The following is a 115,343-nucleotide window of genomic DNA, read 5'->3' as shown; positions in this document are numbered from 1 at the left end:
AGGGGCAGATCTTCCGGCAATTCTCGCTCGATCTGGATGTCCTCTTCTTTGGCTAGCATCTCCAACACCCGCACAGCCCGTTCTACCGGCTCGTGCAGGGAGGCGGAAGTGAGGGTGAGGGGCATCTCACCGCTTTCCAGGTGGGCGACATCCAGCAGGCTGTTGACCAGCGCCAGCAGCCCTTCCGCGCCCCCCTCGGCGATACTGATGACTTCCAGCGCCTCATCGCGGTTCAGCGTTTCATCTTCGGCGATCATGTCGCGCAGCACGCTCAGACCGCCCTTGATCGAGGAAAGCGGGCTGCGCAGGTCGTGCACGATGGTATGGGTCAGTTCTTCGCGGCCCCGTTCCAGTTGCACCTGGGCGCTGATATCCCGCCAGACGAATAGTCGCCCGGCTACCGTGCCATCTTCCGCCAGCACGGGGATACTTTCCTCCTCCAGGTAGATCGTCTGGCCGTGGAGCGTGATCTGGGCGTGGCGCAGGGTGGGCCGCTGTGGATCGCTGCGCAGGGAGCGCCAGATAGCCTTGATGCCGTCGGGATGGCGGAAGTCCTCCCGTGGCAGGTCGTGGAGGGCTGGCTGCCGCAGGGCGCGGAGCAGATGCTTGCCCAGGTAAGGCCGCAGTTCCGCGCCCAGCAGACGCTCCGCCGCCGGGTTAGCGTGCAGCAACAGGCCGTCCCGGTCAACCAGCAACAGGCCATCCCGGGTCGCGCCCAGGATCACAGCCATATGATCGCGCGCCTTGCGGATTTCTTCGTACAGGCGGGCGTTGAGGATGGCTGCCGCTCCCTGGTTGGCCAGCAGCTCCAGCGCACTGGCTTCGTCAGCGCCCAGTTGCTGGATGTCGCGCACGGCCACATTGAGCACACCGATGACCTGGTCGCCGTGCTTGAGCGGGACGCTCTGCAGGGCCGTGATCGGGCTGCTGGGGTCGCGCACGTAAATCTGATCCAGGCTCAGGTGCTGGGAACGGCCTGTGACGGCGGTGCGGTGGGTCACGCCGTCCGGACGCGGGGGATAGTCCTCCAGGTTACGGCGACCATCGCGGTACAGGCTGGCGCCAAAGGTCAGGCGGTCGGTCTCTCGATCGTAGAAGTAGAGGTAGACCTTCTCCGCGTCGACCATCAGCAGGGCGGTCTGGCAAATCACGTCCAGCACCTGGGCCAGGTTGGTGGCGTTGAGCAGAGCGACCGAATTGCGGCGCAGGGAATCCAGGATTTCGATCTGGCGCTGGCGGCTTTCAAAGAGCCGCACGCGCTCGATGGCGCTGGCAGCCTGGTTGGTCAGCAGTTCCATGGCCCGGACTTCGCCCTCGCCCAGATCGTCCGGGTGCCGAACGGCAGCGTTGAGCACGCCGACCGGCTGGCCCTGGTGCACCAGTGGGAAAATCCCCAGCCGCTGGGTCGGGACGCCAGGGAAGCGTTCAAAATCATCGCTGATGATGGAATGCCCGGCGCGCAGGGCACGGTAAGTCAGGCCGTCAGGGCGCGGGTGAGCGATCTCGATGTTACGGCGGCCGTCATGCCACAGGCTGGCGGCGAAGGTCAGCTTGTCCGTTGCCGGGTCGTAAAAGTAAATGTGAATGTTGACGCCGTTGAGGATACTCAGCGCGACATTGCAGACCCGCGTCAGCACGGTGTCCAGGTCAGCGGCCTGTAGCAGGTCCAGCGATAACACGCGGATCGCTTCCAGAACCTCGATCTGGCGCTGGTTGCTGGCCAGCAGCCGGGCGCGGTTCAGGGCGATGGCGGCGTGCCCAGCCAGATTCTGCAGGAAGCGCAGGTGCGCCTCCGTAAAGTGGCCCACCTGGCGGCTTTCCAGATTGATCACCCCCAGGGCTTGATCCTGGTGCAGGATAGGCACGCAGAGTTCTGAGGCAAAGCCAAGCGTCCCCTCCGGCAGCCAGTAATGCGGTGCCCGGCTCACATCGTCGACCAGCAACGGTTCCCGTGTGTGCAACACTTCAGCAACCACGCCCCGGCTGATCTCGGTGTACTGGCGGTGTTGCAGACCGTTGCCGTTGGCCAGCCGCCAGTACAGGCTGAGCGGACGGTCTGACCCGGCTCCAGCCTTGCCAGCGTTGAGCGGGATTCCCCCTGGCTCGATCAGGGCGCAGCCCAACAGATCGGCGCGGGTAACCGTATAGGCCGCATCCAGCACTTCCCGGATGATCGAGACTTCATCGGTGCTGACGGAAATGTGCCGCAGCACATTCTGCAGCACATTGATCTCCAGGACACGGTTGCTCAATTCGGCTTCGGTTAGCTGGTGGAAGCGGGCGTTTTCCACGGCGGTGGCTACCTGAATGGCGATCGCTTCCGCCAGGCTGATGTCGTCGCTGCTCAGCGGGGATCGTTCGACCCTGCCCAGGATCAACGCCCCCAGGGCGTCATCCCGTACAGCCAGCGGGATGAAGATCAACGTCTGCAAACCGGACTGGGCAAAGACCTCATGCAGAGCCGGGCTGAGGGTAGGATCGCCAGCTGTAAACGCCCGCGACCAGCGACTCTGCAGCGTTTCGCCAATCTCCGGGTTGGCACTCAGGGGGCAGAGTAAGGCGGGCGGCGGCGCGAAGTTCATATCCCGTTGGCTGGCATGGGCCTGCACGACCAGACAGTCTTCCTCGCGGTTCCACAGTGTCAGTATGGCTGTGTCGACGTCCAGCACTTCGACCGTCCAGATCACCACCGATTCGGTGACCTTTTCCAGGGCCAGGCTTTCCGAAAAGACACGGGCTGTCTCAACCAGGTAAGCCAGCCGCTGGACATTGCGCCGGGTTTCTTCAAAGAGCCGGCTGTTTTCGATGGCGATGGCGGCCTGATTGGCAACCATCTGCAGCAGGTAGCGCTGGTTCTCGTCGGGCGTGTGAGGCCGGTCAAAGAAGATCGCCACAAAGCCCAGCGCATCCTGAACGGGCGTGAGTGTCTTGCCGTTGATCTGGTTGCGGATGGAGATGAACGGCACCACTGTCATGCTGTGCAGCGGTGTTCCGGCCAGGGAAGGCGCCAGCCAGGCCGCGCGGGCATCGGTGTGCAGATCGGTGATGCTGGCCACGCGGGGCCAGGAGAGCAAAGCATCCCAACCGTTTGTGTGGCTGAGCGAACCGCTGAGCGCCGCCTCCACACCATCCGGCAGGCCAACGCTGTGAGCGATGTGGTAAGAGGCGGTCCCCGGCCCTTTGAGGAAGATCGCCGCGCCGGAGCCGCCGCTCACGTCGCAGGCCACACTGCACACTTCCCGCAGGATCACCTCGCTGTTGAGGCTGGCGTTGACCACATTGGACACGTGGTTGACCGCCAGCAGGCCATCGGTGAACTTCTGGGCCTCGCTGCGCAGGTACAGGTTGCGCAGGGCGCTGGCAGCCTGTGAAGCGATCGTCTCCAGCACGTTCTGCTCCGCCAGCGTGTAAGCCCCGGTCACGGTGGGATGCTGAACAGCCAGCACGCCGTAAACGGTGTCATGCAACTGGATCGGTACGCCCAGATAAGCGCGGCAGGGCGGCCCGTCGCCGGTGCGCAGCAGGGGGTCCCCACCATCCGGCGATAGCAGGGCGGCGCGCCGCTGGATGATTGCCTCGATCGGCCCCTCGCTCCAGGGGCGATCCGGCCAGTGAGTGCGCCGGTAGTTTTCCACCACCAGTGGGAAGCTGATGCGCTGCTGACCGGTATCGGGCACAGCGATATAAAAGATCGGCGCGTCGATCAGGCGGTTGACCTGCTGATAAAGGGATTCGAAGAGCATCAGCGGCGTGGTGGCGGTGGTCAGCGCCTTGCTGACGATGTTGAGGATGCTCAGTTCATCAATACGGCGGTACAGCGCACTGCGGGAAAGAGTCAGGGCGCGCAGCCCCAGCGCGCCCAGAATGACCGGCAACAGGCTGAGGCTGACGATCGTCCGGCTGGCCTGGTAGTAGAGTATGGCCATAACCACCGCCGGGATGGTTAGCAGCAAGTCTAGGGTAACCCAGTATACGCGGACATAAAGCGGATAGATGCTATCCAGCTGCCGCTCCCCCCGCATGAACGGCAGATGCATGATCTGGCTGCGCAGCCCTAGCGCCACCCCCAGCAGGACGGTCAGACGCGGCAGGTCAGTCTCCTGCAGGCTCACCAGCGGCTGGCTGCCCCCGATGATCGCGTAAGCCGCCGCGCCGCCCAGCAGCCCCATCCCTACCGCCGCCAGCTGGGGCAGGATACGTTGCCGCAGAAAGCGGCGCTTCCCCCGCAGGACGGTATAGACCAGCCCATCGCTGAGGTGGACGTACTGGATTGTGCTGGCGATGAGCATCCCCGCGATCAGCAACAGGACAGCCGAAGTCAGGTTGAAGGTCAGGTAGGCAGCCAGCAGGGGCAGTAACAACCCCAGCACATCGCTCGCCGGGGCGCCTTCCACCGAAAGAGGGTTGAGGGCGTACAGCACGAACGTGATCAGATAGACCGCCCACAACAGGCGGTCAAACATGGCTGCGGGCGCTTCATCCCCCAGGAAGGTCAGCCATAGCGCCAGGCCCAGACCCAGCAGGACCAGCGCCAGGTACGACCAGCGAAACGCCTCACGCGATAGCTTCAGGGAAACTGTCGAGGCGGTCATGTCCATCGCGCAGTCTCCCTGGTCAACAATCCGGGCCAATCGCTCATGCGGATAAACGCCAGGTCGATAAATTCGCTACCAACTATTCCAGCAACCGAAAGGATAGTTGCGCCGGGCAGGCTGTTAGGCCCCCCTGCCTGCCGCCAGCGTGCGATCTGTAATGTTAATAAATCCTTACTTTACTGTAGCACACAATGCCTGCTGAATCAATGAGTCTGACCGGATCAGCATGGCCTAAACGATATCTTAATAGACTTGTGGCATGTGGTTCTTATCGGATTGTTAAAAGTCTCGCCGGGGCCAGCGCGGCTCAAACCGCATCTGCCGCCAGCAGGCCGTGCCTGACCAGCCAGGCGGTGAGTTGCTCGGCGCTTGGCTCGGTCAGGATCGTGCCGCGATCCACGCCCCGCGGACTCTGGCCGGGGGCCAGCGGCAGGGCCGGAGCAACGGGAGTCGTCTGTCCTGGCGCAGCGATGACCAGCGTCGGGACGGAGAGGTAGCCTACATTCTGCAGCAGCCACTCACGCGCCGCCGGGTCAGCGTCGATGTCGATCTCCCGGCAGGGGATGCCATGGCGGGCCAGCAGAGCGCGGGCGACGCTGACGTAATAGCAGCCCCAGTTGCGGGTATACATCACCAGTTCGCAGTCCACAGCCCACTCTCCTTAACAGCTCGTTTGCCGCTCAAGACAGGCCGGGCGAAGGCAGGGGCGTAGGCGTCGATTCGAGCGTCGGCCAGGGGGTAAGTTCCGGCAATGGCGTGGGCACAGTCTGCTCCAGGAAGCACAGCAACCCCTGGACGATTCCCTCCGCCAGCAGATCAGGCCGGTTTTCTAGCAAATCGCGATCCTCGTACAGAAAGCCCAGTTCGATAATCCCCGCCGGGGTGACCTCGGAAATCTCGTTGAAACTATGGTACTCGGTCATGTCACGGGTGATGCTGGGATGCACGGGCATATTGGTGACCGCCTGGTACCGCTGGAGCAGGCAATCGCGCAGGCGCAGGTCATCGGCGCGGGCGGATGTGCGAGAAGCGGGCGGGGCGACCTTGAAGCCGGTCGCACCAGGCAGGGTGAACTGATGGCAGGAGTCGGCGTGGATGGACAGCAGCACCGAGGCCTGGTAGCCGTCCAGGCGCGGGTCCCATTCGTCCAGCAGGTCAACGTCATAGCCCCGCCGGCTGAGGGCCTGGACGACAAGCTGGGCGACGTTGCGGTTGACTTCAGCCTCGGTCAGGCCATCCGGGCAGACTGCGCCGGGATCGCTGCGGCCGGTGCTGGGGTGCGGCCCCCAGTGCCCGCTAACGATGCCGATGCGCCGCATCCAGATCGGCGTCGGGATCGGCGTTGGCGGCGATTGGGCGCTGAGGGTAGCGTAAGCCGGGCGCAGACCTTCCCGTGTTTCATCGCTCAGGAAGCTGGCCGGAGTCCAGAACGTGAAAATGGTGGCGATCAGAGCAGCGGCAGCAGCGACAACCATCAGCGACTGGATCATGTTGAGCAGCGGGCTGGCATGGCGCGCCCTGGCCCGGCGCTCCCGGCGGCGGCGAGCGCGGGCAGCGGCGGGGTCTTCCTGGATGGTCGCTGGTCCCCCTATTACAGCGGTCGCCTGTACGACGGGCGCCGCCTGCATAGCAGGCGCTGCAACAGGCTCATCCGACGCTTGAAGGGAGACCGGCTGCGGCCCCTGGCCCGTCGCTTTCTGCATCAGCGCTGCCTCCAGCCAGGCCGGGCCGGCTTCTCCGGCGGCTTCTTCTGGCCGGGCGCTGGCATCCTGTAGCCAGGCCGGGATGCCTTCCGCTGGCGCGGGGGTGTCCGCCACTGCACCGGCATCAGGGGATGGCGTCGGTGGCGGGGGTGCTGCCGCGCGCGCCCGGCGCGCCGCGGCTTCGGCTACCCGCCGGTCGCGGATGCGCCGCAGCCAGTCCGGAATTTCGTCTGGCCCACCAGCGGGCCGGGGATCACCGGGCGTGGGGGGCTGGATGGGTTCGTCGCTCATGAGCGCGGATCATACCAGCCCTGGCCTGCCATCCGCAAGCAGGCATATTCACTCACGTAACATGTTACCGATGGGGGATGGCTATGACCGTCTCGACACCGTCGCCCAGACCAGCCTGCTCAATCAGGTGTATGACGCCATGTAGCTCTACTACAACTTCTTCCAGCCCGTGCTACACCTGGCTGAAAAGACCTATCGCCCGGCCCCCAGCGGCCAGCCCGCCCAACTCACCCGCCGTTTCGATCGCGCTCAGACCCCTTTCGACCGGCTCTGTGCCACTGACGGCCTCCATCCCCGGCAACGCGACCGGCTGCAGGCGTGCCGCCCACAGCAGCGGATATCCATGTCCTCGTTGGTCTCTCCTTCCGCCCGAAAATGCGGTATCATTCACCGCCAGCAGATCGACCCGGCCAGCCCTCTGGCCGCTTGAGCGAGGATCACCCTATGACGCTTATCCTGGGCATCGAAACCAGCTGCGACGAAACCGCCGCCGCCGTCGTCCGCGATGGGCGGCACATCCTCTCCAACGTGGTCGCCTCCCAGGTTGCCCTGCATGCGCCGTATGGTGGCGTCTTTCCGGAGGTCGCTTCCCGCGCCCATATCGAGGTCATCGGCGCGGTTGTCCGCCAGGCGATGGAGGAGGCCGCCGTTGGCTACGACGCCCTCGACGCCATCGCCGTGACGCGCGGCCCCGGCCTGGCCGGCAGCCTGCTCGTCGGCGTCAACTTCGCCAAGGGGCTGGCCTTCGGGCAGGGGCTGCCGCTGGTTGGCGTGAACCACCTGGAAGGACACATTTACTCCCTGTGGCTGACCGAAGCCGCGGAGCAGATCACCTTCCCGGTGGTAGTTCTGATCGTTTCCGGCGGGCATTCCGAGCTGGTGCTGGTCCGCGATCACGGCCAGTACGAGCACCTGGGCGGTACCCAGGACGATGCCGCCGGGGAGGCCTTTGACAAGGTCGCTCGCCTGCTGCGGCTGGGTTATCCCGGCGGCCCGGCCATCCAGAAGGCGGCGGAGGGTGGCAACCCGCATGCTTACGACTTCCCCAAGGCCCGCACCGACGCACCCTATGACTTCAGCTTCAGCGGGCTGAAGACCGCCGTCCTGCGGGAAGCGACCGTCCAGGCGGGCGGCGCCCTGCCGCATCAGCGCGTTGAAGAGCGCGAGGCCCCGCTACGGCGCGATATTCGCATCAACGACATGGCCGCCAGCTTCCAGCAGGCGGTTGTCGACGCGCTGGTGGAAAAGACCGTCCGGGCGGCCAGGGAGTTTGGCGCGACCGCCGTCCTGCTGGCCGGCGGAGTCAGCGCCAACCGGGCGCTGCGGGAGACGGTGCGCCGCCAGGCGGAACTGCCGGTCTACTACCCGCCCCTGCACCTGTGTACCGACAACGCGGCCATGATCGCCACGGCAGGATACTTCCGGTTCATCCAGGGCCAGCGTGACAGCCTGGATATGGATGTGCAACCGATGTGGCCGCTGATCAGTCTTAAGCCGATGTCGCCGGCTGCGTCGCCAGCCTGACCGTTTGTGGTTCTGAACCGATGATGCGCACGGCCCTGAACACCGGGATGTCTGCGACCTTCGCATGGCTGGCTCTGGCCAGCCTGCTGATCGTGCTGGTGGCCGGGTGCACTCCTGCCCCGGCCCCCACCGCGACTCCGACGCTAACGCCCATGCCCACTGATACGGCCACCCCCTGGCCGACGCCCACGCCATCGCCGACCACCATCCCTCGCACGCCTTTGCCCACCGTGACACCCACCGACGCTGCTGCCCCGCCCACCCCTTACGCCACGTTAGCAAGCGTCGCAGATACCGCACCGCCGCCGTTCGATATCACCCTGCCGGAGGGCTGGCAGACGGGCACCGGGCTGCTGCCTGTGCGCGGCGGCGTGGCAGGGGGGAACGTGCCGGTGGCAGTTTACACCGGCCCGATTCCCGACCATGCGGAGATTACCGGCTGGATCGTCGTGCTGTGGGGCTTTCCCAGCATCAGCCCCAATCCCGTGCCCGACCCCTGGGCGGACGGCGTGCGCTTTTTGCGCGGGGCGTTGCTGGACCCGTCCTGCAATGTGGGGCTGGACCTGGCGCGGAATTTCAGCGTGGGCGGGCGCGATGACGCCGTAGGGACGTATTTCCAGGCGCTGGGCTGCCACGGCGAGCCAGACACAGCGGGCTGGTTCGCCAGCCTGCAGGTGCAGGGTGGTAATTACGCTTTTTACATCTACACCGAGCCGCTAAGTGGCCTCAACCCGGCTATGCCCGCCCTGCAAACCATCCTGGACTCAATCGCCTGGCATCCACTGCCGACACAGACCGCGCCGTAAAGCACTTGGCGCACCAACAGGGCACCTATGCACCGTTTGCCCCTGCTCTACCTGTTGCTGCTGCTCCTCCTGCTGCCTGCGCCGCTGGCCGCGCAGGGATCGCCTGCCGCGCTCTCCACGCTGGAGCAGGTGCTGACCACGCCGCTGCCCATCCGCGATCCGCTGGACCTGGCCCGGCGGCTGCGCGGCGTGGAGAGTCTCCCCGCGCCGCCCGCCGCGCCCGTCCAGCGCTGGCAGGTGGGGGATGTGGCGCTCTTCTGGGCGGATAACGTTGAGACCGACGAGAAGTTCCGGGTCAAAGCGACGCTGCGCTACGTAACCGACGTAGTCTACATGTGGGTGGAGAACGGCGCAGAAGTTGACCAGGCGGCGCTGGAACGTTCCGCCGACGTGTTCAGCACGCACACCTACCCGTTGCTGCGCACGATATTCGGCCAGGAAGCCAGCCCCGGCGTGGACGGCGACCCGCGCCTGCACATCCTGCACGCCGCCAACCTGGGGGCGGGCACCGCCGCCTATTTCAGTGCGGAGAGCCTGTACCCGGCGGAGATCAAACCCGGTAGCAACGAGCGCGAGATGGTCTTTGTCAACCTGGATACCATGCGCCAGGCGATCGGCACGGGCTACTACGACGCCGTGTTGGCTCACGAATTCCAGCATATGATCCACTGGAACAACGACGCCAATGAAGACGCCTGGCTGGACGAGGGTTCGGCGGAGCTGGCCGCGCTGCTGGCCGGTCTGGATCAGACCGGCTTTGCGCCGCAGTTCCTGCGTGATCCGGGCGTCCAGCTGACTACCTGGCCGGAGAACGAGTCTACCCTCCCGCATTATGGCGCGGCATTCCTGTTTGCCGCGTATTTTTACGAACGCTTCGGGGAAGCCGGAACACGCCTGCTGGTCGCGCAGCAAGCCAACGGCATGGCCGGTGTGGACGCCGCCCTGCAGACGCTGAGTGCGCGCGATCCGGCGACCGGCCAGCCGCTGACCAGCACGGTGCTCTTTGCCGACTGGACGGTTGCCAATCTGCTCAACGGTAGCGGGGATACCCGCTATGGTTACACGCGGCTGAGCAGGGCGCTCGGCGCGGCGCAGGTTCAGGAGACAATCACCGCCTACCCGGCCACCCTGACCCGCAGCGCCCCACAATACAGCGCCTGCTACATCGCCCTCCAGCACACCGGCCCCGGACGGCTGCGCCTGGACTTCAGCGGGGCGGAAACCGTCCGGCTGGTGCCGACGGGGCCATTCAGCGGGGCGCGGATGTGGTACTCCAACCGGGGGGATACCACTGATTCCCGCCTGACCCGCCGCTTTGACCTGCGCGGTGTCAGCCGGGCCACGCTGGAATTCCAAACCTGGTACGATATCGAGCACCTGTGGGATTATGCCTACGTGATGGTCTCCGTTGATGACGGGGCAACATGGACGCCGCTCCCCGGCCTGTACACCACGACTGCCGACCCGCATGGCAACGCCTATGGCCCGGCCTACACCGGCGATAGTGGTTACACCAGCGGCGACGCCACACCCATCTGGCTCCGGGAAAGGGTTGACCTGACGCCCTTCGCCGGTCAGGAGGTGCTGTTGCGCTTCGAATTGATCACGGATGAGTCGGTCAACACAACCGGGATGGTCATCGACGATGTGCGCATCCCGGAGATCGGCTACTTCGACGATTTTGAGGCCGGGCCGGGCGGCTGGGAATCCGAGGGCTGGCTTTACATCGACAACATCCTGCCGCAGGAATGGATCGTGCAACTGGTGACGCGCGGGCAGCAAACCGCCGTGACGCGTCTGGCGATGCCCGGCGATGGGGCGCACGGCGCCTGGGAATTTGATGTTGGCGGCCCGGCGGGGGAAGCAACGCTGATCATCAGCCCGATCGCGCCGCTGACCACCGAACCGGGCTACTTCACGATTACCCTGACGCGGGTTGACGGTTAGCCCTCGCCGCAACGCTGGAGGAGCGCCCCATGCTGATCGGCCTGCTTTCCGATACACACAACAACGCTGCCACCACGCGGGCTGCCCTGGCGATCTTCCGCCAGGAAGGCGTCACCCGCCTGCTGCACTGTGGCGACATCACCGGCGGTGAGATCGTGCTGCTCTTCGCCGGGTGGGAGGCCACCTTTGTGCTGGGCAACATGGACAGGGCGGTAGCTGAGCTGGAAGCCGCCGCCAGCCAGATCGGCTGCGCCCCGCCCCGGCCAGCCGTCAACCTGGTCGTCGATGGCTATCCGATCGCCCTGCTGCACGGCCATGACGGCCTGGAACGGGCGATCCAGTCGGGCGCTTACCGCTACGTCATTCACGGCCATACCCACCTGCACCGCGACGAGCGCCTGGGCGCGACGCGGGTGATCAACCCCGGCGCACTGGGCGGGACGCGACGCGAAGGGCGCTCAGTGGCCGTGCTGGATACCGCCGCCGATCGGCTGCGTTTCATCCCTGTGCCTGAGGAAACCTGACACTGTCCTGAGCCAGCCCACGCCGGTCACCACGATCAGCGTGGCGGGCGATCCTTGCGCATCTCAATACCGGGTTGTCCCCCGGCGTAGTAGCCGGGCTTGACGCCGACCTCACGGTAACCGTTGCGCCGGTACAGTGCCAGAGCGCGGGCGTTGTCGGCGCGGACGGTCAGGTAGATCGTGCGGTCGGGCAGCAGCGACTCGCAGGCCGCCAGCAGCCAGCGCCCCAGTCCGCGCCCCTGGTGCGCCGGATGGACGCCGATCGTCATGATCCACGTCCGGCCTACGCGGAACAACCGCCCGCCGGAGACAAACCCGACCAGCTCGCCGTCAGGGGCCACGATCTTGAGGTTGATCATGCCGGGAGCGAGCAGCAGCATCAGCAGGTCGAAGTAGCCGTAAGCCTCGCCGGGGAAGATGATCTGTTCCAGGCGGCGGATGGCCCGCAGATCGCGGGGCGAGGCAAAGGCCAGCCGGTACCCGTCGAGTTCCGGCGGAGGCACAGTCTCAGGTTCAGTCATGATCCTTCCGGGCAGTGCGGTAAGCCCTCGTTAGCGGTTGTCGCCGGGCGGCGCCATCCGCCGGACGGTCAGGCGCATCCCTTCGCGGGCGATGACCTCTACCGTCTCGCCAATGGTCAGCTCATCGGCGGAAACCGCCTGCCACAGCTCGCCATTCAGGTAGACCATCCAGGGCTTGCCCGGCGCACTCGGCGCAGAGCGCACCTCCGCCTTGGTGCCGACCAGGGCTTCAACGCCGGTCTGCGGCGGCGGGCGCAGGGCATTGACCGTCGGTAGCAGCATCCAGCGGTAGATGGCCAGCGATCCCAGCGCCAGCGCTACCACCAGCCACCAGGCCAGGCCCGGCAGGCTGGCAATCAGCAGCAGCCCGGCGCCGACCTGCACGGCAGTGGCCACCAGCGCCACCGTCCACGAGGAAACTGGCAGCCAGGGTCGCTGGGCCGGTTCGCGGGCAGCCATGAACTGGCTCAGGATCGCCAGCGCGTACAGGCCGGATGCGATCAGCAGCAACACCAGGGCCGGCCAGCCCGCGCCGATCGTCAGCAGCCCGCCCAGCCCGAAGAGCAGCCCGACGATCACCAGCGCCTCAATAATCCCGGTGCCGGGCACAAGCAGGGCCAGCACCGCGATCCAGGCCGCGGCCACCAGCATCAGGTACAGCAGGTTAGGGTCCAGCAAAGCGGGCGGCAACAGCGATTCCATGCCCACCTCCTCTCAGCGCGGCGGATGAGCGCAGGACGCTCATTCGCGCAGCCGTCCGGTGGAATACACCTCGTCCATGGCCAGGATGGTATCCTGCAGTTCGGCCACCTCGTCGTGAATTTCGTCGCGCAGCCGCCGGGCGCGGGCGCTGTCCATGTCTTTGGAGTCGATGACCTGTACCTGAGCGTAAAGCGTGCCCAGCGCGGCCAGCGTGTTATCAAGCTGGAGTCCGGCCCGCTTCATGTTATCCTCAACGGCTTTGAGGTTGGCCAGTTGCTGCTCCTTGAGCCGGATGGCGTCTTCCAGTTCCTGGCGCACGGTGGGCGATTCTTCCGTCTCCAGGCGTCGGCGCAGGGCGCGCAGTTCGTTCGGCACATTGCGCCGGTCGCGCTCCAGCAGGGAATCGGCGGCGAAGCTATCCATACGCCGGGCCAGGCGGTAGACCTGGGCGATCCACTCGTCCACGTCATCGAGCGTCTGTTGCAGGCTCATCTGCAGCGCCCCGGATTGCTGGGCCACCAGGTCGGCGATACGGTCACGGTAATCCAGCGCCTTCTGAAGTTGCTGGCGGGCCGTGCGGGTGCGGATGTCGCGCGGGTCGTGCTCGCGGCGGAACAGGCGGGCCACCGCGGCCTGGGCCGATTGCGGATCGGTCACATGGGCCAGCACCAGCCCGGCCTCGACGACCAGCCCGGCCAGGAGCCAGTACCACCATTGCCACCACTCAAAGGGGGCCGGGAGCTGGGGGACGAAAAAAGCCAGCAACATGGTCAGCGCGATGGTGACCGCGCTCTCCCAGCGGAAGAAAGCGTCCGCCCAGACGGTTTTCCTGGCGCGTTCGCGCAGGCGTTCGCGCGGGGTTAGCTCATCGCTCATGGATAACTCCCTGTGTCCCTCCCTGGGTATGCTTGGCCATCAGGCGTTGCATCAGGGCCGGGATCTCCTCATCGGTGGGGGCAAGGATACGGGCTTCTTCTAGGGCAGCCCAGGCCCGATCCAGCCGACCTAATTGATTATACCCGATGGCCAGCGACTTATAGAATTCAGGGCGCCGCGGAAAGGTCGCGGCGGCTGCCCGGTAGTGGGCCACAGCCATCGCCCACATCCCTTTACGTTCATACTCGCGTCCAAGTTGCCAGTATGCCTGCCCGCTGGGCAGTTTGGCGTCGGGTTTGACCAGGTAGCGCTCCGCTGTGCCGATGAAATTCGGCGCTGCCCGGCTGAGCGTGAACAGCATGCCCACCGCCAGCAATGCCCCGCCCACGCCGGGAATCGAGCCGGTCCAGGCGCGGGCGAAGCCCAGCATCCCCCAGCCGATCTCGGCGATAAAGACCAGCAGGCCCAGGTAGAAGCTCCACACCAGCCGTAGCCGCAACCCCAGGGCCACCAGCAGCACCAGCCCGGCGCGGATCAGGCTGGTAACCAGGATGAACTCGAAGAGATCGGGCGTCAGTACACGGTAGAAATCCCCGGCGAACATGTGCGATGCATCGGTGGCGAAGATTTGCTCCGCGCTCCACTTCAGCCGGGAGCCGTCTTCCAGGCCCTCATACCAGGTCCAGAACAGGGCTGGCAGCCACTGGAACAGGATCATGACAAACTGACCAAAGGCCAGCGATCCAGCAGTCAGCAGCGCGGGAGTAGGCTTACGCTCAGGCGGTACAGGGCGCATCAGGCTGCGGCGGCAACTGCTGCAGCGCTGGCGGGGCGGATCGTTGACCACGCCGCAGTACGGGCACTGGTAGAGGTTATCCAGTGGGTCGTTGTCCGCTGATGCCTGCGGTTCGGGTGCGGTCAGTTGCAGGCTGACGGCCGGGATGTCACTGTGAGTCCGGCCAAAGGTGACCCTGATTTCCTGCGCCTCAAGCTGCTGAAGGCGGAGCCTGGCGTCAACCATATCAGGGGCAACCGCCAGCGCGTTGCGGGCGCATTGCACCTGATCGTACCAGTTGGCTTCCACATAACTGCGCAGCACCCAGGCCGCCGCTGCCCGCTCATCGGCTTCCAGAATCTCCCGCAGCAGGGCCAGGGCGATGATGTTGTCGCCACGGCTGTAGGCCTGCAGCGCCCGCTGGAACAGCGCCTGATGCGCCGGTTGCATCTTGCGCAGGTACGGCGCCAGCTCTTCCTCGGCATCCTCTACGTCCGGGGGCATGGTTGGCAGCGGAACGCCAGAGGCTTCCAGTGCCGGCATAGTCTGATCCTTCAGGTCTTCCGGCAGGGCGATCTCGGCCGTCTGCCTGTCCAGAATGGCCTGAAAGGCAGCGACCATTTCCTTGCCGGATTGAAAGCGGTCATCCGGATGCTTGGCCAGAGCTTTGCGAAGCAGATTGTCGATCTGCAGCGGCAGGCCGGGCGCATACTCCCGCACGGAGGGCACCGATGCGGTAATGTGCTGATGCATCAGTTCGGGGGCGCTGGTCGCTTCAAAAGGACAATGGCCGGAGAGCATCTGAAAGAGGATCACGCCCAGGGCGTAGAGGTCAGCGCGATGATCCACCTTTTTTGCGTCGGTGAACTGCTCCGGGGCCATATAGCGGGCTGTGCCCATCGCGGTGCTGCTGACTGTGGCTCCGCCCTGGTCGCCGGCGATTTTGGCCAGCCCGAAGTCGGAGAGCTTGGCCTCGGTCGGGGACGCCATCAGCACGTTCTGAGGTTTGACATCCCGGTGGATCACGCCCCTGTGGCAGGCATAATCCAGCGCGTCAGCCAGTTGCGCCAGCAGGCGGGCTGCCTCGGTGAGCGGGAGCGCGCCCTGATCCAGCAACTGGCTGAGCGTCCCGCCGCTCACATACTCCATGACCAGGTAAGGAATTGCCTCGTGTACCCCGCTGCCGTAGACCCGGACGATATGCGGGTGCTGGAGGGCGCGGGTAACGCGAATCTCGCGCCGGAAGCGGGTGATGAACTGCTGGTCATGCGCCATCCGGGGATGCATGATCTTGACCGCAACCGGGTTATTGGCGGGGTCCAGGCCGTAGTAGACATCGGCCATCCCGCCATGCCCCAGAATGTCCAGGATGCGGTAGTCTCCGATGCGTTTTCCAATGAGGTCGCTCATCGCCGCCCCCCTCCTGCGATCGCGCCGCCATGCCCTCTGGCGCCGCTATGGTCTACCGCGTTGCCGTGCAGCGCCGGATTGTTCGATTAAAAGAGCGAGGCCAGGCCGGAAGAACTGATCGGATGATCGCGCTCCCCCGGCGACCTCGCCCCAATGATAGCTGGTGGCAGCCGCGACGTTCTTATTGCCCGCTGCTCTCGCCACCGCCGAGGTTCAGGCGGCGACGGCGTTCCTCAAGCTGCTGCTCCACCTCGCTGAAGCCGACAGCTTCTTCGATCTGCTCGCTCAGGCGGCCGGTCGCCATGGCCAGCTTGGCGTCCTCCCGGTCCAGGCGGCTGCGGATGGCGTCGACCACGCGGGAAACGTCTTCATCGCCCTGGCCGGCCAGGTCGTCCAGGCTCTTGATCGTCTTGGTGGTGATACGCTTGGCCTCGGCCAGCTCAAGCAGGGCGATGACCTGCTCACGTTCCTGTTTGATGGTCGTGAGCTTGGCCTCCAGCTTGAGCTTCATATCCATCATCTTGCGGTACTGCTCTTCCTGCTGCTGCCACTGCTCGTAGTATTCCTGGGCCAGCTGTTGCTTGGTGTTGAGGTCCGCCTGAGCAGCAGCAGCCAGTTCGTTCTTCCCCCTGATCAGCAGGGCGTCGATATCGCGGTCGAGCTTTTCGGCGGCGGCGGCGAATTCCTCGTGCTTGCGCTTGAGCGTGCGTACCGTCCCGCCAACGGTGGCCGCCGAATCCTCCAGCGAATCCAGGTTACGCTCGGCCTGCCGGATGTACTCGTCCATCACCTTGATCGAGTTCTTTTCCAGCGCGGCGTCAACCAGGCCATGCAGGTTAGCCGAAATGAGGGTCTGCACTTTGTCCAGCAAAGACTGCGCCATGAGCGACGGCCTCCTTAAGCTTGTGCCCCAGTTTGCCTTTTATCTTAGCACAGGCGCGCCAGTTAGACACTGACAGCAGTCGGACAGCAGGCTGACGATCCGGGCCGGGCGCGCGTCTCAGGTCGGGTCGGGGGCCGTGCGCGGCAGGATGATCGTAAAGGTGCTGCCCTGCCCGAAGGTGCTTTGCAGGTCCACCCGCCCGCCGTGCAACTCGACAATGCCGCGCACGATCGCCAGCCCGGAACCGGCGCCCTGATCTTCGTACTGAGCGCGTTCGATCTGGTAGAACGGCTGCCAGATGCGCTCAAACTCGGCGGCTTCGATGCCGCGCCCCCAGTCCTGTACGGCAAAGCGCACGCTGGAGGAGTCGGACTCGACGCGCAGTTCCACACGCGGGTTGGGCTTATCGGAGAATTTGATCGCGTTGTCAAGGAGCTGGGCCAGCGCCGCCCGTAAATACTCATAGTCCGCGGAGAATTCCGGCACGCGCTCCGGGACCTGAGCAGTCAGTTCGACATGGCGCTCCTCCGCGGCGGGGCGAGACATCTCGATCACATCGCTGCACAGCGGACGCACATCAGTTACGGGTTGCCGGCGCCATTCAAAGTTATTGCGGGCTTCGCCCGTCTCCAGTTCTACCAGGGCGATGAAATTTTCCACCAGGCGGCGGAAGCGGTCGGCGCCGCTGTTGACCCCCCGCAGAAAAGCACGCAGCTCTTCCCCCGTCAGATGCTCGGCATCGGTGTTGAGCATATCGGCGTAGGCTACCATGTACGTCAGTGGGGTGCGGAACTCATGGTTGAGAATGGTCAGGATGTTGTGCTTGATGTTGGATACCTGGCTGTCGTAGCGATCCTTGATCTCGGCGGTGCGCTTGAGCTTGGACTCGACCACCACCAGCAGGTCTTCCGGGTCCATTGGCTTGATCACGTAGTCATCCGCGCCCAGGCGCTTGCCCAGCCGCACATCATGCTTTTCGCCTTTGGCAGTCAGGAACACGAACGGGATATCCAGCCATTCTTCCGAAGCTCGAACCGCTTCAAAAAACTGGTAGCCGTCCATACGCGGCATCATAATGTCGGAGATGATCAGATCCGGCGGCTTGGGCATGCTATGCAACACTTCCAGCCCTTCAACGCCGCTGGAGGCTGTTACAACCTGGTACCCCTCGATTTCCAGAATATCGCGGATGCCCTGCAGCAGATGAATATCATCTTCCACGACCAGCAATGTCGCTTGGCGTCCAGCCATCAGGCCCTCCTCCTTAACCATGCACAATGGGCCTGCCGTTCAATGGCTGGCCTGTTGCCGTTTTCTTCAAGGGGATCGCGCATTGAGTATTGTATGTTGACGTTACCATTCTACCACACTCGTGCGCCATTGTAGTTTGATGAAATTGGGGGCGAGACAGCTAAGCTGCCCGCGTTGTTAAGCCGGATTTAGCTTAAGGTAGTATAGCACCAATCCATCCCCACCTGGCCCTCTTTTAAGGGTTTTTAAATGATTTTTTCACAACTGGCGGACCAGGCAGCTCATGAGAGACACATGTTGTACCGGCCAGGCTATTCCTGCGGGACACTGGAAAGCCGGTAGCCGCGCCCGCGCACTGTGACCAGGTAGCGGGCCGCGCCGGGGTGAGCCTCCAGCTTGGAGCGCAGGCGGCTGACCAGCTTTTCGATGCGGACGTCATCCACCTCGTCGATGTACTCCTCGCCCCAGACGGCTTCGACCAGCTGGTACTTGTCGCAGATTTTGTCCAGCCGCCCATAGAGTAGCAGCAGCAGGCGGTACTCCAGATCGGTCAGCGTCTCGACCGCCGCGCCGTCCACCCACACCTGGCCGGAATCGGTGTCAACGCGGATGCCGCGCTGACGCCCGGTCCGCGTGAGTGCTTTGCGGCGCACAAAGCGAGTGAACAGTTCTCCCAGCAGGCGGGGGGTCTGCTGATCGATCTGGGCGGGGTCGATCAGGCCGCGCTGGGCCAGGGTGCGCACCGTCTCCGGCGAAAAGCGCCCTGCCGTCACTGCCTCGATCAACGCCTGCTGCTCTTCACCGCTAAGCTGCCGCCACAACCGGTTCAGTTCGTTGATCGTCTGGCGGTCGGATTCCAGCATCTCGGTCGCCAGGGCAAAAGCCTGGCGCTGGTAAAGCTGCGGCGCACCGCTTTCCACCTGCAACAGCACCCGCACAACTGCCTGGATCAGGCCGGGGTGACCGCCTGCCTGGCGTTCTACAAACTCAGCTTCGGCGTCATCCAGATGATCGTTGGCGGCGGTGAACAACTCGGCGGCCATCCGCCGCGTGTGCTCCAGCGAGAGCGGGCCGAGGTAATGGCGCCCGGCGGCGAACAACTCGGCGAACTCGGCCACATGATCGTCGTCCGGGCCGTAGGTGGGCAGGATAACGGAGGCGATCACATAGCTGAGATCAGCCCCGTAGCGATCGCGCAGGGCGCGTAGGTTCAACAGGATGCGTGGCTCAATGCCGGTCAGGACTTCGTCGAACTCGTCCAGCAGCAGGACAACCCGCCGCGCCGCTTCCTCTACCAGGCTTACCAGGGCATTATTGAAAGCCAGCGGAGCGGCAAAGTCATTGGGCGGCTGGACGATGATCTCGTAGTGCGTCTGGATGATAGCTCGCAGGGCCTCGTCCTCCGGCGGCAGCGTTTCCAGCACTGCCCGCAGCGTGGCCTCAAAGAAGCCGCGCGGCGAAAGCTCCAGCATCCGGTTGCAGTCGACATAAACGAACAGTGCGGATGTGCCCGTCAGTTCCCGGTAATGCTCGGCGGCGGCGGGGGATTGCAGGGCGCGCAGTAGAGTCGACTTGCCAAAGTTGCTCATCCCCACCACGGCGACGCAGTGGCCGCTGGCAAGCAGGCGCAGCACAGCGCGCAAATCATCATCGCGGTACAGCTCGGAAACCCCGGCAGTGTCCATAGCGTTTCTCGCCTGGCGATGGGGAAGCCCTCCGTGAGCGTCCACAGGAGAGATTTTAGCAGAAAAATAATGGGCGGGGTCTGCCCGGCAGGAGAAGACGCCAGGCGGTCAGGAGACCAGGAGGCCGGGAAGCCAGACCGGGGGCAGCGAACCTGCGTGCCGGGAGCGGCCCGATCGCAGACGCCCTGTATACACGTGTCAGACAGAGATCGCCGCGCCGGACAGATAACAAGGCCGGGCGGGGGCGCCCGGCCCTGCGATCCTCCTATCGTGGACAGTCCCCGCCGACTGGGACCGGGTCGACGATGGTTGCCATCCCGCGCGCCCGCAGCTTGCTGCATCCGCAGCTTGCTGCGTCCGCGGCTTGCTGCGTCCGCGGCTTGCTGCGTCCGCAGCTTGCTGCGCCCGCGGCTTGCTGCGCCCGCGGCTTACTGCGCCCGCAGACGACGGACCACGACGATCACCGCGCCCAGCCCCAGGGCGGCCAGCGCCGCCGTGAGCAGACCGTTGATGCCCTGCCCGCCGGCAATAGCGTCGTCAAACAGGCCGGTGCTGGGCAGCGCAGTCGCCAGCGGCCCGGGCGTCACTGTCACAAACCCGGGGACGCTCACGCCTCCCTCCGGCGTAGGCGTGCCGCCGCGCAGGATGGCCGCCAGCGCCGTAGCGGTCAACTCGATCGCGCTGGCGCTCAGCCCACCGGCGGAGAGATCAGGGGTGGGCGTCATGAAGATCGGCACCTGGGTGGCCAGCTCCACCGTTGGCGAAGGGCTGGGCGTGGCGGTGAAGGTCGGCGTTGGCGTGGGCGTATCTGTCCAGGCGTCGGCGGTGGCTGTCAGGTAGGCGTTGACAGCGTTCTGCGTCTCAGTCAGTTCCAGGGCGTAGGCGACAAAGGTGTTGGTGGCGTAGACAGCCGTGACCGTCAGTTCGATGTCCGTCGGGCCAGCGGTCGCCTGGATGTAGATCAGCAGCGCGCCAATTCCCAGGCACACGATCAGAGCGATGATTGCGCCGATAATGACAAAAGTGCGGTTCAACCCCAGGATGGTCGGGCGGCGGCCTTCTTCCTCTTCCAGTTCCTCGCCGAACTCCGGCACATCGCGGCTTTCATCCCCCAGTTCGGAGCGCAGATCGCCTTCTCCGGCCTCTTCCTCTTCTTCTGGCCAGAAATCTTCATCGCCAAAGGGTTCTTCGTCGAAGGAGTCATCCCTGAACAGCTCATCCCTATCGCTCATTGCTCTCTCCTTCACTGTGCGGGGGATGAAAACCCCCAGAACGCAGGGGCTTAACCCCGACCAAACAGTTCCAGGTTAACCAGCGGGACTGTCACCGTCCGCCCACTGGGCAGGAGGACTTCCGCCACCGGCAGGCGCAGGCCGTTCTCAATGCGCTGCGGGACCCGCGGCAGGCTGCGGACCCGGCCAATCGTCCCGGCATAGGGCTGGCGGATGATGCGCACCTCCGCGCCGGGACGGAGCGGCTCGTCGCGGGCCGGCGGAGGCGGTCTGAGATCGGCTTGCGCCGGGATGATCACCTCCGGTCGATCCGGCGACCAGCGGTTTGGCTCATGGGCGCTGAGCGACGCCTGCATGCCAGCGTAGGATTCCAGCACCTCCTGAGCCAGCCGGTTCATCGGTTCCGAGCCAAAGCCCTCAGTCAACATTATAGGGATTTTGAGCTTTAGCGCGACCGGGCGCAAGTCCGCTGGCATGGAGGGCGCAATGACCGCCCCCAGGGTCTGCGCCTCTGCCTTGGCCAGAGCCAGGCGGTCCAGCGGCTGCGGGCTGACAACGATCGCTCCCCGCCAGTCGGGCGTGATTTCCTCTATTTCCAGCACCCCCAGCCCGCCGCGCGGAGCCATCTTGAGCGCGCCCAGGCAGCTGCGCCCGTTGCCCCATACCCCCTGCACCAGCCCGCCGGTTGTCTCCAGCAACACACCGCGCGGTCGGACGGAAGTCACCACGCCCCGGAAGCCAGCTCGCACAATAACCTCGCTCAGGCCGGTCTTTAGCACCAGCCGGCCATCCACCACACTGTGCACCCTGCCGGTCACCGGGGCGCGCAGGAGCGTGCGGCGGTTCTTTTTGTCCCCGGCCAGGATATCGCCTTTGCGGATGACCTGATCGGCCCGGACGTGTAGCCTGGCCGCGATAGCAGCCGGGTCGTCCACGCCGAGCGCGTTCCGCAGGTCGATCACCAGGTAACGGCTGGCGCGTGTGCCGCGCGCGACGACATCCACGGCGCTGACAAACGCATCAAGCTGTACCGTCACCTCGCCGATGACATCCGGCGGTAGCGTGCGCTCCCGGCGGATGGTCGTCATGGGCAGGATGGTCGTCTGATCCGGGTAGTAAGTAGCCATAATCCGCTGACTCTTTGGCTCTCGTCGCCAGTATGGTGCGCCGGGTATCCCTATTTAAAGCCCGAAGGCCCAAAAAAGCAAAGCCCGGCCCGCCATAGACCTCCCGACCGTGGCGGGCAGATCGGCAACCGCCCGCGCTCTCACTCAACGGCGCTGGCGGCGACCCTTTGCCCCACGTAACTCAGTGCGTAATTCCTCATCGTCGATGAACGGTTTGGTCGAGGGCGAACCCGGCGTCAGTTGCCCATCGCCGTTCGGCCCTGCCTGGGCTGCCCGGCCAGCTGGTGCACCCTCCGCCTCTTCCTCCTCAAGCGCGTCCTCCACCGCCAGGGCTGATCGCCGCCGCAGGAAGCCAAACAGGCGGCGCCGGGCAGGCCGGATGGGGGCATCGGAGACTTCCAGCAGATCTTCTTCCTCCGGCCCGGTGACGGCCACTTCCGCTTCCAGCTGCAGGGCGACGCGATCCAGTTCGTCCCGCCCCACCTGCGACTCATCGACTTCGTCGGCGCGGCGCGGGATGACGCCCCGCGTACCGGCGGCCCAGCGCGGGTAAAGCTGCGCCCGCGCCTCAGCATCGCGCGGCAGCGGCAGCGGACGGCCGCGTGCATCGAAGATCAGGCCGGCAGCACCGCCGTTCATCTGCAGGCGGATGCGCCCACGCCCGCCGATGGTCAGGCCGCGTGTCACGCTGATGTCGACGGCTGCCGTCTGGCCGGGCGGCAACGGATAAGTCCAGATCGTACCGGCGGCGATATCGCGGCGCACCACCTGGCCATCCGCCAGTCGGATGGTCACCCGCATGCCGCCGCGTCCGAAGCGCCGCACTTCCCCTTCCATGCAGGCCACCGAGCCGAGGCGGATCAGATCGCCTTCGTCGATCATCTGCACGACCGCTTCTGGCTTGAGGTAAGCCAGCGCGCCCATCGCCGGGATCAGGCCGACCGGGTCCTGCCATAGCTCGGTCACGCCGACCGGCTGGATGGCATCCAGCAGGAGCAGGGCGGCCAGACCGGGGTGCGGCGTGTTGGCCAGCACCGCCCCACCGCCGATGATCGGGCGCAGGACGGGCATCGGCGGGCCGATCTTCCAGGATGCGCGGGCCTGCTCAACCACCACGCGGATCGCCTCCCGCGTAGCGGCGTATTCCAGCTCAAGCTCGCGGGTGGTCTGGGGCACGGTGGCCGGGCGCAGGGCTTTGTTGTGCAGGTAAGAGACAATCTCAGAATCAGAGGCGTCCCAGGTCAGCCAGCGGCGCAGGTTGCCCGGCGTGGTGAAGTCGAGCAGTGTAGCGGCGCTGTGGCCGATGCCGATATCGGTGCGGATGTTGATATACGGCTGGCGCTGGATGGAAGCTGCCGCTGTGGTGGTGGCGCTGCCAACATCAACCGCCAGCACCCCCTGGGCCGGGTTGCGCCGGTCGCGGGCGGCTACCTCGCCCAGGTAACGCACGATATTGGTCAGGCTCTGGGCGGTGGGCAGCACACCGACCCTGCTGAGCTTACTCACCTCGTCAAAACCGCCGCCGCTTGCCATCTTGAAACGGTCGTAGAGCACAGCCAGCCCCTGCTGTGCGCCGCCGAGCGTTTCTTCCTCCAGGGTAGGCCGCACATTATCGGCGACTTCCAGCGTGCACAGCCCCTCCAGCAGGGCTTTCACCTGATCCTGGGCGGCGCGGTTGCCGGCGTAGAGCACCATTGGCCGGGGGGCGGCGATCTGTACCGCGCTGCGCACGACCCTGACCAGATCGAGAATCGGCTCCTCCGCCCCGGCGTCTGTGCCGCCGACAATAAAGATCATGTCTGGCTTGTGGGCCAGCATGGCGTTGATCTGCTGCTCTTCTGTGCGGACATCCGCCAGCGAGAGCGTATCGACAACAGTGACATACGATCCGGCCAGTACACGCAGGGCGCTGGCCACGCTGACATCCGGCATCAGGCCGGCGACCACCACGCGCAGCGGCTGCCCCACGCTGGCTGTCGCCAAGAGGGCGTCAACCCCGGCGCCATCGCGGGTTTCCGGGGTCAGCAATTGCTGCCCTGCATCAAGCAAACGGCGCCCGGTTTGCTCCTCCATGGCCGCCAGGGCGCGGAACAGACCCACCGCCACGTCGCGCAGCGGATCGTCGGCGGTGGTGCGCGTCACGGTGCGGGCCACCAGACGGTACACGCCGTCCACCAGGTCGATCAGCACTGCCCGTGTGTTGACGCTGCCGAAATCCACCGCGATGATCGATTTAAGGTCGCTCGTCCCAGCCATGGCTCACACCACTCAGCCCAGCACACGCGCCAGCAGGAAGGCGATCCGCTCGCTGACGATGGTCAGACTGGAGAGGATCGCGCCGGCATAGAGCGAAGCGAAGGTCACGATCAGGAAAATCTGGCCAATGCCGCCAGCCACCCGCACTGGCAGAGGTCGCACCACCTCCCCTTCCGGTGTCTTAACAGACAGGTATTGGAAGTACAGCAGGGTGGTGATCGTGCCCAGGATGAGGATCAGGCCGTTGATGAAATCATCGCCGATGGCCGCGCCGCTGCTGTAGACCAGCGGGATCAGCGTGCCGCTGATCGTGCCGATCAGCGCCACCGCTGTGCCGATGCCGATCAGGAAGGCCAGGCCCAGGTTGCCCAGCGGGGCCAGGGCCGGGATGGCTTTGAGCAGGAGCAGGCCGCCGACCAGCAGGGGAATCAGGCCCAGCACAATCTGCCCGGTTTGCGGCGCGGGGGCCAGCAACGTCCCGCGCAGCCAGGGCAACAGCACGCCTTCCACGGCAACCACGCCGGTATAGGCCGCCGCCACCCCCACGAACAGATAAACCGTCAGCCGGTACAGGAAGTTGTCGGTCAGCAGGTAGCTGAAGATCAGCAGGGTCAGGATGAACCCCACCCAGACCCCGATGGCGTCAAGCGCTTGTGGCGTCACGGCTCTCGCCTCCGGCGTATCCACTGAGCGAAGTTGACCAGCGCCCCCAGGCCGATCAGCCCTCCGGCGGCCAGCACACCGAGCGTCATGCTGTACCAGCGCGTGTCACGTTCCGGCGGCGCGGGCGGCGGCGGGATAGGCGTTGGCGCCTGTGATTCGACGGCAGGCCGCACCTGCGTGGGAACCGGCGTAGCGGTGATGATCACGCGGGGTGTGGCGCTGGGGATCACAGTTGGCGTGCCGGAAGCCAGGGCGGTGGCCGTCAGGTCTTCGTCAGCAGGCGTGGATGTTGGTGTGGCGGTGACGCGCTGCGTCGGCGTGGGGCTGGGAGTTGGGCTGGGCACGGGCGTGCCGGTGGTCAACCGCCCGCCGGGGGCCTCACCGCCCGCCTGGGCCAGGGCCGAACGCAGCACGGCGTCGTAGCTGTAGGCGTCGCGGTAACCGGCCAGCAGGCCGATCAACTGGCCGGAAGTCAGGTACGGGCGGGCCACCGGCTCCGCCCCGGCGGCGACCGCCGCGCCCAGCGGCAGCTTGACCGCCGCGCCGACCTGTTCCACCCACAGGCGGACATCTTCGCCGCGTTCGCCAAAGACCAGCGCCAGGTCAAACGCCGTCTGCAGGAAGCGGATGTCCAGGCCGGTCGGACGGCCTTCCAGATCGACGGCAAACAGGCCGCGATCCAGGGCGCTGGCGTCGGTACTGGTGGCAGTCAGGGCGCGCAGGCCGACCACCCCGCCCGGCAGGTAGGACAGGATCACGTAATCATCCGGCATGGTCAGGGCGGCAGTGCGGCCTCGCCGGGCCAGGATGAAGGGATCAGCGGCCAGGTCAGCCAGCACATTGCGGGCTTGCAGCACGCCCGCCGGATTGGTGCTGACGATCACCGGTCTGGCCCCCCGGAGCAACACATGGGTCAGCAGCGCCCTGGTCAGGGCGTCCATCTCCCCGGCGGCGGTCGGACCGTACTCAAAACCGACCAGCACCTGTGAGCGCTCGTCCAGTTCCTCGATCGCTGCGTCGAGCGTCCCGTGGCTGGCCGGGTCGAGTGCTGCCGGCGGCAGCGGTAGCAGCGCGGAAACATCGACCAGGAAGGGCAGCACCAGCGCCGCCAGCAGCGCCAGCGTGACCAGCACGCGGGCAGGTTTGACCCGGCTGCGGGCACGGGCGCGCCTGGCCGCCTCCGCGATGCGTACGGCCTGCTGGGCGCCGGTGAGGGTGACCGGCCGGCCTTCGGCGTCACGGGCAACAGCTTCTTCACCCACCCCCAGCAGGCTGGACAGCGTCGCCACACGCGCTGCCTGGCGCTCATCCAGCCGGGTTTCCAGGATCATTTCCCGGCCAGCCATATTGTCAAAGACGGTCGCCGGGGCCAGGCCGTCGGTGATTCCATCCAGCGCAGGTGTGGTCGGGGCCGGGGAAGGCGGCGGCGCGGCCTCAGCCGCGGCCAGGGTGTGCTCGCGCAGGGCGCGCAGGCGCTCGCTCAGTTCCTCGAGCGGGGTCTCGCCAACATCCATAACCTGGCGGACGGCGGAGAATCCGCCAACCTGCACGCCAGCCAGCCAATCCGGGAGTTGTGTCGCCGTGATTTCTGCCCCTGGCGGAGGTGCCTGCTCAACGGCTTCTTCTTCCGGCGGCAACTCCGCCACGGCAAACAGTTCATCCAGGTCGAACTCGGCCTGCTCCAGCGGCACCAATGCGTCCTGGCCGGTGGCCAGCGGGGCAGGCGCTTCCACCTCACCCAGCTTCTCCTCGATCAGCTGCATGAATTCTTCGACCGGCTCAGCAGGGGGCTGCGGTGGTGGCGCTTCCGCCTCAGCGGGGGCACGCTCAAGCTCAAACGGCAGGTCGCCCAGCCAGGCAGGCGGCTCGGTGATGTGCACCGGGCGGGGCGCCTCAGCTTCTGGCACTGGTGTTTCCGGCGGGGCCGGTTCTCCGGCGGGCGGCGGTGGGGTGGCCTGCTCTTCCTCCGGCGCGGCGGCCTGCAGATCGGCCATCCAATCCGCCTCCTGGGAGGGCGTCAGCCCGATTTCGGCGAACCAGTCGGGCACCTCTGCCGCGGCGGGCGCCTCCGGCGTGGGCAGACCTTCAGCCTGGGCGAACCAGTCGGGCACCTCCTCTTCGGAGGGTGCTTCCGGCTCCGGCGCGGGTGGCGCCGCCGGAGCCTCAGCCTCGGCGAACCAGTCGGGTATCTCCGCCGACGCGGGTACTTCCGGCCCTGGTTCGGGCGGTGTTGCCGGAGCCTCAGCCTCGGCGAACCAGTCGGGGATGTCCTCCAGCGATGGCTCCGGTTCGGGGGCCTTTTCCGGGATGACCGGCTCAGCGGTCAGCGCATCCGGCGAATAGTCGATTGCGGAGAACCACGCCGGCTTTTGCGCCTGCTCCTGTTCTTCCAGGCCCAAGTACCAGTCCGGCATGAACTCCGGTCCGGCGGCCTCGGCGGCAGCGGGGGGCTGTTCCGCCGGGGGCAGTTCGCCTTCGGCAATGGCTTCGAACCATTCGGGCACTTCCTCAGCCAGCTTTTCAGCCTCGGTTGGCTCACGCCCGGCTTCTTCCTGCAGCCGTTCCCATTCCTCGTAGGAAAGGTCGCTGTCCTCGACAGGCGGCATGGCGGGTTGTTCTATCGCCCAGGCCGGGGGCGCTTCTGGCTTTCCGGTGGGGATGGCGGCCTGGCCGGGTTCCAGCGGCAGAATTTCCTCCTCCATCCCGGCCAGCCAGTCGGGCAGTTCAGCCCGTGGCCGTGGTGGAGCCGGCGGCTCTTCAGATGGCGGTTGTTCCATGTCCAGCTCGGCCCCGGCCAGCCAGTCCGGCAGCGCGCCGGGCGCACCCTGTTCAGCCTCCGCTTCAAAGGCCATCCAGTCCAGTTCGTCGGCGGCAGGTTCAGGAGGACTGGGGGGGAGCTCCCCGGCAGGCGCAGGTTCCGGGGGCGGTTCCAGGCCCAGCAGGTCGCGCATCCAGGGCAGGGTGGCGGTGATGCCGCGCAGTTCCTCTACCGTGGGCAGGTCATCATTTTCTTCCAGGATTTGCTTGCGTCCCGGTTTGGCGGGGGGCGCGCCGGAAGAAACTGGCTTCATGGTCGCGGTATCGCGGATGCCGGGCTGGGGTTCGCCGCCGACATCGCGCAGGAAATCCAGGGAATCGACGGGCCGCTGTGGGGGTGGTCCAGCCGGCCGGTCGTCATCCGGCGGCAGGTCAAAGCCCCGCAGCCATTCCGGCAGGCCCTCATCTTCCGGGGGGATAGGCCGGTCGTCGGTCATAGCCGTTTACTCCCGATAGCTGGGGTCTTGCCCCAGCAGTACCCGAACGCCGGTCGCGGCAGCACCCAGGGCGATACCGATCAGCAGGCCGCGCGCCCCGGCGACGGCGGGTACATTGCGGATCCAGGCGCTCAGGTCGTTTACGAGGCCCAGGGCGGGCAGCCCCACCCAGCCGAGCAGAACGATCAACAGGGTGATGACAAAGAGCACGGCTGCCCAGGTGACACGGTGACGGAGCAAACGCGCTGCGGCAAAAACCAGGAAAAACGCCAGCAGCCCGGCCAGCGCACTTTCCACTGAGACCTGCACCGCGCTGAACAGAAAACCGCTCAGTTGCTCACCGGCCACCAGACCCAGCCGTTCCACCGTGACCAGCACAATCACGATCAGGGCAGCGAGAAACAGCACCAGGCTGTACGGCCAGCCGGGATCGCCGTTAATGACGCGCTGCAGATGCACCCATAGCAGGTTCAGGACACCCACCAGCACCGCTACCGCGCTGACGATCACTACCAGCTGGATCAGCGCGGCGGCTACCGGCGCGACCGGCGAACCGGGGAACAGGCCCCAGAGCGTGATCAGACCGAGCGCCAGCACCAGGCTGGAAGCCAGCACCGCCAGTACTCGCCGCATCGCTCAGGCCCTCCTCCGCGCGCGCAGGAACATCAGCCCGTAGTAGACGCCGATCAGCAGGATAATCAGGCCCAGCCCGATGGCGATCTGGACAAAGTATTCCCGGATAGCGGTGAACGCCGCCACCAGCAAAATGGCGACCACAACCAGCAGGCGCAGGCCATCCATGGCCAGCAACTGGCTCAGATGCAGGGCCGATGGCCTGGCCGGGAGGTACGCCCCGGCGACATACAACTCCTCGCCCAGCAGGGGCCGCCCGGCCATCACCCAGGCGATGGCCTGGCCGTCCAGATCGTCGCTCTGGGCGAAAAAGGTCTGATCATAGCGGTAGGCGGCCTCCCCGATGAAGGCGATCTCCGGGCCAAAGCGCCCGCCCACCACGCTCATGTTAGCGTCTTCATCAGCCAGCGCCCCGCCAACACCCGCCGCGAAGGCCAGCGAGCGCGGCCCCTGCGGGTACCAGCGCACGGCAGGGCTGCGGTAAGCGCCGAGCGTCTCCCGGCGGCGATAGGCGCGGATCAGCGTGCCCTGGGCCAGGCCCAGCGCCGTCGGATCACTCAGCGTGATCAGCGGCGTCTGGCGGGCGACGGAGGCGCGCTCCACCAGCGGGTACATCAGATCAGCGACAGCCAGCGCCGAGATCGTCGATTCCAGCCCCAGCCCACTGCCGCCAAAAGAGATGTGCACCGGGCGCTCGCTTTCTACCGCCTCGCTGACCAGGATCGGCATCGATCGGTAAGCGGCGATAGGCCGCAGCGCCAGGCGCAATCGCCGCTGCCGCCGCAGGAACTGGGCGACCACCGTGATCAGCACGAAGGTGACCAGTAGCACCAGCAGGGTAAAGATACTAGTCAGCGGGTCCATCAGACGGCCCTTCCTCATCCGGATTCGCCGCGGTCAGACCGGCGCGCAGCCAGGCCAGCGTGGCCGGGTCCTCCAGCGCGCGCGCCCAGCGCCCAACCGACTCCGCCGGGAGAAAGACACCCAGGGCAGGCTGAGCCACGTACAGCGCCTGCGCTCCCAGCGGGCCAAGCGGCTCGGCAGCCTCCAGCAACGCCGCCACCAGCCCCTCCAGCCCCCAGGCGCGCAACCGCTCCCCCCAGACAGCCAGGCGGTTTTCCCAGCGTTTGCGCCATACAGCGCGGTCAGTTTCGTTCCTCATATCGCGATCAGTATAGCACAGCGCAAAATCCGGCAAAAGCGGCGAGCAACCCTGCAGGTGGCCGGGGGGGGCCACGAGGCCAGGAAGCCAGGAGACCCGGCAGCCGATGCGACCTGCCAGTTTCGGGTATAATCGCCCCTGTTGCCGGGTAACTCACAGGAGTCACAGGAGCCGATCATGATGCGCCTGGCTGTGCTTTCAGATATTCACGGGAATCTGGCCGCTCTGGAGGCGGTGCTGGCCGACCTACAGGCCGCTGGTGGCGCTGACCTGACCTGGATACTGGGCGATCTGGTCGCCTTTGGCCCGCAGCCAGCCGAATGTCTGGCTGTCATCCGCGGCCTGCCGGCGGAGCGGACCAAGGTCATCCGGGGCAATACTGACCGCTACGTTACCACGGGGGCGCGTCCCCACGCCGAGCGCCCTACCGCCGCTACCTGGGCCGCGCATGTCCGGCAGATGATGGGCCGCGACGCCGCTTTTGGCTGGACGGCCCAGCAACTCGACGGCGAAGCTGCCGAATACCTGGATCGCCTGGGCACAGACCTGGCCCTGGACATCCCCGGCTACGGGCCGGTAGTGGGCTTTCATGCCGGGCCGGGCGATGACGAGATGGTGCTGTTGCCCTACACGCCCGATGATCTGTTGCTGGACGCCCTGCTCGACCGTGAGGGACGGCTGGCCTTCGGCGGGCATACCCACCGCTCGATGGATCGCGACCTGGGGACATGGCGCTTTGTCAACCCCGGCAGCGTCGGCATGCCGTTTGACGGCGACCAGCGAGCCTCTTACGCTCTGGTGACTTTCGCCGATGGTGTGGCGCAGGTAGACATTCGCCGGGTGGCTTACGACATAGAGGCGACCATCGCTGCCCTGCAGAACAGCGATAGCCCGGCCCGCGACTTTACCATCGAACGGCTGCGGCGCGCTGGCCCGCCCGGCTAGCGGCGGGCGGTTCCCGGCGATCAGTCGCCCTCGAATAAACGCAGGCGAAGCTGCTTGATCTCCTGCCGCATCTCCTCATCCGATTCCAGGAGTTCGGCGATCTTGGCGCAGCCGTGCATGACGGTGGTGTGATCGCGCCCGCCCATGATCGCCCCGATCTGTGGCAGGGAGGCTTCCGTGGCTTCCCGCGCCAGGTACATGGCCTGCTGGCGGGCGATGGCGATCTTCTTGGTGCGGCGAGGGCCGATCAGGTCCTCCACCGTCAGGTTGTGAAAGGCCGCGGTCACCTCCAGCACTGTGTCAACGGTATGGACGCGGCGCGGGGCGCGGAACTCGCGCAGGACACGGCGGGCCAGTTCATCGGAAAGCGGGACATGCGCCAGGCGCGCCTGAGCCAGAATCTGGGTCAGCACGCCTTCCAGCTCGCGGATGTTGCCCCGCACCTGGTTGGCGATCAGCTCGGCCAGCGCCTCCGGCAGGTGAACGCCCTGCTGTTCGGCCTTGTCGTTGAGGATAGCGATGCGCATCTCCAGATCGGGTGGCTGAATGTCGACGATCAGGCCCCATTCGAAGCGAGAACGCAGCCGTTCTTCCAGTGTGGCCATCGCTCGCGGGCGGCGATCGCTGGCCAGCACGATCTGGCTATTGGCGCTGTGCAGGGCGTTGAAGGTGTGGAAGAACTCCTCCTGCGTGCTGTCCTTACCAGCAATGAACTGGATGTCGTCCACCAGCAGGACATCCACCATGCGGTAGCGGTTGCGGAAGGCGGCGGTGTTCTGGGCGCGGATGGAATCGATCAGTTCGTTGGTGAACTGTTCGGAGGAGGTGTAGAGGGCGCGCAACCCACGCGCACGGCAGGCGTTGCCAATGGCGTGCAGCAGGTGGGTCTTGCCCAGCCCGACATCGCCGTAGATGAACAGCGGGTTGTAGGCGCTGCCGGGATGATCGGCCACGGCCATCGCCGCAGCGTGGGCCAGCTGGTTGCTGCTGCCGACGACAAAGGATTCGAAGACATAGCGCGGGTTGAGGTTGGTTTCGTAGGGCTGTTCGCCGGCGGCGGCGCCCACCTCCGGCTCGTCTTCGGGCCACAGCGGCCCCAGATCGACCGGCTCTTCCAGCGGGTCGTAGACCACAAAGCGCACCTCAACCGAGCGCCCAAACAGATCGGCCAGCGTGCGGCGGATCGAGCTGTAGAGCCGCTTTTCCAGCCACGATTTGACATACGCATTGCGGACGCTGATGATGAACGAGCCGTCCTCATAGGCCAGCAACCGGGCGCCTTTGACCCAGGTCTCAAATGTCGCCCGGTTGAGCTGTAGTTCAAGCTGCCCCAGGGTGGCCTGCCAGGCGTCCTGGGCGGTCATGGTCGCTTTGCTCATGCTGCCCCCTGCCTCAAATTTTCTCCGCTACCCCGCCTCACGGCCAGTTCCCGGCGCAACTGCGGCGCAAATGCGAGCCAACCTGCAGGTGAAATACATCGGCAACGTGGTTGCGGCAATAGAACGCCGGGCGCCCCCCTCCCGGAGCCGGGTTCTGGCGCCCGGTCGGGCGGCCAGACGATCGCTGCATTGGTGTCCCTGCGGCGCTGGTGCATTTTTCATTGTAGCAGAGAGTCTCCACCCCCTCAACCAACGCCAGGAGACCGGGAGGCGCAGGCTGCCCTATTAGTCATATGGGAACCGGGGCCTGTTGCAGGGGGGACTATCGTCGTATAGTAAAGTGGCCGTTTGTCACGTCTTCGGGTAAATCGCGTTGAACAACCTGTGAATTCCAGTACAATAAGCTTACATTCAACCTCTCGCGAGCCATTTCTTGCACAAGGAAGCCAGCCATGCAAACCCCTGCATCAGACTCGTCCGCCCCTCCCATGGAACATTCGCAGGTTGACGTAATCAAAGTCTCCGCCCGTTCGCGTTCGACAGCGGTCGCCGGCGCCATCGCCGGGGTGATCCGGGAGCATAGCCGCGCTGAGGTGCAGGCCATCGGCGCCGGGGCGGTCAATCAGGCCGTCAAAGCCATGGCCATCGCCCGCGGGTATCTGGCTGAAGACGGCATCGACGTGGTCTTTGTGCCGTACTTTACCGAGACCTCTATCGACGGGCAGGAGCGTACCGCCATCCGTATGGTTGTTGAGACACGCTAGGCGGCGCGTCGCTGTAGCTGGTTGCGTGTCCCGCCATGCCCCTCAACCGCATTGATCTACACGTCCACAGTACCGCCTCCGATGGCGAATTCCGGCCATCGGAGGTTGTTGTCCTGGCTTTGCGCCACCGCCTCGACGCCATCGCCCTGACCGATCACGATACCACTGCCGGTCTGCCGGAGGCGCTGGAAGCCGCCGCAGGCAGCCCCCTGCTGGTTCTGGCGGGGGTGGAACTTTCCACGATGCAGCCAGACGGGGAAGCGATCGATCTGCTGGGTTACGGCGTGGACCCTGCCGATGGCACCTTTGAAGCGCGGCTGCGCCTGCTACGTTCGGCGCGCCGCGATCGTGCCGAACAAATCGCCGCCCGCCTGGCCGCGCTGGGCGCACCGATCTCCCTGGAGCGTGTCTATACCCTGGCCGCGGGTGGGGCGGTCGCCCGCCCGCACATCGCCCAGGCCCTGCTGGAAGCCGGGCATGTCCACACCATACAGGAAGCGTTCGATCGCTACATCGGGAATGGTGGGCCGGCGTATGTCCCCCATCTCCCATTGCCCATCGAGGAGGCCATCGCCCTGATTCATGCGGCGGGGGGTGTAGCCGTACTGGCCCATCCGGTTCGCGTCCGGGATTACGCCGCCCGGCTTGGCAGCTGGGTTGATGCCGGGCTGGATGGCCTGGAAGTCTATTACCCCGATCACAGCCCGACCTTCACGCGGGACGCGTGGGTAGCCGCCCGCCGCTACGGCCTGATCATGACCGGCGGTAGCGATTTCCACCGCCCGGAAGCCGATGGCACGATCCGGCTGGGGCGTCAGCCCGTGCCACCGGCCTGTGTCGAGCAGATTCTCGCCCGCCGTGAACGCTACCGCTGATAGCGACGAGCGCGTTCTGGCTTGAGGACTTTCAGGCGGGCAATTCCTCCCACCGCGCCTGCAACTTCTCCCGCACCTGCGGCAGCGTCGTATACTCCATCTCGTCCATCGGCAGTCGGTGCGGCTCAAACGGCCCGTGCTGGCGCAACTGGTCAGCCAGGACATTACATGCCCGCCGTGCCTCATCGAAGCCAGGATCATCGAACATATCCCGCGGCCCGATCAGGCGGCCTTCCGCCAGCTGGAACCCCAGCGCTACCACACGCGGCGGCCCATCAAAGCGACTCGGTGTAGCATTGCGCAGCGGGACGGGCATCAGTGGGCCATAGTGCGAGCCACGCATCCAGCCTTCCACGATATGCGGCAGCGTAAACGGTTCCAGAATTTCGCCGATTGCCGGGAACTGACCCTGCCCGCGAACGATGCACACCGGGTCATCTTTGCCAACGTATTTGCCGGCGATCAGCGCCAGCCGCTGGGTGGAAGACACCGCGCCGATCTCGCCGTTCCGGCCGTAGACTGCCTTGACCATATAGCGACCCGCCGCACCAATGAACACCAACAGATCGTAATATTCCGCCGGTGTGTCAAAGAAGATTCGCTTGTTCTGCTTGACATCATGCACTTCAAAACGGAAGCCATCATGCAGCGGCGGCGCGATAACCAATCCGGCGGTGTTGAAGGGATCGGCAAACATCTTGCATAGTGGCAGATTCCACGCTCCGGCGGAGGTTTTATCCGCCATGAAGATGATCACCGGCTCGGATGGGCGCTCCTCAAACGTCATCTCGGCTACGCCAGGCCCCATGCCTTTCACGTTGCCGGAAAAAGCGTCTGCCAGCAGGTCCTGCCCCGCACCATATAGTTTCAAACGTCGGGCCACCGCTGTACACGCCTCAAATACATCCCATGCCCTGTGATGGATGGTCTCATCATCGACGCCCCGGCTGTGAGTCATAATCAGCTCCAGGTCATCGCCGCAGGCGGTCACGTGAAAATCGACGATCAGCCCGTCGCGCCGCGCCCCCTCAAGCTGCCGGGTGGCCTCGGCGATCAATTCGCTGTGCATGGCCGAGTGCCCCACGTAACCGCCAACATCAGCCTTGATCACACTCAACGTGATGCGGTCCATTGCCTGTCTCCTTCTCCCCGGCTAATGCCTGCTGCCGGGAAAACAAAAACCGAAGGCCCCCTGCAGATGCAACGACGCCTTCGGCAGCTACCAGCTATCTATGATGTTCTCTACCGCTACGTTACTGCTCTATCTCACTATAGCATAGATTGCCAGGGTAGAGCAGTTGAAATTCAGGGGGCAGGCGCCGGCTCGGATCACTGGCAACTAGCGAATCTCGCGCAGCGCCGCCGCGATCATGGCCCGATCCGGCCAGCCGCGTAGTCCTCCCGGCGTGGCATAAACGCGGCACCCCAGCGCGTACTGGGTGTGCCCCACCGGGAACAAATCAGCGCCGTTGACCCGAATCGTGGGCGATCCCACAAAACGGGTCGTCTGAGCCTGTTCGTCAGTTTCTACGCGCACCAGCCTCACTTCCGCCTGGATCGCCAGCTCGGCCAGCGCGGCGCGTAGTTCTTCCAGGGCTGACTGCCAGGAGGGGCAGCCGTCAAAGTGTAGCAGTTCTACGTCCATGGTTTAGCCTCCTCTGCAACAGTGAATCTGTATTGTCATCGGCTCATGCCACCGGCTGCGGGGTGGGAAAGATGGCGTCGAACGCTTCCGGCGCATGTTCGCGGACGATGGCGGCGGTCAGGGCGTTAGCTGCGCACACAGCCCGGTACAGCCGGGCGCTGCGGCGTTCCGTCCGTTCTTGCGTCTGAAAGTCTACCCCGTACAGACCAAAGCGGTAGCGCGGGTCGTAGCCCTCTGCCCACTCGAAATTATCCACCAGGCTCCAGAAGAAGAAGCCCCGCACCGGGTAGTTGTGCATGCAGGCCTGCCACACGGCGCGCAGCGTGCGGGCCAGGTAGGCGGGCCGGATGCTATCGTCAGGATCAGGGACGCCCGCCTCAGTCACGTAGAGTGGCCGGCGGACAAGGCGATAGAGGTGCTTGAGGCGCGGCAGAATCTGTTCCGGGGCCAGTTCCCCCCAGTCCCGCGGGCCGCGGGGCCGGCCTTCCGGCGTACGCATCTCGATCCCCGGCAAAGGGGTGTCAGACGACCTGCTCAGATAGATGTGCTGGGCAGCGTAGTACTGCAGCCCGATCCAGTCCAGTGTCCCGCGCGCCTCAGGGATGCTGAATGAGCGCACCAGGAAGTTGAGCCGCCGGCCGTTGAACGGCCCGAAGATCGCCTCGTTGAACAGGTAGTGGATCAGCGCGGCGCCGAGATGCCCGATCAGCAGCGTGCCGGGCGCGACCGTCATCTGATGTTTGGCAAAGCCGATCTGCGCCGCTGGCCGGACGGCCTTGATCGCCCGGTAGGCGGCGGCATGGCCACGCACCAGTTGTGCAACCACCCGGAAGGTTTCATCCAGGCTGCGGTGGCCGGGCGGCCACTCACCGATCAGGTAACCCTCCGTAGCGTAGACCACCGGCTCGTTGATCGTGCACCACAGTGTCACCCGCTCACCGAACGCTTCCGCTACTTTCGTTGCGAAGCGGGCGAACAGGCGCGGAGTCTCCTCATCCAGCCATGCTCCGCGCGCTTCCAGCCACAGCGGGTTGGTAAAGTGGTGGAGCGTCACCATCGGCTCCAGCCCTCTGGCGTGCAGGTCATCGAGCATGGCCCGGTAGCGCTCCAGCGCTGCTGTATCCCAGCGGCCCGGCTCCGGTTCAATGCGGCTCCATTCGACCGACAGGCGCAGGGCGTTATTATGCAGGGATGCAGCGCGGGCGAAGTCTTCCTCAGCGCGGCCATTCCACCAGTCGCAGGCCTGCCCGCTGACGTGATCCCCGAAGATGCGTCCCCCGCCCAGGGCTTCCCAGGCGGACCAGTTGTTGCGGTTGCCGCCCTCCACCTGATGGGCGGCGGTCGCCGTGCCCCACAGGAAGCCCGGCGGGAAGTGTAGTTCGGCTTGCAGCCTGTCGCGCATACCCCTCCACCTTCCGATCACAGCAGTGCCCTCAACACAGGCGCAGATCAACGCCGATCATACCGCCTGCCCGCGAAATCCGGGCCTGACCTGCCTCCTGGAACAGGGCTGCTCAGAACCCGGCGCGCCGGGTCAACACTCAAAAACGCAGACCCGCTTCCTCTGGCGGGCAGTTCACCTCAACCGTGTATGTGTAGACATTCTCAAAGCCGGCGGCGGTGATCCGGTACAGGCCGTAACGCACCCGGCGCACAGTCGCCGGGTCGGCGTCCAGGGCGTAGACATCGCGCACGGCCTCGCCCGCCCGCCAGGTGGTCAGCGGCCGCCAGCCATACACCGGCGCAATCTGGTCAGCCTGGGCGAGGATCGTCCCGTTTGCGTCCAGGGCATGGACAAACACGCTCAGGTCTTCGGCAGGCGTCTCCGGCGTGTACCACATCACTTCCAGGATCACCCGACCGGCGGCGCAGGTGATCCGTTCAGCAGCAGGACCAAAGGAATCCGGCGGGTCGGCGATGCGCCCCGGCGTCAGGCCGATCTGCACCAGCCCCGGGGCGGCGGCCTGGGCGACCGGCAGCTGGCCCAGCCGCGCCTCCCACCAGGCCGGCGGCTGATTCCACAGCGTCTCCGCCGGGACGACCAGTATCCCATCCCGCGCCAGCGCCAGTAAGTCGGTACGGTGATCGACGATCGGCACATTGCGCAGGCCGGGCGCCAGCGCCGGGTCGACATCCTGGGCGAACCTGACGGCAAAGTACTGCACCCCCCAGGGGATCATCAGTGTCGCGCCGGGCGGCGTGCCTGCCGCGGTGGCGATGGCTTTCAGCCCAGCGGGATCGCTCACCAGCCCGGCGATGAACGGGCCGTTTGTCCCCAGCAAGAATCCTGCCGCCAGCACCGCCACCGCCAGCAAACCGACCGGGATCAGCCGTGCCCGGCCCGCTGGGCGCTCCCCGGCCAGGCGCAGCAGACGGTCAGCCAGCAACAGCCAGCCGCCTGCCGCCGAGACCAGTATCGGCAGGATCAGCGCGGAGAGCACGTCCTGGTAAAACAGGACGTGAAAGGTATATGGCACCGCCGCATTGAGCAACAGGGCGACCGCCGCCCGGCGTTGGTGCGGCTCCCACAGGGCAACGATCAACCCGGCCAGCCCGGCCAGCAAACCCGGCAGTGTCAGATCGGTCAGCAGCACGCTGTTGACCAGCGCCAGGTTGGCCTGCAGCGCGTCCCATGTCCCCGGCAGGCCGATGTACCGCCCGGCTTCTTCCCCGCTGAACTGCGCCCACAGCCCGGCTAGCGTCGATGGATCGCCATAGACCCAGGCTGCGCCCGCCCTGGCCCGCGCCCACAGGTAAAGGTACGGCAGGAAGACGCCCGCTGCAGCCAGCGGCAGGCCAGCCACCGCCAGCTGCGCCAGCCGGGCGATTCCGGCGCGCCACGACGCGGGAGAGGTGCCGCCGGAATCGCCGCGCCAGAGCGACGGCCAGGCAGCAACAATCAGGGCTGGTGCGGTGAAGGCCAGAGCGCGGTGATGCCCGACGCCGATCCCACCCAGCAGGGCCAGCCCCAGGATGCGCCCCCGAACAGGCGCGCGCCACAGGGCCAGCGCCAGCAACCCGACCAGGATCAACAAACCGAACGAGTAGACTTCGGCGATGACCTGGTGAATCCAGACTGTGCGCATCAGGCCGAACAGCACAATGACGACGGCGGACGCCCACGTCCGCCCGGTCAGGTGGCGCAGCAGGGCGTAGAAAACGGCCAGCGCCAGCACCCCCCACAGTAGAGAGACCAGCGCCGGCGCTGTCGCCGGTCCGACGCCGGCCAGCCGCAGCGCTGCCACCAGGGCGCTGCCCGTCATGACATACAGCGGGTAGCCGGTGGCGTGCAGCGTGCCCCAGACGTTGAGCACGATCTGCGTTTCGCCCGTGTCCAGCATGGTGTAATGCCCGGACCCGGCCGGGATGGGCTGCACGGTGGGCAGGTAGACGATCAGCAGGCCGGCCAGCGCCGCCAGAAACGGCAGCCAGCCGCCGGAAAGCGCACGGCGGGTCATCAGCAAACCTCAGCACAACCGATCCCAAACGTCGGGGACTATACCGCTGCCCGGCGCAGGCGGCAAAGATGCCAGCCGGCCGTCGGGGTCAGGAAGTCGCCCGTGGTATGGTGCCGCGCACCACCGCGCCAGCCCGCCAGCCCGGCAGATCACGGTATACTCTGGGTAAACCATCGAACGGCAGACAGTGGGGAGGAGACGACCATGCAGTACCGCAGATTTGGCCGCCTGGGCTGGCAGGTCAGCGAGGTTGGGTACGGGATGTGGGGCCTGGCCGGCTGGACCGGCTCCGACGATGAAGAGACCATGCAATCGCTGCACCGGTCGGTTGAGCTGGGCTGCAACTTCTTTGACACCGCCTGGGGCTACGGCGAGGGCCACAGTGAGCGCCTGTTGGGTCAGCTTGTGCGCGCCTACCCAGAGAAGCGGCTGTATGTCGCCACCAAGATTCCGCCCAAGAATCGCATCTGGCCGTCCAGGTCGCATTTCAAGCTGATGGACGTCTTCCCACCCGATTACATCCGCGAGTATACGGAAAAGAGCCTGGCCAACCTGGGTGTGGAACGGATCGACCTGATGCAGTTCCATGTCTGGGAAGATGCCTGGGCCAATGACGAGAGCTGGCAGAACGCCGTCGACGATCTCAAGCGCGAGGGATTGATCACATCGATGGGAGTCAGCGTCAACCGGTGGGAGCCGGATAACGTTCTGGAAACGCTCAAAACCGGCCTGATCGACGCCGTGCAGGTGATCTACAACATCTTTGATCAGGCGCCGGAGGATCACCTGTTCCCGCTGGCGCAGGAACTGGACATCGCCATCATCGCCCGCGTGCCTTTCGATGAAGGCACGCTCACCGGCACGTTGACCAAAGACACCCGCTGGCCGGAAGGCGACTGGCGCAATACGTACTTTGTGCCGGAAAACCTCAACGCCTCGGTCGACCGGGCGGAGGCTCTGCGTCCGCTGATCCCGCCGGGGATGACCATGGCGGAGATGGCCCTGCGCTTCATCCTCTCCAACCCGACAGTCAGCACGGTCATCCCCGGTATGCGCAAGTTGCATCACGTGGAAGCCAACATCGCCGCCAGCGACGGCGCGGGTTTACCCGCCGGGTTGATCGAGAAGCTGCGCGCCCACCGCTGGGATCGCACCCCGACCGACTGGTCGCAGTAGGCGCAGGCCCTTACACAGTTCCCCCCCCCACGGGCAGCGGGACTGCCAACCGGTGCGGCCCTTCCGCCTGCGGGCGGGTAGCATATCGTCTGTAGGGGTAATTGCACTATAATATAAGAGTAGTAGGTAGCGTTTAATGTACTGCGGCATGCCGCGTACCCTGAAAAGAGCCAGACCCATGCTAGTTTGCGCAAACTGCGGGCACCTTAATCGATCCGGTGTGGTCTTCTGTGAGAACTGCGGCACCAGCCTGGAAAATACGGCCGCTGCCGGGGCCACCCGCTCGTTTGGCGAGACGGATGTCGCCGTGAGCGAGCCGATCATCAGCGCGGGGAGCGACCACTTTCCGGCAGGCTCGCAGTTGCGCTTTGAGATCGAGGGAGCGCCGGAGCCGTTAATAATCCGCCCTGGCCAGCAGGTGATCTTTGGCCGCCGCGACCCGGCCACAGGCGCCATGCCCGATGTTGATCTGACACCTTACGCCGGTTACCGGATGGGCGTCAGCCGCCGCCATGCGGCGCTGCGCCTGACCGATGATGAGCACCTGGATGTCTGGGACCTGGGCAGCAGCAATGGCTCTTTCCTCAACGGTCAGCGGCTCAACCCGCATCAGCCGTATCGCCTGCGCGACGGCGACCGGCTGCGGCTGGGGCAGATGGTGATCCGCATCATCTTCCAGCCTCCGCCGGGGGTCCTGGGGGAGCTTCCCAATCACTCCGCCGACACAACCCCTGAGGAGCCGCCCCAAACCACCGGTGCGCCCGCCGCCGAAAACAACAACCTGATCGAGACGATCACCGGCCCGGCGCTGCAGGAACTGCTCGATTCGATGCCCCCTCTGCGCCGCAGCGAACCAGGCCAGCCGACTACCCGCGCTGTGGAGCCGCCATCCGAGGATGTTCCGCCTGCTCCCGATGATAAGAAGCAGGGTGACGCCTGAACGCTGGCAAATCACCACACGCCCCGCCGCAGGTCATGGGCGGGGCGTTTTTTGATCGACGGGCGGGAGAGTGGCGCTATGGCTGCAGATTGAGGACTTCCAGCACTTCGCGGGCCGCCTTGCTGGCAGCGAAGAAGGCATGGTCCAGGCGGGCATCCTTCTCCAGCAGGATGGCAATGGCGGCGACCCGGCCCGCCGGGTAGACCAGCATCAAGCCGTTTTGCCCTTCCATAAGGATACGATCCAGCCTGCCCTGCGCCAGGCGTTCCAGTGTGGTTTCTGCCAGGCCGATCAGGGTAGCAGCCATGGCTGCCACCTGAGGGCTGCTGGTTGGAGCATCAGCGGCGTCGGCCAGGCCGGGAGGAAAGGAGGCCATCAGCAGCCCGCTGACATCGACGATCACCGATGCCTTGACGCCTCCCCGGAGCACCAGATGAATCTTGCGCAGGACATGCTCCAGTTTCTCGCTCCGGTATTCCTGGGCCATAGCGTTCCCTCACTTCACGCGCTGGATGCACGATCAGGGGGCGAACCTGTGGGCCGCATCCCCCGATTTATTTAACACCATCCCCGGCCTCTTTTCAAACCGGGGAGCACCGTACACATTAGCTCTGCCGGAGAGCTGCTGCGGTGTGCTACAATCGCCCCGCTGGAAACGCAGGCAACAGGAGAGGAGCAGCGCGATGCGCGTGGTGTTGCAACGGGTGACGCGGGGATCGGTCACGGTGGACGGGCGGGTTGTCGGCGCGGTGGATCAGGGCTTTGTCGCCCTGGTGGGCGTCACCCATACCGACACCGAGCAGCAGGCCGATCTGCTGGCCCGCAAAACGGCCCATCTGCGCGTCTTTGAGGACGACGAGGGCAAGCTCAACCGCTCGGTGCTGGATATAGGCGGCGGCGTCCTGGTGATCTCCCAGTTCACGCTGTACGCCGATGCCCGCAAGGGCCGCCGCCCGGCCTTCGTCGATGCTGCCCGCCCGGAGCAGGCCGAACCGCTGGTGCTGGCCTACGCCCGCAAGTTGCAGGAGTACGGCGTGACGCGGGTGGAACACGGTGTCTTTGGCGCGCTGATGACCGTCGAGATCGTCAACCAGGGGCCGGTGACGATCATCCTCGACACAGACACATTGTAGGGACAGCAGGGATGCGAACGAGATTCTGCAGCGATCCGGTTGCCGGGCTGAGCCGCGTCTTTGTGGCGCTGAGCCTGCTGACGCTGGCCGCCCTGGCCTGCGATCTGGGCAGCGGGGCAGCCCCGGCCATCACGCCGCTGGCGGCGGGCAGTGTCACGCCCACGCGCATCACCGGCGGCGGCCTGCCGCCGACCGCCACCCCGACCGCCACGCCGACGATCACGCCCAGCCTGACTCCTACGCCAACGGCCACCTTCACGCCGACGGCCAGCTTCACGCCAACGCCGAGTCTGACGCCCTCCAGCACGCCGACGCCTACCCCCGGCCTGATCACGCTGACGCCCGTGCCCACACTGGCGGTTCAGCCCGCCGTGCGGGCGACCGTCGAAGCGCCGCTGAGTCCCACCGCCGGGTGGAGTTGCGGCGACTTCCCCTGTGAGGACGATATCGACGGCTTTCTGCAGCGGATCGCCGTCCCGCCGGGCTTCGTGCTCAGTCATCTGGGGCAGTTGCCCGGCCAGCCGTTGAGCATTGCCTTTGGCCCGGACGGACGGCTCTATGCACTGGTGATCACCGATGGGGCACAGGCAGGTGCGCTGGTCGCGCTCGACCCGGCCACCGGCGCGAGCGCGACGATTCTGGACGGCCTGATCTCGCCGGGAGGGCTGGCCTTCCGTCCCGGCACAGATATCCTCTACTACACAGCCCGGACGCGGGCGGATGGCGGCGGGGCGCTGTGGAGCCTGGAGCCGGACGGTACGCCGCGGCTGCTGCGCGATGATCTGCCCTGCTGCTACACGATCATCAATGGTCAACCCAATGGCATCGCCTTCGGGCCGGACGGCTACCTGGTTCTGGCAGCCGGGGCGCTGACTGACCATAGCGAGGCCGCCCCCCACCTGCCGGAGCTGTACGCCACGCCCACCCCCTGGGAAGGGGCGATCCTGCGCCTGCCGCCGGATGGGAGCACGGTCGAGGTGCTGGGGCGCGGCTTCCGCGACCCGATCGACCTGACTTTCACCGCCGATGGGCGGCTGTTCGTGACCGACACCGGGCTGATCATTGGCATCGGTGACCGGCTGGTTCGCCTGGAGCAGGGCGGGCATCATGGCTGGCCGTACTGGCGGGAGCGCGGCTGCCTGGAATGCCCGGTCATTCCTCCTGACCTGACCCCGGTGCCGGACTGGGTGACCCTGCCCCCCGATTCCAGCCCGCGCGGGATTGTTGCCTATCATAGCGGGGCCTTCCCACCTGAATACTACGACAACCTGTTTGTGGCCCTGTGGAACGGTGTGGAGGGCGCACAGCGGGTCATCCGCGTGCGTAATGTCCCCAACACCCGGGCGGCCCAGGTCAGCGCCTTTGTGACCGGCCTGATCCGCCCGGCGGATGTGGCCGTTGCCCCGGATGGGTCGCTGGTCGTGGCGGATTACATCTATGGGCACGTGTGGCAGGTGCGCTACACAGGCGAGTGATCAGGCCCCGGCGGATGATGCCATCCTGTGGATGGCGCCATCCGCCGGGTGCGAAGCAGTTATGCATTAAGGAGAGAACAGTGATGACAGACCCACGGCAACAGGCCATGGACTACGCGCGCGCCCACCGCGAGCGCTTTTTGGATGGCTTCTTGGACTTCTTGCGTATCCCCTCGGTCAGCACTGATCCGGCCTACCGGGCGGATCTGGAGCGTTGCGCCGACTGGGTGGTGGCGGAACTGGCCCGGCTGGGCTTCAGGAACACCCGCGCTTATCCTACCGGCGGCAGCCCGGTCGTCTACGGGGAATGGCTGGAGGCTGGCCCTGACCGCCCGACGGTGCTGGTGTACGCCCATTACGACGTGCAGCCGGTCGACCCGCTGGACGAATGGGTGACGCCGCCCTTTGAACCATCCATCCGTGATGGCAGGCTGTATGCGCGCGGCGTAATCGATGACAAATGTGGCGTATGGGTCAACCTCAAGGCGTTTGAGGCCATGCTGGCTGCGGAAGGACAGCTGCCGGTCAACGTCAAGGTGTTCTTCGAGGGTGAGGAGGAGATCGGCTCGCCAAGTATGGAGCCGTTCATCCGTGAACACCGCGACCTGCTCCGCGCCGACTTCATGCTGGTTTCGGATGGCGGTTCCCGCCCGGACGACCCCACGATCATGTATGCTGCGCGGGGGATCATTGAGGCGGAAGTGACCGTCACCGGCCCGGCCCGCGACCTGCACTCCGGGCTATACGGCGGCGTGGTGCACAACCCCCTGCATGTGGTAGGCCGGATCATCGGCGCATTGCATGATGACAGCGGGCGGGTGACCGTCCCCGGCTTCTACGACAATGTACGTCCCCTGCCGCCGGAAGAGCTGTCCATGCTGGCTTCGTACGAGCCGGATTTTGTGGAAATGGCCCGCAAAGACACCGGTCTGCAAACCTTCTGGGCGGAGCCGCTGGGCAGCTTTAGTGTGCGGGCGACCGCCCTGCCAACGCTGGACGTGAACGGCATCTGGGGCGGCTACCAGGGGCCCGGCTCCAAGACCGTGATCCCGGCACGCGGCGGCTTCAAGGTCACCATGCGCCTGGTGGCCGACCAGGACCCCGCTGATGTGCAGCAAAAGTTTGTGGACTACGTCCGCAGCTTTGCCACGCCGACGGTCAGCATCGACGTGCAGACCGGGCCGCTGGGCTGGCCGGTGACGATGATGTTCGATGGGCCACAGGTGGAAGCCATCCAGCGCGCTTATGAAGCCACCTGGGGCAAGCGGGCGCGGTTGATCCGCGCGGGCGGTTCCGTGCCGATCATGGGCATGTTCCAGCGGGAACTGGGTATGCCGCTGACCTCGCTGGGCTACGGCACGGGCGAAGGCGTCCATGCCCCTAACGAATACATGCTGCTGGACTACTTCGAGCGGGGGATCGCCACCGCGATCCATTTCTTCCACAACCTGGTGGCAGAGACGGCGGTGCGGGGGTAATGAAAAAGGGGCGCACGTGGCGCCCCTTTTTTGTGCCGGGCGGCTGCCCGGCGACTTTAGTGGGCGTGCATGCCAGGCAGGTGCGGGTGGCCATGCGCCAGTTCTTCCGGCGTGGCTTCCCGCAGGGCCAGCACCTTGACGTCGAAGTGCAGCGTTTCGCCTGCCAGCGGGTGGTTGAAGTCGACCAGGACTTCGTCGTCATTGACGTCGACGATGGTTGCCTCAAAAAGATTGCCGTTTTCATCGCTCATGTCGAGCATCAGGCCCGGCTCCAGCTCCAGGTCCTCCGGGAAGAAACCCAGCGGGAAGGATTCGAGCGCGTCTTCGTCGTACTCGCCATAAGCGTCAGCAGGGGCGACCGTCACATGCTTGGTCTCGTTGACGGCCATGCCGGTCAGGGCGCGTTCTAGGCCGGGGATGATGTTGTCTGCGCCATGCAGGTACAGCAACGGATCGTCCGCGGTAGACTCGTCGATGATTTCACCGTCGTCCAGCTTCAACGTGTACTGCACGCTGACAACCAGACCATCCTGAATTTTGTTGGGGGCCATTGGGTAATCTCCTTTCCCCACAGACTGGGACTGCGTTCCCGGCGGGGAAAGCGCGCCCATGCGATATAGCCTGAGAATTATAGCGCAGAAACGCAGCTTGGATAGGGAGACTTTTGGGGGCGCAGGCGAAAAGTAAGGGGCCCGGGAGGCCAGAGGAAGCAGGAGACATCAGGAGACAGGAGAAGGAAAGCCAGGTGGCCGGGTGGCAGGAGGCCCGTTGCCTGCTTTATGGCGCAACTCAGCACTGATGGTGGCTGCCTGCAGGCTCGATTGCAGGGCAATGTGGCCCCTCAGCCGTCCCGGAAGAACCCGCCCAGGCGGCTCATCAGGCCAAGCAGACCGCCCGGCGGCAGCGGCCAGCCGCCCAGGTCCTGCCAGGCGGCGGCAAAGGCCAGCCCGGTTTCCCAGACAAACCCCGGCCCCACCCCCTGCTCGCTGAGCACCACCGCGTCCAGGCCGGGCACGGTGTGCCCCTGCGCGGCCCAGGCCCACCCAACCGCGCCGACGTACAGGCCCCAGGGCGGCAATGGGACGCCGATCACATCGTGGCGGCAGGCGGGCGCCCCCGGCCGGCTCAGGCGGAAGGCCAGGTGGGCGTCCAGCTCCGGCGCGGCCAGATGCAGCAGGTCGCTGCCGTTCGGCGCGGCGGCGACCCAGACCGTCCCGCCGGGGCCGGTTGTCATCACTGCTGCCTGGCGCGCTGGAAAAGTGGCAGCGAAGGCGCGGATCAGCGTGGCAGGCGGGCGAGTGCGTAGCGTTGAAGCGCTCATGGTAGCGGCATCCCCGGCCATCAGGCCTTCTCGTCGCCTTCCGGCCCGATCACTTCTGCCAGCAGGCCAAAGGCCGCCAGCGCATTCTGCAGGGCCACCGCCTGGCCGGGGCGGACAACCACCGCCTCCGGCCCCAGCCGCGCCCCCAGGTAGCGGCGCAGCGATGGCTCTTCCAGGATGGTGTCCAGCGCCTGAGGGGAAGTGGTGCGCAGCACCGTCAGCGTCTCGATGGTGACATCGGCCTCAGCGGACTGCGCCCAGCGCGTCAGCAGGGCGTCGACACTGGCCGGCAGGCTATCGCTGCCCAGAGCGCGGCTGAGAAAGGCGCGCACATGGCGCGGCTCAATCTCCTGGATGGCGGCGCGGCGCAGCCCCGCCGCTGACAGGCGGTAGCGGTATGGCTCGCCAGCGCTCAGCCATTCGGTGAAGCGGGCGATCTGAAAGCGGTCATAGCGGCTCAGACGACGGGAGACTTCCAGGGTACCGTCGTCGTGCAGAACTGGCGCAACTTCCGGGTCAGGCAGGGCAGGCCATTTGCCGCCGCTGACGAAAGCTCGGCCATAGGCGTTGAGACGGCCCAGGGCGCGCCCGGCGTGCCGCCCGCGATCGGCCAGGCCCAGCCAGTGCAGCGGGCCGGTCAGGATGAAGCGCAACATGGCTCCTTCTACCGCATCCCAGTGATCAAAACCGCCCAGGTAACTGCCGTCAGCGGCGGCGCGGATGTACCAGCTATCGTAGTCGCCGCCGGGGCGCTGGAAGTCCATTCGATTCGCCCGGATTTCCTCAACCACCCCATCGACGATCCACCAGGCGTCAGCGGGCAGAGCGGCCAGCACCTCGGCGATCACGGCGCGAGCCAGGCGGGGGTCGTTGCCGGCCGATTCCACAATCAGGCCGGGTGTATGGTTCAGGTCGTTGTAGTCCACCGTTTCCCGCCAGGCGGTGGCCAGCAGGCGCACCTGCTCGCTACGCGGCGCTTCCAGCCAGCGGCGAGCGTTGACGCTGATCGGCTTGAGCAGACCATCGCGCGGGCCGACCAGCCCCATCGCGCGGGCCAGCCCCAGCAGAAAATCCAGCCGACCGGCTTCCCGCTTGAGCAGGAACGTGTTGAGCGTGTCGATGTGCGCTTCCGGAAGGGCGCCATCCTCACGCGGGCTGACAGCGGCTACCTGCAGGTAAGCCAGCAGCGTGGCCAGATCATCGACCAGCGCCGTATCGGCGGGGATGATCTCCTCCGGCTGGCTGGCGGCAAGCGCGTCCTCTTCGTCCTCTTCAGCCGGCAATTCGTCTTCCGCGTCTTCCGTGCTGAGGTCAAAGCCGGTGCGGTGGGCGGGCAGGACCCGCGCCAGATCGGTCGGAATGTAGATCACAGCCTGCGGGCCAGCAGCAGCCTCCTCATAGCCGCGGGCGATCAACCCGCGGTAAAAGAGCGCCTCGGTGATGCTGGCCGGTTCCAGGTAGGGCTTCTCCCGTTCCAGCCGGCCCGGCCCCATCTCCCGAATCTCCCCATACAGGCGGAAGAACATGCGGGCCGGCATCGCGCCGCCCGCCCCCAGCAGGGCCTGCAACGCACCGCGTTGAGCGTCATCCAGCCGATCCCACGTCGTCGCTGCTGCCTCAGGGTTGAGCATCGTTTTCAGCAACAGCTTGAGGATATCGGTCACGCTACGTGTTTCCAGGTCGACATCCCAGCGGTCGGCGATCACCCCCAGCATGACCGGATCGTACGTCCGCAGAGTCTGTTCCAGGTTGAGCATGGTTTCTTCCCGCCTGTCTCGGCATCCTGCAGGACAGTATAATGTGCGCTTTCAGGGGCGGCAACCACTGGCATTTTCTGACCGATGCTGTTAGATTTAGGGAAGCCTAATTTTTATGTGCGGGCCGTTGCAGATGATTTGTTCACGGACTATGCAAGGAGAATCCAACGATGCTTGATGTGCTCTACGGCCTTCCGCCGACCATGCAGGCGCTGCTGGCAACGCTGTTCACCTGGGGGCTGACGGCCGCCGGGGCGGGGTTAGTGTTTTTTACCCAGGATTTCAACCGCAAGGTGCTGGCCTGGATGCTTGGTTTTGCGGCGGGGGTGATGGTGGCGGCCAGCTACTGGTCGCTGCTGGCCCCGGCCATTGAAATCTCCGAACAACTGGAAGGTGTGCCGGCCTGGCTCCCGGCAACGGTGGGCTTTCTGGGAGGCGCGGTCTTCCTGCGCGGTATTGACCTGGTGCTGCCGCACCTGCACCTGGGCTTGGGAATCGACAAAGCTGAAGGGATCAAGACAAACTGGCAGCGCTCGGTGCTGCTGGTATTGGCGATCACGCTTCACAACATCCCGGAAGGGCTGGCGATCGGCGTAGCCTTCGGCGCGGCGGCAGCCGGGCTGCCCTCCGCGACCCTGGCGGGCGCAGTAGCGCTGGCCATCGGTGTGGGGATCCAGAATTTCCCGGAAGGGGCGGCGGTATCGCTGCCGCTGCGCGGGGAGGGCATGAGCCGCCGGAGGAGCTTCTGGTACGGGCAGCTTTCTGCCGTTGTGGAGCCGCTGGCCGGCTTGCTGGGCGCGGCGGCGGTGCTGTTGATGCGCCCGCTGCTGCCGTACGCGCTGGCCTTCGCCGCGGGGGCGATGATCTTTGTTGTGGTCGAGGAAGTGATCCCGGAATCGCATTGCGCCGGGTACGGCGACATCGGCACGATGGGCACCATCCTGGGCTTCGTGGTGATGATGGTATTGGACGTGGCCCTGGGCTAAGGGGGACGGGGCGCTTTTTGTGCAGTGACATATCAGGGGCGCCGCATGCGGCGCCCCTGCAACATCCTCCCTTGTCCGTATGCCTGCCTAGAACCCCTGCAACTGGCTGAAGTCCGCGCGGCCCGCCGCCAGCCCGGCAATGGCCTGCAGCAACGCCAGGCGGTTCTGCCGCAGCGCCGGATCTTCATCCATGACCAGTACCTCAGTGAAGAAGCGGGTTACCGCCGGGATCATGGTCTCAAAAGCGGTCAGCATCGCGCCGACGTTGTCGCGCGGGCCAAGCAGCGCGGCGGCGGCTTCGTAAGCCTCAAAGAGCGCGATCTCGGCTTCCTCCCGTAGCAGGTCGGGGTTCAGACTGTAGCGCGGCTGGTCGCGGGTGATGCGCACGCAGCGGGCGAAGCTGTCCAGGATCGATGCCCAGTCGGAGCGGGCCGTCCACAGCGCCAGTTCGCCAACGCCCAGCGCAGCGCGGTAAGGGTTACGGCTTTGTTCAGCCAGCACGGCTTCGATCAGATGTGCGCCGCGCTCGTCACCCTGCAGGTAGACACGCAGCCGCCCGGCGATGAAGTCCAACACGGCGGCGATCGTCTCCTCATCCACGGGGATCGGCTGAGCAGCGGCGACCGGTCGTAGCGCGTCGGCCAGATCAAGGTCGATGCCGCGCTCGATCAGAATCTGGACAACACCCAGCGCCGCCCGGCGCAGGCCGTACGGATCGGCAGTGGCACGGGGAGCCAGCCCTGCCGCGAACAGCCCCGCCAGCGAATCCAGCCGATCCAGCAGGGCCAGGGCGATTCCCGCTGGAGTCTCCGGCAGACGGTCGCCCGCGCCGCGCGGCAGCCAGTGCTCAAAGATCGCCTCCGCCACCGGGCGCGGCTCGCCGCCGGCCAGGGCGTAGATGCGGCCCATGACGCCCTGCAGGGAGGTCATCTCCACGACCATCTGAGTCGCCAGGTCCGCCTTGGCCAGGGTCGCTGCGCGGGCGGCGATCTCGCGGTCTGCCGCGCTCAGACCCAGCAGATCGGCCATCACCGGGACCAGAGCGGCTACACGGTTGTTCTTCTCCAGCATGCTGCCCAGCTTCTCCTGGAAGGTCAGCGTGCCCAGGCGGGGCAGGTAATCGGCCAGCGGCCTGGCCGTATCTTTGGCGTAGAAATAAGCGGCGTCGGCGAAGCGGGCGCGCAAGACATGTTCATTGCCGTGGATGACCTTGTCCAGATGCTCGCGGTCACCATTGCGCACGGCGATGAAGTATGGCAGCAACTGGCCTGCCTCATCTTCCACGGCGAAGTAACGCTGGTGCTTGCGCATGACGGTAACCAGCACCTCGCGCGGGAGCCGGAGGTGCGCCGGGTCGAACGCGCCACGCAGTGCAGTCGGACGCTCCACCAGGTTGGCGATCTCGGCCAGCAGGTCGGCATCAGCGGGGATTCGCCCGCCGACTTCCGCCGCCAGGCGGCGAGCCTGCTCCATGATCAGCGTCTGCCGTTCAGCAGTATCGAGGATGATACCCTGGCTGGCCAGCGCCCTGAAGTACCCGGCGGCGTCACTGACGATCGCCTCCGGCGAGTCATAGGGACGCAGGCCGCGCGTCACGTTGCCGCTGGCCAGCCCGGCGTAGTTAAACGGAATCACCGTCCCCCCGAAGAGCGCCACCAGCCAGCGGATCGGGCGGCTGAAGCTGACGCCGCTGGCATTCCAGCGCATTGACTTGCCGAACTTGATCCCAGCGATGAAACCCGGCAGTGCCTCCGCCAGCACTTCGATAGCGTGGCGGCCCGGCTCCCGCACGCGGGCGACCACATACTCGCCGCCGTCGATGCTGGCCCGGCGCAGATCAGCCGGGTCAACGCCCTTGCTGCGGGCAAAACCGATGGCAGCTTTGGTGGGGTTGCCAGCAGCGTCGAAGGCGGCGCGGGCGGGCGGCCCCTTGACTTCCGCCTCCAGATCGGGCTGGCGCGGGGCCAGGCGGTGGGCGTAGACCACCAGGCGGCGCGGCGTGGCGTAGACCTTGAGCGTGTCGTGGCTCAGGCGCAGGGAGTCAAAGAGTGCCGGCGCGGCCTGTTCCAGCTGGGCCAGTACGTCGGCAACATCTCCGGCGGGCAGTTCCTCCACACCGATCTCCAGCAGGAAATCAGCGGCTTCCGCGGGCAATGACTCCGGCAGGGCGGCTGGCGCGGCCTGGGCTGGCCCCATCCAGCCATTGTTCAACAGGGGGTATTCCATCGCCTGGCGCTGCTCGGCAAAGGCCTGGGCCACCCTGCGGGTCATATTGCGCATGCGGTGGAAGAATTTGGCCCGTTCGGTCACGCCGATCGCACCGCGTGCGTCCAGTACGTTGAACAGGTGGGAGCACTTGAGCACGTAGTCATAGGCCGGGATGACCAGCCCGCGCTCCAGCGCCCGCGCACTCTCCCGCTCGTAGACGTCATAGGTCTGCTTGAGGCCTTCCACATCGGCGACCTCAAAATAGTAGGTGCAATGCTCGACTTCCTGGCGGCGGAAAATATCGCCATAGGAGAGCCTGATGCCCGGCAGCCACTCAATATCCCAGACCTGATCCTTGTCCTGCAGGGCCAGGGCGATGCGCTCCAGGCCATAGGTGATCTCCACCGAAACCGGCTCCAGGTTGATCCCGCCGGCCTGCTGGAAGTAAGTGAACTGGGTGATTTCCTGGCCGTCCAGCCAGACTTCCCAGCCCAGCCCCCAGGCGCCCAGCGCCGGGGATTCCCAGTTGTCTTCCACAAAGCGGATGTCGTGCTCGCGGGGGTTGATGCCCAGCGCGGCCAGCGATTGCAGGTACAGCTCCTGGGGGTTGCCGGGATCGGGCTTGAGGATCACCTGATACTGGTAGAAGTACTGCATCCGGTTGGGGTTCTCGGCGTAGCGGCCGTCATCCGGGCGGACGGACGGCTCCACATAGGCCACATTCCACGGCTCCGGGCCGAGCACGCGCAGCAGTGTGGCCGGGTTGCCGGTGCCCGCGCCAAGCTGGATGTTGTACGGTTGCCACAGCACACAGCCCTGGTCAGCCCAGAACCGGTGAAGCTTCATGATGACATCTTGAAAGGAGAGCGACGCCATGTCGGTAACCTCGATCTACGGGATCACAGGGCGGCCTGAGCCGGGAGGGGAGCCGCGCGGGGGAATTATAGCACAGGCAGAGCGACTGGCGTACGGCCTTGAACACGGCGCGGGCAAAGTCCGCCAGCGATTCCGCCGGCGGCGCGGCAAGCGCCAGAAGAGGCCGAGTAACCGGGTGATCAGGAGGCCGGCGGGAATGGCGCCGGGCAAAAATATCGCCGCGCGTCCGGTTGGCGCGCGGCGGCTCGATTTTGATGTTCTTGCCCGCGCTCAGGCCGGGCACTGGTGGGAACTAGCCCTGCTGCTCAGGCGGTGTCTGACCGGGCTGGACGTGCTTGTGGCTGACGCCGAACATGCGGCGGTGAGCGACCAGATCGCCCCGGATCAGGTTGCGGCAGTAAGCGCGCTGAGCGCGTAACCAGTAGCGCCGGGGAGAGCCAAGGAGGCGCTGGTTCTGCCGCCAGAACTGAGGCCGACGGCGCTGCAGCAGATCACGGACGGTCGTCGAAATGCTGTACGGGCGGGCAGCAGAGGCATGGACATGTTTGCCCTTCTCAGACATGACTTAACCCTCCTTAAGATGTTTCCCGGTTCCGGGTTTGAACAGGCTCCGGGGAAAAGCGGGGCAGCCCGGCCACATCCCCTCCTCTTCTATCCGCCATTGGCCGGAACAACCCCTGTAGCCGGGGCCGGTTCGCCACCCTGGGGCGCAGGGATTGCGCTTTCCTGATCTCAGTATCGGACGATTCGGGAGAGGATTCAAGACGGTGCGGCTAACGATTGCCCTACGCTTGCCGCGCGTTAGCGGTGTTGTCTGTTACCCTGGCGGGCAGCCCGGCCTTATTGCAGGTCGATGACGCCGCCGATGTTCAGGTTGAGCGTGATCTGCCGGTCGTAATCGTCAAACCGGCGGGAAAGGTAAGCGCCGCTGCTGGGGTCAAACAGGTACTCGCCTTCGGCGAAGCGCGGCGTTTTGCCATTGGCCATCACCGCCAGGCCGATGTCATCCGGCACGAACACGCTGGCGTCGCCACGGGCCAGGTACACCTCGCCCGGTCGTTCAAAGCTACCCCTGGGCAGGCTGAGCAGCAGGTCGCCTTCCTGCATGATCACATCCAGCCGCGCCACCTGCAGGCCGAGCAGGTTCAGGCTGACCGTGCCGCTGCCGTTGGTGAAGTCCAGGGCGATCGGTACGCCGAGCGGTAGTTCGATCCGCAGCCGTCCACGCCCGATGGTCTCCAGGGCAGGGATAGCGCTGGGACGTGTTTCCGCCAGGCTGAAGGTGGCAACGCCCTCGGAATCGGTCGTGAAGTCAGTGGTGATCACGCTCTCCGCACTACCGATGAACTCGGCGGTGATCAGCGTCTGGTCATCAGGCACACGGGGAGAGATTTCAACAGTGGTATCCAGGCTGCGCACAACCACCCGCAGCAAGCTGACCGGCGCTTCCAGCGGCTGGCTGACCCGGACGACGTTATCGGTGCGTTCGGTGGCGGCACGGGTGGAATAGGCAACCACCACCGTCACCCCCAGCACAATCGCGCTGACCATCACGGCGATCAGCGGGGCGAAGCGCCCCAGCGGCCCGGCTTGCCCCAGCAGCAGCGTCAGGCCGACAATCACCATCACGATCGGCCAGGCCCGGTTGATCAGATCGGCCACCGTCGGCGGAAAGACGGCCAGCGCCTGGGCCAGGGCAACCGCGCCCAGCGCGATCACCAGCAGCGGCCAGAAGAAGCGCCTGTTGCGGGCTGTCGTTTTCTGCACGTCTCGCTCACTCCCGTATGCAGCGGCCTAGGATCGCCACTCGCGCCAGAGCAGGGTCAACCCCACCACCACAATCACACCCGGCCAGAACAGATCGGCGCCCTGCGGACTGGTGAGCAGGCCCAGGCCGCGCGCCAGCGCCACCGCGCCGCCCAGGGCGATCAACAGGCCGACCAGTAGCAGCCGCCCCAGGTCACGGCCCGGAACTGGCTCGCCGGGTGTCAGGTCGGCTGGCAAAGTCCACCACAGGATCAGATAGAGCAGGGCGGCCACGCCGCCGGTTAGCACGGTCAGGATCACGGTCAGGGCGCGCGCCCACCAGGGATTGATGCCCAGGTACGCGCTCAGCCCACCGCACACCCCGCCCAGAACCCGATCGACCAGGCTGCGGGCAACCCGTGTTTGCCGTTCCATCCCGGAATTTGCGCTCATGTTCATCGCCTGCCCTGGCGACCAATAGTCGCCGACTGCAACCGCCGTCATCCAAGGATACCCCAGCCACCGCACAGTGCAACTCGCCATGGCAGGCGGCGTGCCTGCACAGGATGCAAAGGCTAGATTGCCAGATTGGGAGGCTTAAGGCTCTTGTCGCGCCCGTTGCCTCAACGCTTCCGCGCCAGGAAGATCAACTCGCCGGGATACTTGGAGCCATATGGGCTGCGGTCGTAATCCGCGTAGACGGCCTCCACGGCGAAACCGGCCCGCACCAACAGGTGTTCCGCCTCGTAGCGGAACAGGTAGCGCATGGGGAAGTGATCCAGGTGGCGCTCAGTATGGCCATCCGGGTAGGTGACATCGTAGATCATCTCGACATCCTGCACCTGGCGCAGGAGATCGCGGGAGAGAATACGCGCCCGGCGGACAACGCGGCGGCCATCTGGCATGGTAAAAGCCGGCTCTTCGCCAAATTCGCCCAGCCGGTTTTCATCGACCAGGTAAGCCAGCGAGGGATTGAACAGATCCAGCACCAGTTGTCCGCCATCGACCAGGTGGCGGCGCATACAGGCCAGGCTGACCAGCTGATCTTCGACGGTGATCATGTGCTGGAAGGAACGAAAAGGCGTGGTGATCAGGCTGAACTGCTGGCCCAGGTCAAAGTCGCGCATGTCATACTGCACCAGCGTGACCCGCGCCTGCACGTCAGCGGCTTCGTTGGCCAGGCGGGTACGGCAGACATCCAGCATAGGCCGGGAGACATCCAGGCCGGTGATGGTCACGCCGGCGCGGGCGGTCGGGATCAGCACGCGCCCCGTCCCGCAACCGACTTCCAGTACCAGGCCATGCGTCTGCTGGGCCAGCTCCACAAAGAAGCTCACATCGGCGCGGGTGCGGTAGGGCACGACATAGTCGTAGAGTTCGGCGATATAAGGGCTGGTCTGGTACTTCTCAGTTCCCGGCATGACAGGCATCCTTATCTCTGTGCACGTTCCGCTGACCTGGATATAACGATAACCCGCTGCCTGCTGGCGTGCAATCAGCCCGCGTGCAGGCGAAGCCCTGCCAGCGACCCCGACCGTGCCCGACGTGGGCCGGCTCACAGGAACAGCAGGGCCGTCCCCGCAAAGGCCACCACTGTCCCCAGGATGGCCCGCCCGGTGATCCGGTCGCCGAAGAGGGCGCGGCTGATCGGGATCAGCAGCACCGGGGCCAGGCTCATCAGCGTGGAAGCGATGCCCATTGGGGCGTGCTGGACTGCCAGCAGCGATAGCCACACCCCGATAAACGGCCCAAAGACGGCGCCCCCGATGACGAACTTGAGTGCGTCTGGCCGCGCCTGCCATGCCTGGAGGCTGGCGCGCACCTGCCCGCGCGCCGCCGCCAGCAGCCACATCACCAGTGCGGCGGTGATCAGGCGGATCAGGTTGCCGGAGAGCGCCGGGAAGTCCCCCACCAGCCCCATCCGCGAGGCGTACAGGCCCAGCGCCTGGCCCAGTGCGCCGCCCAGCCCATACAGCACGCCCACGGTGTACTGGCGCGGCGACTCCACCGCCAGCGCCCGCGAGTCGCCGTTCTGCCGGTCGGCGACGACCAGCATCACCCCGCCGAGCGTCAGGGCAATGCCCAGCAGTTCCAGGGCCGTCAGCCTCTCGCCCAGCAGAACCCAGGCCAGCAGGGTGGAAAACACCGGCGAGAGGGCCATCAGCAGCATCGACAGGCGCGGGCCGATCAGCACGAGCGCCTGAAAGAGAAAGGTATCCCCCAGCACGAAACCGATCAGGCCGGAAAGCGCCAGCCAGCCCCAGCGGAATGGCTCTGCGTCCAGCGGCAGGAAGCTACCCAGAGTCAGGCGGTGGGTGATGGCCACCAGCAGGATCGCCAGCAACAGGCGGGTGCGGTTGACCACCGGCGATCCTACCCGCCGACCCGCCAGCGTGAACAGAACAGAGGTAAAGCTCCAGGCAACAGATGTGCCCAACGCGGCCAGATGGCCCAGGTATGCAACGATCACGGGTAGATGCTCTTTTGGGGGCAGGTGCGGATCAGCAGAACGGCGGCAAGTGTACCGCAGACGGCGGCAAAGAAAAGAGGCAGGATGGCCGGGGCGCTGCGCCCCCAGCATCGCTACGCCCGCAGCATCGCTGCGGCCGCAGGCCAGGGGAACGCCGCCCCACGGTCAGGCGGGCGGGCCGCCACGGCGGAACCATAACCTACCAGTACACCGCCAGCCGTGTCAGCCCGCCCACCACGACGGGGGCCGTGCCAGCGAGGTCACCAGGACTCATCCGCGGCGCGGTAAAACAGGGGCGCGCGCTCCGGCGCGATGGGGAAGCGGCGGCCCACACCGAGGGCCAGGCTTGCCTCCGCTGCCGGCGGCGCAGGCGGCGTTGATTCTGTCGCTGGCGCCCGCCCGGCGGGGAGGATCAGCCGCCCCAGCCAGCGCCACGCGGTTGCCAGCCAGTGGGGTTGGGAGAGGTCAATGGCGGTCATCCGTGCTGCTCCTTGTGGGCCATCCGCGAACGTATGTTCTGATATCAGAATAGCACGAATGTTCTGTTTTGTCCAGCAGCAAAACCTTAAAATTGCCCTGTCTGTGCCCTAGCGCTGCCCCTCAAAGATGCGGCTCAGGCCAGTCAGCCCGGCGTATTCGTAGGCCAGCTGGATGGCCGCGGCAATGCCCCGGTGGAACATGTGCAGGGGAATATATTCGTTGGGGCCGTGCGCCCCGCCGCCTTTAAAGCCGAAAGGCATCAGCAGCAGTGGCGCGCTGAGATGCTGACGGAAGGCGGTGGCGATCGGCACGCTGCCCCCTTCCCGATTGAAAATTGGGGTTACACCCCAGGCGTACTCATACGCCTGGATAGCGGCACGCATGGCCTGGGTATCCCGCGGGAGCACGATGCCCGGCGCCCCGGCACCCACCAGGCGCAGGCTGGCCTGTACCGTGGGCGGGGTGATGGCGGCAATGTAGTCGCGCACCAGGGCATAGATGCGGGCCGGGTCCTGGTTGGGCACCAGGCGGCAGCTCAGCTTGGCCGAGGCGCGGGCCGGGATGATGGTCTTAAATCCATCGCCGGTGAAGCCGCCACTGATGCCGTTGAATTCCAGGGTGGGCCGCGTCCCGATCCGTTCATGCAAGGGGTATTCCGGTTCGCCCCAGGGCTGTGGCGCGCCGGCCACTGCCGCCCATTCCGCCGCGATCCAGTCCGCGCCGCGGGCCAGCAGGGCGCGCTCCTCATCGTCCAGGGGCCGGACATCGTCGTAAAAACCGGGGACGGTCACCCGCCCATCGGCGTCGTGCAGCGCGGCCAGAATCTCCGCCAGCGCCTGGATCGGGTTATGGACGGTGCCGCCATAGTGGCCGCTATGCACATCGCGGCGCGGGCCGCTGACAGTCAGTTCCATCTCCACGATCCCGCGCAGGCCATAGTTCAGCACCGGCTGCTGCTCATCCGGGAAGGAACCATCGGAAATGATGACTACGTCGGCGTGCAGCCGGTCAGGGTGGGTGGCCACAAAGCCGGTGATGTGGCCGGAGTCGGATTCTTCCTCGCCCTCAAAGAGCAGCTTGAAGTTGACCGGGCATGGCGCATCCGCTGCCAGCAGGGATTCAACAGCTTTCAGCCAGGCCACCACGTGGCATTTGCTGTCCAGCGCGCCGCGTGCGTACAGCCGCCCCTCGCGTTCTACCGGGGAAAACGGGTCAGTTTCCCAGCCGTCTTCCAGGGCGGCGGGTTGCACATCGAAGTGGCAATAAACGAGCAGGGTGGGCGCCTTTGGCCCGGCCCCCGACCATTCGCCGTAAACCAGCGGCAGGCTGCCCTCCTGGCGCAGAATACGGGCCGTCTGCAGACCGCTGGCCTTCATCGCAGCGGCGATCCACTCGGCGGCGTGTTCCACGTCTACAGCGTGTTCCCTGAGCGTGCTGATGCTGGGGATGCGCAGCAGGTCGACCAGTTCGGCCTCAAAGCGGGGCGCGTTGGCGCGGGCGTATTCATGAGCAGTGGGCATCTGATCCTCCTTGCACGGGCGTATGTGGCGGCGCAGCGGGTCAGACCCCGCGCGGGTCGGCCTCAGCGCGGCGCTTGATTCCCAGCAACATCTTGCGCTCCATCACAAAATTGAGCGGTTCCACGATCCGCCAGAGCAGGGCCAGCTTGCGGCCGTAATCCAGGCGCTGGCGGACGATCAGGCGGGTTGTGCCGTCCGGCTGCTCGACCAGATGAAACAGCCAGGAGGCTATCGAGTCGCTCTCCGAGCGCGGGGCGGGGTAATCCGGAGCCTGCTCGGTTTTGGGGTCGGCGCCCAGCATCAGCAGCGTATGCGGCGGATCGGCGCGCACCACCCGCTGGCAGGGGTAGCCTTTCGGCCCCAGGCGGATCACATCGCCGGGCCTGATCTCTTGATGCTCAGGCAGGAGGCGATCCGCGCTGTGAATATTACAGCCAGCCAGGTTTTCCAGCCCGTCGTAGCTGTAGAAGCCGCCGCGCCCCTGGCCGATCTGAGCCAGCCAGGGCCAGATGGCCGCCGCCGGGGCGCGGATGGTGATCGCCCGCGTGTAACCCAGCTTCGGCGCGGCAACCAGATCGTCGCCCGGCAGGGCGCGGGCGATCTCCTCGCCGGTGGCTCCCCAGCGGTTATAGCTGCCGCGCAGCAGCGGCGAAAGAATCAGCGTGACTCCAACGCGCAGCGCCCCTTCGATATTTTCTAGCAGGCTCATCGTTTTCCCCCGTTCCAGATCAGGTCGCACCGGGCTGGCGCGGCCCATTACCCTGTATAACCCCTGGCCAGAGTGCACGGCGGCACTCCGCAAATCGGCGCATGAATGACAATGCGTTGATCCGCACTCGATCTCTCAGAGCCGTGTGCCGTTTCTCAACTGCCATCCCCCCCGAAGAACGCGACCAGAATCGGGTTGACGATCTCCGGGCGCTCGTAGTGCGGGATGTGCCCGGCTTCGTCGATGGGATGGAATTCGGCCTGCGGGATGGCTGCCAGTACCTGTTGGCTGGCGGGGAAGGGCACGGTGATATCCTGGCGGCCCCAGATCAGCAGCACCCGGCGGCCCTGCTGGCCCACGCGGGCGTAGGCATCCGCCAGGCCGGCGAGCTTCATGTGGCGCATGGTGGAGAGGATGGCCCGTTTGAAGCCCTTATAGGGCAGCTGCGCCCGGTATTTTTCCGTGTACTCTGGATAACGCTCTGGCCGGTAAAAGTCGCGCGGCAGCCCGCCGACGATCAACCAGTTCCCGGCCAGGCTCATCAACACTTCGCCCAGCACCGGCACAAAGAGCGCCAGCGCCCGCAGCGTCACGCTTGTGGAAAAGCCCGCTGGACCCTCCAGCCCCAGCCGCCGGACGCGCTCCGGGTGGCGATCGGTGAAGTTGACGGCGATCGCCCCGCCCATCGACAACCCCAGCAGGTCAACTGGCGCGCTCAACCCCAGCGCGTCAAGCAGATGGAGGAGCTGGCGGTCGAACAGCTCAGCATCGTAGCTCACGGGCGGGCGATCGGAAAAGCCGCGCCCCAACAGGTCATAACGCAGGACGCGCAGGCCGGCGGCTGTCAGCGCGGGGACGGTCGGGTCCCAGAGGAACATGGGCGTGGAAAAGCCGTGAATGAGCACGACTACCTGGCCATCTTCCGGGCCGGTCAGTTCGTAGTGCGTCACGCCATCCGGCAGGGTCACAAACTGGCCCGGCAGGGCGGTGCGGGTCTGTGGATTCAGTTCCAGCGGTTCCCGGAAGAAATCGATCATGGGGGTAGCCTCCTGGGAATTATAAATTCGCTCTAAAATTATAGCGCCGGAACCGCGATTCGCTGGCGCAGGGAGGCCAAATACGACTATAGTGAAAGTAACTGATGCCGGGCGCCGACAAAATGAAGGACATGCCTGGCCCCCAACCCCGTAAACTGGAACCGAAGGGAGATTACAGGAGCCATGTTGATCCGCAGAAAGACCATCCTCATGCTGGCGGCGCTGGCCGTGGTACTGGTGGGCGCTTCGTTGTTCAGCGACGGGCGGGTGGCCGTTGGCCAGGGACCCGATGGCCGGCTGAACTGCGACGAAGCCGCGCCGGTTGTCCTGTATTGCGGCGAGACCGGGATTGACATTTACGGCGTCGGCCCCGGTGGCGTCGATCTGGTACTGACTGTCCCCTACGATAACCTGGACATCAGCCGCCCGCAGACCTATACCAAAGTCGGCGGCACGCTGGACGGTCGTATTGGTGTTTACATCCTCAACACCTGGCAGATCCAGGTCAACGTGATTAACGGAAACGAGCTGTGGACGGCTCGCTGGTGGGATTGCCCGCGTGACAGCGCCGAGGTGGAGGTCTTCTCCCTGCTGACGGGCGAGCGGTTGAGCCGGGAGAAGGACACCTGCGGCGTGCCGGAGCCGGAGGAAACGGAACCTCTATGTGAGTACATCAACCCCTACAATGAGCAGCGGGGCACCACCTACTGCGACCTGCTGTGCGAATGGGAGGGTGGTCTGTGGTGGTGCGATGACATCTGCGATGGTGTGCCCTGCGGGCTGCTCGATTAGCTGCCCTGCGCCGACAATAGGATGCTGCTGGCCGTCCGATGAAGGACGGCTTTTTTTGCTGGCCGGGCGCCAGCCAGGGCTGTCAGCGTCTCATCTGCTGGAAGTAGGGATGATGTCCTGGCCGCCCTGGCTGTCAAACCAAAAGATGATGTTACCAAAGGGGGGTGGTTCGTTTATTTGATAATATTACCGGGTTGTTCCCTTCTTTCAGGTGTACGACTAGGTTTCCTCTCCGAACAGATCGGATAGATAATAGCAGCGGCAAAAAGGAGAGAGGCACATAGCTGCCGAAGCGCAAGTAACACGCCGACGGTTGAGCGTACTGGAGCTGGTCCAGGCGCCGGGCGATGGGAGTGAAGCGTGCCGTCAGCGCGGGATGTCGCGGACGCAGTTCTATGAGTGCAAACGCCCCATCGAGACCGTCAATGCCTGCCTGGCAACTGTTTGCCAAGAAGCCCGGTAGTACACAGAACCAAGCAATAGATCATCAAGGACGCCATATACCGTTACAATATAGGTGTTGTTCATGCCGCCTCCTCCGAAGGTCGTTTGGCGGGGTTCATTTCAGGGAGTGCAGTATGAACACCTTTAACTAACAAGGTGTGCTCTTCAAACAACAACCATGCTCAAATATATTACCCTCCGGTTAGTCATGATCCCATTCCTTCTCGTTGGCGTCGCCACGGTGGTGTTCATCCTGTTCCAGTTCACGCCGGGCGACCCCATTTCCGCGCGTTTTGGCCTGCGTATCAGCGATTTCAGCCCGGCGCAACTCGAACGTATGCGCGAGGACCTGGGCTTGAATGACCCCATACCCGTCCAGTACTTCCGCTACATTGGCAATCTCATGCGGGGCGACCTGGGCATTTCTATCACGTCCCGTCGCCCGGTGCTTGAGGAAATCCTGTCCCGCATGCCAGCCACCCTGGAACTGGCGCTGACTTCGATCCTGCTGGTGACCTTATTGTCTGTTCCCCTGGGGTTCATGGCGGCCACCTGGCGTGGCTCCATCTTGGATAACGCCACGACGAGTCTCGCCCTGGTGGGCTTCTCCATGCCAAGCTTCTGGCTGGGGATCATGTTCATTCTGTTGTTCTCTATCCAGTTCAATGTGCTGCCCACCTCTGGCCGGGGAGAAGGGATCATCCTTAACCGTCTGAATCACCTGGTCCTGCCAACGCTAACCCTTTCACTGGGGCTGATCGGCTACAATGCCCGTATTGTGCGCTCTGCGGTGCTGGAAGTGCAGAACATGGACTATGTGATGACGGCGCGTAGCAAGGGGCTTAAAGAGCGCCAGGTGCTGTTCCGTCATATCTTGCCCAATGTGTTGATCCCTATTGTGACTGTGCTTGGCCTGCAGTTTGCCGGCCTTCTGGGTGGGGCGGTGATCATCGAGATGATCTTCGCCTGGCCGGGCATCGGACGCCTGGCCGTCAATGCTGTTTTCCGGCGGGACTACCCCATCATCCTGGGCACCACCATTTTCTTCTCGGCAATCTACATCGTCGTCAACCTGATCATAGACATCCTGTATTCGGTGATCGATCCACGCATCCGGCTGGAGTAAATTGACTGTGGCTATTGACAAACCTGCTCCTCTAGAGCGCAGCCAACCGCTGCAGTACTGGGTAGGTGAGCTGCGGGAGCCTTCACGGGGACTGTTTGCCTCCATTGTGTCCCAGCTTGCCCGCAACCCTCTCGCCCTGGTGGGCTTCGGGTTGCTGATCGTCATGGGGTTGGCGGCGCTTTTTGCACCGCAGATCAGCCCCTACGATCCGTATGAGGTTGACTTCTCAGCCTCTCTGCTACCGCCCAATACCAACGGCCATCTCCTGGGGACGGATGACCTAGGCCGGGACACGCTCTCGCGGTTGATTTACGGTGGGCGAATCTCGATGGTGGTGGGACTGATCGTTGTCGGCATTTCCGGCTCGATCGGCGTCACCCTGGGCGTACTGGCCGGCTACTTTGGCGGCGTGGTGGACATGGTGATCATGCGCCTGGTCGATCTGTTGTATGCCTTCCCCTTTATTATTCTGGCTATTGCCATTGTAGGCATCCTTGGCGCGAGCTTAATCAATGTCATGCTGGTGTTGGCTTCTATTGCCTGGATCGAATACGCCAGAGTGGTGCGCGGTCTGGTTCTGCAGCTCAAGCAACAGGAATATGTCACTGCCTGCCGTGCGCTGGGAGCAAGCAACCTGCACATCATCGTGCATCATATCGTGCCCAATTTCGTGAACATCGTGGTGGTACAGGCCACGTTTGGGGTAGCGGGCGCCATACTTTCCGCCGCAGCGTTGAGCTTCCTGGGGTTAGGGGCGCAACCGCCCACCCCTGAATGGGGGGCGATGCTTAGCGATGGAAAGCGGTTCATGCGCGATATGCCCATCCTCACCATCGCCCCTGGCGTTGCCATTATGCTGGTCGTCCTGTCGATCAACCTGATCGGTGACGCCCTTCGTGATGCCCTTGATCCGTACACCAGAACCAGGTAAAGGAGGTGTCAATGTGCTGATGCTCTGATCCGGCATCCATTTCCTGATCCGCTTTCGAAACAGGGAGACAAGAGCATGAAAAAAACCGCCTTGTTGTTGGTCATTGTGCTGCTGGTACCGATGGCGCTAAGTGTGTCCGCCCAAGAGCCAGTATCCGGCGGTACATTGCGCATTGCCGTGGGATCGATCACATCCCTAGACCCGGCCTTCATCCAGGATGACATGTCGTATTATGCAGCTTCGCAGGTGTATAACACACTGGTGCGCTTGGCGGCGGCTGAAGGGGGTGGGTTCGAGACGATCCCTGACCTGGCCGAATCCTGGGAGGTCTCCGAGGATGGCACGACGATCACTTTCCACCTGCGTCATGGGGTGATGTTCCACGATGGCAATGTCGTGTTCCCGGAGGGCCAGAGCCGGGAAGTGGTCGCTGATGATGTGGTGTACTCGATTGAGCGTTTCGTGAACACCGAGGGTACCGCCGTCCCCAGCGACTTCATCGCTGTGTATAAATCGGTGGAAGCTATCGACGATTACACTGTGCAACTGAATCTGAGCGCACCAGACGGGCTGCTCTTTGCCGGAGGGCGTGGCATTTCTTCAGCCGCAATCTACCCGCGTGAGGCGGTGGAACAGCTGGGTGCGGAGTTCTCCAATCACCCCATCGGTACTGGCCCCTTTGAATTTGTCGAGTTCGTACCCGATGATCGCGTGGTCCTGCGGCGTAACGAGGACTACTACATCACGCCCTACCTGGACGAGGTCATTTTCCAGATCATTCCAGATACTTCCGTGGAGGCGCTTGCCCTGGAAGCTGGCGAAGTGGACTTGATCCATACGGTGTCCGATCTGGATATCCCTCGTTTCCGCGATAATCCGGAGTTCACGCTCTACGATCAACAGATTTACTGGAGCGCCGCGTTTCTGGTTTTCGATCTGAACGTCGAACTGTTCCAGAATCAGGACCTGCGGAAGGCCATCGCCCTGGCGATTGATGGCAACAATATCATTCGTGCTGTGTACCCGCAGACAGCAGTTGATGGCTGCGGGATGGCGGGGCCGGGCTGGCCGGGCTACGACCCGGAACTGTGCAACAAGTATTTCTACTACGATCCGGAAGAGTCCAGAGCTATCCTGGAAGGGCTGGGATACACCGACAGCAATAACAACGGCATCTATGACAAGGATGGGGAAGACCTGATCATCCCGATCGAGGGGTGGAATCTGCCAGAGATGCCACGTGTGCTGGAGGCGGTGGTCTCCCAGTTGAATGCAGCCGGGATCGGCACTGACCTGGAGATCGTAGAATTCGGTACCTGGATTGACGACTACACCAGAGGGCCGATGAAGCTCATGGCCTCCAGCGGCTTTGGCGGCTACGGCGGCATGGTCAGCTACTGGGGTCCTGGCGGTTATGGTGAGGGCTTCGGCATTATCCTGGAAGATGCACAGGCCTTGCTGGCTGAAGCCGCCACCCTGGTGAACCCGGAAGATACCGACCCGCTGATCTACCAGGCGCAGCAGATCGTCTTCGGCGGCTATTATGCGATTCCGCTCGGCTTCCAGACAGGCTACGCAGCGTATAGCAGTCGGGTTCATGACTTCGGCGGCATGTACTGGTGGATGAACCTGGTCACTGACCGCAACAACACATGGGTTAGCGAATAACCCGCAGCATTCGCGTTGTGTGCCGCCCGGAAGCACGGGCGGCACACCGCTTTCTCCGTTAACCCCGCCGTAGAGCGCCCTGATGGAAGCCGGTTGTATCTTTCGCAAACCGGCTAGAGTCATAAGTAAGGGAAGCCCGTGACCGGTACGCATATCTCTGCCCTCTACATCTACCCGGTGAAGTCATGCGCCGGGATTCGCGTCGAATGCGTTGAACTGGATAGGCGCGGGCCAAAGTTCGATCGCCAGTGGATGGTGGTCGATCACACAAACAGGTTCGTGACGCAGCGGGAATATTCACAGCTTGCCCTGGTACAAACTGCCCTATCCGATGAAAGCCTGGTTCTCACCGCTCCTGGTTTGCCGCCGCTGTCGGTACCGCTGGCGGAACACGAGGGCAAGTTGAGCGAGGTGGTGGTCTGGCGGGATACCTGTCTGGCGATCGATGAAGGGGATACAGCAGGGGCCTGGTTCTCTGGCTTGCTCAAGACTCGCGTTCGTCTGGTGCGAATGCCAGACCATTTTGAACGGTTGACGAGCACCGAATATACCCCTGAACCCGGCACATTGAGCTTTGCGGATGGGTATCCATTGTTGTTCATCTCGGAAGCCAGCCTGGACGATCTGAACAGGCGGCTCCTGGCACGCGGCCAGGAGCCTGTATCCATAGATCGCTTCCGCCCCAACGTGGTCCTGGCCGGCTGCCTGCCCTACGCCGAAGATACGTGGCAGTACATTCACATTGCCGGCATTCGCTTTGACATTGTCAAGCCCTGTGCTCGTTGCGTCATCACCACCGTTGACCAGTCCTCCGGCACAATCCCGGTTGTAGGGGAGCCGCTGGCGACCCTGGCCACATACCGTAGAGGGAAAAACGGAGGGGCGATGTTCGGACAAAACGCTCTGCATCGCAGCTGTGGAATCCTTCGGGTGGGTGATGTGGTAGAAACGCCCGGCTAAATCCTTCCTCGCGAACACCAGGATATGCTGACATTCCGGAGGGGGGAAACCCTGTGCGACTAGGTTTCCTCTCCGAACAGATCGGATAGATAATAGCAGCGGCAAAAAGGAGAGAGGCGCATAACTGCCGAAGCGCAAGTAACACGCCGACGGTTGAGCGTGCTGGAGCTGGTCCAGGCGCCGGGCGATGGGAGTGAAGCGTGCCGTCAGCGCGGGATGTCGCGGACGCAGTTCTATGAGTGCAAACGCCCCATCGAGACCGTCAATGCCTACCTGGCAACTGTTCGCCAAGAAGCCCGGTAGTACAGGTATACTCTCCTTCGCCTTTGATTATCACTTTGTCCGCGAAGAAGATTTACTGTACGAATTACCACGCCGCCGGATTCCGCGGTAGACTCCCGCCAGCCCCCGGCGTGTTCCCACATGCGCACGGATTTCGCGGAGAGGAAGCAGTATGCCCAAACTGAATATCAGCCTGGCCCAGATGACCGTGGTCACCGGCAACGAACACCGCAATGTGGAGATGATGCGGGCAATGGTGGCGGAAGCGGCCCGGCGCGGTTCCCAGGTGGTGATTCTCCCGGAACTGTGGTCGTGCGGCTACCGTTATGACAACCTGAGCGCTTTTGCCGCCCCTACCAATGCCGGCGTTTTTAGCGAGATGGCGGCTGCGGCCCGCGCTAACAAGATTTGCGTGGTCGGATCGGCGCCTGAAAAGCGGGGAGCAGGCATCAACAACTCGGCGGCGTTCTTCGGCCCCGGTGGGCAGATTCTGGGGGTTTACCGTAAAATCCACCTTTTCGGGCCAATGGGGGAAGATCGCGCCTTTGCCGGCGGGCTGGCCCCCCTGAACCTGGACCTGCCCTGGGGCAAGACCGGGCTGGCCATCTGCTACGACCTGCGCTTCCCGGAGATGTTCCGGCGCTACGGGATCGAAGGCGCCCGGCTGGTGCTGCTGCCAGCGGCTTGGCCACAACAACGCCTCGATCACTGGGGAGCGCTGATCCGCGCCCGTGCTATTGAGAACCAGTACTTTGTCGCTGCCTGCAACAGTGTTGGCGAGGCCCAGACCGCCGAAGGCCCGACCCGTTTTGGCGGGCACTCGATGATCATCGACCCGTGGGGGGAAACGGTGCTCGAGGCTGGCGGGATGCCGGGCCTTTATACCGCCGAGATCGCCCTGGAACGGGTGGACGAGGTACGCGGGCGCATCCCGGTCTTTCAGGATCGGCGGCCAGAAACCTATGGGCTGGATGACATTGTCTCCCGGCTGGAGCTATGAGAACGGCCTCCCGCCCCGGCAAAAAACCCTGTGAAGAACCGCTTCACAGGGCTAGTGGGCAGCGGGCAGGGGCGGGTTATGTTGCGCCCAGCCCTGCTATAGCTGGAAGCTTTCGTTGAAGGGCACGATCTTGCGGTCGTAGTTGACCACGTACTCCTGCAGGCGTTCCTCCAGCCGGCGGAAGACATCGCTGGAAAGTGCTTTGCGGATGGTGGCCAGATCCTCAGCCACGAATTCAGACTGGCGCAGGGGGTAGTCGCCGTAGGCTGTGTGCCAGGCGCGGGCCAAGTACAGGCCTAGCTCCTGCAAACCCGGCACAAATTCGCCCAGCGCAAAGCGATAGTATTCCTCTTCCTGCTCAGGCATCACGTCGTACGTGAGCACCACGTTGTATCTGGGCCTGATGAACTGTCCCATCGTTGCTTCTCCTTCCCCCGGCTGATCTTCCAGTACATCCAACCTGACGCGACTTCACCATACCATCCGCCGGGCAACTGCCGCCGGTCAGGCCCAGATGCCGGGGATAGCCGTCCCGCATTCCGGGCACCGGCCGCCCGTGGCGGCCAACCGATTGGACAGCACGCGGAAGCCATAGCGGCGGATCAGCGGCGTGCTGCAGGTCGGACAGCGCGTATCCTCCCATTCGCCAACGACGCCGGGCAGGTTGCCGGCATACACATAGTGCAATCCTGCCTCCGTGCCGATCTCGGCGGCGCGCTGCAGCGTCTCGATGCTCGTGCGCGGGGGTTCGAGCATATGGTAGTCGGGATGAAAGGCGGTGACATGCCAGGGGATATCCGGCGAAACCCCGGCCAGGAAGCGGGCGGCATCCCACAGTTCCTCGGTGCTGTCATTGAAGCCGGGCACAATCAGGGTCACTACCTCCAGCCACAGCCCGCGCTGATGCACCGCCACGATGGTATCCAGCACGTGCTGCAGGACCGTGCCCAGTTGACGGTAGGGCTTATCCCGCATGGACTTGAGATCGATCTTGTAGGCGTCGAGGTGGGGAGCCAGGTAATCGAGCGCCTCTGGCGTGGCATTGCCGTTGGAGACATAGACGGTTTTCATCCCAGCAGCTCTGGCCAGCTTGAAGACGCTGACCGCCCATTCGGTCGTGATCAGCGGCTCATTGTAGGTGCTGGCGACCACCCTGGCCCGGCGCTCGCGGCCCAGGCGGATCAGCTCCTCGGCGGAGATGATCAGCGGCTCGCGCCCGGCCAGATCGTCCCGCCCGAACTGTGAGATGTCCCAGTTCTGGCAATAGGCGCAGTGCAGGTCGCAGCCGAGCATCCCGAAGCTCAGGGCGGTGCTGCCGGGCAGCACATGGTAAAACGGCTTCTTTTCCGTCGGGTCAACCTGCAACGCGCTGACATACCCATGTGGTACACGCAGCACCTGGCCGTCATGGTAGCGCACCTGGCAGATGCCGCGCCGTCCGGGTTTGAGCAGGCAGCGGTGTGCGCAGGCCGTGCAACGGAGCGTCTTTTCGCCTTCGTCCACCACCTCCACCAGTTCGGCGGGGATGGTCAATGTGTCCAGGTAATCCAGCAGGGTGGCCATGATGATCGCCTTCTACTCGATGTCCTGCAGACAGGCAGGAAGCCTGTTCTGACTCAAGCGTAGCAACAAGCGCAGGGCGCGTCAATCTACAGGGCGAAGCTGCGCCGCTTTGGCGCGCCCGCCAGCCGCGCAGGAAGCAGGGAATGGGCCGGCGGTCAGCGGCGTGCGAGGCGGGCCGGGAGTGCCGGCGATCCGCGCCCGGCCTTCCCCTTGACAGTGACTGCCGTTTGCTCCTACACTACAGGTAGTTCTGGGAGCGCTCCCAATCAGGTCGGGTAGCGCTGCCGCTTGTGCTATTGTCCCCGGGCGTCGCCTGGTATGGCGTATCCGGCGGGTCAGTCTGGGGCAGCAGTCGCGTTCCGCGGGTGGCAGGCAGAGGCCGACAGGATGAACCTGGAAGACATCGCCAGACGCGCCGGGGTATCCCGCTCGACCGTCTCGCGGGTGATCAACAACGAGCCATACGTTAGCGCCCGGACACGGGCTAAGGTCATGGCCGTGATCCAGGAAGTGGGTTACGCCCCAAACCCGGCCGCCCGTATGCTGGTCACGCGCCGTACCTATGTGATCGGTGTCGTCATTCCCCGCGAACTGATCACCGTTTTTGAGGACCCTTACTACTTCCCTACGCTGCTCCAGGGCATTACTGAGGCCGCGCAGGAACGCGATTACGCCACCCTGCTGTGGGTGGGCAGTTCCAGCGAGGACGAAGATCGCCTCTATGAGCGCGTGCTGCAGAACCGCCTGATGGACGGCCTGCTGATCGCTTCTGCCACCCGCCAGATGGGCATCACCCGCCGGCTGGTGGAGCACCACATCCCGTTCGTGATGGTCGAACGCCCGGCTGCCCTGGAAGATCAGATCAACTATGTCAGCATCGACAACATCGCCGCGGCGCAGGATGCCGTCAACCACCTGATCGACGTCGGGCGGCGGCGGATCGGGCATATCACCGGCTCGCTCAACAACTCCGATGGCCTGGAGCGGGTCGAGGGTTACCGGCTGGCCCTGCGGCGGGCGCGGTTGCCCTACGATCCCGATCTGGTGGTGGAAGGGCATTTCACCTCCCGCTCCGGCTACCTGGGGATGAAGGCGCTGCTCAAGCGGGGGGTGGACGCCGTTTTTGCCGCCAGCGATACCACGGCTTACGGCGCGCTGCAGGCCCTGCACGAGGCCGGGGTACGCGTGCCGGAGGATGTCGCGCTGGTCGGTTTTGATGACCTGCCCCGCGCCCTGGAAGCCAACCCGCCGCTGACCACGATCCGCCAGCCGATCCACCAGAAAGGCTACCAGGCCGCTCACCTGTTACTGGACCTGCTTGATGGAAAAGCCCGCGGGCCGCGCCACATTCTGCTACCCACTCAGCTGGTCATTCGCGCTTCCAGCGGGGCCAATACCTTCTAGGTGCCGGACGTGAGTGCGGAAAGGATGGCGGCGGATGCGATACGGCGCATTTGACGACGCCCGGCGCGAATACGTGATCACGCGCCCGGATACACCCCTGCCCTGGATCAACTACCTCGGCTGCCAGACCTATTTTGGTCTGATCAGCAATACCGCTGGCGGCTATTCCTTTTACCGCGACGCCCGTCTGCGCCGCCTGACCCGTTACCGTTACAACAACGTCCCCCTGGATTGTGGCGGGCGCTACATTTACCTGCGTGACGACGCCAGCGGCGTGTACTGGTCGCCCACCTGGCAGCCGGTACGCCGCCCGCTGGAAGCTTATACCTGCCGTCACGGGTTGGGCTATACCGTTATCGAATCCACCTTCGGCGGCATTGAAGCCGCCGTTCGCTACTTTGTCCCCCTGGGTGAGACGCTGGAGATCTGGCAACTCACGCTGACCAACCACCGCCAGACTGCTGCCGCGCTTTCGCTGTTCTCATTGGTGGAATTCGCCCTGTGGGACGCTCAGGATGACGCCACCAACTTCCAGCGCAACTTCAACACTGGCGAGGTTGAGGTCGAGGATGGCGTGATCTACCACAAAACCGAGTACCGCGAACGCCGCGATCACTTTGCCTACTTTGCCTGTTCGGAGCTGCTGGCCGGCTTTGACACGCAGCGGGAAGCCTTCTTCGGTCCGTACCGCGGCTTCGACGCGCCGCTGGCCGTGGAGCGCGGGGAAGCGGGGAATAGCATCGCCTACGGCTGGGCGCCCATTGGTTCCCACCATGTCCGGCTGACCCTGCAGCCGGGCGAAAGCAAGCAGATCACTTTCCTGCTGGGCTACCACGAGAATCCCCGCGACCGCAAGTTTGACCCGCCGGAGTCGTCAATCCTCAACAAGGCGACGGTCAGGCCCCTGATCGCCCGCTACCTGGCCCCGGCGGTCGTTGACGCCGCCTTTGACCGGCTGCGGGCTTACTGGGATGATCTGCTCGGCGCCCTGCAGGTTAGCACACCGGACACGCACACCAACCGCCTGGTCAACATCTGGAACGCTTACCAGTGCATGGTGACGTTCAACATGTCGCGTTCGGCTTCGTTTTACGAATCCGGCGTGGGGCGGGGGATGGGCTTCCGCGATTCCAGCCAGGATCTGTTGGGCTTTGTCCATATGGTTCCCGCCCGCGCCCGCGAGCGCATCCTGGACATCGCCGCCACACAGCTGCCGAACGGCGGCGCCTACCACCAGTACCAGCCCCTGACCAAGCGCGGCAATGACGCCATTGGCGCTAACTTTAATGACGATCCGCTCTGGCTGGTGCTGGCGACAGCGGCTTACCTCAAGGAAACCGGCGACTGGGGCATCCTGGATGAGATGGTGCCTTTCGACAACGATCCGGCGCTGGCCGCCCCGCTGTACGAGCATCTCCAGCGTAGCATGGCCTATACCCTGGAGCGGCTGGGACCGCACGGCCTGCCGCTGATTGGCCGCGCTGACTGGAACGACTGTCTGAACCTGAACACCTTCTCCGCCGAACCGGGCGAATCCTTCCAGACGACGACCAACATGGACGGCAAAACCGCCGAATCGGTCTTCATCGCCGGGCTATTCAACCTGGCGGCGGCGCAGCTGATCCCGCTGGCCGAACGGCGCGGGGATACCGCCTCTGCTGCCCGCTACCGCGAAGCCGCTGCCCGTATGGACGAAGCCGTCCGGGTGCATGGTTGGGACGGGGCGTGGTTCCGCCGCGCCTATGATCATTTCGGTCGGCCAGTCGGATCGCAGGCATGCGACGAAGGCAAGATCTACATCGAGCCGCAGGGGATGTGTGTGATGGGTGGCATGGGCCTGGACGATGGCCGCGCCTTCCAGGCGCTCGATTCCGTGCGGGAGTGGCTGGCGACGCCGCATGGCATCGTCCTGCTGCAGCCCGCCTATACCCGCTACTACCTCCACCTGGGCGAGATCAGTTCCTACCCACCCGGTTACAAGGAGAACGCGGGTATCTTCTGCCACAACAATCCCTGGATCATGATCGCGGAGGCGATGGTCGGGCGCGGCGACCGGGCCTTCGACTACTACGCCCGGATCAACCCCTCCGCACGGGAAGCGATCAGCGAGGTGCACCGCTGCGAGCCGTACGTCTACGCCCAGATGATCGCCGGGCGGGATGCACCCACGCACGGCGAGGCCAAGAACTCCTGGTTGACCGGCACCGCCGCCTGGAACTACGTGGCGATCACCCAGTGGATCCTGGGCATCCGGCCTGAGTATGACGGCCTGCGGATCGATCCGTGCATCCCCGCCGCCTGGGAGGGCTTCACCGCGACCCGCTGCTTCCGGGGCGCCACGTACCGGATCACCGTCCATAACCCTGACCAAGTCAGCAAAGGTGTGCGGCGTATGACCGTTGATGGCGTGCCTGTGCCGGGCAATATCGTCCCTGTGTTCGCTGACGGTGAGCATACGGTAGATGTGATGCTGGGTTGAGGCGGCTCCACTCAGGAGAGGAGTAGAAACGTCACGCCGGTCTGTTGCCGCCAGTCGGCCAGAATCTCGTCGATGATGCGGCTGGTGCGGGCGGCGCTCTCGCCGGTGCTGGGGCACGTCCCTTGCCCGTTGAGGGCGTCGACGATGGTCTGGATCAGCGGCTGCTGGATGTGCGGCGGGTTGGGGATCGGCAACGCGGTCGTGCCCTCCGGCGTGGTCAGCAACAGCGGGTCGTCGCGGAAGCAGGGGAAGGCCAGTCGACCCCGGCTGCCGATGATCAGGATTTCGTCCTGGCGGCGGTCGGCGGTGAAACACCACACCCCCGTACCCTGCACGCCGGAGTCATGCCGCCATGTCGCGGTGACGATGTCCTCGGCAGGGTATAGCCCGGCCTGGTTGGCGGCCAGCCCGCGCGCAGCCACGATCGGCCCCAGGGCGTAGTCCAGCCAGTCCAGCACGTGTGAGCCTAAATCGACGAACAGCCCGCCCCCGGCGACGTTCGGGAGGAAGCGCCAGGGCAGCCGGGCTTGGTCCAGGTCGGCGGGGGGTGGCTGGTGCATGGTCACATGGACAGCGCGCACCTCGCCCAGCGCTCCGGCGGCAATCAGCTCACGAGCTTTGGCGAAGCGCGGCAAAGCGCGGCGGTAGTAGGCCACAAAAAGCGGCACGCCAGCGTCCTGGCAGGCGCGGATCATCGCCTGGCATTCCTCATAGGTGCGGGCCATCGGCTTCTCCACGTAGACCGGCTTGCCCGCCGCAGCCACCTGCAGGGTGTAGGAGAGATGTGTGTCTGGCGGAGTCGCGATGTAAACCGCGTCCACTTCTGGATCGTGGATCAGGGCGTTGGCCTCGTCCGTCCAGCGCGGAACACCGTGCCGCCGGGCGTAGTCCTCCGCCAGGTGAGCGGTGCGGCGCATGACGGCAACCAGCGCCGAGTGGTCGGCCTTCTGCAGGGCAGGGCCGCTCTTGACCTCGCACACATTCCCGACGCCGATGATCCCCCAGCGGATGGTCTTCATGGCAGCGATCCTCCTGCGGTCAGCTCCTGCCGGGCAGGGTTGATTGTACATCAGCTCTGCCGTGGCCTCCGGGTTGACGCCCGTCCGCTAGTAGATCACCCGCGTAGCCTCTCCCAGCTCACCCGCGCCCGGCATACCCAGTCGCCAGTAGACCAGCGGGGAGACCGGGCGCAGCGTCCAGGTGACGGCGTGGTGTGCCCCTCCGCCGGAAAGCGTATGGCACTCTCCAACGATATGGTACAGGCCGTCGTGGCCGTTCCCCGGATCGGCCAGGCGGATGGCGTCGCCGATGGTCAGGCCCAGGATGGCGTCCAGCAGGGCAGCGTTAGTCTCCCCGTGCACCGTCACTGTCGCGACCAGACCACGCGGGGCGCTCCCTTCGTTGACCAGATGGCGGGCGAGGCTGGCCGCCGCGTCAGGCTGGCCGAGCAGCGGCAGGTCCAACCGCCGGACACGCCGCCCGTAGCGCAGGATGCTGGCCCCGTCCTCAGCAGCGGCGGTGATCCGGCCCCGGTCGCGGATGGCGATCCCGCGCAGGCGCGCCCCCGGCAGCACGTAAACCGCCGCTGGATGGCTGTTGTAAAAGGTCAGGCGGGCGCTACCTGCCCCGGCTTCCACCGCGACGGTCACGGCGGCGGTGCAATCCTGGCCGGAGCCGTCGCGCTGGTCGTTGGCGCTGTAATCCGTCCCCGCGACAGGCGCAAGCAGCGACAGCGCGCCGAGCGGTGCGCCGACCTCATCAGCGTAGCGGGCGCGGATCGTCCGCGCTTCGCCCGGCGGCAGCCGCAGCGGGGCGCACAGCGTCCACAGCGTCTCTGGGCTGCCGCCGACCTCGCGCGGGTGGCAGGTAACCTCCGCCCGGTTGATCATCCGCGCCCCGGCCACCGGCGACGTGAAAGCCGCCTCCCGCCTGCCAAGTGTCAGGACAGGCGTGACCGGCCCCACCAGGTGGTGGCGGTTCCAGAAGATCAGCCGCCCTTCGCGGCTGACGAAACACAGCCCGCGCTCCGCCTCGACCGCTGCCCGGATCACTTCCCAGGCGTTCAGGCCAGCGGCCCAGGAATCGCCTGTGTACGGGAAGATTGTGCGGCCTGGCTCCAGGTCAGCGCCGGTCGTCAGGTCGGGCAGGCGTGTATCGACGCCCAGCCGGGCCAGCCCCAGCCGCCAGTAGCCGAGCAAAGCCGGGGGATGGTCAACCTGTTCCAGTACAGCGGCAATCAGCCCGTCGGCGCTGCAATCGGTTGCCGGCGGGAGGAAGACCTCGGCGCGGTGCAGCAGATCCTCCACGCCAGAGCAGGCGATCGCGGTAGTGCGGTCACGTCCCGGTGCGATAGTCTCGATCCAACCGGTGAAGTGCGCCCGCGTCACGCCGCTTGCACTGCTGCTGATGACGACCTTCTTGCGCGGAACAAGCGCGCCATAGAGCGGTCCGGCGATGTTCTCCGGGCGGTAGCGCCCGCCCGGATCGCGCACCGTGATCGTCGCCCGCGAGGGCGCGGCCAGGCAGTCGTCCGGCGCATCGAGGCCCAGCGCCCATTCCGCACCGATCACGTCCCGGTCAAGCGTCTCGTCGGGCCGGTCAAAGTCACCGTCGTCGTCCCAGTCCACCTGGATGTGATAGAGCACGCTCATCATGCCTCCTGCTTCACCCATTCCCCATCGGCTAATGGAGAGAGGAAAGGGGCCGGGGGAAAAAGGGCTGAAGTCGCTCAGGCCACGCGGACGTAGCGCAGCGGCGCGGCCAGGCGGTGCAGATCGTCGGGCAGGTCAGGCGGGTAGAGCCAGTCCGCCCCGGCCCCGATAGCGGCGTCAGCCTGCTGGTAGAGCCAGGCCGCCCAGCGCAGACACAGCGCCGTCACGTCCTCCGGCGGCAGATAGATCGCCAGTGACGCGCCCGCGGCATGGCTGGCGGCGGTCGTGCCGCGCACGCCCCGGATGACGCTCAGCGTGTCCGTCGTTACGTCGACGGCGGTGACGTGCAGGTATTCGTCACCCAGGCGCAGGAGTTGCCCGGCCTGGAAGCGCGGCGATACGCCCGCCGCGTCGGCGCCATCCGCGTCGCCGACCGCGATCTGGCCTGTGTCTGCCTCTACCGCGGCGGCCAGGGCATCCCCGGAGCTGCGCCAGGCTTCTGACCAGGCGTCATGCGTTCCCCAGATGCCACGCACGGCGATGGCCGCCGCCGGGTTCTCCCCCGGCACAAACCACACCCCCGCCGCTGGCTGGAGCAGGATGGCGTGCCTGGGACCGTCGCCTTCCGGCAGGAGCAGGGCCGCTTCCGGCGGGATGGCCTGCCCGTCGCCGTTGGTGATTGCCAGCAACTCCAGCAGGTCAAGGTCCAGGCGCAGGCTGTACGGATCGTGAAAGGCGTAGCGCCGGGTCTGGACGACCGGGGCGAAGCGGCGGGCGGTGAAGCGATCGATCTGGGCGGTGGCCTGGCGCAGGGCGACGAGCAGCCGGGCATCCGTTTCGGCGTCCCCGGCGGGCAGGCCCAGCCGCGCCCGGAACTGGGTCAGGGTGGCGTAGGTGATCATGAGGTTCTCCTCCGGTCAGGATAGAGACAGGGGCAGCAGCAAGTGACAGGTAGCCGGGCGATCAGGAAAACGCGGCGAGCAACCAGCGGTGGTCAATCCGGCAGGAGCGCAGCAAACTGGCGCCCGCCGCGTTATGGTGGTTAAGCCGGACGCCTAAACCGTGATGTTGTAGAGCACGGCGGCGACGTCGTTATCCAGCCGGGCCAGCCCCAGCCGGACGGTGGCCGTCATCTGGTAGGCGTCATAGTACGGCAGGTAGTCCACCGAGGCGGCGATCCGGCGGCGGTAGCCCACGATCCAGCCGGGACGGTAGACGCACAGCGCCTGACCCTTGCTGTTGCCGGTCGTGTCCACCTTGCCGTCGGCCATGGTCAGCGGCATTTCCGCCGAGACCAGCACCGGAATCCCATCCACAAAGCCGATCTGGCCGGTCAGGGCGGTAGCTCCCGGCCCGGCCTTGTCCATCGTCAGGAACTCGCTCAGGCCCAGCAGTTTGGCGTATGTCCCACCGTCGACGATCCAGGCCAGGTGACGCGGATTGACGCTGTAGCGGTGGGCCATGCTGAAGCGTGCCTGGCGCAGCAGGGCCAGGGTAGGATCGCCCCCGGCGCTGATAGCGTTGGCCGTGGTCGTCACCAGCGGCAGCTTACGCAGGCCGTCAAAGGCCAGGTAGGTAGCTCCGGCGGGCGGCGCGGCGTTATCGCTGTTGATGTTGCCAGTGGCGGCGGTGGTCGTGTCGCCGTTGAGGATCACACTGTCGATAGCGGCGGCCAGGGCACGCATGGCCTGCTCGCGGTACATGCTCAGCACGGGCACCAGGCTATCCTCCGCCAGTTCCGCGCTGAAGCCGACGCGCAGGGCCAGCTTCTTCGCCGCCAGGGTGACCTTGGCGGAGCCGATCTTGCTATCCGGGATCGGGTTACCGCTGCCCAGCACCAGCTCGGCCTCGTCGGTCGTCTCCGGCACGTAGTAGACGGTCGGGTCTGCGCCTTCGATCGGCAGTTCGTAGGGGTTGGAGGGCATCTCCACCGCCCGCAGCAGGGGCAGGATCACGTTGTCCAGGCGAGCCTGCCGCCATAACTCGGCGCTCCACAGGTCGGGCACCCATTCGTCGCCGTAGCCGGACTGCGTGCTATAGCTCAGCTCGTCGGCTTTGATCGCGCTCAGCCCGGCCCGGCGTACCTTGTAGGCCAGAGCGTTGGCATAACGCTCGGAAACCCCGCGGAACCCTTTGACCGCCCGCAGCATGACGTAGCCGTGCGCCATGTCCAGCGCGCTCAGGCCATCGTAAGGGCTGCCGACCTCGATCGCAGCCAGGGCTTTGGCCGCCTCCACCGGATCGCCGGTCGGCAGGCGCTTGAGTGCGCGGCGCTCGGCGGGCGGATCGTCCTGAGCGGCCCGCTCGTTCAGAGCGGCCCGCTCATCAAGAGCGGCATTGACCGCCGCCAGAATATCCTCGTGAGTCTTCATCTCGCGGTTCACAGGAGGATGCTCCTTTCGAGTCAGGGTCAGGTCAGCACGGGGATCAGGGGACGCGCCGCCGGGCGTCAGCCGCTCCAGGCTGAGGCCCAGGGCCGCGTAGGCGTCCTTGATCGCCCGCACGGAGGTGCGGCGCGGCTCGGCGGGCGTCGGAGTCAGGCTGCCCTCGACGATGGGCCAGCGCAGGATACGCCCATCGGCAGCGACTTCGACCAGGTGGGGCAGGCTGCCGCTGCTCCAGGCCAGAATTCCGCGCGCAATCAGGGCGCGGAGGGCCTCGCCCAGCCCTTCCCGGCGCGGCGCAAGCTGCGCTTCTGCCCACAGCCCGGTTGTATCAGCGCGCAGGGTGTCGATGACCCCGACCAGCGCCGGCCCGACCGCGCCATCCAGCCCGTGCTGGTAGAGCACCGGGCGGCGCGGGTACCAGTCCAGCGCCAGGTCGGTCTCCGGCGTGAAGTATTCGCCGTGCAGGTCGGGATGGGCGGAGTCGCCCCAGACGATCAGGTAGCCGCCGATGCGATCCCCGTCGATCGCCTTGACGGCGGCGGTGCTGGCGGTGTGACTCATCAACGCGGCCCTCCTTGCGCTCCGGATCGGCTCCGTGTTGCTTTCAGGGTAGCACGTATGTTCTAAGGCGTGGGCGACGGAATTGGCCGGAGTGCGAACGGATGTGGCCGGGTTGTGAAAAAAGAGGTCGGGTAGGGGTGCGGCGCTGGCCCCCGCAACAAAGGGGGCCAGCCCCTGCAGGCTGGCCCCTGTGATTGGTCTCTTTGAGGCGTGTCGGAGCGGTTAACGGGTGAAGTTGAAGTTGGCCCTGTGCTCCGTGCCGTCATTCAGCCTGACGACAAGCTGCCGGCAGGTACCACCCCAGCTCCGTTCGGTCTTCCAGACGTAGATATACTGGTCAGCGAGTGGGTCATAGTTCAGGCTGCTACCACCAGCTGTCACTGTTTCTTCCACGAGGTCGACCTGCGCTGTCGAGTCACAAGGAACGGTTCCAGAAGCAGGAGACCTCGCCGCGAAGATGCTCATGCCCTGATACCCGCTAAGGCTGAATTTGATCGGGATAGCGCTGCCTGCCTTGACCCGATTCACGACCGGCAGGTTATCCACCGGGCGGAAGAAGCCGTTCCAGTCGTAGATCACGCGGTAGGTGACGCTGGCGCTGCCGGGGTTGCCTGCGTAATCCAGCGCCCCGCTGCAGGTCGCGGTGAACGTCCCCACACCACCGGGATAGCTGCTCTCCAGGCTTGCCGGAGTTGCTACACCGGACAGCGCATCATCAGTGCTGCAACCCGCCACCGGCACAGAGCCGAGGGTGTAGGTCGCGCCGTCAACAACACCGGTTACGCTGACCACAGGCGCGGTCTTGTCGATGTTGATGTCGGACACGGTCGCGGTGGCGCCGTTACCAGCCTTATCAGCCACTGTGCCTGATGCTCCGAGATTGCTCCCCTCGATCGCGCCAAGAGTGATATCAGCGGGGCAGGAAACAATGCCGGACAGGCTATCCTCACACGCGAAGTGGATGGTGACGTTCGTGTTATACCAGCCATTGCTGTTGGGTGCAGGATAGGAGGCGGTAATCGAGGGCGCGGTCTTGTCGATGTTGATGTCGGACACGGTCGCGGTGGCGCTGTTGCCAGCCTTGTCGGTCACGTTGCCGGTCACCGACTGGTTCTCGCCCTCGGTGCTCACTGTGGTCGGGTCGGAGCAGGAGGCCACACCCGACAGATTATCCCCACACGTGAACGATACGGTCACGTCCTCATTGTTCCACCCGTAGCTGTTCGCAGCAGGTGAACGTGACCCGGTAATGGTCGGCGCGGTCTTGTCGATGTTGATGTCGGACACGGTCGCGGTGGCGCTGTTACCTGCATTGTCAGTCGCGTTGCCGGTAACAAACTGCCCTGCACCTTCGCTGCTGAGTGTGGTGTCAGACGTGCAGGATGCAAGACCTGATGTTGCGTCGGTACACGTGAACGATACGGTCACGTCCTCATTATTCCACCCATAGCTGTTCGCAACAGGTGAACGTGACCCGGTAATAGTCGGTGGGGTCGCGTCACGTTTGATCGTCACCGACTGTGAGCTGGTGCCGCCGGCGCTGGTCGCGGTGCAGGTCAGGGTCGTGCCGGCTGTATCGGCGCTGATGGTTGTTGAGTCGCAGCCAGTAACGGTTACGGGGGAAATATCGGCATATGCCCAGCTGACCGCCACATCGCTCACGTACCAACCATTGTTGCCTGATGTGCCGCTGACTGTAGGTGTGATCACCGGCGCGGTCTTGTCGATGTTGATGCCGGACACGGTAGCCGAGGCGCTGTTACCTGCGTTATCAACTGCCGTGCCTGTTACAGACTGCCCTGCACCTTCAGCGCTCAGGGTCACGTTCGGGCCACAGGAGGCAACACCTGACATTTCATCCCCACACGTGAACGATACGGTCACGTCCGTGTTGTTCCAGCCACCAACAGGCGCAGGCGCTGCTGCCCCGCTAATGGTTGGTGGGGTCGCGTCACGTTTGATCGTCACCGACTGTGAGCTGGTGCCGCCGGCGCTGGTCGCGGTGCAGGTCAGGGTAACGCCGCTGGTATCGTAGTTGATGGTGGTTGTGCCGCAGCCGGAGGACGACGAGATCGCCGATTCAGAATCGGAGACAGTCCAGCTGACCGTCACATCGCTTTTATACCAGCCATTGTTGCCTGATGTGCCGCTGACGCTGGGCGTGATCACGGGCGGGGTGGTGTCGGGTGGTGGGAGGACGTGCAGGGTGAAGGTGGCGGGATTGGTGTTGTAGGTGCCAGGACCGCTGTCACTTACACTGACTGTGATCGAGTAGTCACCCACGGCACTTGCGGTAAAAACAACTGACTGCCAATTGCCACACGATGTAAACGTCAGGCTGCCCGGTGTGGCCGTGACCCCTGGCGGGATGTTGATGGTTACTGTGGCAGGGGAGGTATCTGCGGCATTGCAGCCCGCCTGCCCATCACCACTGTTAGCAGTGATTTTGTAGTTTACGCTCGTTGAGCTGCCAAGAGTAAATGTGTCGTTGCCGCCGGCAACCACATCGTTCTGAACATTGTCCGCCAGCACGACGGACGCGGTCAGCACCGCCACAATCGCCAGCGCCATCAACGGTAGCCAAAACCTGTTCAATCGCTGCCTTTGCGTCATGATAGTCCCTCCATATGAGCCATAAATAGACAATACATAATGCAGCAAAGATAAGTTACAACATGGCGGTCGTAAACCCGGTGTTGAAAAAACACCGCCGGGTCGCAAAACATGCGCCCGCAGTCACAAATCGACCGGGGCGCCGCCCTTGTAGGTAGAAATTGGTTTGAAGACCGTTGGAAACACGCCGGATGGGTCGGGCGCTCTAGGGGTAGAACGTGTACCCTTCGCCTGCTACAGCCACAATGTGGCGTGGTCGGGCGGGGTTCGGCTCGATCTTGCGGCGCAGGCGGTACACCACGTTCTTCACCAGCGTGCCATCCCCCACGCCCATGTAGCCCCATACCCGGTCGACAATCACGCTGGTCGGCAATACCTGCCCGGCGTGGGCCACCAGCAAATGCAACAGGCGTAGTTCCAGGTTGGTCAGCTTAACTGTCGCCCCGTTCTCCATCACGAGCTGGCGCTGGCGGGTATCCAGTCGCAGCGGACCGATCTGGAACGAATCGAGCGCCTCCGTCGGGACATGCCACGAATGTGCCGCCCAGACCCGGACTTTCGCCAGGAAGAGCCGGGGGTCGAGCGGCTTACCGACGCACTCACTGGCCCCGGCCTGGTAGGCTTCCAGGGCGTGCGCTTCGCTGTAGTCGCTCAGCAGCAGCAGAATGGGGACGGTCACGATAGCCCGGAGTGGGCGCACGATCTCGATCCCACCCCGGTATGGCCCGCACACATCCACGATGATCAACTCGCTGGCCTGGCCAGCCCACCAATTAACCGCTTCCTGCAGGGAATGGAGGAGCGTAACTTCGTAGTCCTTCGACTGGAGCAGATGCGTCCAGAGCTGCCCGCTTTCGGGTTCATCTGCGATAAAAAGGATGCGCACCTTCAGGACCTGGTTCATGGTGTGTTTGCTTTACCGCTGGTTAAGCCATACATAATTCGGTTCTCAGAAAACAGCATGGCTTCTGCTTTCATTATTACTGGCTAGGGTAGACTGTGCAATCTATTTTTGAGCGGAGGGGCTAAATTTTTCATAAAAAAGGGCCAGGAGTACAGAGCGGCGTAGGCCGTGGAGCCGGGGCGGCAGGCGAGGTACAATGGCCGGATAGATGCGCGGCAAACAGGCGATGAGGAACGCGGCAGCAGTGGAACGAATATTCACCGTAATCGCGGGGGTGCTGGGCGTCCTGGCGGTGGCGCTGGGAGCCTTCGGATCGCACGGGTTGGCGGCGCACTTCGCCGCCCGGCCTGACCTGCAGGGACCTTACGAGACGGCCAACCGCTACCACATGGCGCATGCCCTGGCGCTGCTGGCGGTGGCCTGGGCGGCTACCCGCTGGAGCAGCCCGCTACTGCCCTGGGCAGGCTGGCTGTTCGTGGCCGGGGTGATCCTCTTCTCCGGCAGCCTGTACGTCCTGAGCCTGACCGGGTTGCGCTGGCTGGGTGCGGTGGCGCCGCTGGGCGGGATGGCGTTCGTGGCTGGTTGGGCGCTGCTGGCGCTGGCCGCCTGGCGGGGCTAACCTTCACCGCTGTCTCATATCCTCGGTAAACTCTGCCTGTATAGTTAACCTATACAGTTAACCTTCCTGGCGAACATTGGTTTCGTGTGCAGACTGTAATCTGTTTGTTATAATACTAGAAAGGTATACAAATACACTGAATATGCCAAGCAAAATTCATAATACAGCGGCGATATCTCTTGGATTAGCTTATCGTGAGAAGCTAATCAGCCTATTAAAAGGCGATCTGAATTTTCATGATCAGCCTAGTAATTATGCGTCACACAACTTTCACGCTTTTCCTGCAAAGTTTCCTCCTCAGTTACCTCGGAAGTTTATTGAAGGACTTACAGAACCAGGCGACATTGTTCTTGATCCAATGATGGGATCAGGAACGACAGTGGTCGAGGCTTTACTGTCTGGACGCAAGCCGATTGGGTTTGATATTGATCCTTTGGCTGTTCGTCTTTCTAAAGTGAAAACGTCTAAAGTAGATATTGAACAGATCAAAGGTGCCGGTCAACGAATTATTCATCAAGCATCATTAGCTTTGAACAATCGGGAGATGCTTTTAGGTGAATTGGCTACACGGTTTGACAATAAAACAAGAGAATTTATTGACTACTGGTTTGCGCCCCCAACCCAACTTGAGCTTGTTGCTTTGGTAATTCAGATAGAGAAGTTAACTGATCTTGAACTTAGGAATTTCTTTTCAGTAATTCTTTCAAGCATTATCATTACAAAATCGGGTGGTGTATCTCTAGCTTTTGACCTGGCACATACACGTCCACATAGAGCAAAGGTAGTTTTGTCTCAGAGTGGAGAGATTATTCTGGGGGAAGATACCGCTCGCAGCGATTCGCGACGTGTGAGATTGCTAACCAAGACTTTGCATTCACCTATAGAGGAGTTTGAAAAGCGGTTACAGCGCAACCTGTCAGGTCTCATTCGATACACACCGGACATGATTTCTCCAAGGATACAATTCGCCGATGCACAGCAGTTACCGCTAGACAATGAGACGGTAGATTTGATTGTGACTTCACCCCCTTATATATCAAATGCGATCGACTATATGCGTGCGCATAAGTTCTCATTGGTATGGTTAGGCTACCCAATTCAAGAGCTTGGAAACAAGCGAAAAGCGTATATCGGCGGGGAAGCAGTTTCGGACACGACACTGCTTGACTTGCCTAGTGTTGTCCATCAGGTAGTGCACAGCGTCGGCCAACTTGACAGGAAAAAGGCGCAAGCTGTTCATCGCTACTATTCGGAAATGACTCTTGTACTGAAAGAGATGTACCGCGTTTTGCGCCCTGGCAAAGCGGCAATTGTAGTTGTAGGTACTTCTGTTATCAGGGAGATCGACACGCAAATTGACCTGTGTTTAGCAGAGATTGGTAAGCACATTGGATTTGAGATTCCTGCGATTGGCGTAAGGAATCTGGATCGCAATCGACGCATGTTACCAGCTGGCGCCACTATAGATGGTAACTCACAAATCGAACAGAGAATGCATGAGGAATTTATCATTGGCTTTTACAAACCAATATCAGGACAGGGCAACAATGACCATAAGTGATCTACGCCGAAAGTATCACCAGCGAATTAGCGATGAAATTATTCGAATAAGAATTAGTAAGACAGGGGAGAAATATCCTAATTTTGCTGATGTAAGCAATCCTAGAAGTATTAGCATATCATTTAGTATTATGAGACAATTGAGGTATACTACCAATGAAACAGAACTGTCTGAACAGAGCGCCGGAAGGCTTTTTGAGCAAGCAACGTGTGATTTCCTTGAGCAAGCCTTTCGAAGCCTTTCTCATCTACGACCAGGGCATTGGCTGTACAAAACCACGGATACGGACATCTCCACTTTTGAACAGTATGAACATCTTGCTAGCGTGGCAGCTATCCTGAAATCAAATAAGGATTTGGCCTCTGCTCTTGGAAGCGACTATGTTGTGAAACCAGACATTATTATTGCCAGATACTCAGTCTCAGATAAGGAGATTAATAGTAGGGAGGCACTTGTGGACGATACGGTAGGCATTGTAAGTTTCACACCTCTTCGAGAATGCAACCGTCAGCAACCTTCGCCCATCTTGCATGCCAGCATTTCGTGCAAATGGACTATACGCAGTGATAGATCACAGAATACACGCACAGAGGCTCTTAACTTAATTCGTAATCGTAAGGGCCATCTACCTCATGTTGTTGCGGTAACTGCTGAGCCACTTCCAACGCGAATTGCCACTCTCGCACTTGGGACAGGAGATTTGGATTGTGTCTATCATTTTGCACTTCCAGAACTAAGCCAAGCTGTAAAGGAAACCCATAACACTGAAGATCAATGGGATATGCTTTGTACTATGATTGAAGGAAGGCGCTTAAGAGATATTAGTGATCTACCGTTCGATCTAGCTGTCTAGTCACACCAATATTCGGGTGTAGTCCCGCCGCTTCTCTTCACGCCCTGGCGTGCGCCCGCGCCTGTTCCAGTGTCGACCCGGCCATCATCAGCCCCAGCGTCTCCACGTCGGCGTCCTCGCGGGCCAGCTCGCCCATGAACCGCCCCTCGTAGAGCACCACAATCCGGTCGGAGAGGGCCATGATCTCGTCCAGGTCTTCTGAGATCAGCAGGATGGCCACGCCGGCGCTGCGCTGCTCCATCAGCACCTGGCGGATGTACTCCGTGGCGCTGATGTCCACGCCGCGCGTCGGCTGGGAAGCGATCAGGACAACCGGCTGGCGGGAAAGCTCACGGGCCAGGATCAATTTCTGCACGTTGCCGCCGGAAAGGTTCTTGACCGGCGTTTCCGCCGAAGGTGTTTTGATATTGAAGCGGCTGATCAGCCCGCGCGTGTGCGCGGCGATCGCGCCGAAATCGAGGAAGATGCCGCGGGCGAACGGTTCGCTGGCGTGGGTCTGCAGGATCAGATTCTCCGCCACGGAAAAGACACCGATCGTGCCGTGGCGGTTGCGCTCCTCCGGGATGAAGGACAGCCCGGCAGCCAGCCGCTCGCTGACCGGGGCGTGGCTGATCTCCCGCCCGGCCAGGCGGATGGTTCCGCCGCTGACCGGCCGCAGCCCGGCGATCGACTCCGCCAGTTCGCGTTGCCCGTTGCCGGAAACACCGGCGATACCGACGATCTCCCCGGCGCGGACGTTCAGGGATACCCCCTGCAGGGCGGGCAGGCCCTGGTCGCTGAGCACGGTCAGGTTTTCCAGCGCCAGCCGCACCTCGCCCGGCTCAACCTGTGGCCGGTCGGGCTGGAGCTTGACGTCGCGCCCGACCATCATCCGCGCCAGGGTGCGCTGCTCGATCCCGTTGTTGGGCACGGTATCCACCACCCGCCCGTCGCGCATGACCGTGATCCGGTCGCACAGCGCCTGTACCTCGTACAGCTTGTGGGAGATGAAGATCAGGGCATGACCCTGGTCGCGCATCTGGCGCAGCGTGCCGAACAGCTCGTCGACCTCCTGCGGGGTCAGGACGGCGGTCGGCTCGTCGAGGATGATCAACGCCCCGCCGCGGTAGAGCGCCTTGATGATCTCCACCCGCTGCTGTTCCCCCACGGAAAGCTGCCAGATGTAAGCGTCCGGGTTAACCTTCAGCCCGTAGATTGCAGAAAGCTCCAGCAGGCGCTCCCGCACCTCAGCCAGGTTGAGCACCGTCCCCGCCGGCTGCATCCCCAGGGCCACGTTTTCGGCGACAGTCAGCGTCTGGACGAGCATGAAGTGCTGGTGGATCATGCCAATGCCCTGCGCCAGCGCATCCGATGGCGATTCCAGCCGCACAGGCCGGCCGTTGATCAGAATCTCGCCCTCGTCCGGGTGGTAAAGGCCGTAGAGGATTTTCATCAGGGTGCTCTTGCCCGCGCCGTTTTCGCCCAGCAGGGCGTGAATCTCGCCCGCTTTGACATCGAAGTTGACATGATCGTTAGCCAGGACGCCGGGGAAGCGTTTGACGATATTGCGCATCTCGGCGCTATCAATGCGGGTGTGGCCGGAGGGAAGGGTTACGCCTGAGGACATCGTCGGACCCCTTACGGCTGGTCGCCACAGGATGGTGGCGGGCGCTGAACGATCGGCTGGCCCCGGCGGAGCCTGCCGTGTACACATATATACCATCGGTGGGCGGGCGGCCACAAGCAAACCGCCGCCGGGAATTGGCGGCGGTTACAGAAGAATCGTAACGCAGGCTACATGATCAGGGCCGGAACAACGCTAGCGCTGACGAAGCGTGGTGCCGATGCGCGTCAGGGAAAGGACACGGCCATCCGGCAGGGTTAGCACAACTTCGGAAGCATAGTACGATCCGCGCTGGCCCGGTCGAGCGAAATCATTGGTCTCTTGCACCTGAACGGTATAGCCCTGCTCCGGGGCGGTAGCCCAGCCCAGGGCGCTCCGCACCCCGGGATCGGAAACCCACAGCGTGCCAAAACCCCGGATCGGCTGGAATAACCCTTGCGGCGGCGTCTCGCTATACACGACATCGCCGCCTGCCCAGCGATCCGGATCAATGCGGCCATTGCCGTTGGCGTCCAGCCACCAGATCCGCCCCTCAAACCAGACCATCAGGCCGCGCTCAAACGGCTGGTAAGCGGCCTGGGCAAGGCGGGCCGGGGCGTTGGGGCAGAAGGTTTGCCGTTCCCCCGCAGCAAACCAGGGGTAAGTGCAGAGGATCGTGACCGGGATGCCCTCCTGGCCGGTCCCGTCCTGCCCGAAGATCGTGAAACGGGCGGAAGTCACCTCTGTCGGGGCGCTGATCGTCAGCGAGCCGGAAAGCGGCAACAACGCGCCCGTCCCGCTCAGCGAGACGCGGCGGGCCGGCAGGGCCTCATGCCACATCCACAGGCTGACGCCGTTGACGCCGCTGACCTGCCAGGTGAGCGTCAGCGGCCCGCCCGCGGCCACCGTACGCGGCTGCACATCAAAGGCGTGGATCACCAGGCCGCCCGGCGCTTCGCCCACCGGGACAATGTATGACAGCCGCTCATCGGAATACTCATAGACCCAGCCGGTGGCACCACTGACCTCAGAGCGCACCTTCCACTGGCGGTGGCCGAGCGTCTCCTGGGTAGCGGGTTCGATGCGCAGGCAGTAGGGGCCTTCGATCACGGTGAAGGTTTCGCCCGCCTGCAGGCTGCCGGTGGTCTGGCTGCCGCCGGGCTTATCCGCCGTATCCCCCATCAGGCTCAGGCCGTACTGCATCGTGTCGGAGAGCCGCGCCCCGAAGCCAACACGGATGCCGCGATCGGGCAGGAACGGCGCGCTGTAACACTGCGCCGGGTCGTAGATGCGGTAGCCGCGGAACACACCGAAGTACAGGCGGTAATCGGTGAACGTCCCGCTATACTCGTGAACCCAGCCTTCCAGCCCGGAGCGCTCCACCCGTACCCGCCACTGACGATGGCCTTCGTTGCTGCCCGGTGCGCGGTAACAGAACGGCCCCTCCAGCACGACAAACGTCTCCCCGCGCGGCAGGTAGCCCACTACACGCCCGCCTACGCCGCTGATGGCCGTCATGGGTAGGCCCGCCGGCAACTGCTGGCTGACGATGCCACGCGCGCCGATCTGGACGCCGGTGCTGGGGATGTAGGGCGGCTGGTAGCAGGCGTCGCCGCTGGCCGTAGCAAAGCCGCCTGCTGGCAGAGGATTGATCGGGATACGCAACTCGGCGCGGGCCAGTGTCGCACCAGTGCCCATGACGATCACACGTAACTGCAAGCGGACCTCGGTCGCGTCTCCGCCGGGCAGGATCGGGATCACGCTTCCGTTGCCTTCGGACGGCACTTCCACAAAGTGGCGGGGCCGCTCAACATTGAAGGTGCGGCCGTCGGGGAAAACCTGCTCAAAGACCAGATTAGTACCCGGTGCGCGGTTGTCCACCCGCCAGTTCAGCGCCACTTCTGCCCGTCCCAGGGCCAGGTCCAGGGCGTCTACGCCGATGGTGTCGGTGGCAAAGCGCGTGATCACGGGCGGCACCAGGGTATTGGTGGGCGAGGGCGTGAAGGTGGCTGATGGGATGGGCGTGGCGATGATGCCCAGGTCTATCACCGTCGGAACCAGGGTGTAGAGCGCAGGCGTGAGCGTCGGCGGCGGGGTAGCGGTGGGCAGAGCGGTATGGGTGGCCGTCGGGCTGGCACGCAGCGCGGCCAGGCTCAGGGGGGTGTTGGTCGGCCCGGGTGCGGTCACCAGCGTTTCCGTGGCCGTCGCCGGGATCGTGCCGGTCGTCATCGGTGGCGTACCGCCCCCATTGCAGCCCGCCAGCGCCAGCACGCCGGCCAGCAGGACGGCGACGCGCTTCGTCCAGTGACACATAATCTCCCGCTCCTTCTTAAGAAGACTGTCTTCACTTACAGAGTACAGGAAAAACAGACCGCCGGAACTGGCGCGGCGGCAGTGCGTTGGGCAAACGTGGGGATAGCGGTGGGTATGGCCCGGCGCGTTAGCCGGCATCACCTTCGCTGATGCCGGTTGGCGATCGCCCGGCAGCCGCCTTGAGCCGCCGTAGCGCCCGGTGGTGAGGCTTCAACCAGCTTTCCCCCAGGGCGCGGTCGAGCAGATCGGACCGGCAGCGGATCGCTTCCAGCAGCCATTTGCGGGCGGTATCCCGCTGGCCAAGCTGGGTGTAGCAGACAGCCATGCGGTAACAGATGATGCCGTGGCGGCTGGGGTCGATGGTGTCCAGCACGCGGTCAACCGTCAGGGCTTCTTCCCATTCCTGGCGGATCAAATGCAGTGAGGCCAGGTTGTTCCAGGCCTGGCTCAGCTCGAGGATGGCGATCTCGCTGGCCCGCTGGACGGCGGCCAGCGCCTCGTCATGATCGCCCTGCTCTTCCAGCGCCCCGCCCAGCAACAGCCAGGCGTCAAAGTAGGTCGGCCAGATGGCGATCGCCCGCCGGCAATGCCTGATGGCGTTGTCCCACTCACCCCGATCCATATGCTCCAGAGCGTAGGCCCATTGCTCCGAAGGGTTTTCCTCCCACGGGATGTGACGGCGAACCTCGAGGATACTGCGATCGTCATCGGGGGGCATGGGGCACGCTCCTGGTTCACACCGGGCGAGTTGCCCCTCATTCTAGTATGGCCGCTCATGGCGGGCAACCGGGGGATCAGGCCAGTGGCAGGATGAACCCGAATGTGCTGCCCTGGCCATAGACGCTGTTGAACACCATCTCCCCGTTATGGCGGGTGATGATATTGCGCACCAGATGCAACCCCAGCCCGGAGCCTTCCACCGCGGAAACCTCGCTGCTCCTGGCCCGGAAGAACGGCTGGAACAGCCGCTTCTGCTGATCTTCAGGGATGCCGTAGCCGGTATCGATGACCTCAAAGCGGGCTTTATCACCGTTGATCTGCATCTGCAATTGCACGGCCCCACCCGCCGGGGTGTACTTGATGGCATTGCCGACCAGGTTGGAGATGGCCTCATACAGCAGCGATGGCTCCCCCTGTACCATCACCGGACCCGGGGCAAGCGTCAGCTCGAAGCGTTGCTCCTTGCGGCGGGCCTGCTCCTGGTAGTCGCGGTAGGCCTGCTCAACCAGCGCCTGCAGATCCAGCAGTTCAGTCCGCAGGGCGCCCGATTCGTCCAGCCGCTCCAGGGAGAGGATGTCGGTCGTGATCTTCTGCATCCGTTCGGCGGAGCGCTCGATGAAGTCGAGGTATTCCAGCGCCTGCGGCTGGGTGGCCGGGTCCAGTTCACGGCGCAGCAGGTAGACAAAACCGATGATGTTGTTGAGCGGGGCGCGCAGGTCGTGCGTAGCGATGCGGATCATATCCGTCTTCATCTGCTCCAGGTTGCGCACCTGGTTGTATAGCTCCTGAAGCTTGGCCAGCTGGCTGCGGGATTTTTCATACAGCCGGGCGTTGTCGACTGCCGTGGCGATCCGGGCGGCCAGCAGCTTGAGGAAATCGAAAGTTTCTTCGGTGAAGCGGTTGGGATCGGTGGTCTCCAGGTTCAAAAAGCCAACCAGACGATCCTGGGACAGCAGCGGGATGGCGATCTGGGCGCGGGTCTGGGGCAGCAGCGGCAGGTAATCCGGGTCGGCGCTGACATCCAGCACGCGCTGGGCCTTGCGCTCCCGCAGGGCACGCCCTACCACGCCGCTCGTGAGAATCGACTCATCTTTCAGTTCGGCGACGTTGTAGTTGATATCCCGGACCAGCCGCAAGTGCTCATCCTGCAGCAAGCCGATCAGGCCGGCGCTGGCCACGCTCAGGCGCACAGCGGTATCCAGGGCCATGGTCAGGACGTAATCAAGGTCCAGGTGACGGGTCAGTTCCTCGTCAATATCGCGCAGGATGGCCAGGCGCATATTCTGACGGCTGCGATCGGCCTGGACGCGCTGGCGCTCGATGGCATAGGCGATCGATTGGGCCAGGGCGCGCATGTCGGTGTGGCCCTTAACCAGATAATCTTGCGCCCCGTTCTGCACGGCGCTGAGCGCGATCTGCTCATCATCCAGCCCGCTGAGCACCACAATCGGCAATTCCGGATCGGCCTTGTGCAGGCGGAGGAAAGTCTCCAACCCCCGCGCGTCGGGCAGGGTCAGGTCCAGCAACACAGCGTCAAACGTGCGCTGTTTGATCTCCACCAGGGCGTCACTGAGGTAGTCGACATGCACCAGCTCGTACTGCCGCCCGCGGGAGCGCCGCAGCGCCGTCGCGATCAGGCGCGCATAGCCGGGATCATCTTCTACCAGCAGGACGGCGGTGCTTTCACTGCTCATGCTTTCACGCTCCACGCTGCCCGTAAGCCCTTCCGCAACAATAATATTGCGGACATGGCTGATAGTGCAATCCATCCTCGCGATCTATCCCGTGAGAACCAACCCCATTGTAGCATGCAAACGCCTCCCCCAGGGTCGCCGATGTAGCGATCCACTGGTAGGTGTCCAGGTGGCAGGGATAGACACAGCCACCCCCTGCCATCCACGACAAAAATCACGCCGCCTCCATGCCGGAAGCGGCGTGAGCGAGCTTTCGATGGATCGGCGGCAGCCCACGATATGGCGCTCAACCACCCAGCGCCAGGGTCACCCCGCCGGATACCCCGGCCAGCAGATCGGGGAAGACGCCCAGGATCAACGTTCCCAGCATGGCAATGGCCAGGGCGACCGTCAGCGAGCGTGGTAGCCGCGGCATCCCGATGGTGGCTGGCCCTTCCTGCAGGAACATGGCCACCACCACCCGCAAATAGTAGTACGCCCCGAACACGCTGGTCACCACGCCCAGCACAGCCAGCCAGACCAGCCCGGCGTCCACCGCGCTCAGGAAAACGTACCACTTCCCGACAAAGCCCGCCGTCAGCGGGATGCCGGTCAGGCTGAGCAGGAAGAGGGTCATCAGCAGGGCCAGCAGGGGATGTTGCCGCCCCAGGCCGGTGAAGTTTTCCAGTTCAACGCCGCTGCCATCATTGCGCTCCACGGCAATCACGACGGCGAAAGCGCCCAGGTTGGTGAAGGTATAGGCCAGCAGGTAAAGCAATGCCGCCTGCACGCCGCGATCGGCCACCCCCGGGTGCCCTGCCGCCGCCACCGCTACCAGCACATAGCCCGCATGCGCGATGGATGAATAGGCCAGCAGGCGCTTAAGGTTGCTCTGCCAGATCGCGGCCAGGTTGCCCAGGATCATCGTCAGTGCCGCCATGACCGCCAGCGCGTCCACCCAGGCAGCCCGTGTACCTTCCGCCACGACCAGGGTGGGCAATCCCACCAGCAGGATGCGCAGCAGCGCGGCAAAGCTGGCCGTCTTGGTTCCCACGCTCATAAACGCAGTGACCGGTGTGGGCGCCCCTTCGTAGACGTCTGGCGTCCACATGTGGAAGGGCACGGCGGCCACCTTGAAGCTCAGCGAGACGGCAACCAGCCCCACGCCCAGCAACAGCAGGTACACCGTTGACGAGCCGCCCTCCACAATCGCGCTCACCGCCTGCCAGATAGCGGGCAGACGGGTGGAGCCGGTCGCGCCATAGATCAGGGCGATGCCGAAGACGATGAACCCGCTGGCAAATGCGCCCAGCAGGAAGTACTTCAGCGCCGCTTCTTCGCTCCGCAGGTCTGGCCGGCGGATGCCGCTCAGCACGTACAGGGGGATGCTCACCAGCTCCAGGGCGATGAAGATGATGATCAGGTCGTTGGCCGCGCCCATCAACATCATCCCCCAGGTGGTGAACAGCAGCAACAGGTAGTATTCCGTGCGGTGCTCGATCTGAGCGCGCTTGAGATAGTCGATCGCCAGCAGGATGCCGATCGCGGCGGCGATCAGGACGGTCACGTTGACCAGACTGGCGAAGGGATCAGCGCGGAGCATCCCGCCGAAGGCTTCCCCGCGCACATCGAAGTTGACCAGAGCGACCCCCAGGCTGATCAGTGTGATCAGCAAGGCCAGCCAGGCAATCCACCACTGACGTCGCTGCGGCAATAGCAGCTCGATCACCAGCAATACGATCGTGCCGATCACCAGCGCCAGCGCCGGGAGCGCCGCGCCCATATTGAGGCTTTCCAAGGTTGGCAGTTCGAACATAATCGCCCCTGGTTGGTCAGGATCGCTAAGAACGCAGCGCAGCATGGCTCCCGGGAGCGCGGGCATGACGCCATGGCCCAGGCGCCAGAAACTCTACCAAACCTGTCTATGACGGGCAGTATTGTATCCCGTCGCCGCGCAATGCGCCAGAAGCCCGAAGCGCCGTTTCACAGGCGGGCGCAGGCCCCCTCCGCGCCGCACTGGACGGAAGGGCGCCCGCCCCGTAGAATAGCCAGTGTTTGCCGGATCACCCTGTGGGGACGCCATGACTGACTCTGAGGTGAGGACGCTCTCCCCCATTGAGCGCGAAGCCGCTTATCGGCGCAACTTCCGCCTGTTCCTGGTTGACGCCATCATGTTCACGGTGGCGATGGGCATCATCGGCCCGTCGACGGTCATCCCTGACTTCATCCGCCGCCTGACGGATTCCGAAGTCCTGATCGGCCTTTCCAGCAGCCTGTTCGATATCGGCTGGATGCTGCCGCAGTTATTCATGGCCCGTTACCTGGTGCGCGTGGCGAGGAAGAAGTGGTGGTTCGCCGGGCCAAATATCGTTGTGCGCTTTGCCATCCCGGTCTTTGCCGTGATCATCCTGCTGCTGGGGGCGGAACGGCGCGGGGCAATCCTGCTCGCTTTCCTGATCTGCTATGGTATCGCAGCAGTGGGGGATGGCATTGTCGGCGTCCCGTGGGTGGACCTGGTCGGCAGCAGCCTGGACGACCACCGTCGCGCCCGCCTGTTCGGCTTTATGACGGCCATCTCCGGCGTGATCATGCTTGGCGTCGCCCCGCTGGTTGGCCTGATCCTCAGCGAACGCGGGCCGGGCTTTCCGGGGAACTATGCTCTGCTGTTCGGCATTGCCGGCGCACTCTTTCTGATCTCGATCGTGCCGCCGCTGTTTCTGAAGGAACTGCCCAGCGGCAAGGCGACGGAAACCATCCTCCCCTTCAGGGAGTACATCCCCCAGCTGGGGCGGGTGCTGCGCGATGACCGGGCCTTCCGGGCCATGATCATCGTGCGGATGCTCTCCAGCCTGTTCATGATGGGTGGGCCGTTCTACATTGGTTTTGCCACAGTGCGCCTGGGGCTATCTAGCGAGGTAGCCGTCCCGACGCTGCTGGCTATGCAGACCATCGGGACGATCAGCGGGGCGCTGGTTTATGCCTGGATGGGTGCCCGCCACAACCTGCTCTACATCCGGCTGGCGCTGCTGCTGGTCGCTGTGTTGCCAGCCAGCGCGTTGCTGGCGCGGGTTGCCGGGCCGTTGCCGCTGTATGCAGGATTCTTCGCCGCCGGGCTGGCCCTCAGCAACCTCTTTGCCAGTTATCTGAACTGGATCATCATGCACGCCACGCCGGAACAGCGCCCGATCTACACCGGCCTGTTCAATACTGTGGCGGCGGTGACGCTGCTCACCGCGCCGCTGATCGGCGGCACACTGGCGGAGGCGGTTGGCTACGAGGCGGTTTTCGCCGTTGCCCTGGCGATGGCGCTGGGGGCATTCTACGTGGTGATGCACTACATCCCCACACCGCGCCCGGCCCCCGCTGAAACGGAACCGGCGCCCGTTGCCGGGCCGGCAGGCTAGCACAGGGCGTTTTGCCAGAAGCGCTGCCATACACAACGGTCACTGCTAGCCCGGGCCAGTAGCGACCGTTGTTCTTCCGCGCTGGAAGTCAGGAGTACAAACCCGCTATCGCCGGCGCAGGAAACGCAGCGCGGCCAGGAAGATCACCGCACCAATGAAGGCGACCAGGATGCTTTGAATGTTAATGCCGCTGACACCAGCATTGACATCCAGCAGATTGAGCACGAAGCCACCCACGAACCCGCCGACCACGCCGACAATGATGTCGGTGATCAGGCCCTGTTCACGATTGGTTTTCATAACGATGCTGGCCAGCCAGCCCGCAATTGCGCCGACGACGATCCAGGAAATAAGGTTACCAATCATCGTACCGCTTCCTTTACGCTTTGCCGCACAGGAACTGCTACCTTTATTATAGGGAAGCCGGTAGCCAGGGCAAATGACACAGGCTACCTCCCGGAGCGCCGGGAGAACCCGTCGCATCGGGCCATGGCCTGTTCGTCGTCACGGGGAAGGTCCGGCGTCGAATTGGTGCATCTGTATTAAATCCATGTTAAACTATGTGCAGCCTGCCCAACCGATCCCGATCAGGGATCGGCCCGATCCTGAGCCGGGATCGGCGCGCTCTGGCGGGCGGAGCGACATCTGGCGCGCTGTAGAGTGTTCCACACTCGCTTAACAGTATGCTAACCAGAATTTCAGGGTATTCTTGCAGCCGGTTAACTGAAGCGGGGTACCGTCTTTGCTGCCGGTCTGCAGTTCTGCCGGAGAAAGGCGGCTTCGCTTTAGCGAACCATAGTAGCCGAATAGTTGTGTCAAGTTCTGCAGGTTAAAGGAGAGAGCAATGAATCGCACCAAACCGGTTGTTCTGCTGCTCGTCGTCGCTCTTCTGTTGGCGGGGGTAGTCCCTGCGCTGGCACAGGCGACCCCCATCGATATCCGCATGTGGATCGCCTTCACCGATGCCCGGCTGGATTGGGCGCGGCAGAAGGCTGCCGCCTTCAATGAGCTTTACCCCCAGTACAATGTGATTATCGAGGGCTACAACAACTACGAAGAGCTGTTCAGCGCTACAGCACTGGCCTTCGAGCAGGGCAATCCGCCGGCCATCGTCCAGTACTTTGAAGTTGCCACGCAGAACGCCCGCGACGGCCGCCTGGCGGATGGCACGCCCTGGTTCAAGCCGATCTCCGAGGCGATTGGCGACCGCACCGAGATCAACGGCCAGCCGGTCAACTTTGAGGACATCGTGCCCGCCGTCTCCAACTACTACACCCTGGACGGCAAGTGGACCTCGATGCCCTGGAACACTTCTTCGGCTATCTTCTATGCCAACATGAATATGCTCGAGGCCGCTGGCGTAACCGAACTGCCCAGGACATGGGCTGAGGTCGAGGCTGCCTGCGAGAAAGTCCTGGCCATGGACAATGCGCCCAAGAACTGCATCACCTGGCCGAATTACGGCTGGTTCTTCGAGCAGTCGGTGGCCCAGCAGGGCGCTTTGCTGGCCAACAACGGCAATGGCCGCGAAGCCCGTGCGACCGAGGTCTACCTGACCAGCGACGCCATGATGGCTTACGTCAACTGGTGGAAGGACATGGCCGATAAGGGCTACTACGTCTATACCGGCCTCCAGCGCGACTGGGATGGCGTCAACAACGCTTTCTTTGCCCAGCAGGTCGCCATGATCGTCACCAGCAGCTCCGACGTGACCTCCATCACGGCCACTGGCAAGGAAAATGGTTTTGAAGTCAAGGCCGGCTTTATGCCCTACAACCAGGAAGTCGAGTATGTCGGCAACCTGATCGGCGGCGCCAGCCTGTGGCTGACCAACGGCCTGGCCCCCGAGGTGGAAGAGGGCGCCCTGACCTGGCTGCTGTGGTTCACCAACACGGAAAACGCCGCGGACTGGCACAAGTTCACCGGCTATATCCCGATCCGGACCAGCGCGGTTGAGATGCTTGAGGCTGCTGGCTGGTACGAGGAAAGCCCCAACTCCCGCGTGGCCTCCGACCAGCTGGCCGCCGCCAAGGCTACCCCGGCAACTGCCGGCGCGCTGATCGGCGCCTTCCCGGCCATCCGTAATGAGATGACCGCGGCGATGGAGGATATCCTCATCAACGGCACCGATCCGCTGGTGGCCTTCACCAAGGCGAACGAAAACGCCAATGAGCTGCTGGCGGAGTACAACCTGCTGAACGCGCCTGAGGAGTAAATCCGTCCTTCACCCGGCCTGACGATCAGGACGGGCATGAAGCGGCAAGCGGTGCTTCCCGGAGTGTTGTTGCCTCCGGGAAGCACTTCCCGCTTGCCCGCCCTGGCTCAAGATGCGCCTGTAAGGGAATCGCATAACATTGGTACAATGCCCCTTGCGGATCAATCTGCCGGTGAGGGTTGCCGCCAGAGGGCCGGGCACAAGCAGGGGGAAACCGTGGCGACCGGGCAAAGTCAGCTACTGGCAGAGAGCGCCAGAGAGCAGCCAGGGGATGGGTAAACGGCAAGAGGCTTAAGGCCGTTGTATGGCTGTGCCCCGGTTTGCCCTTGTTCGCAGGCCCGATTAACGCTTCAATAAGGGTAGTGGCGGCATTGCCGGTTAGGTGGGTGATCTGGTAAGCTGCCTGAGCCGCTTGCCGATCGCGCAAAGTCCTGGCCGGCAGGCGGTCTCTGTAATAGATGGAAGCTACCTGGCAGGGGGGTGCCATGCCTGATCCAAGTCTACTTTTGCTCCTCGCCATTCCGGGGCTGATCGGCGCGGGATACCTGGCCTACGAATTCCAGCGGCTGGGCCGGCCAGCTACCTGGGGCGCTGCAATCGGCGCAGCGACCGGGGCGCTCGGCCCGCTGATCTTCATGTTGCCGCTCAATTTCTGCACTTTTGAGGCAGGCCGCAAACCGCTCGACATGCTGATCGGGGGCGTGCTGGTGGCCGCCGGGGCTGCCCTGGCGCTGGAAGCCGTCAAATATGTTGTGCGCATGCGTTTCACGCCCAGGGCGCTGGCGGAAACCCAGCATCAGCAGCAGGGCGTCTTCCGGGGCTGGTTGACGCCATTCCTGCTGCTGGCGCCGACGCTGGTTATCCTGGTGCTCTTCCTGTACTACCCGGCGATCGATAACTTCCGGCTCTCCACCCTGCTGGCCCGGCTGGGTACGCCGCGCACCGCCTTTGTGTGCGTGGATAACTTCACCCGCCTGTTCCAGGAGGATTACTACCAGGTTGTCTTCAATACCCTGGTGATCTCCAGCGGCATTGTCATCTTTGGACTGCTGATTTCCCTGGCGATTGCTTACCTGGCCTTCCAGCAGGTGACCGGGATCGGCATCTACCGTACGCTGTTGATCTGGCCTTATGCGGTTTCGCCGGCGGTGGCGGGCATCATCTTTCTGGTCATGTTCGATCCCGTCGCTGGCGTGATCAATCACTTCATCGAGTTGCTTGGCGGGACTGGCCTGCAGTGGATCAAAGACCCCTGGCTGGGGCGGTTCACTATCGTCGCCGCCAGCGTCTGGAAGATGCTGGGCTACAACGTGCTGTTCTACCTGGCCGGCCTGCAGAACGTCCCCAAGGATTTACTGGAAGCGGCGGCCATCGACGGCGCCAATGCCTGGCAGCGCTTCCGCCGGGTGACGATCCCTTCGCTCTCGCCGATCACCTTCTTCCTGATTGTCACCAACGTGACCTACGCTTTCTTCGACATCTTCGGCACGATCGACTTCCTGACCAAAGGCGGCCCGGCAGGCGCGACCAAAGTCATGATCTACGAAATCTACGAGCTGGGCATCCTGGAGTATGACCTGGGCAAAGCCGCCGCGCAGTCGATTGTGCTGTTCCTGCTCGTTATCGGCCTGACGGTCCTCCAGTTCCGGACCACGGGTCAGCGTGTCACCTACGGAGCGTAAGCTGATGTCAACCGCAACCGGCCAAACCATGCAGGCTTCGGCCCCGGCGTTCTCCTTCGCTGGGAGGCTGCGCCGCCTGATCCCCCGGCGCTGGTACATCCACCTGCTGCTGTGGATCACCTGCTTCATTGTTGGCTTCCCGGTGCTCTACGCCATGCTGGTCAGTACGCAAACCAACGCGGAGGTCACCTCGTTCCAGTTCACGCCCGGCACGGCGCTGGAGTTCAACTTCCGGGCGGTCATGTTCGAGCGTAACCTGGGCCGCTTTATGCTTAACAGTGTCCTGCTGGCGGTGGTGGTGACGACCGGTAAGACGGTACTCTCCCTGCTGGCCGGGCTGGCCTTTGTTTACTTCCGCTTCCCCGGCAAGTGGCTGGTCTTTGGCTTCGTGCTGGCTACGCTGATGATGCCAACCGAGATTCTGGTGATTGCGCTGTTCCGTTTTGTCTCCAGCCTGGGCTGGGGGGATACCTTCTGGGCGATCTCGGTGCCGTTTCTGGCCAGCGCCACCGGCTCTTTCCTCTTCCGGCAGCACTTCGCCAACCTGCCCGCCGAGCTTTCAGAGGCGGCCCAGCTTGACGGCGCGACGCCGCTGCAATTCCTGTTCCGCGTGCTTGTCCCCCTGAGCTGGAACACGGTCGGCGCGCTGGCGGTGATCCAGTTTGTCTACGTCTGGAACATGTACCTGTGGCCGATGCTGATCATCAAGAACGAGGCCTTGCAGGTGGTACAGGTGGGGCTGGGTTCGCTGCGTAATGTAGACGCCGGGCTGACCTACGGGCCGCTGATGCTGGCCGCCGTGATCGCCAGCCTGCCGCCGGTGATCATCTTCATCCTGCTGCAAAAGCCGTTCATGAGCGGCTTCGCCATCACCCGCGATAAATGACCTGCACCGGCAACCGCTGATGAGATGGGCCAGCCGGGCATGGCTGGCCCCTTGCTTTTGCCGCAGGAGAGTCTGGCCTGGCCAGAAGCCGGGGACTTACCGCACATCCTGCCAGGCGGTGTGCAGCTCACGCTCCCCGGCGCGAATGGCCCGCAGCAGGGCGTCCTGATCGACTGGCACCTTGTACACGCGGACACCCACTGCCTTGGCGATGGCGTTGGCGATGGCCGGCATGGTGTTAATTGACGGAATCTCCCCCACGCCTTTGGCTCCGTACGGCCCGGTTGAGAGCCGGTGCTCGATGATGTGGCTGACGATCTCCGGCGCGTGCTTGATACTGGGTATCTTGTAGCGAGCCAGCAGCGTCGACCAGGGCACGCCATCCTCGACAATGTAGCTCTCGGTCAGGGCGTTGCCCAGGGCCATGACAATCCCGCCTTCGATCTGGCCCTGCAGCAGCAGGGGGTTGATCGCCCGCCCGACATCCGTCCCGGCGATCACACGGTGGACATGCACCGTGCCCGTGTCTAGATCGACGCTCACCAGGGCAGCCTGAGTGGCATACGAAAAGCCAAAGTGCATATCCCCGCCCGTGCCCAGCGGCTGCGTGCGCGGCGCCCAGTATTCGTGCAGGGAGCGGGCCTCGTAGCCCTGTTGCTTGAGCAGACGGACGACATCGCCAAACTGCACCGCCGATCCGTTGAAGCGCACCAGCCCTTCTTCAAAGCGCAGGCGCTCCGGTGGCACGTCGTGTTCCTCGGCCACGGCGCGGCTGAGCGCCTCCCGCAGGCTGGCAGCGGCGCCCTTGACGGCGTTGCCGCTCATGTACGTCTGGCGGCTGGCGGTGGTCGGGCCGCCGTCGGGCGTCAGATCGGTGTCGGAAAGCAGTACACGTACCTGCTCGTAGCGCAGGCCAAGCTCCTCCGCCGCGATCTGGGCCAGCACCGCCCGCAGACCCTGGCCCATATCCGCCGAGGAGATGCGAACCTCCACCGTGCCATCCTCAAAGGCTTCTACCTCGGCCTCGGCCCGGTCCGGCGCGCCGCCGCCGAGGCCAGTGTTCTTGTAAGCGCAGGCCACGCCCCAGCCATAGGCAAGATTCCCTTCCCGCCAGGCCCAGCGGAAATCGCCCCCGGCCCGCATATCGGCTTCCACCCGGTCGATCGTCTCCAGCAGGCCGACGCTCTCCCGCAGCACCTGGCCGGTAGCGGTGGTCACGCCGACGGTCTGGGCGTTCTTGCGCCGCAATTCCAGCGGATCCATGCCCAGCGCCTCCGCCAGCAGGTCCATGTTCTGCTCCACGGCGAAGGCACTCTGGGTGACGCCGAAGCCCCGGAACGCGCCGCTGGGCGGGTTGTTGGTGTACATCACGTAGCAGTCGATTTTGGCGTTGGGGACGGCATAGGGACCGGTGGCATGGGTGGTGGCGCGGGTCATCACCTTATCGGAAAGGCTGGCATATGCGCCACCGTCGCCGTAGAGTTCGGCTTCCACGGCGGTCAGTGTCCCGTCGCGTTTCGCCCCGGTCTTGATCCGGATCTGCGTGGCGTGGCGCTTGGGATGCACCAGCAGCGACTCCTGGCGCGAGAGCAGGATTTTGACCGGTCGCCCGGTAGCGGTCGCCAGCAACGCGGCGTGGATCTGGCTGACGATGTCCTCCTTGCCGCCGAAGCCACCGCCGATCAGCGTCCCGCGCACGCGCACGTCTTCCTCCCGCAGACCCATCGCCCGCGCGATCTGGCTGCGATCCTGGTAGGGGATCTGCGAGCCGACGTAGACCGTCAGTTTGGGGTGCGCGGCGTCATAGCCAGCCGGGACGGCGATGCTGCATTCCGGCTCCAGGAAGGCATGCTCGACCGTTGGCGTGTGGTAAACACGCTCGATGATTACATCGGCCTGGGCAAAACCCGCCTCGACATCGCCATGACGCACCTTGATATGCTTGAGCAGGTTGCCTTCCGGGCGGCCCTCATGCACCAGCGGCGCCTCAGGCGAACGGGCGTAGATGGGGTCGCCGACGACCGGCAGCGGCTCGTATGCCACCTCGATCAGCGTCAGCGCTTCCCTGGCAATGGCGGCGGTATCGGCGGCGACCAGCGCCACCGCATCGCCCATGTAGCGCACTTTATCCCCTACCGCGCAGAGCACCGGCCAGTCCAGATGCACCAGGCCGTGGATATTTTCGCCGGGGATGTCTTCAGCGGTCAGGACAGCCCGCACGCCGGGCAGCGCCCGTGCCCGCGCGGTATCGATGGCCAGGATACGGGCGTGGGGATACTTTGCCCGCAGTGTCGCGCCATGGAGCATGCCGGGGAAAGTGTAGTCGTCGGTGTATCTGGCCCGCCCGGTCACGCGGTCGGCAATCTCCGGCACTGGCTCGCTGACGCTGACATGCCGCAGCGGCTCCTCGACGGCAGGGACGGCGGGCGGCAGGTGACCTTCCCCGCGCAGGGCGCTGGCCGCGGAATGAATGGCGCGGATGATGCTGGTATAGCCGGTGCAGCGGCAGTAGGTATCCTTGAGCGCCACCCGGATGTCATGGTCGGTCGGGTTTGGATTTTCAGCCAGCAGCGCAGCGGCGGTCATCAGCAGGCCGGGTGTACAGAAACCGCACTGCACCGCGCCGTGGAGGATGAACGCCTCCTGCAGCGGGTGGAGCTGCTCCACCCCATCCGGATCGCGCCTGGCCAGCCCTTCAACAGTGACGACGGCGCGTCCCTGGGCCTTGAAAGCTGGATAGTTGCAGGAAAGCACCGGCACGCCATCCACATGCACGGTGCAGATGCCGCACTCCGATTCGTTGCAGCCGATTTTGGTGCCGGTCAGGCCAAGGTCGTAGCGCAGCACTTCGGCCAGGGTGCGCGATTCGGGCACGTCCAGGGTGTAGGGGCGTCCGTTGACGGTGAGGGTGAGGAGGGTCATGGCATCGGCTCCCGGGGAGATGACAGGACGTTGCCTCTACTATACCCGATCATGGGATGAACCGGAGCATGGTTTGCTGCCGGGAGGCCGGAAGACACCGCACCGTCCGGCAATCGTATCGCTGACATCGTTTGCCGATGCCGGGCAGTAGTTCAGTATACGCGCAGCAGCAGGCCCTTGAGGTACTCCCCTTCCGGGAAGGTCAGGGCGACCGGATGATCCGGCGCGGCGCCGAGCGTCGCCAGCACCTGGGCGTCGCGCCCGGCGTCGATGAGCGCCCCGAAGACGATCTTGCGGAACAGATCAGCGCTGACGCCACCGGAACAGGAGAAAGTCAGCAACAAGCCGCCCGGTCGCAGCAACTTGAAGGCCAGCAGGTTGATGTCCTTGTAGCCGCGTGCGGCGCTTTCCACCTGGCGGGCCGTCGGGGCGAACTTGGGCGGATCGAGGACGATCAGATCGAACCACTGGCGTGCGTCGCGGCAGGCCCGCAGGTACTGGAAAACATCGGCCACCACGAAGTCGTCGTCCGCCACCGGGAAGCCGTTGAGGGTCACGTTGCGCCGGGCCAGCGCGATCGCCTCCGCGGAGATGTCAACCGTGACCACCCGCCGGGCCAGTCCATCCAGGGCGTAGACGCTAAAGCCGCCGGTGTAGCCGAAGGCGTTGAGTACGATCCGCTGGGGCGCTTCAGGGTCATGACGGAGCAGGTTGCCCAGTAGCAGGCGGTTGGCCCGCTGGTCCAGGTAGAAGCCGGTCTTGTGTCCGCGCCGGATGTCCACCAGAAAGCGCCGCCCGTGCTCGTCGATCTCGATCAGGTCGGGTGGCTCTTCGCCGGCCAGCAACCCGACCGCCGGTTCCAGCCCTTCCTTATCACGTACGTCAGCGTCACTGCGTTCATAGATGCCACGTGGCTGTAGATCGTCCATCAGCAAGGCAACAATCTCAGCCTTGCGCACATCAATGCCCAGCGTGAGCGCCTGCAGGACGAGCCAGTCGCCATAGCGATCGACGATCAAGCCGGGCAGGTAGTCGTTCTCAGCGTTGACCAGGCGATAGGCCCGGGGGATGCCGCCGGCGTAAGCCAGGTTGTCCTCAACGCGGGCGTCGATCGCCCGGCGGAGTCGCTCTCGCCAGAAGGCAGCGTCCACGCGCTCGGAGGCATCCCAGCTCAGCAGGCGGACTTTGATCTGCGAATGGGGGTTCCAGTAGCCGGTCGCCAGGAAGGCGCCGCTGGAATCGACCACGCGCACCAGATCGCCGGGGGCCGGGTCGCCGTGAACCGCCGCCACCGCCCCGGAAAAGACCCAGGGGTGACGGTTGAGAACGGCCTTTTCCCGCCCGGCGTGCAGGACAACCGTGGGGAGTACTGGTGAATCTAGCATGGGCCTAGCATAGCAGAAGGCGCGGGCGGTGACCAGCCGCAAAGTGTTGGGTGCGGGCGAAAAGGGAGATCGGGGACAACCGACGGGATAACCCCACGCTCCGATTGTGGATAAGGGCTGGAAGACCTGTGGATAAGCCGCCGGAATTTGGGATAACTCTGCCGGGCTTGGGAAAACCGGGGGTTATCCCCGCTGATTTGGGAAAAATTAGAGATATGTTGGGATATGGTTAGAGCGTTTGTCCATCGGGCGTGCCGCGCGCTCCGCCGCTTTTTGCGGCAATGTGCCCATACAAGGGCCGCGCCTTCCGCGCTACAATGACCGGCAAGGCATGGGCGCAGCGAAAGGACAACCCCCGTGGACGAATTGAAGGCGCGCATTCTGGCCGAGGGGCAAAACCTCGGCCATGGCATTCTCAAGATCGACAGCATCCTCAACCACCAGATGGACCCCCTCCTGATGAAGCGTATGGGCGAGGAATTCGCCCGCCGCTTTGCCGACAGGCATGTGCAGCGCATCCTGACGGCGGAAGTTTCCGGTATTGGCCCGGCCCTGATGACCGGCCTGGTGATGAACGTGCCGGTGGTTTACGCCCGCAAACAGAAACCGCTGACTATGTCCGGCCCCGTCTACCTGGAAGTTGCGCCCAGCCATACCAAAGGCGGCGAAGTGTTGCTGCTCGTCTCCGCTGAATTTCTGCACGCTGGCGAGAACGTGCTCGTCCTGGATGACTTTCTGGCCTCCGGGCAGACGATCGAAAAGCTGGTGCGCATGGTTTTCAGCGCCAAAGCCAACCTGGTCGGGATCGCGGCGGTGATCGAGAAGCTCTTTGAAGGCGGGCGCGAGCGCATGGCCAAGTATGGCGTACCGATCGAAGTACTGGTCAGCATCAGCGAGATGACCGATGACGGGCGCATCATCTTTGCCAACTGAGCACCCTAGGGACGCCACAGCACCTGTGCGCACCCCGATGACCGATCTCAAGCAGGGCGGCCTGGTGATCGTCGATTACGGGTCGCAGTACACCCAGCTGATCGCCCGCCGGGTGCGGGAGCAGGGTGTCTATGCCGCGCTGGTGCCCTATACCGCCAGCGCCGAACAGGCGCTGGAACACCGCCCTGCCGGGATCATCCTCTCCGGAGGGCCGGCCAGTGTCTATGAGGCGGGCGCGCCGGACCTGCCGCGCTGGGTGCTGGCCAGCGGCCTGCCCGTCCTGGGCATCTGCTACGGCCTGCAATTGCTCACCCAGGCCCTCGGCGGGCGGGTAGCCCCGGCCCGTGAACGCGAGTATGGCCCGGCCACGATTGCCATCGCTGCGCCCGGCCCGCTTTTTGCCGGGCTGGAGCCGCAACAGCCGGTGTGGATGAGCCACGGCGACCGCCTGGAGGCGCTTCCGCCGGGCTTTCGGGTATTGGCCCGTTCGGAGAATTCACCCTACGCCGCCATCGGCGACGAAACGCGCCGCCTGTATGGCGTGCAGTTCCACCCGGAAGTTACCCATACCCCCGCTGGCGCCGAGATGTTGCGCAACTTCGCCCTGGGCATCTGTGGCTGTGAACCGCGCTGGCAACCGGAAGCGTTCATTACCCAGGCGATAGCAGCCATTCAGGAGCGTGTCGGCGGGGGGCGCGTCGTGCTGGGACTCAGCGGCGGCGTAGATTCGGCGGTGGCTGCTGCTTTGCTGCGGCGGGCCATCGGCGACCGTCTGCTGCCGATTTTCGTCAACAACGGCCTGCTGCGCCTCAATGAGGCCGAGGAGGTCATCCGCACCTTTCGCGACGAGCAGGGCCTGCATAACCTGCTGGCCATTGACGCGACAGAAACCTTTCTGGAGGCGCTCAGCGGTGTGACCGATCCGGAACAGAAGCGGCAGATCATCGGGCGGGTGTTTGTGGAGGTCTTCGAACAGGCGGCGGAGCGTTCCGGGGCGCTGGACTGGCTGGCCCAGGGGACGATCTACCCGGATGTGATCGAGAGCGCGGGCACCGGGCGGCCCGGCGCCCACGTGATCAAAAGCCATCACAACGTTGGCGGCCTGCCGGAGCGGATGCGGGAGCGCCTGGTGGAGCCACTGCGTGACCTGTTCAAGGATGAGGTACGGCGGGTGGGGGCGGCGCTGGGCCTGCCGGAGGCGATCCTCTGGCGGCAGCCCTTCCCCGGGCCGGGGCTGGCCGTCCGCTGCCTGGGCGAAGTCACCTGGGAGCGGCTGGAAACGCTCCGCAAGGCCGACGCCATCCTCCGCCAGGAGCTGGCGGCAGCGGACATGCTACGCGGGGAGACGGCTCAGGCTTTCGCCGTGCTGTTGCCGGTACGCAGTGTGGGCGTGATGGGCGACCAGCGCACCTATGGCGAGGTGGTTGCCCTGCGGGCGGTGACCACACAGGACTTCATGACCGCTGACTGGGCGCGCCTGCCCTACGATCTGCTGGGGCGCATCGTCAGCCGGATCGTCAGCGAAGTGCCGGGCGTCAACCGGGTGGTCTACGACATCACCCCCAAGCCTCCGGCCACGATCGAATGGGAGTGAGGGGCGCTCACCAGGGCAGCCCGCACAGATCGATCTCGCCCGGCGGCCAGGTCAATCCCTCCCGCAGCGGCAGGATCAGGACGTGCTGGCTGGCTTGCTGGCGTTCCCCGCGCCAGCTGGTGAAAAACAGCGGCCCCGCCACCGGTTGCCAGCCCAGGGCCGTGTAAAATGTCAGACGGTGTGCCTCACAGATGAGCAGGCCGAAGTCCGCTGCTGTCTCTTCTCGCATGGCAGCTTCGGCGCGGGCCAGCAGCGCCCGCCCTACGCCGCGCCCGCGCCAGCCCGGCTGGACGATCACTGCCCCGATCCCGGCCAGCGCCACCGGCTCCCCCCCGACGGTAGCTTCCCGCTCCGTGATGCTCAGGTGACCGATCAGGTCACCGCCGATGGTGGCCAGCACGCGCCAGTCAGCGGGCGCGGTGTGCGCCATCGGCCAGTGGAATTCATGAAGAAACCAGGCCGCGATCTGGTCAAGCCATAGCCGGGGCACATCCCCCGCCCGCCAGAGCGTGATCACTGGCTGCATCGGCGACGCCTCACCAGGGCAGGCCGCACAGGTCGATTGTCCCGCCCGGCCAGGGGCGGCCCGCCAGCGGCAGAATCATAACCACGGCCTTCATCTGGCGCTTGCTCCCATCCGGCATGGCTACCAGCAGCGGATCGTCGACCTGCTGCCAGCCGTGGCGGGCATACAGCGGGGCGCGATCGGGGCCGGTCACCAGCAGACCAAACGGAGCGCGCAGGGCTTCCCGCATGAACTCGCCAGCACGAGCGACAGCAGCCGAGGCATACCCCCGCCGTCGAAACTCAGGCGGGGTCATCACCGTGCTCAGCCCGGCCAGGGGCAACGGCTGGCCGTCCAGCGCGCAGCGGCGGGCGACGACACCGGCGTGGCTGACCGGCATGCCGCCATCCCACACGATCACCCGCCATTGCGCCCGGCTCCAGGTGTACTCATTGGGGGTGAAGCAGGCTTTCTCCCACACGGCGAGCAGCGGGCGCAGCGCTTCCGGCAGGTCGGCGTCAGCATAGACGGTAGTGGTGATTTCTGGCATCAACATCCCTCGCAGATGCAGCGTCAATACCCACCGACGGGCAGGCCGCTGGGCACGGCAGGCGGGATCAGGTCGCTCAGGTCAGCGGCGGCGGGATCGGTCAGCGCCTCCAGGAAGGCCAGCAGCGCCGCTATATCCTCGTCTGTCAGTGGCATAGGGGATCCGGCCAGCGGGTCGAGCGTGCTCAGGATCGCTTCCAGCGTTAGCGGATCGTTCCAGATATTAGCCGCCAGTTCCGGCGTGAGTTGCCCCGGATCATAGCCGCGCAGCTCATCCAGCGGGGCGATCATGTGCCGCACTGCGCCTTCCAGCGTCGTGTAGGCCCCATTGTGCAGGTACGGCGCGGTCAGGGCAACATTACGCAGCGGCGGGGTACGGAAGGCGAAGTGCTCCGCCGGGTTATGGGTGCGCCGCCCGCGCCCATAGTCGAGCGGTCCTTCCTCCTCCTGGCCAGGACCCAGCTGGGGCGCGGCCACGTTGTGAAATGCCTGGTCGGTCAGCAGCGGCCCGGCATGGCAGCGGGCGCAGCCCGCCGCGCCGTAGAACAGCCAGGCGCCTTGCCGCGCCTTGTTGCTCAGGGCGGTATCGTCCCCGGCCAGGAAGCGATCAAAGGGGCTGTCCGCGAAGGCGAAGGCCGCCGCCTCGTAAGCGGCGATGGCCTCTGCCGCATGCTGGAAGCCGATCTGCTCCGGCGGCATGTCCGGGAATGCCGCCCGGAACAGGTCAACATAGCCCGGCACGGCCAGCAGCCGATCGGTCAGCGCCGCCCAGATCGCGGCGTAGTCGGGGTCAAGTGCCGGGTCGTCCAGCAGGGCCAGCGTATTCTCTGCACCATCGATGTCGACGTCGCCGGGGAAACCGCGCATCTCCGCCGGGGAGGTGACCGGAAACATGGCCTGGGCCGCCAGGACGCCTGATAGCCCGCCCGGCAGCGCCTCCCCCGCCGGGGTGCTAAAGCGGCCATCGGCCTCCTGCATCACCCGCCCATCCCAGAACATCACCTGCCAGGCGGGCTGCCCCCGGTTGAACAGTTCCGGCGCGTGACGGGCGATGAAGGGGCGACCGGGCATATGGAAGCGGGCCGGGCCAAGTCCGCTCGTGCCCGTGCCCAGGCCCAGCGACACCCCGTCGCCGGTGGCCAGCAGCGGGTGGTGACAGGTGGCGCAGGCGATATCCCGGTTGCCGCTGAGAATCGGGTCGAAGAAAAGCGCCTCCCCCAGCGCGTAGCGCGCCGGATCCGGTGGCGGGAGCGCCGGCAGTGCTTCCACGCCGTGCGCCTCCAGCAAGGCGCGCAGGTCGCTGGTGGACGGCCCATCCCCGGCCAGCATGCCGCCAGTGGCGATCACCAGCAGGGTGAGCAAGGTAGCAACGGCGATCGGTCGTCCGGACACAGTACGTTTCCCGCCAGGCGGCATCGTTCAGGGCAGGGGCAGGTTGGGGTATGGGGCGGTCAGGAAGGCGCAAAGCGGGCGCAGACTGGCCCGATCTACCGCGGCGACCGCCGCGAAGCCCACCGCCCGCCAGGCGCTGAGGGTGGGAAGCTGGCCGCGCAGGTGAGCCAGGTAAAGCGTCAGCACCAGCCCATGCGAGATAACCGCGATCGATTCTTCTGATGGGTGCCAGGAAAGCACCTGGGCCATTTCTCGCTTGAAGCGGTGCAGCGCGGCGGCGGCTGGTTCCCAACCGTGCGGGCTTTCCGCCGGGTTGGCGAAGCAGGCGGCGACAGCCGCTTCATAGCTGTGTTCGTCCGGGGCGGTATAGGCGCTGCGGTCCAGTTCGCCAAAGGCCGAGCGGGGGACAACCGGGATGTTGTAGCGCAGGGCCGCTTCTTTGGCTGCCGTGACCGCTTTTGGCTCGCGGCTGGGGTAGACGGCACTGATGTGCGGCCAGAAGGGCGCGTTGAGGAGGGCCGCTGTTTGCGCCTGCCCGATCTCGCTGAGGCCCCAGCTTGAGGCCGGAGTCTCCAGGTTGATCTGGGTGTGCGGGTGACGGATCAGGTAAATCAGGGCCATCGGCACTCTCTCCGGTTGAACGACCTTCTGCCTACATTGTAATGCGTAATGCCACAATTGACGCTCCTGCCAGCCAGCGCGGGCCGGGATGTGGTATACTGGGGCACACGTGAGGAATTGGATGTGGCAGGGAGGCAGGAGCGAATGCGCCGAATAGGGATGTTCATACTGGGGGTGGCGCTGGGGGCGCTGGTCGGGGTGGTGCTGGCGGCTTTGCTGACGCCCGCCTCCGGCGAGAAGATGCGCAAGGAAGCGCAGGCCTACTACGAGCAGCTCCTCGCCGAGGCACGGCAGGCCGCCGAGGCCCGCCGCCGGCAGCTTGAGCTGGAACTGCGGGACATGACCGGCGGCGCGGATAGCCCCGCCTGACCGCACACCTGATAACCCCGGGGCCGTGGCGGTGAAGCCACGGCCTTTTTTGTTGGGTGCGTCCCGGTGATGGTCTGTGCCGGGCTTTTTATGAGCCGACTTACCCCTCATCCAGCAAGTAACGGGCGATCAGGTGCGCGGAATGTTCCAGCGCCTCGCGGTGGGTGCGCTCGTAGGAGTGCGAGGCGTCCACGCCCGGCCCGATCAAACCGACCCGTGCGTCACCCCCCGCCCGCCAGTAGGCCGTACCATCTGAGGCGTAGTGCGGGTAGATGTCCACCCGGTACGGGATGCTGAAGGTTTCCGCCAGGCGGCGCAGCCGGTTATTAACCTCGAAGTGGTATGGCCCGCCGCTATCCTTGACGCAGATGGTGGTGTGGAATTCGTCGGAGTTTTGCCCGTCGCCCAGCGCAGCCATATCCACCACGACCATCTCCGCCAGATCGTCCGGCCAGCCCGCCGCGCCGCCATGCCCGACTTCCTCGTAGTTGGTGATCAGGATGTACGTGTCCTGGGCGGGGACAGCGCCCGCCGCCTGTAGCGCGGCCAGCCCGCCGTAAATACAGGCTACGCCCGCCTTGTCATCCAGAAAGCGGGAACGAACAAAACCGCTGGGCGATAGTTCCACGCGCGGGTCAAGGAAGATGAAGTCGCCGACCTCGATACCCAGCACCCGCACGTCGTCAGCGCTGGTCACCCGCTCGTCCAGGCGGATTTCCATCGTCTCCTCGTTGCGTTCGGTGGTGTGGACGCCGCGGTTAACATGCACGCCGGGGTTGACCGGGATTACACTGCCCCGGTAGCGGCGGTTATCATGCGTGCGGACGGTAACGCCCTCAAATTCGATGCCGCTCCACATGATCCCCCCGATGTTGGTGGCACGTAGCCGTCCGCTGCTCTTGATCTCCTTGACCATCAGGCCGAGCGTATCGGCGTGGGCGGTCAGGCCGCGCGGCGCGTCAGCAGCCCTGCCCGCCACCCGGATCAGCAGTGCCCCTTTGCGCGTGCGGGACGTGCTCAGGCCGGGCATCTGCAGCGCGGCAAAGGCATCTTCTACATACTGCATCGCTTCCACGTGATAGCCGGTCGGGCTGGGCGTGTTCAACAGGCCGACCAGGAAGTCAACCAGCGCATCAACAGGGATCGTCAGGTCCGTCACAGGGGCCTCCAGCAGGGCAAATCCGGCGCAGTATGGCGGGATTATACCTGAAACAGCGCCGGGAAGGGCGCGGATAGCCCCAAGGGAGGCATAACAAACCGGGCCAGCCTGGAGGCCGCCCGGCGCAGAGTTGTTCGTTGCCTGAGACGATCAGAGCATGCGCACTACGCCCAGCACCTTGCCCTGAATCTGGCAGTTGTTGGGATGGACGTAAATCGGCTTCATGTTGGGGTTGCGCGGCTGCAGGCGAATGCGCGTCCCTTCGTCGTGGAACTCCTTGAGGGTGGTGGTGCTATCATCCGGCAGCCAGACGGCCACCAGGTCGCCATCCTGGCAGGTCTGTTGCTTGCGCAGGATGACGATATCGCCATCGTCGATCAGAGCGTCGATCATCGAGTCGCCCTGCACCTTGAGGGCGAAGACCTCGCCGGGGTCCAGGCCGCGCAACATGGTGCGCGACACCTCAATCACGTCAATGTCGGGGTCGTAATACTGGCCGAAGTCACTGCCCGGCAGCAACACCGGTTCGCTGGCGACTATGCGCCCGACTAGTGGCACCAGGGCGACATTGGCCGGCTCGTAGGCGCGCACGGGCTGCTCGATCAGCGGGACGCCGGTGCGCCGCCGCAGCAGGCGGATGCCACGCGATTTCTCCCGCGTGCGCTCCAGCCAGCCCGCTTCAACCAGCTTATTCAGATTGTAGTTGACCACCGACGTTGAGGCGATGTCACAGGCTTCGCCGATCTCGCGGATAGTCGGCGGGAAGCCTTTCTGGTCGGAGAATTTCTCGATGAACAGAAGGATATTCCGCTGGCGCTCGGAAAGTTCTTCAAAAGGGTTTGGCTGGTCGCTGGTGATCATGGACGGCACCTCGCACATCAGTTCTATGAATTGCCCACAGTATAGGCGAACAGCAGTTCGATGTCAAGTCTTTTCCCAAATTATCGCAACTTTTTTCCCTGATCTGGTGGGACCCGGCGGGAAGGAAGGAATCTCCCCCCGCCGGGCCTGACCGGCTCAGACCGCTGCCGCGGTGGAGACCGACCGGGCGCGCACTTCCTCCGCCCTGACCTCCCGTCCCAGGCGTTCGGAGAGGTAGATGCCCTCCGAGATCAGCATGGTGTTGAGCGCCAGCGCGTCAGTGGGCAGCAGGTCCACGCGCCCCTGTAACGCGGCGATCCAGTGATGCTGCGGGCTATCGTAGACATCGCCGTCGGGGTAAACATTGTGCCGCCGCCAGTTGAACGCGCCCATATCCGCTGTGCAATCCAGTTGCAGGTCACCCGCGTTGCGGTAGAACCCGAATGGTTCCAGGCGGATGCCGCCCAGCGATCCCAGCACGATCGAACCGTCGAAGCGATCCAGATGCACGGCCCAGGCTTCGATGATGTCCAGTGTCACGCCGCCCGCCAGCCGTACAAAGCCCAGCCCCAGCTCCTCCACGTCATAGCCGCTGAGGGCCTGGCGCTGCAGGTCCATTGGCGTTTCCTGGTAGGTCTTGCCGCTGATGGTCAGCACATCCGGGTTGTCCAGCAGGTAAAGCATCCGGGCGATGTGGTAGACGCCCATGTCGTAGAGCGCGCCGCCGCTGGCCTGCGCCTTTTGTACGAAGGCGGGCGTGCCGTAGCCGTCCACATAGGGACGCCCCCGACGGCGGTGGCCGGTTGAACGGGCGTGGTAAAGCCGCCCCAGTTCCCCGGCGTCGATCAGGCGGCGGGCGGCCAGTGTCTCGTCTTTGAACAGGGTGCTAAGCTGGATGCTCAGTCGCCGCCCGGTCTGACGCGCCGTCTCATACATCCGCAGTGCGTCGATATACGCCCCGGCCATCGGTTTTTCGCAGTAGACGTCTTTGCCCGCTTCCAGCGCGGCCACGGTGACCGGCATATGCAGGTTATTGTGCAGGCAAACATCGACAGCCTGGATGTCGTCCCGCGCCAGCAGGGCGCGGAAGTCGGTGTACACGGCGGGGATGTTGTGCTCGGCGGCCACACGCCGCGCTTCGGCCTCGTTGATGTCGGCCACGGCGACGATCTGGGCGCCGGGGACTCTGGCGTATTCACGAATGTGATGCTTGCCGATCTGCCCCACGCCGATGATACCCAGGCGGATCGGTTCCGCTGCAGAACTGCTGATCGTCACAGCTTACCCTCCTGACCGGGTGCTGCCCGGTCGAAGCACCGAATCGGAACCGCCCTATTCGCCCAGGACACGGGCGATCAGGGCGCTGGTCTTGCGCACACCGGCGTATTCATCGCCGTCGCGCGGGACGCTCTCGATCCCCCACACGCCATTGTAGCCACTGTCGCGCAACAGGCGGATGATGCGGGGGATGTCGGCGGTGATCTCGTTGCCCGCCTCGTCGAAGGCGAAGGTCTTGATATGGGTGGCGCGGGCGTAGCGTGCGCAGAGCGCCCAGCCGCGCTCACGCATCCCTTCAGCCCAGTTATTGGTGTCAAAGAGCAGGCCCAGGCCGTCGATGGCTTCCAGCATCCGGACGACGTTCTCCGGCACGTTGGAAGCGCCCCAGTGGTTCTCGATCAGCAGTTCAATGCCCAGGGCGCGGGCGCGCGGGATCAGGTCATGATAGCCTTCGACGACGATCTGGAACTGCTCAGCGGGGAAGTCCGCTGTACCGCCGGAGTCGATGCGGATCTGGCGGGCGCCGAGCCGCGCCGCCGCATCCAGATAGCGATAGGCGATAGCGCGGTTGATGGCCCGCGCCTCCGGCGTTGGCTCATAGATGTGCGCCCCGTCAACGGCCACGCAACCAAAGGGCATCCCGGCCTGTTCCGCCGCCGCTTTGACCCGCGCCAGGAAGGCCAGCTCGTCAGCGGTCAGGGCGGCGCTGGCCGGGTCGCCGCTCGCCCTGATCACATCGTCGCGGGCGCGGATCGGGCCGAAGTGCCCGTTCCAGGCGTCCAGTTCCGCCGCGCCCAGTTCCTTGCAGTCCGTGATGTACTTGAAGATGTCCTGCTTGCCGTCCTGCAGCAGGCGGTGAAAGCTGTAGGAACAAATACTGAACTTCATGCGGGTTTCCTCCTGCCGATGCTACTGCCAGTGCCCGGTAGTGTAGAGCCAAGCTACGCCGGGCGCAAAAGCCAGAAGGCCGGGAGACCGGGAATGACGAGGCAGGCGGCAAATGGCAGGGCAAGAATCCAGGAGTCCGGGAAATCGGCCCCACTGCCTGTTCCCGGTTTCCTATTCCCCATCTGTGTCTGGCGCGAGGATCGGTCTGCCTTCCGCATAGAGGACGGCGCGGGTTGTCCCGGTGGCCAGCGGTGTGATCAGCATATCCACCGCCAGCGCCGCACCGGGGGCCAGCGCTCCCGCGGGGCGCTCGATACGCAGGCCCGTGATCCGATCGGCGTCATCGTACAGGACACCGATCACCAGCAGATCGCCTACCGGGAGCAGCCCATCATGGCGCACCTGTCCGGCCAGCCGGATCAGCCCGCCGTCGATCGTCAGGGTCGGCTCGCTGACAGTCAGAGAGACAACCGGCAGGGATGCTTCCCCCGGCAGGCTATCGCCCAGCAGCCCGGCGCGGGCGGAAGCGAAGGAAGGCGGGGCCTGAAAGCGGACAGCATAGGCGGCCCGCTGGCCGGGCAGGATGGCCGCCTGGGGCAGACTGGCGGCGCGCCGGGCCGCCACCCGCCCTGCAGCATCGATCAACTCCACCTGGATGTTGACGCCAGTCAGCGGCGCGGCGGATTCCGCGTTGACGGCCCAGCCCAGGCAAACTACCTCGTCAGCCGGCGTGCGGTAGCAGACAGGGGCGGGCAGCGGCTGGATGCCCGGCGTCGCGGTTAGCAGGTAGCGGGCCAGTGTGGCGGTGGCGGGTCTATCCCGTTCCGCCGGGATCAGCAGCACCTGGCCGGGGTAGACCAGCCGGGCGGGCAAATCGCCGTTGGCGGCCTGCAACGCAGCGATGCTTACGCCGAAGCGCTCAGCAATGCGGGCCAGCGTATCGCTTTCGGTAACGGTGTAGTAAAACGGCGTGGCCGAGGGCGCAGGGGCGGCGCTGGTGGCTGCCGCCGAAGGGGTTGCCGGGGCGGGGGTAGCTGTTCCGGGGGTGCGCGGGGTAGCCGCGGGCGAGGCCAGGGTGCGCAGAATGAGGGTGGCCTCAGCGGTGGTAGGGACTTCCAGCGGCAAGGGGGGCAATGTGGGGGCGCAGGCGGCCATCACCCAGACGAGCACACAGAGCATGGCGATCTCGCGCAAACCCCAGCGGCCCATTCCGGTGTGTATCCCTCATTATCCAGCAGGCGGGTGTGATATCCCGCATTATAGCCCGAACTGCTGAAAGGGAAAGCCGCCGTATTCTTTCACGCAAAATGTTACCGAGGGGGTATGGTTCACTCAAAAGATAATGTTACCGAGGGAACCATGTCCAGCGACGAACAGATGACCATTGATGAACGACGCAAGTACCTGCGAACGATG

The 115,343-nt window shown here is 64.5% G+C and carries 93 protein-coding genes and 1 pseudogene (1 of these 94 running past the window's edge); 33 read left to right on the top strand and 61 right to left on the bottom strand.

Annotation, left to right across the window (positions count from 1 at the left end):
- The 3 genes from HPY64_11000 to HPY64_10990 all read right to left on the bottom strand — a co-directional run.
- Window positions 1–4,598 carry the 5' portion of a GAF domain-containing protein gene (locus tag HPY64_11000; GenBank protein NPV67662.1) on the bottom strand. It extends 358 nt beyond the left edge of the window, so 4,598 of the gene's 4,956 nt are visible here — the first part of the coding sequence; it begins with the start codon at window positions 4,596–4,598; the stop codon falls past the left edge of the window.
- Between the two features lie 304 nt (window positions 4,599–4,902).
- Window positions 4,903–5,244, bottom strand: coding sequence for a glutaredoxin family protein (locus tag HPY64_10995; GenBank protein ID NPV67661.1), 342 nt, complete (start codon window positions 5,242–5,244; stop codon window positions 4,903–4,905).
- Window positions 5,245–5,275: 31 nt separating this feature from the next.
- Window positions 5,276–6,589, bottom strand: a complete 1,314-nt coding sequence (locus HPY64_10990) for an N-acetylmuramoyl-L-alanine amidase (GenBank protein ID NPV67660.1) — start codon at window positions 6,587–6,589, stop codon at window positions 5,276–5,278.
- Between HPY64_10990 and HPY64_10985 the strand changes: the two genes are divergently transcribed.
- From HPY64_10985 to HPY64_10965, 5 genes and pseudogenes are all read left to right on the top strand, one after another.
- Complete coding sequence (locus tag HPY64_10985) at window positions 6,588–6,734, top strand: hypothetical protein (protein NPV67659.1); 147 nt, start codon at window positions 6,588–6,590, stop codon at window positions 6,732–6,734. The genes HPY64_10990 and HPY64_10985 overlap by 2 nt on opposite strands.
- A gap of 299 nt (window positions 6,735–7,033) precedes the next feature.
- On the top strand, window positions 7,034–8,113 hold the full coding sequence (gene tsaD / locus HPY64_10980) for a tRNA (adenosine(37)-N6)-threonylcarbamoyltransferase complex transferase subunit TsaD (GenBank protein NPV67658.1): 1,080 nt from the start codon (window positions 7,034–7,036) through the stop codon (window positions 8,111–8,113).
- Between the two features lie 110 nt (window positions 8,114–8,223).
- Window positions 8,224–8,316, top strand: a pseudogene (locus HPY64_10975) (energy transducer TonB).
- A gap of 630 nt (window positions 8,317–8,946) precedes the next feature.
- Complete coding sequence (locus tag HPY64_10970) at window positions 8,947–10,866, top strand: hypothetical protein (protein NPV67657.1); 1,920 nt, start codon at window positions 8,947–8,949, stop codon at window positions 10,864–10,866.
- A 29-nt stretch (window positions 10,867–10,895) separates the two neighbouring features.
- Window positions 10,896–11,390, top strand: coding sequence for a YfcE family phosphodiesterase (locus tag HPY64_10965; protein NPV67656.1), 495 nt, complete (start codon window positions 10,896–10,898; stop codon window positions 11,388–11,390).
- Window positions 11,391–11,425: 35 nt separating this feature from the next.
- Here HPY64_10965 and HPY64_10960 read toward each other — a convergent pair whose 3' ends face one another.
- The 15 genes from HPY64_10960 to HPY64_10890 all read right to left on the bottom strand — a co-directional run bounded on the left by HPY64_10960 (window position 11,426) and on the right by HPY64_10890 (window position 29,820).
- Entirely contained in the window at window positions 11,426–11,911 is a 486-nt protein-coding gene (locus HPY64_10960; GenBank protein ID NPV67655.1) for a GNAT family N-acetyltransferase, read from the bottom strand.
- Between the two features lie 30 nt (window positions 11,912–11,941).
- Complete coding sequence (locus HPY64_10955) at window positions 11,942–12,613, bottom strand: hypothetical protein (protein ID NPV67654.1); 672 nt, start codon at window positions 12,611–12,613, stop codon at window positions 11,942–11,944.
- A gap of 39 nt (window positions 12,614–12,652) precedes the next feature.
- Window positions 12,653–13,489 (bottom strand): hypothetical protein, encoded by an 837-nt coding sequence (locus tag HPY64_10950; protein ID NPV67653.1) that lies wholly within the window; start codon window positions 13,487–13,489, stop codon window positions 12,653–12,655.
- Entirely contained in the window at window positions 13,479–15,674 is a 2,196-nt protein-coding gene (locus HPY64_10945) for a serine/threonine protein kinase (GenBank protein ID NPV67652.1), read from the bottom strand. Before HPY64_10945 ends, HPY64_10950 begins: the two co-directional genes overlap by 11 nt.
- Window positions 15,675–15,855: 181 nt before the next feature.
- Window positions 15,856–16,557, bottom strand: a complete 702-nt coding sequence (locus HPY64_10940; protein ID NPV67651.1) for a hypothetical protein — start codon at window positions 16,555–16,557, stop codon at window positions 15,856–15,858.
- Between the two features lie 117 nt (window positions 16,558–16,674).
- Entirely contained in the window at window positions 16,675–17,808 is a 1,134-nt protein-coding gene (locus HPY64_10935) for a hybrid sensor histidine kinase/response regulator (GenBank protein NPV67650.1), read from the bottom strand.
- 311 nt (window positions 17,809–18,119) lie between these two features.
- The gene (locus tag HPY64_10930; GenBank protein ID NPV67649.1) at window positions 18,120–19,493 is read right to left on the bottom strand and encodes an AAA family ATPase; all 1,374 of its coding nucleotides are present in this window, start codon (window positions 19,491–19,493) and stop codon (window positions 18,120–18,122) included.
- Between the two features lie 428 nt (window positions 19,494–19,921).
- Window positions 19,922–20,725, bottom strand: coding sequence for a hypothetical protein (locus HPY64_10925; protein ID NPV67648.1), 804 nt, complete (start codon window positions 20,723–20,725; stop codon window positions 19,922–19,924).
- A gap of 50 nt (window positions 20,726–20,775) precedes the next feature.
- A complete protein-coding gene (locus HPY64_10920) occupies window positions 20,776–21,852 on the bottom strand; it encodes a hypothetical protein (protein ID NPV67647.1) in 1,077 nt (358 codons plus the stop codon).
- Window positions 21,853–21,996: 144 nt separating this feature from the next.
- Window positions 21,997–24,108, bottom strand: coding sequence for a hypothetical protein (locus tag HPY64_10915; protein NPV67646.1), 2,112 nt, complete (start codon window positions 24,106–24,108; stop codon window positions 21,997–21,999).
- Between the two features lie 12 nt (window positions 24,109–24,120).
- A complete protein-coding gene (locus tag HPY64_10910; protein ID NPV67645.1) occupies window positions 24,121–24,771 on the bottom strand; it encodes a hypothetical protein in 651 nt (216 codons plus the stop codon).
- Complete coding sequence (locus HPY64_10905) at window positions 24,768–28,025, bottom strand: hypothetical protein (protein NPV67644.1); 3,258 nt, start codon at window positions 28,023–28,025, stop codon at window positions 24,768–24,770. Before HPY64_10905 ends, HPY64_10910 begins: the two co-directional genes overlap by 4 nt.
- A 6-nt stretch (window positions 28,026–28,031) precedes the next feature.
- Window positions 28,032–28,658: a hypothetical protein gene (locus HPY64_10900; protein ID NPV67643.1), complete on the bottom strand. Its 627-nt coding sequence runs from the start codon at window positions 28,656–28,658 to the stop codon at window positions 28,032–28,034.
- A gap of 3 nt (window positions 28,659–28,661) precedes the next feature.
- Window positions 28,662–29,522, bottom strand: a complete 861-nt coding sequence (locus tag HPY64_10895; protein NPV67642.1) for a hypothetical protein — start codon at window positions 29,520–29,522, stop codon at window positions 28,662–28,664.
- The gene (locus HPY64_10890) at window positions 29,506–29,820 is read right to left on the bottom strand and encodes a hypothetical protein (GenBank protein ID NPV67641.1); all 315 of its coding nucleotides are present in this window, start codon (window positions 29,818–29,820) and stop codon (window positions 29,506–29,508) included. The genes HPY64_10895 and HPY64_10890 overlap by 17 nt, the downstream gene beginning before the upstream one ends.
- Before the next feature lie 177 nt (window positions 29,821–29,997).
- On the opposite strand from HPY64_10890, the gene HPY64_10885 reads away from it, so the two are divergent.
- Window positions 29,998–30,765: a metallophosphoesterase family protein gene (locus HPY64_10885; GenBank protein ID NPV67640.1), complete on the top strand. Its 768-nt coding sequence runs from the start codon at window positions 29,998–30,000 to the stop codon at window positions 30,763–30,765.
- A 20-nt stretch (window positions 30,766–30,785) separates the two neighbouring features.
- On the opposite strand, the gene dnaA is transcribed toward HPY64_10885, so the two are convergent.
- The gene (dnaA, locus tag HPY64_10880) at window positions 30,786–32,129 is read right to left on the bottom strand and encodes a chromosomal replication initiator protein DnaA (GenBank protein NPV67639.1); all 1,344 of its coding nucleotides are present in this window, start codon (window positions 32,127–32,129) and stop codon (window positions 30,786–30,788) included.
- A gap of 503 nt (window positions 32,130–32,632) precedes the next feature.
- Between dnaA and HPY64_10875 the strand changes: the two genes are divergently transcribed.
- Together HPY64_10875 and HPY64_10870 are read left to right on the top strand one after the other, a co-directional pair.
- Window positions 32,633–32,908 carry a stage V sporulation protein S gene (locus HPY64_10875; GenBank protein ID NPV67638.1) on the top strand — a complete coding sequence of 92 codons (276 nt, stop codon included), beginning with the start codon at window positions 32,633–32,635 and terminating at the stop codon, window positions 32,906–32,908.
- Between the two features lie 35 nt (window positions 32,909–32,943).
- Window positions 32,944–33,783: a PHP domain-containing protein gene (locus HPY64_10870; GenBank protein NPV67637.1), complete on the top strand. Its 840-nt coding sequence runs from the start codon at window positions 32,944–32,946 to the stop codon at window positions 33,781–33,783.
- A gap of 31 nt (window positions 33,784–33,814) precedes the next feature.
- Here the strand turns inward: HPY64_10870 and HPY64_10865 are convergent, their stop codons facing one another.
- The 4 genes from HPY64_10865 to HPY64_10850 all read right to left on the bottom strand — a co-directional run bounded on the left by HPY64_10865 (window position 33,815) and on the right by HPY64_10850 (window position 38,886).
- Window positions 33,815–34,915, bottom strand: coding sequence for a fructose 1,6-bisphosphatase (locus tag HPY64_10865; GenBank protein NPV67636.1), 1,101 nt, complete (start codon window positions 34,913–34,915; stop codon window positions 33,815–33,817).
- Window positions 34,916–35,122: 207 nt separating this feature from the next.
- Complete coding sequence (locus HPY64_10860; GenBank protein ID NPV67635.1) at window positions 35,123–35,428, bottom strand: DUF2703 domain-containing protein; 306 nt, start codon at window positions 35,426–35,428, stop codon at window positions 35,123–35,125.
- Window positions 35,429–35,471: 43 nt separating this feature from the next.
- The gene (locus HPY64_10855) at window positions 35,472–36,830 is read right to left on the bottom strand and encodes a glycoside hydrolase family 1 protein (GenBank protein ID NPV67634.1); all 1,359 of its coding nucleotides are present in this window, start codon (window positions 36,828–36,830) and stop codon (window positions 35,472–35,474) included.
- A gap of 139 nt (window positions 36,831–36,969) precedes the next feature.
- Window positions 36,970–38,886, bottom strand: a complete 1,917-nt coding sequence (locus HPY64_10850; protein NPV67633.1) for a DUF2723 domain-containing protein — start codon at window positions 38,884–38,886, stop codon at window positions 36,970–36,972.
- A gap of 204 nt (window positions 38,887–39,090) precedes the next feature.
- Between HPY64_10850 and HPY64_10845 the strand changes: the two genes are divergently transcribed.
- Together HPY64_10845 and HPY64_10840 are read left to right on the top strand one after the other, a co-directional pair.
- Complete coding sequence (locus HPY64_10845; GenBank protein ID NPV67632.1) at window positions 39,091–40,062, top strand: aldo/keto reductase; 972 nt, start codon at window positions 39,091–39,093, stop codon at window positions 40,060–40,062.
- 178 nt (window positions 40,063–40,240) lie between these two features.
- Entirely contained in the window at window positions 40,241–41,002 is a 762-nt protein-coding gene (locus HPY64_10840; GenBank protein NPV67631.1) for an FHA domain-containing protein, read from the top strand.
- 76 nt (window positions 41,003–41,078) lie between these two features.
- Here HPY64_10840 and HPY64_10835 read toward each other — a convergent pair whose 3' ends face one another.
- A complete protein-coding gene (locus HPY64_10835) occupies window positions 41,079–41,489 on the bottom strand; it encodes a hypothetical protein (GenBank protein NPV67630.1) in 411 nt (136 codons plus the stop codon).
- Window positions 41,490–41,685: 196 nt separating this feature from the next.
- Between HPY64_10835 and HPY64_10830 the strand changes: the two genes are divergently transcribed.
- The 3 genes from HPY64_10830 (at window position 41,686) to HPY64_10820 (ending at window position 45,088) form a co-directional block, all read left to right on the top strand.
- The gene (locus HPY64_10830; protein NPV67629.1) at window positions 41,686–42,135 is read left to right on the top strand and encodes a D-tyrosyl-tRNA(Tyr) deacylase; all 450 of its coding nucleotides are present in this window, start codon (window positions 41,686–41,688) and stop codon (window positions 42,133–42,135) included.
- An 11-nt stretch (window positions 42,136–42,146) separates the two neighbouring features.
- Complete coding sequence (locus HPY64_10825; GenBank protein ID NPV67628.1) at window positions 42,147–43,610, top strand: hypothetical protein; 1,464 nt, start codon at window positions 42,147–42,149, stop codon at window positions 43,608–43,610.
- A gap of 83 nt (window positions 43,611–43,693) precedes the next feature.
- Window positions 43,694–45,088 (top strand): dipeptidase, encoded by a 1,395-nt coding sequence (locus HPY64_10820; protein NPV67627.1) that lies wholly within the window; start codon window positions 43,694–43,696, stop codon window positions 45,086–45,088.
- 56 nt (window positions 45,089–45,144) lie between these two features.
- On the opposite strand, the gene HPY64_10815 is transcribed toward HPY64_10820, so the two are convergent.
- The 3 genes from HPY64_10815 to HPY64_10805 form a co-directional block, all read right to left on the bottom strand.
- Complete coding sequence (locus HPY64_10815) at window positions 45,145–45,639, bottom strand: peptidylprolyl isomerase (protein ID NPV67626.1); 495 nt, start codon at window positions 45,637–45,639, stop codon at window positions 45,145–45,147.
- A gap of 290 nt (window positions 45,640–45,929) precedes the next feature.
- A complete protein-coding gene (locus HPY64_10810; GenBank protein NPV67625.1) occupies window positions 45,930–46,409 on the bottom strand; it encodes a hypothetical protein in 480 nt (159 codons plus the stop codon).
- A 20-nt stretch (window positions 46,410–46,429) separates the two neighbouring features.
- On the bottom strand, window positions 46,430–48,166 hold the full coding sequence (locus tag HPY64_10805) for a hypothetical protein (protein ID NPV67624.1): 1,737 nt from the start codon (window positions 48,164–48,166) through the stop codon (window positions 46,430–46,432).
- A gap of 170 nt (window positions 48,167–48,336) precedes the next feature.
- Between HPY64_10805 and HPY64_10800 the strand changes: the two genes are divergently transcribed.
- Entirely contained in the window at window positions 48,337–49,152 is an 816-nt protein-coding gene (locus HPY64_10800; protein NPV67623.1) for a ZIP family metal transporter, read from the top strand.
- A gap of 87 nt (window positions 49,153–49,239) precedes the next feature.
- On the opposite strand, the gene HPY64_10795 is transcribed toward HPY64_10800, so the two are convergent.
- Entirely contained in the window at window positions 49,240–52,206 is a 2,967-nt protein-coding gene (locus tag HPY64_10795) for a glycine--tRNA ligase subunit beta (GenBank protein ID NPV67622.1), read from the bottom strand.
- Between the two features lie 226 nt (window positions 52,207–52,432).
- On the opposite strand from HPY64_10795, the gene HPY64_10790 reads away from it, so the two are divergent.
- Window positions 52,433–52,654 (top strand): hypothetical protein, encoded by a 222-nt coding sequence (locus HPY64_10790; protein ID NPV67621.1) that lies wholly within the window; start codon window positions 52,433–52,435, stop codon window positions 52,652–52,654.
- Between the two features lie 422 nt (window positions 52,655–53,076).
- Here HPY64_10790 and HPY64_10785 read toward each other — a convergent pair whose 3' ends face one another.
- The 8 genes from HPY64_10785 to HPY64_10750 all read right to left on the bottom strand — a co-directional run bounded on the left by HPY64_10785 (window position 53,077) and on the right by HPY64_10750 (window position 60,198).
- A complete protein-coding gene (locus HPY64_10785; GenBank protein NPV67620.1) occupies window positions 53,077–54,003 on the bottom strand; it encodes a hypothetical protein in 927 nt (308 codons plus the stop codon).
- A gap of 27 nt (window positions 54,004–54,030) precedes the next feature.
- The gene (locus tag HPY64_10780) at window positions 54,031–54,435 is read right to left on the bottom strand and encodes a PspC domain-containing protein (protein NPV67619.1); all 405 of its coding nucleotides are present in this window, start codon (window positions 54,433–54,435) and stop codon (window positions 54,031–54,033) included.
- 170 nt (window positions 54,436–54,605) lie between these two features.
- Entirely contained in the window at window positions 54,606–55,403 is a 798-nt protein-coding gene (locus HPY64_10775; GenBank protein NPV67618.1) for a class I SAM-dependent methyltransferase, read from the bottom strand.
- A 134-nt stretch (window positions 55,404–55,537) separates the two neighbouring features.
- Entirely contained in the window at window positions 55,538–56,452 is a 915-nt protein-coding gene (locus tag HPY64_10770; protein ID NPV67617.1) for a DMT family transporter, read from the bottom strand.
- A 260-nt stretch (window positions 56,453–56,712) separates the two neighbouring features.
- Entirely contained in the window at window positions 56,713–56,931 is a 219-nt protein-coding gene (locus HPY64_10765; GenBank protein NPV67616.1) for a hypothetical protein, read from the bottom strand.
- Between the two features lie 108 nt (window positions 56,932–57,039).
- A complete protein-coding gene (locus HPY64_10760; protein ID NPV67615.1) occupies window positions 57,040–58,452 on the bottom strand; it encodes a M20/M25/M40 family metallo-hydrolase in 1,413 nt (470 codons plus the stop codon).
- 40 nt (window positions 58,453–58,492) lie between these two features.
- Window positions 58,493–59,161, bottom strand: coding sequence for a hypothetical protein (locus tag HPY64_10755; protein NPV67614.1), 669 nt, complete (start codon window positions 59,159–59,161; stop codon window positions 58,493–58,495).
- A gap of 155 nt (window positions 59,162–59,316) precedes the next feature.
- Window positions 59,317–60,198, bottom strand: coding sequence for an alpha/beta hydrolase (locus tag HPY64_10750; GenBank protein ID NPV67613.1), 882 nt, complete (start codon window positions 60,196–60,198; stop codon window positions 59,317–59,319).
- A 183-nt stretch (window positions 60,199–60,381) separates the two neighbouring features.
- Here HPY64_10750 and HPY64_10745 point away from each other — a divergent pair, with 183 nt between their 5' ends.
- The 6 genes from HPY64_10745 to HPY64_10720 all read left to right on the top strand — a co-directional run bounded on the left by HPY64_10745 (window position 60,382) and on the right by HPY64_10720 (window position 67,401).
- Window positions 60,382–60,990 carry a hypothetical protein gene (locus HPY64_10745; protein NPV67612.1) on the top strand — a complete coding sequence of 203 codons (609 nt, stop codon included), beginning with the start codon at window positions 60,382–60,384 and terminating at the stop codon, window positions 60,988–60,990.
- A gap of 622 nt (window positions 60,991–61,612) precedes the next feature.
- Window positions 61,613–62,560, top strand: coding sequence for an ABC transporter permease (locus tag HPY64_10740; protein ID NPV67611.1), 948 nt, complete (start codon window positions 61,613–61,615; stop codon window positions 62,558–62,560).
- A gap of 1 nt (window position 62,561) precedes the next feature.
- Window positions 62,562–63,491 carry an ABC transporter permease gene (locus tag HPY64_10735; protein NPV67610.1) on the top strand — a complete coding sequence of 310 codons (930 nt, stop codon included), beginning with the start codon at window positions 62,562–62,564 and terminating at the stop codon, window positions 63,489–63,491.
- 75 nt (window positions 63,492–63,566) lie between these two features.
- The gene (locus HPY64_10730; GenBank protein ID NPV67609.1) at window positions 63,567–65,159 is read left to right on the top strand and encodes an ABC transporter substrate-binding protein; all 1,593 of its coding nucleotides are present in this window, start codon (window positions 63,567–63,569) and stop codon (window positions 65,157–65,159) included.
- 138 nt (window positions 65,160–65,297) lie between these two features.
- Window positions 65,298–66,119: an MOSC domain-containing protein gene (locus tag HPY64_10725; protein ID NPV67608.1), complete on the top strand. Its 822-nt coding sequence runs from the start codon at window positions 65,298–65,300 to the stop codon at window positions 66,117–66,119.
- Window positions 66,120–66,603: 484 nt separating this feature from the next.
- A complete protein-coding gene (locus tag HPY64_10720) occupies window positions 66,604–67,401 on the top strand; it encodes a carbon-nitrogen family hydrolase (protein NPV67607.1) in 798 nt (265 codons plus the stop codon).
- Between the two features lie 96 nt (window positions 67,402–67,497).
- Here the strand turns inward: HPY64_10720 and HPY64_10715 are convergent, their stop codons facing one another.
- Together HPY64_10715 and amrS are read right to left on the bottom strand one after the other, a co-directional pair.
- A complete protein-coding gene (locus tag HPY64_10715; protein ID NPV67606.1) occupies window positions 67,498–67,818 on the bottom strand; it encodes a hypothetical protein in 321 nt (106 codons plus the stop codon).
- Between the two features lie 87 nt (window positions 67,819–67,905).
- Window positions 67,906–68,964: an AmmeMemoRadiSam system radical SAM enzyme gene (amrS, locus tag HPY64_10710; GenBank protein ID NPV67605.1), complete on the bottom strand. Its 1,059-nt coding sequence runs from the start codon at window positions 68,962–68,964 to the stop codon at window positions 67,906–67,908.
- Window positions 68,965–69,351: 387 nt separating this feature from the next.
- Between amrS and HPY64_10705 the strand changes: the two genes are divergently transcribed.
- Both HPY64_10705 and HPY64_10700 read left to right on the top strand, forming a co-directional pair.
- Window positions 69,352–70,368: a LacI family DNA-binding transcriptional regulator gene (locus HPY64_10705; protein NPV67604.1), complete on the top strand. Its 1,017-nt coding sequence runs from the start codon at window positions 69,352–69,354 to the stop codon at window positions 70,366–70,368.
- A 34-nt stretch (window positions 70,369–70,402) separates the two neighbouring features.
- Entirely contained in the window at window positions 70,403–72,847 is a 2,445-nt protein-coding gene (locus tag HPY64_10700; GenBank protein ID NPV67603.1) for a glycosyl transferase, read from the top strand.
- Window positions 72,848–72,858: 11 nt separating this feature from the next.
- Here HPY64_10700 and HPY64_10695 read toward each other — a convergent pair whose 3' ends face one another.
- The 6 genes from HPY64_10695 to HPY64_10670 form a co-directional block, all read right to left on the bottom strand.
- A complete protein-coding gene (locus HPY64_10695) occupies window positions 72,859–73,866 on the bottom strand; it encodes a Gfo/Idh/MocA family oxidoreductase (protein NPV67602.1) in 1,008 nt (335 codons plus the stop codon).
- An 87-nt stretch (window positions 73,867–73,953) separates the two neighbouring features.
- Complete coding sequence (locus tag HPY64_10690) at window positions 73,954–75,498, bottom strand: hypothetical protein (protein ID NPV67601.1); 1,545 nt, start codon at window positions 75,496–75,498, stop codon at window positions 73,954–73,956.
- A 77-nt stretch (window positions 75,499–75,575) separates the two neighbouring features.
- Window positions 75,576–76,400 (bottom strand): hypothetical protein, encoded by an 825-nt coding sequence (locus HPY64_10685; protein ID NPV67600.1) that lies wholly within the window; start codon window positions 76,398–76,400, stop codon window positions 75,576–75,578.
- 153 nt (window positions 76,401–76,553) lie between these two features.
- Complete coding sequence (locus HPY64_10680; protein NPV67599.1) at window positions 76,554–78,446, bottom strand: phage major capsid protein; 1,893 nt, start codon at window positions 78,444–78,446, stop codon at window positions 76,554–76,556.
- A gap of 222 nt (window positions 78,447–78,668) precedes the next feature.
- Window positions 78,669–81,059 carry a hypothetical protein gene (locus HPY64_10675; protein NPV67598.1) on the bottom strand — a complete coding sequence of 797 codons (2,391 nt, stop codon included), beginning with the start codon at window positions 81,057–81,059 and terminating at the stop codon, window positions 78,669–78,671.
- A 205-nt stretch (window positions 81,060–81,264) separates the two neighbouring features.
- Entirely contained in the window at window positions 81,265–81,963 is a 699-nt protein-coding gene (locus tag HPY64_10670; protein NPV67597.1) for a response regulator transcription factor, read from the bottom strand.
- 226 nt (window positions 81,964–82,189) lie between these two features.
- On the opposite strand from HPY64_10670, the gene HPY64_10665 reads away from it, so the two are divergent.
- The 3 genes from HPY64_10665 (at window position 82,190) to HPY64_10655 (ending at window position 84,996) form a co-directional block, all read left to right on the top strand.
- The gene (locus tag HPY64_10665; GenBank protein ID NPV67596.1) at window positions 82,190–82,582 is read left to right on the top strand and encodes a DUF423 domain-containing protein; all 393 of its coding nucleotides are present in this window, start codon (window positions 82,190–82,192) and stop codon (window positions 82,580–82,582) included.
- Window positions 82,583–82,724: 142 nt separating this feature from the next.
- Complete coding sequence (locus HPY64_10660; GenBank protein NPV67595.1) at window positions 82,725–84,143, top strand: site-specific DNA-methyltransferase; 1,419 nt, start codon at window positions 82,725–82,727, stop codon at window positions 84,141–84,143.
- On the top strand, window positions 84,130–84,996 hold the full coding sequence (locus HPY64_10655) for a restriction endonuclease (protein NPV67594.1): 867 nt from the start codon (window positions 84,130–84,132) through the stop codon (window positions 84,994–84,996). The genes HPY64_10660 and HPY64_10655 overlap by 14 nt, the downstream gene beginning before the upstream one ends.
- Before the next feature lie 37 nt (window positions 84,997–85,033).
- On the opposite strand, the gene HPY64_10650 is transcribed toward HPY64_10655, so the two are convergent.
- The 5 genes from HPY64_10650 to HPY64_10630 all read right to left on the bottom strand — a co-directional run bounded on the left by HPY64_10650 (window position 85,034) and on the right by HPY64_10630 (window position 93,100).
- Complete coding sequence (locus tag HPY64_10650; GenBank protein ID NPV67593.1) at window positions 85,034–86,602, bottom strand: ABC transporter ATP-binding protein; 1,569 nt, start codon at window positions 86,600–86,602, stop codon at window positions 85,034–85,036.
- Between the two features lie 192 nt (window positions 86,603–86,794).
- Window positions 86,795–88,891, bottom strand: coding sequence for a hypothetical protein (locus tag HPY64_10645; protein NPV67592.1), 2,097 nt, complete (start codon window positions 88,889–88,891; stop codon window positions 86,795–86,797).
- A 127-nt stretch (window positions 88,892–89,018) separates the two neighbouring features.
- Complete coding sequence (locus HPY64_10640; GenBank protein ID NPV67591.1) at window positions 89,019–89,609, bottom strand: tetratricopeptide repeat protein; 591 nt, start codon at window positions 89,607–89,609, stop codon at window positions 89,019–89,021.
- 76 nt (window positions 89,610–89,685) lie between these two features.
- Entirely contained in the window at window positions 89,686–91,305 is a 1,620-nt protein-coding gene (locus HPY64_10635; protein NPV67590.1) for a response regulator, read from the bottom strand.
- Window positions 91,306–91,591: 286 nt separating this feature from the next.
- Window positions 91,592–93,100, bottom strand: coding sequence for an NADH-quinone oxidoreductase subunit N (locus HPY64_10630; GenBank protein NPV67589.1), 1,509 nt, complete (start codon window positions 93,098–93,100; stop codon window positions 91,592–91,594).
- Window positions 93,101–93,365: 265 nt separating this feature from the next.
- Between HPY64_10630 and HPY64_10625 the strand changes: the two genes are divergently transcribed.
- Window positions 93,366–94,688, top strand: a complete 1,323-nt coding sequence (locus HPY64_10625; protein ID NPV67588.1) for an MFS transporter — start codon at window positions 93,366–93,368, stop codon at window positions 94,686–94,688.
- Between the two features lie 105 nt (window positions 94,689–94,793).
- On the opposite strand, the gene HPY64_10620 is transcribed toward HPY64_10625, so the two are convergent.
- Complete coding sequence (locus tag HPY64_10620) at window positions 94,794–95,054, bottom strand: GlsB/YeaQ/YmgE family stress response membrane protein (GenBank protein ID NPV67587.1); 261 nt, start codon at window positions 95,052–95,054, stop codon at window positions 94,794–94,796.
- A gap of 478 nt (window positions 95,055–95,532) precedes the next feature.
- Between HPY64_10620 and HPY64_10615 the strand changes: the two genes are divergently transcribed.
- From HPY64_10615 to HPY64_10605, 3 genes are all read left to right on the top strand, one after another.
- Window positions 95,533–96,903, top strand: a complete 1,371-nt coding sequence (locus HPY64_10615) for an extracellular solute-binding protein (GenBank protein ID NPV67586.1) — start codon at window positions 95,533–95,535, stop codon at window positions 96,901–96,903.
- Between the two features lie 635 nt (window positions 96,904–97,538).
- A complete protein-coding gene (locus HPY64_10610; GenBank protein NPV67585.1) occupies window positions 97,539–98,585 on the top strand; it encodes a sugar ABC transporter permease in 1,047 nt (348 codons plus the stop codon).
- Window positions 98,586–98,613: 28 nt separating this feature from the next.
- Window positions 98,614–99,471 carry a carbohydrate ABC transporter permease gene (locus tag HPY64_10605; GenBank protein ID NPV67584.1) on the top strand — a complete coding sequence of 286 codons (858 nt, stop codon included), beginning with the start codon at window positions 98,614–98,616 and terminating at the stop codon, window positions 99,469–99,471.
- A gap of 96 nt (window positions 99,472–99,567) precedes the next feature.
- Here HPY64_10605 and HPY64_10600 read toward each other — a convergent pair whose 3' ends face one another.
- Window positions 99,568–102,393: a molybdopterin-dependent oxidoreductase gene (locus tag HPY64_10600; protein NPV67583.1), complete on the bottom strand. Its 2,826-nt coding sequence runs from the start codon at window positions 102,391–102,393 to the stop codon at window positions 99,568–99,570.
- Window positions 102,394–102,545: 152 nt separating this feature from the next.
- Window positions 102,546–103,778: a 23S rRNA (cytosine(1962)-C(5))-methyltransferase RlmI gene (locus HPY64_10595; protein ID NPV67582.1), complete on the bottom strand. Its 1,233-nt coding sequence runs from the start codon at window positions 103,776–103,778 to the stop codon at window positions 102,546–102,548.
- Between the two features lie 357 nt (window positions 103,779–104,135).
- Here HPY64_10595 and xpt point away from each other — a divergent pair, with 357 nt between their 5' ends.
- Entirely contained in the window at window positions 104,136–104,711 is a 576-nt protein-coding gene (xpt, locus tag HPY64_10590; GenBank protein ID NPV67581.1) for a xanthine phosphoribosyltransferase, read from the top strand.
- 37 nt (window positions 104,712–104,748) lie between these two features.
- Complete coding sequence (guaA, locus tag HPY64_10585) at window positions 104,749–106,305, top strand: glutamine-hydrolyzing GMP synthase (GenBank protein ID NPV67580.1); 1,557 nt, start codon at window positions 104,749–104,751, stop codon at window positions 106,303–106,305.
- A 7-nt stretch (window positions 106,306–106,312) separates the two neighbouring features.
- On the opposite strand, the gene HPY64_10580 is transcribed toward guaA, so the two are convergent.
- Genes HPY64_10580 through HPY64_10565 form a run of 4 tightly spaced genes read right to left on the bottom strand, consistent with a single transcriptional unit; the run spans window position 106,313 to window position 109,372 of the window.
- Entirely contained in the window at window positions 106,313–106,831 is a 519-nt protein-coding gene (locus HPY64_10580) for a GNAT family N-acetyltransferase (protein NPV67579.1), read from the bottom strand.
- Window positions 106,832–106,841: 10 nt separating this feature from the next.
- Window positions 106,842–107,360, bottom strand: coding sequence for a GNAT family N-acetyltransferase (locus HPY64_10575; protein ID NPV67578.1), 519 nt, complete (start codon window positions 107,358–107,360; stop codon window positions 106,842–106,844).
- Between the two features lie 23 nt (window positions 107,361–107,383).
- Window positions 107,384–108,751: a cytochrome-c peroxidase gene (locus HPY64_10570; protein NPV67577.1), complete on the bottom strand. Its 1,368-nt coding sequence runs from the start codon at window positions 108,749–108,751 to the stop codon at window positions 107,384–107,386.
- A 27-nt stretch (window positions 108,752–108,778) separates the two neighbouring features.
- Entirely contained in the window at window positions 108,779–109,372 is a 594-nt protein-coding gene (locus HPY64_10565) for a histidine phosphatase family protein (GenBank protein ID NPV67576.1), read from the bottom strand.
- Between the two features lie 144 nt (window positions 109,373–109,516).
- On the opposite strand from HPY64_10565, the gene HPY64_10560 reads away from it, so the two are divergent.
- Window positions 109,517–109,741 carry a YtxH domain-containing protein gene (locus HPY64_10560; GenBank protein NPV67575.1) on the top strand — a complete coding sequence of 75 codons (225 nt, stop codon included), beginning with the start codon at window positions 109,517–109,519 and terminating at the stop codon, window positions 109,739–109,741.
- A 100-nt stretch (window positions 109,742–109,841) separates the two neighbouring features.
- Here HPY64_10560 and HPY64_10555 read toward each other — a convergent pair whose 3' ends face one another.
- The 5 genes from HPY64_10555 to HPY64_10535 form a co-directional block, all read right to left on the bottom strand.
- Entirely contained in the window at window positions 109,842–110,807 is a 966-nt protein-coding gene (locus HPY64_10555) for a M42 family metallopeptidase (GenBank protein NPV67574.1), read from the bottom strand.
- A 243-nt stretch (window positions 110,808–111,050) separates the two neighbouring features.
- Window positions 111,051–111,761 (bottom strand): repressor LexA, encoded by a 711-nt coding sequence (lexA, locus tag HPY64_10550; protein ID NPV67573.1) that lies wholly within the window; start codon window positions 111,759–111,761, stop codon window positions 111,051–111,053.
- 156 nt (window positions 111,762–111,917) lie between these two features.
- On the bottom strand, window positions 111,918–113,033 hold the full coding sequence (locus HPY64_10545; protein NPV67572.1) for a Gfo/Idh/MocA family oxidoreductase: 1,116 nt from the start codon (window positions 113,031–113,033) through the stop codon (window positions 111,918–111,920).
- A 60-nt stretch (window positions 113,034–113,093) separates the two neighbouring features.
- Complete coding sequence (locus tag HPY64_10540) at window positions 113,094–113,927, bottom strand: TIM barrel protein (protein NPV67571.1); 834 nt, start codon at window positions 113,925–113,927, stop codon at window positions 113,094–113,096.
- Window positions 113,928–114,098: 171 nt separating this feature from the next.
- Entirely contained in the window at window positions 114,099–115,136 is a 1,038-nt protein-coding gene (locus HPY64_10535; GenBank protein NPV67570.1) for a LysM peptidoglycan-binding domain-containing protein, read from the bottom strand.
- Window positions 115,137–115,343 lie beyond the last annotated feature (207 nt).

It is taken from the genome of Anaerolineae bacterium, from assembly GCA_013178165.1.
Lineage (GTDB): Bacteria > Chloroflexota > Anaerolineae > Aggregatilineales > Ch27 > Ch27.
This window is presented reverse-complemented; position numbering and strand designations above follow the sequence as displayed.

What these genes read in the sequence shown, in the direction of transcription:
- HPY64_10805 (NPV67624.1), bottom strand. Translation starts at nt 48,166, where the DNA reads ATGCTCAACCTGGAACAGACTCTGCGGACGTACGATCCGGTCATGCTG.
- guaA (NPV67580.1), top strand. Translation starts at nt 104,749, where the DNA reads ATGACCGATCTCAAGCAGGGCGGCCTGGTGATCGTCGATTACGGGTCG.
- HPY64_10870 (NPV67637.1), top strand. Translation starts at nt 32,944, where the DNA reads ATGCCCCTCAACCGCATTGATCTACACGTCCACAGTACCGCCTCCGAT.
- HPY64_10845 (NPV67632.1), top strand. Translation starts at nt 39,091, where the DNA reads ATGCAGTACCGCAGATTTGGCCGCCTGGGCTGGCAGGTCAGCGAGGTT.
- HPY64_10900 (NPV67643.1), bottom strand. Translation starts at nt 28,658, where the DNA reads ATGCGGCGAGTACTGGCGGTGCTGGCTTCCAGCCTGGTGCTGGCGCTC.
- HPY64_10830 (NPV67629.1), top strand. Translation starts at nt 41,686, where the DNA reads ATGCGCGTGGTGTTGCAACGGGTGACGCGGGGATCGGTCACGGTGGAC.
- HPY64_10595 (NPV67582.1), bottom strand. Translation starts at nt 103,778, where the DNA reads ATGCTAGATTCACCAGTACTCCCCACGGTTGTCCTGCACGCCGGGCGG.
- HPY64_10820 (NPV67627.1), top strand. Translation starts at nt 43,694, where the DNA reads ATGACAGACCCACGGCAACAGGCCATGGACTACGCGCGCGCCCACCGC.
- tsaD (NPV67658.1), top strand. Translation starts at nt 7,034, where the DNA reads ATGACGCTTATCCTGGGCATCGAAACCAGCTGCGACGAAACCGCCGCC.
- HPY64_10715 (NPV67606.1), bottom strand. Translation starts at nt 67,818, where the DNA reads ATGGGACAGTTCATCAGGCCCAGATACAACGTGGTGCTCACGTACGAC.
- HPY64_10865 (NPV67636.1), bottom strand. Translation starts at nt 34,915, where the DNA reads ATGGACCGCATCACGTTGAGTGTGATCAAGGCTGATGTTGGCGGTTAC.
- HPY64_10655 (NPV67594.1), top strand. Translation starts at nt 84,130, where the DNA reads ATGACCATAAGTGATCTACGCCGAAAGTATCACCAGCGAATTAGCGAT.
- HPY64_10930 (NPV67649.1), bottom strand. Translation starts at nt 19,493, where the DNA reads ATGGACACTGCCGGGGTTTCCGAGCTGTACCGCGATGATGATTTGCGC.
- HPY64_10625 (NPV67588.1), top strand. Translation starts at nt 93,366, where the DNA reads ATGACTGACTCTGAGGTGAGGACGCTCTCCCCCATTGAGCGCGAAGCC.
- HPY64_10705 (NPV67604.1), top strand. Translation starts at nt 69,352, where the DNA reads ATGAACCTGGAAGACATCGCCAGACGCGCCGGGGTATCCCGCTCGACC.
- lexA (NPV67573.1), bottom strand. Translation starts at nt 111,761, where the DNA reads ATGATCACCAGCGACCAGCCAAACCCTTTTGAAGAACTTTCCGAGCGC.
- dnaA (NPV67639.1), bottom strand. Translation starts at nt 32,129, where the DNA reads ATGACCGCCCAGGACGCCTGGCAGGCCACCCTGGGGCAGCTTGAACTA.
- HPY64_10885 (NPV67640.1), top strand. Translation starts at nt 29,998, where the DNA reads ATGATGCGCCTGGCTGTGCTTTCAGATATTCACGGGAATCTGGCCGCT.
- HPY64_10660 (NPV67595.1), top strand. Translation starts at nt 82,725, where the DNA reads ATGCCAAGCAAAATTCATAATACAGCGGCGATATCTCTTGGATTAGCT.
- HPY64_10990 (NPV67660.1), bottom strand. Translation starts at nt 6,589, where the DNA reads ATGAGCGACGAACCCATCCAGCCCCCCACGCCCGGTGATCCCCGGCCC.
- HPY64_10960 (NPV67655.1), bottom strand. Translation starts at nt 11,911, where the DNA reads ATGACTGAACCTGAGACTGTGCCTCCGCCGGAACTCGACGGGTACCGG.
- HPY64_10665 (NPV67596.1), top strand. Translation starts at nt 82,190, where the DNA reads ATGAGGAACGCGGCAGCAGTGGAACGAATATTCACCGTAATCGCGGGG.
- HPY64_10640 (NPV67591.1), bottom strand. Translation starts at nt 89,609, where the DNA reads ATGCCCCCCGATGACGATCGCAGTATCCTCGAGGTTCGCCGTCACATC.
- HPY64_10810 (NPV67625.1), bottom strand. Translation starts at nt 46,409, where the DNA reads ATGAGCGCTTCAACGCTACGCACTCGCCCGCCTGCCACGCTGATCCGC.
- HPY64_10895 (NPV67642.1), bottom strand. Translation starts at nt 29,522, where the DNA reads ATGGACCCGCTGACTAGTATCTTTACCCTGCTGGTGCTACTGGTCACC.
- HPY64_10965 (NPV67656.1), top strand. Translation starts at nt 10,896, where the DNA reads ATGCTGATCGGCCTGCTTTCCGATACACACAACAACGCTGCCACCACG.
- HPY64_10700 (NPV67603.1), top strand. Translation starts at nt 70,403, where the DNA reads ATGCGATACGGCGCATTTGACGACGCCCGGCGCGAATACGTGATCACG.
- HPY64_10605 (NPV67584.1), top strand. Translation starts at nt 98,614, where the DNA reads ATGCAGGCTTCGGCCCCGGCGTTCTCCTTCGCTGGGAGGCTGCGCCGC.
- HPY64_10825 (NPV67628.1), top strand. Translation starts at nt 42,147, where the DNA reads ATGCGAACGAGATTCTGCAGCGATCCGGTTGCCGGGCTGAGCCGCGTC.
- HPY64_10790 (NPV67621.1), top strand. Translation starts at nt 52,433, where the DNA reads ATGGCGCCGGGCAAAAATATCGCCGCGCGTCCGGTTGGCGCGCGGCGG.
- HPY64_10815 (NPV67626.1), bottom strand. Translation starts at nt 45,639, where the DNA reads ATGGCCCCCAACAAAATTCAGGATGGTCTGGTTGTCAGCGTGCAGTAC.
- HPY64_10760 (NPV67615.1), bottom strand. Translation starts at nt 58,452, where the DNA reads ATGCCCACTGCTCATGAATACGCCCGCGCCAACGCGCCCCGCTTTGAG.
- HPY64_10750 (NPV67613.1), bottom strand. Translation starts at nt 60,198, where the DNA reads ATGATCGATTTCTTCCGGGAACCGCTGGAACTGAATCCACAGACCCGC.
- HPY64_10565 (NPV67576.1), bottom strand. Translation starts at nt 109,372, where the DNA reads ATGGCCCTGATTTACCTGATCCGTCACCCGCACACCCAGATCAACCTG.
- HPY64_10580 (NPV67579.1), bottom strand. Translation starts at nt 106,831, where the DNA reads ATGCAGCCAGTGATCACGCTCTGGCGGGCGGGGGATGTGCCCCGGCTA.
- HPY64_10730 (NPV67609.1), top strand. Translation starts at nt 63,567, where the DNA reads ATGAAAAAAACCGCCTTGTTGTTGGTCATTGTGCTGCTGGTACCGATG.
- HPY64_10860 (NPV67635.1), bottom strand. Translation starts at nt 35,428, where the DNA reads ATGGACGTAGAACTGCTACACTTTGACGGCTGCCCCTCCTGGCAGTCA.
- HPY64_10935 (NPV67650.1), bottom strand. Translation starts at nt 17,808, where the DNA reads ATGGCTGGACGCCAAGCGACATTGCTGGTCGTGGAAGATGATATTCAT.
- amrS (NPV67605.1), bottom strand. Translation starts at nt 68,964, where the DNA reads ATGGCCACCCTGCTGGATTACCTGGACACATTGACCATCCCCGCCGAA.
- HPY64_10925 (NPV67648.1), bottom strand. Translation starts at nt 20,725, where the DNA reads ATGAGCGATAGGGATGAGCTGTTCAGGGATGACTCCTTCGACGAAGAA.
- HPY64_10620 (NPV67587.1), bottom strand. Translation starts at nt 95,054, where the DNA reads ATGATTGGTAACCTTATTTCCTGGATCGTCGTCGGCGCAATTGCGGGC.
- HPY64_10675 (NPV67598.1), bottom strand. Translation starts at nt 81,059, where the DNA reads ATGACGCAAAGGCAGCGATTGAACAGGTTTTGGCTACCGTTGATGGCG.
- HPY64_10970 (NPV67657.1), top strand. Translation starts at nt 8,947, where the DNA reads ATGCACCGTTTGCCCCTGCTCTACCTGTTGCTGCTGCTCCTCCTGCTG.
- HPY64_10920 (NPV67647.1), bottom strand. Translation starts at nt 21,852, where the DNA reads ATGGCTACTTACTACCCGGATCAGACGACCATCCTGCCCATGACGACC.
- HPY64_10950 (NPV67653.1), bottom strand. Translation starts at nt 13,489, where the DNA reads ATGAGCGATGAGCTAACCCCGCGCGAACGCCTGCGCGAACGCGCCAGG.
- HPY64_10630 (NPV67589.1), bottom strand. Translation starts at nt 93,100, where the DNA reads ATGTTCGAACTGCCAACCTTGGAAAGCCTCAATATGGGCGCGGCGCTC.
- HPY64_10635 (NPV67590.1), bottom strand. Translation starts at nt 91,305, where the DNA reads ATGAGCAGTGAAAGCACCGCCGTCCTGCTGGTAGAAGATGATCCCGGC.
- HPY64_10945 (NPV67652.1), bottom strand. Translation starts at nt 15,674, where the DNA reads ATGAGCGACCTCATTGGAAAACGCATCGGAGACTACCGCATCCTGGAC.
- HPY64_10775 (NPV67618.1), bottom strand. Translation starts at nt 55,403, where the DNA reads ATGCCGGGAACTGAGAAGTACCAGACCAGCCCTTATATCGCCGAACTC.
- HPY64_10905 (NPV67644.1), bottom strand. Translation starts at nt 28,025, where the DNA reads ATGACCGACGACCGGCCTATCCCCCCGGAAGATGAGGGCCTGCCGGAA.
- HPY64_10890 (NPV67641.1), bottom strand. Translation starts at nt 29,820, where the DNA reads ATGAGGAACGAAACTGACCGCGCTGTATGGCGCAAACGCTGGGAAAAC.
- HPY64_10680 (NPV67599.1), bottom strand. Translation starts at nt 78,446, where the DNA reads ATGAGTCACACCGCCAGCACCGCCGCCGTCAAGGCGATCGACGGGGAT.
- HPY64_10780 (NPV67619.1), bottom strand. Translation starts at nt 54,435, where the DNA reads ATGAGCGCAAATTCCGGGATGGAACGGCAAACACGGGTTGCCCGCAGC.
- HPY64_10650 (NPV67593.1), bottom strand. Translation starts at nt 86,602, where the DNA reads ATGTCCTCAGGCGTAACCCTTCCCTCCGGCCACACCCGCATTGATAGC.
- HPY64_10875 (NPV67638.1), top strand. Translation starts at nt 32,633, where the DNA reads ATGGAACATTCGCAGGTTGACGTAATCAAAGTCTCCGCCCGTTCGCGT.
- HPY64_10955 (NPV67654.1), bottom strand. Translation starts at nt 12,613, where the DNA reads ATGGAATCGCTGTTGCCGCCCGCTTTGCTGGACCCTAACCTGCTGTAC.
- HPY64_10720 (NPV67607.1), top strand. Translation starts at nt 66,604, where the DNA reads ATGACCGTGGTCACCGGCAACGAACACCGCAATGTGGAGATGATGCGG.
- HPY64_10540 (NPV67571.1), bottom strand. Translation starts at nt 113,927, where the DNA reads ATGAAGTTCAGTATTTGTTCCTACAGCTTTCACCGCCTGCTGCAGGAC.
- HPY64_10835 (NPV67630.1), bottom strand. Translation starts at nt 41,489, where the DNA reads ATGGCCCAGGAATACCGGAGCGAGAAACTGGAGCATGTCCTGCGCAAG.
- HPY64_10840 (NPV67631.1), top strand. Translation starts at nt 40,241, where the DNA reads ATGCTAGTTTGCGCAAACTGCGGGCACCTTAATCGATCCGGTGTGGTC.
- HPY64_10755 (NPV67614.1), bottom strand. Translation starts at nt 59,161, where the DNA reads ATGAGCCTGCTAGAAAATATCGAAGGGGCGCTGCGCGTTGGAGTCACG.
- HPY64_10850 (NPV67633.1), bottom strand. Translation starts at nt 38,886, where the DNA reads ATGACCCGCCGTGCGCTTTCCGGCGGCTGGCTGCCGTTTCTGGCGGCG.
- HPY64_10610 (NPV67585.1), top strand. Translation starts at nt 97,539, where the DNA reads ATGTTGCCGCTCAATTTCTGCACTTTTGAGGCAGGCCGCAAACCGCTC.
- HPY64_10600 (NPV67583.1), bottom strand. Translation starts at nt 102,393, where the DNA reads ATGACCCTCCTCACCCTCACCGTCAACGGACGCCCCTACACCCTGGAC.
- HPY64_10795 (NPV67622.1), bottom strand. Translation starts at nt 52,206, where the DNA reads ATGAAGCTTCACCGGTTCTGGGCTGACCAGGGCTGTGTGCTGTGGCAA.
- HPY64_10690 (NPV67601.1), bottom strand. Translation starts at nt 75,498, where the DNA reads ATGAGCGTGCTCTATCACATCCAGGTGGACTGGGACGACGACGGTGAC.
- HPY64_10695 (NPV67602.1), bottom strand. Translation starts at nt 73,866, where the DNA reads ATGAAGACCATCCGCTGGGGGATCATCGGCGTCGGGAATGTGTGCGAG.
- HPY64_10800 (NPV67623.1), top strand. Translation starts at nt 48,337, where the DNA reads ATGCTTGATGTGCTCTACGGCCTTCCGCCGACCATGCAGGCGCTGCTG.
- HPY64_10765 (NPV67616.1), bottom strand. Translation starts at nt 56,931, where the DNA reads ATGACCGCCATTGACCTCTCCCAACCCCACTGGCTGGCAACCGCGTGG.
- HPY64_10940 (NPV67651.1), bottom strand. Translation starts at nt 16,557, where the DNA reads ATGGCGCAGTCTTTGCTGGACAAAGTGCAGACCCTCATTTCGGCTAAC.
- HPY64_10615 (NPV67586.1), top strand. Translation starts at nt 95,533, where the DNA reads ATGAATCGCACCAAACCGGTTGTTCTGCTGCTCGTCGTCGCTCTTCTG.
- HPY64_10985 (NPV67659.1), top strand. Translation starts at nt 6,588, where the DNA reads ATGAGCGCGGATCATACCAGCCCTGGCCTGCCATCCGCAAGCAGGCAT.
- HPY64_10560 (NPV67575.1), top strand. Translation starts at nt 109,517, where the DNA reads ATGCGCCGAATAGGGATGTTCATACTGGGGGTGGCGCTGGGGGCGCTG.
- HPY64_10645 (NPV67592.1), bottom strand. Translation starts at nt 88,891, where the DNA reads ATGTGTCACTGGACGAAGCGCGTCGCCGTCCTGCTGGCCGGCGTGCTG.
- HPY64_10685 (NPV67600.1), bottom strand. Translation starts at nt 76,400, where the DNA reads ATGATCACCTACGCCACCCTGACCCAGTTCCGGGCGCGGCTGGGCCTG.
- HPY64_10670 (NPV67597.1), bottom strand. Translation starts at nt 81,963, where the DNA reads ATGAACCAGGTCCTGAAGGTGCGCATCCTTTTTATCGCAGATGAACCC.
- HPY64_10555 (NPV67574.1), bottom strand. Translation starts at nt 110,807, where the DNA reads ATGCAGTATGTAGAAGATGCCTTTGCCGCGCTGCAGATGCCCGGCCTG.
- HPY64_10575 (NPV67578.1), bottom strand. Translation starts at nt 107,360, where the DNA reads ATGCCAGAAATCACCACTACCGTCTATGCTGACGCCGACCTGCCGGAA.
- HPY64_10535 (NPV67570.1), bottom strand. Translation starts at nt 115,136, where the DNA reads ATGGGCCGCTGGGGTTTGCGCGAGATCGCCATGCTCTGTGTGCTCGTC.
- HPY64_10915 (NPV67646.1), bottom strand. Translation starts at nt 24,108, where the DNA reads ATGGCTGGGACGAGCGACCTTAAATCGATCATCGCGGTGGATTTCGGC.
- HPY64_10855 (NPV67634.1), bottom strand. Translation starts at nt 36,830, where the DNA reads ATGCGCGACAGGCTGCAAGCCGAACTACACTTCCCGCCGGGCTTCCTG.
- HPY64_10745 (NPV67612.1), top strand. Translation starts at nt 60,382, where the DNA reads ATGTTGATCCGCAGAAAGACCATCCTCATGCTGGCGGCGCTGGCCGTG.
- HPY64_10740 (NPV67611.1), top strand. Translation starts at nt 61,613, where the DNA reads ATGCTCAAATATATTACCCTCCGGTTAGTCATGATCCCATTCCTTCTC.